Below are 115343 nucleotides of genomic sequence, written 5' to 3'. Positions count from 1 at the left end.
CGCAAGCACCTCGAGCACGACGGGCCCGACGAGTCCCCCATGGCGGACATGAAAGACTGAAGGGGTGCCCCACACCGATCCCCAGAATGTGCGCGCCAAGGTCCTGTGGCTCGCGCGCCTGGAGTACCGGTTCCATGCGTGGCGCGAACGGCGTGCGCGCCGGCGCGGCCAGACACCCACCGTCACACCCTTCCCGGGCTACGGCGGCACCGACTGGGTGCGGGTCCTCGGCCGCGTGATGATCGTCCCGCCGGTGAAGGAACGCACGTCCGGCGAGTACGCCGGCGTCCGCGGCTGGCGCAGCTTCGCCGCCGTCCCGATCGGGTACGCGCAGGTTACGGTGACGATCGCGGGCGTCGACCACGACGTGGTCGCCGACCGCGGCGGCGTCATCGACACGAGGCTCCCCGCGGACCTCGAGCCCGGCTGGCAGACCTTCACCATGTCGGTGGAGGGAGGCACGCCGGTCGAGACACGGGCGTACATCGTCGCGCCGGATGTCACGTTCGGCATCGTGTCGGACGTCGACGACACCGTCATGGTCACGGCCATCCCCCGCCCGCTGCTCGCGGCGTGGAACTCGTTCGTGGTGAACGAGCACGCGCGCCAGCCGGTCCCCGGCATGGCGGTGCTGATGGAGCGTGTCGTGCGCGAGAACCCCGGCGCCCCGCTCATCTACCTCTCCACCGGTGCGTGGAACATCGCGCCCACCCTCATGCGGTTCCTGAGCCGCCACGTCTTTCCGCCGGGTTCGCTGCTGCTCACCGACTGGGGCCCGACCCACGATCGCTGGTTCCGCAGCGGGAAGGCCCACAAGCTCTCCAACCTCCGTCGCCTCGCCGAGGAGTTCCCCCAGGTGCGGTGGCTCCTCATCGGCGACGACGGCCAGCACGACGACGCGATCTACACGACCTTCACCGACGAGCACCCGTCGCGGGTCGTGGCCGTCGCCATCCGCCGCCTCTCCCCCGCCGAGGCGGTCCTCGCGGGCGGGCGCACCGCGGTGAACGACCACGCCGCCGCCGAGGTGCCGTGGGTGAGCGACAGCGACGGCGCCGGCCTGCTGGAGCGGCTGGAGGACGTCGGCGTCCTCGGTGCGGCCGGCGCACTTGAGGCCTGATCGGTACCTCCTGCACCGACGTCGGCGGCCCCGCGTAGGCTGGCCGCATGTGCGGACGCTTCGTAGTGGCCAGCGCCGGCTCCGACCTCGTCGGGGTGCTGCGCGTCGACGTCGAGGGTGACGATCTCCCGGCTCCGTCCTTCAACGTGGCGCCGACCGCCAGTGCGGCGATCGTGCTCGACTCGGCGAAGACCGAGCCGCCGACCCGCCGGCTCGAGGCCGCTCGCTGGGGACTCATCCCGTCGTGGGCGAAAGACACCAAGATCGGTGCGCGGGCGTTCAACGCCCGGGCGGAGGAACTCGAAGACAAGCCCATGTTCCGCAGCGCGCTCGAGAAGCGTCGCGCGGTGGTGCCGGTGTCGGGGTACTACGAGTGGAAGAACGTCGACGGCACGAAGATCCCGCACTACATCCATCCCGCCGACGGTGAGCCGCTGTTCCTCGCCGGGCTGTACGAGTGGTGGCGCGACAAGACGAAGGGCGACGACGACCCCGAGCGCTGGCTGCTCAGCTTCACGATCCTCACCCGCGATGCGATCGGCCACCTCGGCTCGATCCACGACCGCATGCCCCTGTTCCTCGACCCCGACCACGCCGATGCCTGGCTCGATCCGACCACAGACAACGTGCGCGATGTGCTCGACGCGGCGATCGACGCGGCTCCCGCCCTCGCCGACACCCTCGACGACCACGAGGTGTCGAAGGATGTCGGCAACGTCCGCAACAACTCTCCGGAACTCATCGAGCCCGTCGAGGCCTGATCCGCACCCAGGGCCCGTCGAGGCCTGATCCGCACCCAGGGCCTGCCGAGGCGAGCCCGCGTATCCTCGAACGGTGACGATCGCGCCCCCTGAAGCCTCGGTGCTCGCCGGCGGCGTCTGGCGCGCACGGGAGGCGGCGCACGAGGAGCGTGCCCGAGCGCTCACGGCCGCGCACCGCGTCCGGGCCGCGCGCGGCGAGAAGCACCCCGTCGAGGACTTCCTCTTCACGTACTACTCGTACAAGCCCGCTGTCCTGCACCGTTGGCATCCCGGTGAGGGCATCGAGTTGGCGGATGCCGCCTCCGACGCCCGCGCCGGATGGCGCTGGTACCGGCCCGGCACCGTGCCCGGCGCTCTCGCCGTGGACGGTGACGGCTTCCGCGCCGAGCGGGGCGCGCTCGTGGCCAACGTGGGGCGGATCCTCCGGGCCACCGCCGGCCGGGCCCCCGGCTTCGGGTGCTTCGGCCTGCACGAGTGGGCCATGGTGTACCGGCAGCGAGAGCACCGGCATCCCGTTCCGCTCCGACTGGGACAGGACGCGACCGACGCGGTGGTCGAGGCGCACGACCTCCGCTGCACGCACTTCGACGCATTCCGGTTCTTCACGCCTGACGCCGTCCCGCGCAACCGCGACACACCCACGCGCGAGACCCAGTCCGCGCTCGAGCAGCCCGGCTGCCTTCACGCCGGTATGGATCTGTACAAGTGGGCGGTCAAGCTCGGACCCCTCGTGCCGGGCGAGGTGATGCTCGACGCGTTCGAGCTCGCCAGGGACATCCGCGTGCTCGACATGCGGGCGTCGCCGTACGATCTCGCGGACTGGGGCTACGCGCCCGTCCCGATCGAGACCGCGGAGGGCAAGGCGGCCTACGTACGGGAGCAGCGCGGCTTCGCCGAGCGCGGACAGGTCGTCCGCGCCAGGCTCATCGAGATCGCTGGCGGCTGAGCCACTCGGCGGGATCGGCGCAGGTCGTGCACGGGAGCTCGCCGTCCCCGGCCTCGGCGACCGCGAGACGCAGCTCCATCACGCGCGTCGCCGCCTCCTCGAGGCGCTCGGCCGGCACCGCCCCCGACTCCACCGCCGCGACGATGCCGTCGACGATCTGCGGGGCCGTGTCGGGCGTCGAGGAGACGACCGTCAGCAGCATGTCGTTGCCGGCCGCGAGGGCGTTGACGGCATTCGCCACGGGGTCGGCGTACTCGGGCAGGCCTGAGCCCTCCAGCATGCCCAGGTCGTCGGTGATCGTCACGCCGTCGAAGCCGAGCTCGTCCCGGGCGATGCGGTGCCATTCGGGCGACAGGCTCGCGGGTGCCGGGTCGACCGAGATGTAGGCGAGATGACCGAACATCAGGAGCTCGGCGCCGGCATCGACCCCCGCCTCGAACGGCAATGCGTCGGTGGCCCGCCACTGATCGAGCGGCATCGTGGTCGACGGGATCGAAGAGTGGGAGTCGCCGGGTGCCGCGCCGTGACCCGGGAAGTGCTTGAGCGTCGAGAAGACGTTCCCCTTCTCGCCGTTCACCGCGGCGGCCACGTGGGCGGCCGCCATGTCGGGGGTCGTGCCGAGGACGCGACGATGGATGAACGAGTTCGGGTCGGCCGTGACGTCCGCCACGATGCCGAAGTTGACGGGGATGCCCGCCTGGCGCACGAGCGCCGAGCGCCCCGCATACGCGGCCTCCACCGTGGCGGGATCGGCCTGCTGCAGCTCGAGCGGTGACGCGAGATCGTCCCACGGCAGCCGTGACACGTCCCCGCCCTCCTGGTCGATGGCGATGAGCGGCGGCTGTGCCGGGTCGACCGTGAGCGATGCGGTGATCTCCTCGAGTGCCGCCTCGTCCTCGGGGATGTTCGCGCCCATGAGAAGGAAGCCCCCGGCGCCGGTGGATTCCATGTACGAGCGCAGGGCCGCGGCATCCGTCGTCGGAATGTGCCCCATCACGACGCTCGCCGCGCGCTCCCGCAGCGACATCGAGGAGACGGCCTGCTCAGCCGGCGAGAGGCCTGCCGCGTCGGGCGTCGGGGTCGTCGTGTCAGACGGCGACGACGTCGGCGACGGCTTCGCGGTAGGGGTCGCCGCGCACGAGGCGCAGACGATCGCCGCGGCTGCGACGACCGCGGCGAGCAGGAGGGATCGTCGCGCCGCAGTCACTCGAACAGCCTAAGCGCGGTCGGCGGATCAGTGGCGCGCGACGATGGCCGCGGCATCCGTCCCCGAAGGCAGCACACCGTACTGCGCACCGCGGTCCTCGCCCAGGCGGGCGGCGATGAACGTGTCGGCGTCCTGCCCCGGCGCGTGGCGCAGCATGAGGGACGCCTGGAACGCGAGCGCGAGGTCCTCGCTGAGCCGACGGGCCTCTGACGGTGCTTCGTCCGGATCGGCCGCGAGACGCTGCAGCAGGGCGAGGGCGCGTTCCACGTGCCGATCGAGGACCGCCGAGGAACCTGCCGTGGTCGCGAGCTCGTCGGCGAAGGCCTCGCCGGACGCGCGGTCGCGCGTGAGCGCCCGCAGCACGTCGAGGGCGATGACGTTGCCCGAGCCCTCCCAGATCGCCATGACGGGCTGCTCGCGGTACCGGCGGGCGAGCGGGAAGGTCTCGGTGTAGCCGTTGCCGCCGAGGCACTCGAGCGCCTCGTAGGCATGGTGCGGGCCGCGCTTGCACACCCAATACTTCGACACCGGCGTGGCGAGACGGCTGAGCGCGATATCGCGATCGGATGCCTCGGCCTCGAAGAGCTGCGCGAGGCGCAGGCCGGTGAGCATCGCGGCTTCGTACTCGAGGGCGAGGTCTGCGAGCACGCCGGTCATCGCGGGCTGGTCGACCAGGAGCGCGCCGAAGGCCTCACGCCCGCGCGCGTGCCAGACCGCCTCGGCGACCGACTGCCGCATGCCCGCGGCGGTGCCCAGGACGCAGTCGAGGCGCGTGCGCTGGACCATCTCGATGATCGCCCGGACTCCACGGCCCGGCTCGCCGATCAGGAACCCGACGGTGCCGTCGAACTCGACCTCGGCCGACGCGTTCGAGCGGTTGCCGAGCTTGTCTTTGAGCCGCTGGATGCGGAACGCGTTGCGCATGCCGTGCGGCGACAGGATGCGCGGCACGAACACGCACGTGAGACCTTCGTCCACGCCGCGGCTGCGCGTGTGGGCGAGCACGAGGAAGCCGTCCGACATCGGGGCGGAGCAGAACCACTTGTGCCCCGTGAGCTGGTAGGCGTGTCCGCCCATCGACTCGCCCACGGTGGTGCCGGCGCGGACATCGGAGCCGCCCTGCTTCTCGGTCATCGCCATCCCGATGAGGGCGCTCGCCTTGCCCCCGTCGACGATGAGCCTCGGGTCGTACTCGCGCGAGTACAGACGCGGGAGCCACTCGTCGGCGACCCACGGCGAGCCCTCGATCGAGGCGACCGCGGCGTGCGTCATCGACACCGGGCACGCGTGACCCGGCTCGACCTGCGCGAACAGCATGAACATCGCCGCGCGGGCGACGTGCGCCCCCGGCCGCGGTTCCGCCCATGCCGAGGTGTGGGCGCCACGCGCGACCGCCTCGGCGATCACGCGGTGGTAGGAAGGGTCGTATTCCACCTCATCGAGGCGGAAGCCCCACCGGTCGTGGGCGTGGGCGACCGGGGTGTGCACGTTCGCGAGATGCGCGTCGCGCTGGAACGGCCCCGAGCCGACGAGCGCGCCGGCCTCGCGGAGGCCGTCCTCCGCCCACTCGGCCCCGAGCGCGCGCACGGCCGTGCCGAGGGGCGCGTTCAGTCCGTACTCGTCGACGTCGACGCGCCAGGGCGGCTGGTTCTCGACGTAGTGCGTCGCCGCACCGATCACCCGCTGCCCTCGCGCGAACGAGGTCATGACGTCTCCGTCTCCCCCGCCCCGGCACCCGCCATCGCGAGCGTGTACTGCTCCCCCGGGCTGAGCGGCGCGCGCGTCACGATGTCGTGGACGAAGGCGAGCTTGTGCCGCACCGGCGTCACGATCGTGAACGGATACAGATCGCCGAAGCCCATCGATCGGTTGATGCGGTTGAACGCCTGCGACAGCCACTCCCAATCGGTGAGCAGCCTCTGGATCGGCTCGTTCTCGTACGACTCGAGCGGGACGACATCCGTGTCGCGGAGGTTCGTCACGGACGCATCGAGATGGATGCCGATGACCGCGGCGGTCTGCAGCGTGCCGGTGATGTGGAGGTAGTGGGCGAACGTCTCGGCGAAGTCCTCCCACGAGTGCATCGTCGCGTACTCGGAGATGAAGGCCTCGTGCCAGTCGGAGGGGGCCCCGAACGAGTAGTGGCGTTTCAGGGCGTCGCGGTAGCTCGTGCGCTCGTCGCCGAAGAGCTCACGACACCGCGCCCACAGCTCGTCGTCGGCGAGGAGGACGTTCTGGTAGTAGTGACCGACCTCGTGCCGCAGGTGGCCGAGGATGGTGCGGTACGGCTCGCCGAGCCGTACGCGCAGAGCCTCGCGGCGGTCGTCGAGGCTCTCGGCCAGGTCGATCGTGATGATGCCGTTGGCGTGCCCGATGGTGACCGGCTTGCCGTCGGAGAGGCTGGAGATCAGGTCGAACCCGAGCCCGCCCTTCTCGACGTCCCAGCCGACGATCGGCAGACCCAGATCGGCGAGCTGCAGGAGGAGCCGGCGCTTCGCCTCCTCGGTCTTCGCGAGCTTCTCGAGCGCGACGGTGTCGTCCGCCGCGGGACGGCGGCGCGTGAGCCGGCAGGAGAAGCAGCGGCCGGCGGGTGCGTTCTCCCACACCAGCCAGTTGCACGCCCACTCCCGGTTCGAGCAGGTGTACCAGGTCTCGCCGTCGATGACGGCCTGGCCGTGACGGAGACCGAAGAACTCGCGTGTCGGGATGTGGTAGCCGATCTCGGCTTCGCAGTTCGGACACTGCAAGGTGTCCAGGTAGACGAAGTGGCGACAATGCGGACAGCGGGGCTGCGAGGTCACGCTCTCACCGTAGCGTGCCGGGGTGCGCGCGGACGCACGTGTCACGGCGCCTCGACGAGCTCCACCCGCAGGAGCAGATCGTCGCCCGGTCGCGGCGAGCCGCGCCCATCGGTGTTGTTGGTGAGGAGCCACAGTGACCCGTCGGTCGGCGCGACCACATCGCGCAGGCGCCCGTACTCACCCACCAGCGCGGCGACAGGCTCGCCACGCATCACGCCGGCATCCGTGTCGATCTGCCAGAGCCGCTCGCCACGGAGCCCCGCCATGAAGACCGTGTCGCCGCGGGTGGCGATCCCGCTCGGACTCGCATCGCTCGTCGGCCACTGCGCCACGGGGTCGGTGAAGCCCTCCCGGCCGGAGATGCCCTCGACGATCGGCCAGCCGTAGTTCTCGCCCGGCTCGATGCGATTGAGCTCGTCCCAGGTGTTCTGACCGAACTCGCTGGCCCACATCGTGCCGTCCGCCGTCCACGCGATCCCCTGGACGTTGCGATGTCCCATGGACCAGACGCGCGTGTTCCACGGGTTTCCGGGGGCGGGGTCGCCGTCGACCGTGACGCGCAGGATCTTGCCGCCGAGGTCGTCGCGGTCCTGGGCGGCGTCGCGGCGCTGCGCATCCCCCGTCGTGACGTAGAGGTAGCCGTCCGGCCCGAACGCGAGGCGTCCGCCGTCGTGGGTGCTCGCCCGCGCGATGCCGTCGAGGATGACCTCCGGCTCGCCCAGCTCGAAGGATCCCGGTTCGCCGAGCAGCGGCATCCGTGCCACGCGGTTGTCGTCGCTCGCGCCGAAGTAGGCGAAGAGCGTGCGCGCGCCGCCGGCGTCGTGCAGGGCGAGCCCGTGAAGGCCGGATTCGCCGCCGGAGACCACACCGGGGATGGCGCCGACCGTGCGGACCTCACCGTCCGCGGTGAGCTCGAGCACCGCGCCGTCGCCGCGTTCGGAGATGAGCGCGCCCCCGCCGTCGAGGGGCACGACCGACCACGGCGCCACCAGATCCGACGCGAGGGTTCCCGTGACCGACCCGGCACGCCACCACGTCTCGGCTGCCGGAGCCGTGCTCGGGCCGATCGAGGGCACCTGCGACGAAGGCGCCGGTGACGGCGCCGGCGCGGTGCACCCGGCTGACGCGGTCAGCGCCAGCACGAGGCATCCGACCGCCGCCCACCGGGCGTCGCGCCTCATCCGCCGGCCACGGCCGCCTCGAGGACCGCGAGGTCGATGCGCCGCATGCGGAGCATCGCCTGCACCGCGCGGTGGGCGATGTCGGGGTCGGGGTGGCGGATCAGCTCGACGAGCCGGTCGGGGATGATCTGCCACGACAGGCCCCACCGGTCCTTGAGCCAGCCGCACGGCTGCTCCTGGCCGCCTTGCGCGGTGAGGGCGTCCCAGTAGCGGTCGACCTCGGCCTGGTCGCGGCACGCGACGTACAGGGAGACGGCCTCGGTGAAGGGGAACTGCGGGCCGGCATCCATCCCGAAGTAGTCGCGGCCGCCGAGCCGGAAGTGCACGTGCATGACCTTGCCGCCCATACCCGGCACCTCGTCCGGGTAGCGGTCGATCGTGACGAGCTCGGAGTCCGGGATCAGCGCGGTGTAGAACGTGACGGCCTCCTCGGCGGCATCGTCGAACCAGAGGAACGGGGTCACAGCGCTCATGCGTTCCACCCTTGTCGACGCGCCCCACCCGCGCAATGGGCGGATCACGGATGCTGCGCGCCGAGCCGCACCGCGACGCGCAAGCCTCCTTCCGGCAGGGCCATGAGCGCGAGCGTCCCGCCGTGGGCCTCCGCGATGCTCCGGACGATCGCGAGTCCCAGCCCGACCCCGGCGTGATCGCCGGTGCGGGCACGCTCGCTGCCGCGCTGGAACGGCTCGACCAGGGTGGCTGCGCGCGTCGGGCTGATCACCTCGCCGGTGTTCTCGACGACGAGCTCGACGACGTCGCCGTGTGCGGAGGTGATCACGTCGACCGTGCCGTGCTCGGGGAGGTTGTGGACGACGGCGTTGTGCAGCAGGTTCGACACGAGCTGGAGCAGCAACGCGTATGAGCCGCTGGTCCAGGCGGCGACGCCGCTCGCGTGGACGGTCACGCCTCGGGCCTCGGCGAGCGGCAGCAGCGTCTCCACGGCCTCCTCGGCGACGAGTGACAGATCGACCGCGTCACGGGCGAATGAGCCCTGCTCCGCCCGGCTGAGCACCAGCAGCGCCTTGGTGAGGTCGATCGCGCGCGTGTTGACCGCGCGGAGCCGGCCGATGAGCGCGTCGACGTCCCGGTCGGGGTCGGTGCGGGCGACGTCGAGCAGGGTCTGGGTGATCGCCAGCGGCGTGCGCAGCTCGTGCGAGGCGTTCGCGGCGAACCGTCGCTGCTCGGCGACGTGCGCTTCGAGGCGCGCCAGCATCGCATCGAAGCTGTCGGCCAGCTCGCGGAACTCGTCCTGGCGACCAGGGAGAGCGATCCGATGCGACAGCGAACCGCTCGCGGCGAGGCGCGTGGCCTCCGTGATCCGCGCCAGCGGCGCCAGCATCCGTCCGGCGAGGATCCAGCCGCCGAGCAGTCCGAACACGAGGAGGAAGACCAGCGCCCAGGAGGCCGCCGGCGTGAAGGCGCGGATGAGGTCGCCGCGATTCGGGACGAAGGGCCCCGGGCCGGTGATCTGCCCGTCCGGAACGTATCTCAGGAGGAAGACCCACACCACGGCGAGCAGCAGCCCGCCGGCCACCATCAGGAATCCGGCGTAGCTCAGGGTGAGCTTGAGCCGCACGCTCATACCGGGCGCCCTAGTCATGCGGCGCGCTGTCGTCGACGTCGATCCGGTAGCCGACGCCGGGGACCGTGGCGATGACCCAGGGCTCCCCCAGTCGTTTGCGCAGGGCCGAGACCGTGATGCGCACCGCATTCGTGAAGGGGTCGGCGTTCTCGTCCCACGCGCGTTCGAGCAGCGCCTCGGCGCTCACGACGCCGCCTTCGGCGCTCATCAGCACCTCCAGCACGGCGAACTGCTTGCGCGTCACGGCGATGTAGCGGTCGTCGCGGTAGACCTCGCGCCGGAACGCATCGAGTCGGAGCCCCGCGAGCTCCCGGACCGGCGGCCGGCTGTGGCCGCGGCGACGATCCAATGCCCGCAGCCGCAGCACGAGCTCCTGCAGGTCGAACGGCTTCGTGAGGTAGTCGTCGGCGCCCAGCTCGAATCCGGTCGCCTTGTCGTCGATACGGTCCGCGGCCGTGAGCATCAGGATCGGGATGCCGCTGCCCGAGCTCACGATGTGCGCCGCCACCTCGTCGCCCGAGGGGCCGGGAATGTCGCGATCGAGCACGGCGATGTCGTAGCCGTTGATGCTCAGCAGCTCCAGCGCGGTGTCACCGTCGCCCGCGATGTCGGCCGCGATCGCCTCGAGGCGCAGCCCGTCGCGGATCGCTTCCGCCATCAGGGGCTCATCCTCCACCACCAGCACGCGCATGCCCTCGATGGTACGAGCCGGCGCGTATCGTCCGCGTATCCGAAACCCCATACGCCCTCGCAACACGCGCGCGCGTCAACTGGGAGCATGATCCCCACAGCAACCGTCCCTGCGAGAACCCGGCGCGCGCGCCGCGCCGTGCTCGTGTCGCTGCTCGTCGCCGCCCTCGCGATCGCCGGTGTCGCGGTGTACCGGTCGGCGTGGGCCGCCGTGCCGACGGGCGGCATCGCCGAGGACACGTCGCTCACCGACGCGCCGCCGGCTCCCGACGGCGCGGTCACCCAGGACGATGGACTCCTTCCCTCCGGTGCGACGGCGTTCGATGAGGCGTACCCGGGCATCGCGCGTCTCTCGCACGGTCTGCGAGAGGCGCTGCAGCGTGCGTCGCACGACGCGGCCGCCGATGACATCGTCGTCCGTGTCAACAGCGGTTGGCGCTCCGCGGAGTACCAGGACCGGCTGCTGCAGGAGGCCGTGTCGCAGTACGGCTCGGCGGAGGAGGCCGCTCGCTGGGTGGCGTCGTCCGCAACCTCGGCCCATGTGGCGGGCGACGCGGTCGACGTCGGTTCGTACGACGCCGTGGACTGGCTGACCGCCCATGGCGCCGCCTACGGCCTCTGTCAGACCTACGGGAACGAGTCCTGGCACTTCGAGCTGCGCCCGGAAGCGACCGATCACGGCTGTCCGGCGCCCTACGCCGACCCGACCCACGACCCGCGCATGGGCGGGTGACAGCACGTGCCGGGACTCCCGGACAAAACGAAAGGCCGCCCTGATCGGGCGGCCTTTTCGGTGGACCTGAGGGGACTCGAACCCCTGACCCCCTGAGAGGAGTGCATGAGATCCGAATCCTTTCTGTTGTTTCGACTTCTCAGTCGTTAGAAGGGATTCTACGTTGTCGTCCCGCACCGCCGGAGGCGCGATGATGCGGTTGATTCGGGTCGGTTCGAGTTGAAAAGAGCGAGTAAAAGGCGACCACCAACAAGACGTGGGAGGCCCCCCGCGGCTCCTGCGCGATCGGGCGCCGGCCCATCGTGCAGCCAAGCGCGCGTGCTAATCAAGCCAGGTTACGTCCGGTCGGTTGAACCCCTCGTCGTTCGCGTCGCGACGGCGGGTCGCGCTCGGCGAGGGACCAATGTTCGTGCAGCGCGGACGCCAACAACGTGGTGGTGGTGCGGTGGAACGCGTCTCGGTTGTCGGCGGTGTGGAGTGGCAGATCTCCCAGAGGCTCTCACGACGGTCCACGCGGCCCGCGGTGCTCCCTGGAGTACGTACAGTGTGCGAGGGGTGCCAGTACGGCGCGTCTTGCTTTGCATCCCGCCTCCTGCCAGGAGCCCTTTTCAATCGCTGTGACGACCCCGCTGTTCTCCGCCCTGTCGACGTGACAGACGACCAGCGGAGCGGTGAGGATTGCTCAGTCACCGACATCCCTCGGCCGTCGGTTGATGATCGCGTGTTCAAGACAGCGAACTGATAGAAATGGAGAGCGCGAGGTCCGTCACCCAGCAACGTGACCGAAGGGGAAACCGTTGGACGACCGACTTGAGCATGTGCTGCCCTCGATGGGCGCCCAGCTTCGAGTCGATGGGCAGCTTGTGACGGTGATCGCTGCGACTGCGACAGCAGTTGGAGCGGATCTCGTCGTTCAGTCGGGCGACGGCACATTCAGCAGTGTCGCTCTGACGATGACAGATCTTGCCTCGGTTCGCGTCCCATCCAACGATGGGGGTGGGAATCCGAGGCGCAGTCTCACCGCTATCTGGTCGCGTTGGATGGAGCACACCATCCCGCGCATTCGTTCCGCCGTAATGGCAACTCGACCGCTGAGGCCGTACGCGCACCAGGATGAGGCCGTCTTCACGCACATGCTTGCGCAACCGCGATTGCGTTATCTGCTCGCCGACGAGCCAGGTACCGGCAAGACGATCATGACCGGCATGTACATCCTTGAGGCGACCCGGCGCGGCCTCATTCCCGGTCGCACGATCATCGTCGTGCCCGCTCACCTCGTTGAGAAATGGAAGCGTGACCTCCTCCGCTACTTCGCCGTCGACGCCGCCAGCATCACGCCCGAGGTCGCGCGCGATCCGCGCGACCTCGATCCACGAGTGTTGGTGTGGGTGGTCTCGGTTGACCTCTACACGCACAACATCGATGTTCGTCGGAAAGTATCCGGCAATCGCGCGTCGTGGTCTCTCGCGGTATTCGACGAGGCCCATCGCCTCACACCTACATCTCAGTACCTGGGAGCTGCGCGAGAGCTCGGGGACCGCTCGCACCACCTTCTCCTACTCACCGCTACTCCTCACCGCGGGAAGGAGCATTACTTCCGGGGTCTCCTCAATCTGCTCGATCCAACCCTGTACCCCTGGGACCCGCGGGAGACCGAGTACTCGGCTGCGCTGCGGCCCTCGGCGCTCTCTTTCCTACGTCGTATGAAGGAGGATTTGCGTGATCTGGAGGGACAGCCGCTGTTTCCTCCGCGCTACGCGACCACAGTGAGCGTTGAACTCACCAGTCCCGAACAAGATGCGTACGACGCTGTGATGGACTACGTGGACGTCTACTACGACGCCCATTCCACGCTTGCTCGGTCGATCTACGGCAAACGGGCGGCATCTTCGTTGAAGGCAGCAGCGGAGACTCTTGGACGGAGACGGCAGGCGTTGCAGGGACCTGCCTCGGGTCGTTCCACCCCTAGCGTCCCGGAGGAGTTCCTCGACGATCGGGGGCTCGACCTCGCCGTCGAGGATGACGATGCTTGGGCGCGCGCAGAGCAGATGGTTGTCAACGCGGCCACAGCCAACAAGGCGGAGGAGCTCGCCGTCGTGGACGGCGTGCTGGCGCGGATTGAAGCAGCTCAGTCTGCAGGGCCTTCTACGAAGTGGCTGGCTGCACTCGAGTTGATAGATCGCCACGCGATCAGGCCAGGCGTCGGTCAGCTGCTGGTGTTCACAGAATTCGCCGACACTGCCAGGTGGCTCGCTCGACAGTTCAGCACCGCTGGATTCAGTGTCGAGACCCTGGAGGGTGCAGTCGGACACAGGGAACGCGACCTCCTGCAGCAGAGATTCCTCGACGGTGACTTTCAGGTCCTGGTCTCCACAGACGCTGGTGGCGAGGGAATCGATCTGCAGTCCGCGAGCACGATGATCGACTGGGACATCCCGTGGTCGCTCGTCCGGCTCGAGCAACGGATGGGAAGACTGCACCGCATCGGTCAGAGAAATCCTGTGCACATCTACCACCTCGTAGCGCCGCATACTCGTGAAGGACGCGTACAGCAAGTCATGCTCGCGAACCTGGATGCAGCAGGCCAGGCGCTCGGAGGACGGATCTTCGACTTGCTCGACGCGACGGCCGCTCGTGCGGGCTTCGACTACACCCGCGCACTGACCGAGGCACAGCGTCGTTCGCACACAGTGGTAGATGTTCCGGCGACGGACGAACTCATCAGTCGGGCACAAGAACTCGTCCGCGACGAGGATCGTCTTCGTAGGCCTACCAACACCGAGGAGGCACTGGACCGACTCCGGAGTGATCGAATCGAGGCGATCAATCCCGTCATCGTCGACGCGTTCCTGCAGCACCTCGCGGCGTCGCAACAATGGTCGCTCGGTCCCGGCCCCGCGGCGGGAGTCCGTGTGGTCACTTCGGACGCGCGACTTCCAGCGGGACTGGGTCCGGGACGACGGGCATTGGTTGCGGTCGACGGGTCGTCTGTGCGGACGGCCGTCCATGATGGAGCAGCAGGGCTCGACGAAGTGATCGTCCTGGGTCCAACGGAGCAGACCTTCCTGGAGCTAGTGCAACTGGGGCTGTCGGACGGTGAGATAGATCTGGTGCGCGGGTCCTTGCTGGTAGACGCGAGCTCGCTAACGGGGTACACGCTGCTCATCTACGACGCCGAGATTGAGGTGCACGACGGTGTGCGGCGCATACGGCGCAAGACGCCCGTGCTCATCCGCTATTCGGGTGCGGGCGCTTTCGAGGTGGCGTGGGAGTCGGTAATGACGCTCACAGCGGCTACCGAAGACGCTCCATCAATGCCACTGACTCCGGCAATGCGCGCAGAGGGAATGTCGGCGGCGAACGCCGCTCTCCTACGTGAGAGCGAAGGTGCCCGAGCAGAGCGCGCTGCTTGGGTGACGCGAGCACGAGAGCAGCTTGATGAGGTCGAGTACCGCTATCTCGACGAACTCGACAACCTGGATGTCACGGCCAGGCGGGCGCGACGTGAGGAATTCAGTGCGCTGAAGGCCGAAAGAATCGCACAGCTTGAGGACATCGCCCGCGTCGTGCCGACCGCGCCACGGATGGTGGGGTGGGCCGAGGTCCGGGCAGGAGCGCGGACAGACCAACTTGGATACGACCCGGATTCCGAGCGGGTTGCCGTCGCGACGGTGCTCGCGGAACTCGACCGCCTTGGGTTTGACGTCGACGATCGTCAAACCGCGGGCGTCGGCTACGACCTCCTGGCCCGCCATCGAGTAACTCGCGAACAGCGCCTGATCGAGGTGAAGGGCTTCCACTCGTCTATAGGGCCCGTATGGCTGGAGCAGCACGAGTGGGCTCAAGCGCAGCAGCGTGCAGGCGATTACTGGTTGTACGTCGTCGTGCAATGCAAGGACGCGCCGCGGGTCACGGTCCGTGCTCAGGACCCCGCCGGCCAACTAGCTGATGGAAGTCGCCGGATCGAGCGCTTCCAGATTCCCCTGCGAGACCTTCGTAGATGGATGGAGGCCCAGTGACGAGCCCCGCAGCACTCGAGCCAGGAAAAGCCTTGACAACAGTTCGCCTTATAGATGAGTGGTTCCCGTGTGCAGCAGTTGATGAGGCGGTCGGCACCCCGGCGGGATCTGGTCGCAGCGAGAAGGCACTCTTCACCTGGTTTGCGTCTCGTCCGATCGCGCAGGCGCGCGCCGCGGTGCTCTGCACTCTCCTACCGAACGAAGCCTCGACGCGCGTGGACGTGCGGTCCGCGGTGCAGACCGGCGCCCCCGCGGCGTTGAATCGCCTACGCGCTGCTATCGCTGACCAGTACCCGGATGGGCGTCCGGTGGTACTCGATATTTTCAGCGGTCGAGGCATCATTCCCCTAGAAGCGGCCCGACTGGGTGCGGTAGCTGTGGGGACCGACCTCAGCCCAGTCGCGACCTTAGGTGGCCGCCTGCTCGGAGATTTCCCACTTCGCGACTGGTCCCGCGAGCCAAAGATCCCTTTCAGCGACGCGCGAGACGGCTCAAATGAACTCGTTTCTTCGGCTGAGCCTCGGCTGGTTGCGGACGTGCGAGCCGTCCTAGCAGAGGTTGACCGGCACTCATCCGAAGCCATCAGCGAGCTCTACCCGAAAAACGATCTCGGCGAGTTTCCGTGGGCCTATCTGTGGGCAATCACAATAGTTTGCGACAACTGTCGTCGTAGATTTCCCCTGGTCGGCTCGATGACATTGCGCAATCCCTACGCGAAGACTGACGACGTCGGTCAGTCGTTGCGACTTCTCGTCGACGGTGACGACTGGTACGCCGACGTGGCGGACGGCGCCCCGACCCAACCGCCGACGTTCTCCGCCGCGAGCGGAACCAAGGGCAAGAGTGCCCGATGCCTCTTTTGTGGGCATGTACACAGTCTCGAGACGGTCAAGGCGATGGGTTTCGCGGGGACGTACGAGGATGCACTCCTCGTTGTCGCTGAGGAACGCGGCGACGTACAGAAGGTCTTCCGCCGGCCGACCAAACTCGAACAGCGCGCGGCGGAGAAGGCACACACACGCGACTACCCGCAGTTCGGTCCCTTTCCAGCGGTCCCCGACGAGGTGATCCCGGCCGGGAACCAGGACACGATCAGGGCGAGCGGTTACGGCTATCGGCGCTTCGGCGACCTGATGAACCAACGTCAGACGGTTAGGTTTGCGCAGCTCGTCACGTCGATTCGTCATGTCCGCGAAGAACTACTGCTGGCGGGTGTGAGCGCCGAGTACGCCGATGCACTCACGGGCTACGCAGCGGCGAACCTGCCACGCCTCATCCGCCGAGCCACCCGCGGCGCTCGGATCCTTAGCCACGGCAACGTGAACGGCGGTCAACAGAATCGCGTCCAGGTTTCTGACGTCTTCTCCGACGAATCCAAGGTGTCCTTCAACTTTGACTACATCGAGGCGGGAGTGGGCGGCGGCCCCGGCACGTGGGGCAGTGTGGGTGCCAGCGGGCTGAACGCTTTGAAGAAGGTGGTCGAAGAGTCACGCGGCGGCAGACCCGGCAGATTCAGGCGTGCCTCAGCGGTCGCGTTGCCATTTCGCGACGCCACCGTAGACGCCGTCATATGCGACCCCCCCTACTACAACATGATCGACTACGCAGACGCATCAGATCTGTTCTACGTCTGGTTGAAGCGGTGCTTGTTCGATGTCTTTCCGGAGCTCTTCGACGAGAGCGGCTTGCAAGACAAGTCCGAAGAGATCGTCGTCAAGCGCGGCGGGGGGCCGTCGGAGCATCGGACGCGGGAATACTACGAGCGAATGCTTGGGCGAGCCTTCGCCGAAGCGAAGCGCGTCCTTCGACCAGACGGTCATCTGGTCGTCGTGTTCGGGCACTCCGACCCGGAGGCCTGGAGACGATTACTTGGAGCGTTGCATGATGCCGGCTTCATCGTTACGAGCTCCTGGCCGTCTCGCACCGAGACTGCCTCAACGGGAGTCGCCAGCATCAAGGTGACGGTGACCATTGGGTGCCGCGTTGCCCCGGCGTACCGTCCGGTCGCGACCGCAGCTCAGGTTGACCGCGAGGTGGAGGACGCCGTGGCATCCGCGGTACGGGGGTGGGAAACGGATGGCCTCGCGTTGGACGATCAGTTGATGGCTTCCCATGGCCCGGCCATGGAAGTTTTCGGTCGCTACTCAAGCATCATGAAGCCTGACGGATCGCAGGCCGATCTCGACCGATACGTGACCCTGGCTCGCTCGGCGGTGCGGGACGCGACCGCGCTGAAGCTCGACGAGCTCCCGCTGGAGACCTTCGACTCAGCGACACGGCTCGCGATCTTCTGGCATCGACTTTACGGACGCAATGACGTTCCCAAAGGGGAAGCGCGGTTCCTGGCCCAAGCCGACGGGCTGCGGCTCGAGGAAATCCGCGGACCACTGATGACCGAGAGCAAGAAGGGGTTCCGACTCCGCCTTGATTCACCGCCCAATGTAAGTGCCGCGTCATCGACGTTTGAAGTGGTCCGCGCGATGTCAGCGGCGTGGAACGAGGGCGGCACCGAAGCTGTCGCTCGCGTGATCGCCAGGGGAGAACGTCAGCCCAATGACCCTCATTTATGGGCAGTGGTCGGCGAACTCGTGCGGCAATTGCCGCCCAGCGACACCGTTGCTAAGTCGCTGTCGGCCGTCCAGCGCAACTCCACATCTATCGGCACGCTTGCCGCGCGCGTAGCGGACGACACGACAGCAGCGTTCGTGGAACAGACGCTCGACTTCGTAAGCATCGAGGAGCAGAAGCTATGAGCGATGAGATTCCCCACTGGACCGACGTACTGCCGCTCCGCGCGGAAGTAGTCGGTACTGACGGCTCCGTCGGTGAACTGCAGATGAGTCTCCACAAGGCGGTCTACCAGACTGTGGACGTTCCGTATCGGAAGCCGGAGTACTACGTTGACATCACGGAGCCCACGCCCGCGCTGGTTGGCTTCTTCGCGCGGATCGCGCGCCGGCTCGGTACCGACCATGAGTCAACGGCGCTCTTCCACCTCGATCAGGGCATGGGCGGCGGAAAGAGCCACGCGCTCGTCGGTCTCCACCACATGGCTTCGAGCCCTGACAAGTTCTTCGCTTCCGACCTCGGTCGCGAGGTTGTAGTCGAGGCCGAGCAGGGTGGGCTGGAGCTTGACGTCCGCGGAACGCAATCTGTCATCTTGACGGCCGACTACTTCAGCCCTGGCAAGAAGAACGAGATCTTCGGGCCAGCAACGACGCTCTTCGAGCGCTTCCTTTGGTCGCTGACCGAGGGCGATATGGACCGTTACAAGCGACTCGTTGCGGGAGGGCCAAACAAGTCGACGTTGCAGGAAGCCCTGGTTGCGGCGAATCGACCGGTCCTCATCCTGCTCGACGAGCTAATGGATTACGTCCTGCAGCTCTCGGATGGAACAGAAGTGCACGGGATGCCCAACGAGAAGGCATTCCTCAATGCGCTGATGGACGCTTGCGACGACGTCCCGCGGGTCGCCTTCGTCGTGGTGATGATCCGGAGCGAACTGGATGAGCGCGGCTACCCGCCGATCGCTGAGGATTTTCGGGACTACGTGACCGCACGTCTTGTGAGGAACGGCACCACGGTGGCCGTCACAGAAGCTCAAGATTTCTCATCGATCATTAAGAGACGGCTCTTCGAGACTCCGACGCGCGAGATTCCCTCATCGCAGCTCGCCAGCAGCTTCTTGGGTGGGGCTGTGGGCGCCTGGCAAGAACAGGTGTTTGACAAACTGGGCGCTAACCGGGGGCGGGCCGGCTTCGCCGATCGCGTACACGCGACGTACCCGTTTCACCCCGAGCTGATGCGGCTCGTCCAAGAGGAGTGGTCGCAGGTCCAGGCGTTCCAGCGCGTGCGATCGACGGTCGCTATCTTCGCCCGAACCGCGCTCTATTGGCAGGCGCAACACGCGAAGGGCAGGTGGACGCCGACCCTGATCGGTGTCGGGGACATTCCGCTTACCACCGCCCTAGAGCAAGTACTTTCATCCGGATTGCTGATGGGCAACGATCGCGCAATCCAGGGCTTCAGGTCAGTCGCATCGACGGACGTCACGACCTTGGACGGTACCGGTGGCCGTGCGGTGGCTGTCGATGAGCGTTTGAGCGCTGAGGTCGCCACGGGTCAACCGAGTCCTGCCGTCCGAATGGCCACAGCGCTGTTCTGTTATTCGCTCGTCGCGAGACCGCGCGCGGGCCGAGGGGCGACTCGCGCAGAGATCCTGGCGGCCGTCTTCGATCCGCAACCGGCACCGGGGACAGAATTCACTGGCGCAGAAGAGGTCTTCAACGCACTGACGAACGAAGACGGCCTCGGCGCCCTAGAGGTAACCAACCCATCAAATGCGCAGGCACGGTACTACCTGTCCATCAAGCAAACGCTGAGGATGTATTTCACATCCTCCCGCGCGCTGGTAACAGTCAACGAGAAGGACCGACTGATATGGGAGGTGGCGCAGAAGTTGGCTCGAAAGGGGCCGTTTGAGGAGATCCGCTTCATCGACGGGGAGGATAGCGATGGAAAGCTGGATCTGCAGCGCGCGTTCGAAGGAGTCGACGCCGCGGAGACCGTGCTCGTGGTCCTCGACCCGCGGCGCTGGACTCTCCTAAACGGTAAGGACGCATCGAGCCGCGAGGATATTGCTGCCGCCTTCGGCCTAGGTGAAACCCCGCTGCGCGTGAATCACTCGGCAAGTATGGTGATTGCCTGCGTGAACACTCACCGCCGTGATGTAGCGCGTAAGCGTGCCGAAGAGTTCCTCGCCTGGCGCCATGTCGTTCGCCAGATCAATCCCGACGAGGAGGATGAGCTGGCCGAGGCTCAACTCAAGCGCGAGGATGCCGAGAAGCGGCTCAAACAGGAGATGCTTCGCGCGTACCAGCACTTTGCGTACCTGATCCGTGCTCGCAACCTGGACGTCGACTTTCGGCGCTTCGATGACGACAACAAGTCGGCGCTGCATGGCGATCAAGTCTGGGCGGAGTTGGTCACATCCGGTCGTGCCGCGGCGTCGGGCGGATTGTCGTCGAACTATCTCGCGACCTTGCTCGATCTGTTCGATCGCGACCTGACGCTCAAGGAGATCACTCAGTCCTTCTACTCGCATCCCGCGTTCCCGATGGTGGCAACCGTTGACGAGGTGAGGAGGGCCGTCTTCGGTCTGATCAACGCGGATTGGGAGCTAGTTGGATCTCATGGCGAGGTACTTTCTGTCGGATCACCCGATCAGCTCGCCATCAATAGCATCACGCAACAGGTTCGGAAACGCGTCGTGTCCACGGGCGCGTCGAGTGGCGAGGGCGACGACGCTTCAGTTCCCGCCTCTCCCGGACCTAATGGGCACAACACGACTCAGACTCGCTCCACCACTGCCGCGTTCGGCGAATCTACTCAGACTGGAGTGATTCCCGAGCACGCAAGTGGGGTAGAAGCTGCCGTCTACCGGCGGTACTCGGTCGAACTGCGGAATCGAAGCATCGTCGATCCGCAGATGCGCGACCGCGTTTGGCAGTTCCTGCGGGAGCTGAGCAAGATTATCGACACCGCGAACTCCGCGGATCATCAACTCATTGACCTCACTGTCACATTGACCACTGCTGAGGGAAATGAGGGTGCCGTCATGACGAAGGCGGCAGAGCTCGACGCACGTACGCGCGTGGAGGTCGATGACTTCTGAGCCCTTGTAGGTTCCCAACCATCACCCTTCGTCATCTTCCAGAGGTCGACCGGTCGCTATGCGTCCCAGGAGATCTTGGCGAACAGCAAACGCGCGTAGCGCGCTCCAGGCTCAATCTCAATTTCCGCTTGCACCTCAGCCTCGACGCGGAACTCAACCGCTAGCTCGTCAGGATTCGGGGTTTGACCGATAATCGTGAGCCGGTCGTCGGTCGCTTCGACGAAGTCGAACGTGGACATGCGCGCTCGAAAGATCAACTCGTTCGACGCGACACAGTTGGCCGGGTTGCCCTCACTCACCTCGAACACACTCAACCTCGGCACGACGATGAGCTCGATGTCTTTCAGCCCTTCGGGGAGCGTGGAGTCGACTAGCGCGTCGTTCGACGTCGGATAGCCCTCCCAGTCGAATGTATCAAGCCCGTAGACCCAATCTACGAGCGCGTCGATCACGGACTCCTCACGATCGCTGATGAGTTGGGCGAATCGTCGTATTTCCTGCAGGGCTTCCCCGAGTGTGGTCACGACCTTCACGTTGTCGGACGGGATGCTACTGAGAGCCTCGATTTCGTCGATCAGATTCCCGTGGAACGCACCGCTCTCCGCAAAGGCTTTGTCGTTGCTCACGAACACCGCCGTATCCTCTGCGTCCAGGCGTGCAAGTGCATCGAGGAAGTCATGCCAGATCACGGCGTCTCGCAGGCCAATGCTCTGACCGCTGCCCGTTTCGAGGTTCGGCTTTCGCCGATCGAGTTCGCGCTGCACAAGCTCCTCCGCCCGTACCGCCGACCAGTCGAGCAACCCGCAGGCGTCATGTTCGAGTAGCGGCCTCAGCGCACCGACGCTATGCCCCATGAGCTCGCTCTCGATCGACCCGGTGAGTCCCTCCGTGAGCTCGTCATCGATGGGGAACGACCGACGTACGTTTGCGAGTGAACCTCGTAGTTCGCGCACCAGCTTCTCGACGTTCTCGCGCAGATGCCGGTTCGCCTCGGCAACGACCACCGGCGACAGCGAGACCGTGACCGAACCGCGCTTGAGCAGCCTGAGAAACGCCTGGCTGGCGTCCCCCCGCATCAAATAGTCCGAGAAGAACGCGTTTGTGTCGGGGAAGATGAGCAGCACAGGGGCAGGTTACCGACCGCACGCGCCTCGAGCGTGTCTCAGCGGCTAGGGGGCGGCCGGCGCCTCTCGGCGCCACTCGCTAGCGATCACCGCCTATTGCGCGGCCAGTCGGCGGCCGGAGGATCAGCTCGCCACCCGCGCCCTTTGGTCTTCGCCTGATCGCGGAGGCCGCGCCGTGGGGTAAGTCATCGGTTCACGGGATCCGGTTCGGTCGATTGCCCTCTAGTCCAGGGTGAGCTGGAGCCAAAGGCTCCCGCGAGCAGGAGAGCTATCCACGTCTTCGCCGTGAGCGCTGCCCACAGCATGCCGGATCCCGTGGCGAACCCGTCCCCGACAACTTCCCCATCTGTCGATCATGCGGTCTGCCTAGGGTTGGGGGCGAAGTCGCACCTCGGCACGAATCGATGAAGCGAAGCAGCATGTATGCGCCACCGGTGCCGGACAAGAGACGGTGCGCGCGCCGAGTCTTCGCGACGCCGCGCAAGTTGCCGCATTTACGCCCACGCGACCGCCGCTACGGATAGACCGTACTTACGCGGCGTCATGTACCTCTGTGAAGATGGTCCAATGCTAGAGCTGTTCGATGAGCAACCCGCTGTGAAAGAAGCCCGTCTCGCGCCAGTGATGATGTCGGACGCTCAACGCAAAGCCATTCGATCACTATTCGAGTCGTTGCAGATCCCGACAGCACGCGAGCAGTTCAGGATCGTCGCAGAGGTCACGGGCATCAACATCACGTCGGTCGCGGAATTGGACGGCGCGACGGCGCATCGCCTGATCGAACGCTTGCGGACACGGGTGGCGAATCAAGGGCGAGAGTCGACTGGCAACTCCTGGGATAGCCGCACCGAAGCCACCTGGATCGATCGTCTCTGACCAGCAGAGGTCGGCGAGCCGCGCAACCAATTGGCGATAGGAGTCTCCATCCTCCTCGAGGACGGCAACGCGGTCAGCGGCGGAGTCTTGAACGGCGACGAGCGGCTCCGGATCCTTCCAACCGAGCGGGTGGGAGCGGCGCTCATCACACTGATGCAGACCAGCCGAGGGCGTGTTGTCCCCTGAGCTCGGTCGTGCGGTCGCATCGAGGTGGCTCCATGCGCGTGGGTGGTACGGGGCTACTGACTCCATTCCAGCGGCGAGCGGGTGGCAACGTCGGCGGGGGGCGCTAGAGTGCGCGCTTGTGGGTCACTCTGTCGATGACTGCCGCGCCTTCTCTGGATCGCCAGAGACACGCATCGTCTTCGCGCTTGGTCCTGACGGTGAAGTCGAGTACATGCCGGACGGCGCTGCTACGGCGTTCAAGGAGCGGCGGGATGCCGGTGAGACATTCTCTTGCATCGTTCCCGATTGCGAGTCGCCGACGCTCAAGATCGTCGATCGAGGTAGTCGACGGCACGGGTTCTCGCACGTTTCTGGCGGTGGACACGACGGGATGGGTGTGGACCATTTGCAGAGCCAACTGCTGATCCAGCGCTGGCTCACGACTCGGTATCCGTCATTGGAGGTGGATCTGGAGAGGACGACGACAGATGGTCGCCGGCGGGCGGATGTGATGGCCACCTCGCGGGCGACGGGAGCGCAGATTGCGTTCGAGGTGCAGTACGCAGGCATGACGCCCGCTGAGTGGCAGGCCCGACACGACTCGTACCAAGAAATGGGAATCGTTGACGTCTGGCTCTGGGGATATGGCGGCGCGCACTTCCACCCCAGGAGGGATTCGACAAGCTGCATTTCGTTCGGCTCGACGCTATCTACGGCAGGGCACGCCGGCCTACCCGTCCTCTTCATCGATCCCGCCACCGAACACATTGGGTATGCAACGCGCGACGGCGCTCCCTACCGGCTTCTCGGGATACCGGTCCTGAGCGACCACGGAGGCCAATTACAGTCCGAACCGCTCACCGACTTCTGGATCGACGCTGACCGAAGATTCCTAACCAATCAGCTTTCTGATCTCCTCGACGCCCCAGCGCGGGTCGAAGAGATCCTGGAAAAGGAGAGGCGAGAAGCAGAGGAACGCGAACGGCGTAAGCGACAAGGATATGAGGGGTTTTACGCGCGGGTACGCGCGAAGTCCGAAGCCCTCGCGCGGCGTTGGCCGGGGACACCCGAACACCGACGCATTCTCGAGATCTTTGGTGACGTCCCGGACTTCCTCCAACACGTGCCGATCAGCGGGAAGACGACGATCCAGCTGCCTGTCCCGCCGGTCGTATGGCAGGGGAAGTTCTATCTCAGATACATTCACGGCCGCCGCGACGGGTGGCGAGTAAGCATCCGAGGAATGACCGACGAACTCGAAGCGATGGACCGCGACGTCCGGTTCCCGGAGGAAGCTGTGCGCAGTTGGCTTGGTGTACTCGAAGAACACGGTCGCGTCGCACGACTCGCATCCGAGTATCGATACGACAGATGGCCTAAGTACGAGGTACGCGCAGGGCTGAGCGGTGCGCGGCCCGATCGCGAGCGACAGTAGGCGCTCCGCATCGACAGCGCGGATCCGGGGCTACAAACCGAACCGGCAGCACCTAACGGCCAGTTGATCGGCGATGGCCCGTGCACGTGCTCCGCTCCGCTGAGGCAGGTGAGTTGGACGCTAGAGCGACCTTGCCTCTGACCCGGAAACGCGCCTTCCCTTCCGGTCCCAGACGCGCTGTTGCGTGATGCCAGCGAGCCTTGTCTGAACTTGCCCCAGGATCTGTCGGATCCCCGCGCGGTCGAGGGCGCCTTCGGGACGGGCTTCGAGCACCTCGACCACAGCGGCGTGAGCGACGATCAGTTCCACCGGCATCCTCGCCTTCCCCGAACGCAGTCGCATCGCGTTTTCGAGCCTTGCTTCCTCGAGCAGGCGCAGACGGTTCCTCCGGACGTGCGCTTCAATGTCCGCACGCAGTTGCTGTGCGCGTCGCTCACGCTCGGCAGCGTCGATGTTCGACCTCGCGCTTCGCACAGCGGCCGCGACATCCCGGCTCGTCAGCAAGTCCACACGCTTCATCCGATCGGTGACCATCTCCACCGCGCGAGCCCACACGACCTGCTCGACGTCGACTGGCGGCAGACCCAGGCGCGAGCGGGTGGCCACGAAAGCCTGCGCGAAGTCGCGGGCTCGATCGCCATGCGTCAACATGTGCTCTGTCAGGCCCTGCGTGAGCTGAGCGAACTGCCGCAGTCGCTCCGACAACGCCGGGTCGTCGAAGTAGGCAGCAGCCACTCGATCGTTCGCGCGGCGCTCCGCTGCCGTGGTGCGATGCAGCCGCTTGGGTGGCAGGCCCGCCCGCTCGAGGCGGTGTGCGAGTCGCTTAGCAGCGTTGTTTTTGTCGAGGTCGGCACGGTACTTCTCAGGATCGTTTCGTCGCTTCCGCTGAATCTCGGCGGTGCGCTCCTTGTTCCGGTCCGCCCAAGCCTTTCGCGCCGCCTTCATCCTGTCGGGTGCCGAATCGCGCCAGATCGTCGCCCGCTCGTTGAGTTCTTCCCGATGTGTCCGGCGGTAGCGCTCGAGGTACTGCGTCACCTTGTCGCGGTTGGCCGCCTGCCAGCGGCAGTGGTACTCCCGGACGTGGTCAGGGTGGGCTTCTTTCCAGCGCCTCGACGCCTCGTTTGATCGGCGGCGTTTGTCGAGCAGCTGACGCTTCCGAGCGGCGGAGCGCCGCGCCGATTCGCGGTTCAGTTCCCTGGACCGCTGGAGGTGCTCGGCCCGCCACCGCCGGTTCGCCTCGCGGACTCTGTCTGGGTTGGCTTCCTTCCAGCGGCGGGTCGACGCCGCGTGTTGCTCCGGACGAGCCTGTCGGTAGCGACGATTGCGCTCGTTCTTTCGTGCGCGCTGACCGCGCGCGTCGCCTGCCGATCCGTCATCTGCTGCGCACCGCGCGGGGTCGTCCGACGATGGATCGTCCATCGATGTGCCTACTCCGCGGAAGGCCCCGGCGCGAGTCCGATGACAAGTTCGATGAGCTCCGCGCGATGAGCCGACGGGTTCGCGATGACACGCCCGACGACGGCGCGCAGCTCATTGAGGTCGTCGGCATCCAACCCGCTCACCGGCTCCAAGCAGTACGTCAGATCCTTCTCGATGTTGTAGTCGGCATCGTCGACAGCGATCTCGGGGTAGTAGAACAGCGAGGCCAGCGCCGTCCGCTGAAGAAGCTCGTCGAACTGCTCTTGGGGCAGACTCATGAAAGACCTCCGAGATTCGATTGCCCGACCATGCTCCTGGCTAGATTGGCCTGAATAGCAGGTGAGCGCATCCAACCTGTCGGGTGCCGCAGAGGTCAGTGAAGAACCCGGGCCGGCGAACGCGTCATGCGCTCTTGAAGCGCGACCGTGTCGCTGATCGCTGGAACCCGAGCCAGCCGTCGCACGCGCGCCTCGCCGACCCGCACCCGTACCAGCCACAGAAGGCTCACCGGACCGACAACCAGGAATTTGATCGCGTTCCAGAGCAGGAGAAGCACAAGGAGGTTTAGCCATCCGGGCCCGCTCCGCTCTATCCAGCCGACACAAATCACCGCCGCGAGGAGGTACGGGCCAGCGAGAAGCATGGCCGGCATCCCCCACTTCAGTCCCCGGCGCGTGAAAATCGCTCCGATGAGGATGTTGGTCGGCGCGTACCGACGCAGGAACGAGCGGAGACGGATGCTGAGCATCCCGATCATCGCGAACATGCTGCTGCCCTCCATGTGTTCGGCAACGAGAACCTGGGAGGACTGCCGCGAGGCGGCCAAGCCGTCGCGAGTGCGACGGTGCGTATGAGGTTGCCTGTTCACAGGTTAGAACTCCGCGCGGACATTCGGAAGACCGCTACCTGGCGAGCGCGCTCCGCTGCGGGACACTCCCCCCGTTTGAGGGCTCTCGTCGCTCTCAGTCCGCGCGAGTCGGACGGCGGTGTCGAGGGCTGCGCGTGCATATGCGTGGTCGCGCTCTTGCGCAGTGGTGCCCTCGGTTCTGCCCAGCGCACTGCTTCCTGTGACTCCGTAGCGATCGCGATAGGCGGCGACGATTCGCGCCTGTCGTCTCCACGCCGCACGGGCGGACCCGGTCGGCTCGGTGCCAAGCTCCTTGATCCAGCTGTCGCTGGCATTCAGGGCGTTGTCCACGAGCGCGTGGGCGCGGTGCTCGATCAGCGTCCGCCGCTCATCGAGGGCACGGCGCATCTCAGGAATCATGGGGCCGAGCGCCTCGGGGATTAATCCGGCAACCAGGCGTGGCGCCGTCCTTCCGATGTGTTGCCCGGGCTGGCGCGCCATGGCCTTCTCGATCCTCGATTGCAGGACGGCTGCGACATCATCCGCATCGCCGAGCGTCCTCGCGTTGACTACTGCACGGAACAAGAGTTCGACGTCACGGTGGTCGGCTTCGGCGCGCCTCAGCGCAGCTGTAAGCGAGCCGAACGCGTCGGACCCGACGACGCTCGCCACCTCGGCCGTCGAAAGTCGGGAGCTTTCCATTAGCGCCACCCAGCGGTCGTGTTGCGCGGCGCTGGCGATCGTCTCGTACTCGGCAGCGAGCTGGGCGATGGATGCCCAGCGGTCCTGCTCGGCTGTCATCGTCTCGTGGGCCGAGAGCTCGGCGCCGACGTGCTGGAGGACACCGCGGAGAACGGACGCAGCTGTAGCGTCGTGAGGCTCGCCGGGGTGGGGCCCGGAGTGCGAGACCTCGGGCCGGTCGACGGCGACGTACGCAGTGTTGGCCTGGCGGCCGCGCGTCATCGCGACGTAGAAGCTCTCGCGCGTCATCCCCGTCTGCACCAGCACGTGGGCCGTGTCCATGGTGACGCCCTGGGCTCGGTGGGCGGTGATCGCATATGCGAGGTCGACATGCTCAGCGACGTAGGCCGCCGGCAAGGTCACTGTTGCACTGAACCGGCGATCGGCGCGGCGCACCAGCATTCGTCCGTCTTGGAGTACGTCGATGACGTTCCATCTCTCGCCGTTGCGCACCCAGCTGCGGCCAGTCCGCAGGTTGCGGGCGTTGCGGCGGGTCAAGATGATGTCGCCCGCCGCCGCCGCAGCACCCGCATGCAGCGCCACCTCTGTACTTCCAGAGATCTCGCCGTCGAGGATGCGTTCGGCGCGGGCACGGAAGTTCAGCGCGGTGACGGCTTCGTTGGAATCGGCGACGAGGATGCTCGCGCGCCCCGCACCCACGTCCGTGCGCCACGCTAGGTAGGCAGCGTCGATCATCGCATCGGACTCCCCCTCCACCACTCGGTGGTGATGGGCGTACTCATCGATGACGTCTGGGTCGCCGCCGCGGAGTTGCACGGATGCCTTCTTCTCCCAGTCGTGAACGAAGCGGTGCACGTCGACGAGCTCCGGCACATCGTCTCGCTCGTTAGCGAGCAGCCCGAACGCACCGCCTGCGTCAACGGCCTGCAATTGTGCGTGGTCGCCGACGAGCAACACCTTTGCGCCAGCGTGTGCGGCGAGGCTCGAGATGCGATCGAGCGAGACCGTTCCGGCAAGCGAGGCCTCGTCGACGATCACGAGCTGTCCCGCGCGGAATCTCTCCCCCAGCGTCAGGTGATTCATCCACCACTTCGCCGTGTTCTCGGTCGGAATGCCGAGGTCTTCAGCGAGAACCTTGGCCGCGCTGGCGGACGACGCGAGACCGACGACCGAGCCGCGACCGTACGCTCGCTCCCATGCGTCGCGCAGCGCGCGCATGGCCGAGGTCTTTCCCGTGCCCGCCGCCCCGACGAGCAAGTCGACACTGCGCCCCGATGTGGCGATCTTCTCAAGCGCCGCCATCTGATCCGGTGATAGTGATCTGCGAACACGCTCGCTTAGCGCCGGCGTCGGCAGGCGCGGCGCGGTTGTATTGCGCGAGCGCTCGATCAGTCGGCACTCCGCTTCGAGCAGGACGTTCGCGGTGAAGACGGCGCTTCGCCGGGCGCGGAAGACCGACGACCCGTCCGGGCGCTGGAATTCGAGGGGGCTCTCCGCAAGTTCGGGCGGTGTCAATCGCAGCGAGGCCAGTTCGGCCGCGTCGGCGACGAGTTCCACCGCCGCCTCACGATCGGATGCCGATACGAAGCGAAGCGGAATCGTCTGTCGGGCTGCCTCCGCGATGAGATTCCATCGGCGCCAGGTGGCGCGCTTCTCGGCGACGGCGGCGACCACGGCTCCCCCGAGATTGGCGATCATCGTCGGCGAGAGGTCGGTCGCGCGGATCGGCGCGATTCGATTCTGCCGTTGCGCCGTGAGCGCGCGAGCCCAGCTCGTCGCATCTTGGTCGAGCACCTCGGTTGCGCGTTTCCGCCATCCGCTCGTGAGATCCGCGAGCGAGTGGAGTTGCTTCTCTGGCCGCGTTGCGAGCGTCGCTTGCGCCCGCAGCTTCATGATCGTGGCGGCGCTGGGTCGGTGACCGTGCGCCGTGAGGAACGCGTCGATGAGCTTGTCGGTTTCATCGTCGATCGCGTGCGAGCGCGAGGAGAAGTGAGTGAGGAGTTCATCGGGAACGCCGGTGATCGCCCACGCAGTATTGCGGTCACGACCTCGGTCACGGGCTTCCCAGCCCAGGCCGAGTGCGTGCGTGAGCTCGTCGGTGAAGATTGCTTCGTGTAACTCCGACAGCGCGACGACTGCCGCGTGGAGTGGGCGACCGTCGAGCGAGCGCCATTTGTCGTCGAGCTCTGTCTGCACCTTGTTGCTCACGACGACGTGCGTGTGAAGGTGTGGGTCGCCGGCGCGGCTGTCGAAGTGATCGAACGCCGTTGCGATGATTCCTCTTACGCTCACCTGCGCGACAGCGCCGTCGCCGGCCGTTGCACCAGTCCGGGTCGCTGCAACCTCACGCTCCAGGTATGCAACGACGTGTGCAACAGCGCGGTGGTGCGCATCGACGATGAGCGCCTGCGTGCGCGCATCGGCAACACCCCAGAGCACACTCGCCGACTTCGGGACCGAGAACGTGAAGTCGTACCCTGCGACCGCGCGCTGACGGGCAGGGTTGCCGTCCGCATTGGTGCCCAGGTTGTAGTGCGGGTAGGCGCGGCCGAGCGGCTCGCCGGTGAGCGGATGACGGCCCATTCCGATCAGGAGTTGAAGCTGCGCCTCCGTAACCGAGTCACCAAGTTGGATGGCGCTGCTCAACGACGCGACTCCAGCGCCCATCCAGCGGCCCGGCGGTGTTCCCGCTTCGGTGTAGTACCGCGTCAGAGGGGTGGACAGCGAACGGGCACTGTCGCCGGCGGCCACGGTGCGCAGCAGGTACTTGTAGCCATCGCCGGCGCTCATGACCCGCATCGACACCGTCACGGCGGCACCTCCGTCTCTCACGGAGGAGGTGCGCATCCTCGATCTGCAAGAGGCGTGGCAGCTCATGAGGGGCTTGCGACTGCGGTGATAGCGTCCTGATCACTGGTGGGGGTCCACGCGATCGTCAAGGTGCAGCGAAGGAAGGCGCTCGCTCGTCGGACGCCTGGCGCGAATCAAGACCGTCGAGGTACCGACGCCCAGCCCGCGGCACAGTGCGCCCTGTCCGCCAACTATCAGGAGGACCTAGACCTTGGACTTGTGATCGTCAGCGCGCCGGAACGTTGTGAGGCTGGAGTGCGCTCAGGAGATCGCATGCCACGTCGACCTCCACCGGCCCGGAGGATGTCGGCAAGCCCCGACAACCTGCTCTGTGAGGCGGCGGCGCTGCATATGCCAACGAGACGCTTCCCTACCTCTGCTCGTCTCAGGTTTGGGCCGCGGGATCTTGTAGCTGGTGAAGGGCACGGTGAGCGGCGTGCGCGAGATTCTCCCAGCTCTCGGCTATGTACGCCAGCGTCGCAACCGAGTAGGGATGACTAGTGAGGGCGTCGCCGCCTCGGTGCAAGTGCCAGGCCACGATCTGATCTTCCGTGACTTGATAAGTGCCGTGGATTAGGTGATTTCGGTCAGGAAGCATGCGTTCGTAGCCGTCAAGTACTTCTCTGACTGCGGGGTGCTCGATCTCCCGGGCTGCAGTAATCAACGGCTTGCCGCTCTGTCCCGCGGGCCCCGACGGAAGCATCCGCCCGATCAAGAACTCGACGCGTCCGGCGTTGAAGACGATGCGCCCGATGCTGTGGGTGAATTGCTCCGGAATCGAGTCCACGTGCTCAGAGTAAGGAACGGGCCTGCTAACCGACACTTCGACTCGCGCGGGCGCACAGCTCTTGTGAGATGGCGACGTAGACGTTCAGCGGCGGAATATTGTGGTGCTCCAATGCCGAGGCCCGTACCGGACGCCAAAACGTTCGGCCGCGCGGTCAAGCACGGAGTTCGGGACACCAATCGCCTTTGCTATCGTGAGCGAAACAAGCACCCGGGTGGCATCTCGCACGGCCCGGGACTCCTCGTCGGTGACGAAACGATCTCCGGCAAGACTGTCGGGGGCGCCTTCATGAGCTATGTCGTTGCGCGCCCAGACGAGATGGTCTTGCCATTCGCGGGGGTCAACCTTCGCCGCGGCTATGACCCCGGAGCCTAGGTAGTCGACGATGGCCTGCAGGCCCTGCCGGAACGAGTTCGCGTGCGGAACGCTGAGCTGTGCTCGGGCGGTTCGTTGTGCGATCGCTGCTAGAGCGATGACGGTGCTCTCGACGTAGCCTGGCTGGTACAGAATACCGGCGAGAATCTGCGGTACCGGACGGAGTTCGGCACGAGCACGCCACCAGCGATCAATGACCGTTGGTGAGTACTCGGCGCCGAGTCGCAGCAGGAACTCGATCGGCTTCCTCATCGGCTTGTTGAACGGCGGGAAGCGGTTGCGTCCGTGGATGACGACCACGCTGCCAGCCGTGCCAGTCGCCTCGAGCCGCAGACGTTCGATCGGCGTGTCCTCAGCGACGCTGAGTAGGTCTTGCAAGGCGGCCAGATGGATCTCGAACTCCTCAAGCGCCGCCGGTGTGTTGCTCTGAATTGTCGCTGCACCTGCTGTGTCCGGATAGACCAACTTCATCGCCCGAGCGGACTCCAACGCTGGAAGTGACATCGGAGTGTCACGCGAACGTGCAGCCCCGTCTTCGAAACGATAGGCAGCGGCCAACCCTCCGTGCTCGAAATAGGCGCGAACCGCGGTATACCTCGGCTGGAGTTCGTCCGAGCCGACTCGCAGCTCGGAAATGAGAAGTCCTGCACCAGATGAGGAGACCCAGACGCTGCCGACCAGCGCGACCGGCTTATCGCCAGCTCGTCCTTGCAAGCTGCGCGCGGGTGAGCGACCAGTACTAAAGGAGAATCGATAGCCGGTGTCGAGTAGCACGCGATCGCCGTCGGCGACGAGCTGGCCGGTTCCGCTGCCAGCATCCATCCCGACCACTTCGAACTCAAGCTCAATCGGAAGATCGAGCCCTCTAGCAAAGAGCATCGAGAAAACTCAGACGGGCCACTCCTTGTGCAGCTCGGGGCCGATGCCGAGCGAGTCTAGATCAGCCACTACTTCGCTCCATACGTCGTTAAAGATTTGGTCAGCATTGCCTGTCCATTGGTTGGGGATGGGGGTGGGCGATTCGACCGCGTACGAAACTACGTATCCCGGGGCGGACGAGTCGTCCCATCGGAGCGAGACGTTGAGTGTGGCGTTCTCGAGCTCAACGTCGTCGTCACCGTCGCCGAATCTGTTGGCAATGTATTCATAGTCGTATGTGAACGCGTAGGAGTCTTCCTGTTTCATGGAACGCAGGTACGCGTCTTCGTCCTCGAACGCCTCGCCGGTGGAACGGTTCTGAAATGACATTGGAATCGGTCTTCCCTCGTTCATAACGCACTTGCGGCGGCCCGCGGGCCACCACTGCAACCACTACATCCTCACCACCGTATTGCAGGTGTTGAACCCCCGTGATGGTCGTGTACGACTATCTGGCCAAGTGTGGTCTGTTGAAGCTTCGCCGATCGCGAGGGAGGCGATCGTCGATAGTTCGGAGCGTATCAATCTGCGTCGCCTTCCCACCGGGATGGCGGTGCCCCACTGCGGATTTCGATTCCAACCGTTCGCGGGGTGGATGGCGGGCAGGATCAGCTAGCCCTCGTCCAGACGGGGCTGCATCGCACAGTCGCCGGCGAACATTCACACGGTCGATCGCCTGCGCGCTCACGAGCGTGCCAAGATCGCTTTGTTGAGCGGCCGCCTGCGCGCGTCGTGTCCTGAGGGATGCGAAGGTCCTCGCCGGGACACGCCGCGGTCCACAACACCCGACTCCTGTGGCCTAATCTTTCGTGAGTGGGCAAGGAAGCGTTGATTCGGTACGGCTCGGACTCGAACGCGAATGCGCTTCTTCGATCGGCCCTTGCTCAAGTCTCCGGACTGAGGTGCTATTCGTGCACGGAGCCGAAGCCTTTTCCGGACTTGCAGATCGACCACCTCGTGCCCAGGTCCACCTTGAGCACAAATTCGGTGGCTCACGCTGAAGCGTCCCGGCTGCCCGTTGGCGTCCATGTTGACGACCCGGAGAACCTTGCGGTGATCTGCGGACGTTGCAACCGACTCAAGTCCGATAAGGACTTCCGCAATTCGCTCGCCTTTGAGATGCACCAAAAGGAGGCCGCTCAGCGAGCCGATCAGGTACGGAAGATCGTCGCGACGGTGCGGGACGGCCATAAACTTGCAAGCCAACTGGTGTCGGCCGCGCAAGCGGACCTCGCCGACGGCGAGGCGCGCGCGCTATTCATCGAGTTCGCCCCCGCCGTTGTCCAGCGGCTCGCCGGACTAGACGAAGCTAGCGTGGACTTCGTCACGGTCGAGACCGCGCTGCGTGCCGAACGCGGCCTGCCTCTCGATGTGCGGCTGGTGCTTGACAACCGACTGCGATTCGTTCGGGGGCTTGCCTCGACGCTATGGTCCGTCGATCTCTTCGACATTGTCCGCGAAGCCGCCGAGTACGTGGTTTCGGCGCTCACTGACCGTGCTGGTCTAGCGATCGACGATCACGGCGAGCAACCCGTCTCCGCACGGCTCGATGTGAGCCCACCCGACGTTATGGATCTTGAGCTGACGTTCTCCAGCGCCGAGGTTCAACGCCACGACGGGAAGATGAACTTTGTCCTCAAGGGCGAGGCCGACGGTTGGTTGACAGCCCACGTCGTGGGCTACGATCCCAGAGCTCTTTCCGGGTATCGCGACTCTCTAACCGACGTATGGGTGTTCGGCCAATTTGAGTTGTGGTTCGCTCATCCTCTCGATCAGCCGTTGGAGCCACATGGGTTGAACTTCGGCGCGAACCTGGACGCCGTGGCGTGTGATGTGGATTGGAGTAGCTGAACCTGCCTGCACCGATAGATCTCTTCGCGGACCGCGGGGCAGAAGGGGTCCTGCCGCGCGGGCCCGGCGCTGTGGCTAGCACGGCCGGAAGGCCGTCATGTTGCCGCGCGCCGTTTGAGCCACCCGATGACTTGCCCGACGGCGGCGGGACCATAACGGGCACGCCCGCCTGGGGAAATGTTCGGATCGGCATCCGGGGCGACGTCACCCGTGCGAAGGGACACCTCCTGGTCAGCACCGGAACCGCGGATCCGGGCACCTGGCCTGGCCCGGAGATCACCGCTACGCATCAGGGCTGGACGGCGCGAGCCATGTCGTCAGTGCGGACTGGAAAAGCTCGGGATCGACGTTGGCTTCCCATCCGTGCGGGGCGCTCTTGGTCTCCACCAGGGTCACCGTCGGATGTGCAGCCGCGAACTCCTTGGTGAGTTCGAATGGGATTTCCTGATCCCCTCGCGAATGCAGCACGAGGGTCGGGATCCGCAGATCGAAGCCATGGCTCCAGTCGAGCCGATCGAAGTCCAGAGGCCCCGACATCCCGATCAAGCGGCTGGCAACCGGCGAACCGAGCGCCCAGGTCACGACCGAAGCGATGAAGCCCGGCATGCCGGCACGATGGACGCCGCGGCGGACGATGCGCCTCCAGTTGGTCGCCGGAGCCACGAGGGCGAGTCGCTCGAACGCCTTGGGCTCGCGGCGCAGCAGCTCGAGAGCGATGCCAGCGCCCATCGACCAGGCCACCACGAAGACCTCGGGCGCGCCATGTGCCCGGGCATATGCAATTGCGTCGGCCAAGTCGCTCCACTCGCGTTGCCCCAGAGAAGAGACAGGGACTGTCGGTCCGTCGCCGGCGCCACGGTAGGTGATTACGAGCGATGTCAACCCCGCACGTTTTGCCGCCTGGACGGAGCGAAGAGTGACCAGGCGAGACGTGCGGATTCCCTGCACGTGGACGACCCACGGCGCGTCTTTGCTGTCCGAACGAAAGAGCCACGCGGGAGCGGTGTTGCCACCCCTCAGGGGGACCATGACATCTTCCCAACTGGCGTCGATCTCTGACGGACTGTGCATGACATGTCCCGTTAGCTGAGCCTGGAAGGGGTCCGTTGGGACGTCGGCGCTCGACCTGACAAGAGTGCGGACCACTCGCTGGTTGTCAGTGCGCTCGATGGCACCGACCAAGGCGTGGTGCTGGAAACCGTCACCGAACCAAAGACCGTACTCACCGGGCGCGCTTGAAAGGGCGTCCTGGGGCAGCTCAATCCCGTCTTTCACCCGCCGCGCCACGACTACCCTGCGCCGCGGGGACACCCCGACGATTCGAAGTGCGAGTTTGCGCACCAGCCACGCGATCGGAAAGAGCAGGAGGGCAAGCACCCCGAGGGCAAGCGCGGCGAGAGTCATGCGATGACGACCTTCGGGTCGGCGCTCGACATTCTTGCCACGGCGGGCGCCCGCATCTGCCTATCCAACATCTCTGCCGTTGCCCGCAGCAGCACCTGCTCGCTCTTCGACAGGGGCTCACTGTTGGCGATGTCCGTCAGTCGCACAGCAAGTCTGTATGCCTCATGTACCGGGTCCTCATCGGGAAACGCAGTTAGAGCCATGCCCCGACCTACGTTTGCGCGCTTGAGCAGCCGCCCGAGTGCCGAGTGGATCGGCCTGCGACTCACCCGCGCGATCGCGAACGTGATTATTCCTGCACAGACCAACAGAACGCCGCCGTAGAACGGGATCGTGAACAGATTGCCGACGAACTCCACGGGGGCAGTTCGACCCGTGCCGGCGAGTCGGACCGTCAGGTAGACGATCTCGATGCAGCTCGCGATAAGGATCGACCACGCGCCGATGCGAATGAGCACGTATGGACGAGGAGCCCTGCCGTGGATGCCGCGCAGCATCCGGGCCATGATGACGACGACCCATCCCATGTAGATCGACGCGTACGCCCAAAGGCCCCACTCACCCGCCTTCTCCTTCACGAAGTCGTCCGAGGTGGGGCCAGGATCCGCAATCAGCAGGAAGGGGATCGTGAAGGAGAGGAACATCGCCGGCAGCTCCCACAGGCTTCGGGGGTCGAATCGCGTGCCATCGAGTGTGCGAGAGGCCTGCATCACGAACCAAAAGGCCGTGGTCGCGAGGAGGTTTTGGATGAGGTTGGCGATGTTCGAGCCGCCCAGTAGGCCGTCGACAACGGGGAGCGGAACGACAACTCCGACCATGAAGATTGCCCCGAGCCCGGTGATCGTGGCGAACCATGTCAGGCGGCTCGACGGCTCGCGGACCGCTGCCGGGAGCCGCAACAGAGTCAGTGCCAGTAACGCAAGGAACGCGATCGTCTCGAGTCGAAACTGCATCAGCCGAACACCACCTCGTCACGATGATGACGAGGGCGAAGCACAAGACGGGAGAGCATCTGCGACAGCTTCTCGGCCTCGGCCTCCATCACGAGCTCGGTGTCGCTGAAGTCGAGGTCGGCTTCGAAGTCGGGCGTAACGATGCCGCGTGCCAGGACTGTCTGGCCGGCGCGAACGTGCTCCTGGCCCGGATGCTTTACGGGGAGCGTCGCACACCCCGTGTGACCGAAAGCCACGTGGGAGAGCTCATGCAGCACAGTGTGGAACTGATACCAGCGAGGATCCGACTTGCGGACGAGGATCTTCGCCGAATCTGCTGTCAGAAGCACAAGACCGGTGATGTTCTCCCAGTCGCGATCGCCGACTGGCTCTACCTCGATCCGCTTGCCCGTCGCGCGCGCAACTTGGCGCACGATGTCCGGGAGCTCCAGGTCCGAGGGAAGCTTGAGGCGTTCAAGTTGAGCCTCGGCGCGACTGCGGAGCTCGCGCTGGTTTCGAGACACGGTGTGCATCATGCGGTCCGTCCTTCGACCGCAACGCCCGCGATGCGATCGTCCGACTTTGCTCTAGGGTACGCGTCCGCGCAGTCGAGCGGGAGAGACTATCTCATTGCGCAGAGATGGATCTGAGCGTTTGAGCGATCGCGCGGAGCGCTGCCGGAGACACCTCACCCACAGCCCGCGCCGACACCGAGTCCGCCCCCGAAGTCTTCAACGCGTCGCGGAACTCCAGGTTGGCTTCGGCGATCTCGGCGGCGTCGGCGTCGTCCAGGCTCAGAAGGTACGCTGCGGGGAGGCCGGCATACTCAGCCACTCCCTCAAGCAGTCGGCTCCGGACCGATGAGTCTGCCGTCCCAGCCAGGAGTGCCGACCATTCCTCTGACTCCAGCGATACCCCCCGCTCGGAAAGCTTGGCGATGAGCGCGCCGACGTCGAAGGCTGAGCCATCCACGCGCGGCGATTTCACGATGGCCGTGAGACGCCGACCGAGTTCCGATGGCCGGGTCTCAATCCTGGGTTCGATTTCGTCTGCCACGCTGAGGGACGCTGCGATTCTCGAGATCTCGTGTGGATGCGTCCCCAGCGCCAGAGCGAGGTTCTCCAGGTCATTGGCATCGAATGGCGCGCTGCCTCGCATTCGCGCGTAGTAATAGCTAGTCGACATACCAGCGCCCTCGATGAGCTGCTGATTCGTCATTCCCGCGGCATCGCGCAGTGTCGACACGGCGCGCACCAGGTCCATCGACCAGGCACCGGCCTCACCGAGCGCTCGCCTACCCACGATGACAGGTTAGCCCTGCGCAACCCAAGATTCGTGCTTGCCTATTTGCGCACGGTGTGCCTTACTATATCTAACTGAGCAACGAGGGGGCGAACTAGCGAGATAGCGGTTCCGGACTATCGACTGGTCGACGGAACGAGTCGACCCCCGGCGCGCACAAGCGCTGCGCGCTGTACTTGCACTTCCGCGTTCGATGACCCCGCTGAGCGGTGCGGTCTCGGGGTAAGTGCCTCATCTGCTCCCCATGGAGCACCTAAGTGTCACGAGCGCGCACCACGGCGCGCAGTCACTCGGGAAGGTGAACGTCGTGTCCGATCAGATGACAAGGCTCGATTCCGAATCGAAGCTGAGCGAACTGCACGACCGACTGGTGCGATCCGTCGAGGCCCTCGTCTCCGGTGCGGATTGGAAGCGGGCTCTCGAGTTCGCCGCGCACTTCCGGTCGCGCTCGTTCAACAACTCACTGCTCATCTGGGCGCAGCACAGCGCCGCCTTTGAGGCGGGCACAGTTCCAGAGCCCGTGCCGACGTACGTGGCTGGCTACCAGCAGTGGCACAAGCTGGGGCGCAGCGTTCTTGCCGGCCAGCGGGGATACATGATCTTCGCTCCGAGAACGGCGCGGTTCGCGACATCTACTCCTCTCGACGTCGCGTCGTGGCGGCGCCTCGATCCGCGCGAACGCCCCCGACCGGGAGAGGTCGTCCGATCCGGGATGGTCGGCGCCCGCCCGGCGTACGTGTGGGACATCTCGCAGACTGACGGGCCTCCGGTGGCGGAACTCCCCCGGCCCCAGCTCATGCAGGGCGCCGCACCCGAGGGCCTGTGGGAAGGACTCGCGAGCCTGATCGACGCTGACGGATTCGGACTAACGCTCGTCGCCGACGCGGTATCGATCGCGGGAGCGAACGGGCAGACGGACTTCTCGAGCCGGCGGGTGACGGTCAGAGAGGATATGGACCACGCGGCGCGCGCGAAGACACTGGCACATGAGCTCGCGCACGTGAGGCTCCATGGCCCGGATCACGAGGCCCTCGCCCATCGCGGCATCGGCGAGGTGGAAGCGGAGTCGGTCGCGCTCATGATCGCCGCCGCGCACGGCATGGATACGGGGGACTACACCGTCCCGTATGTCGCAGGCTGGGCGTCAGCCGTGCCTGACTCAGATGTCGTCGCGGTCGTACAGCAGACGGGCGAACGAGTGCGGCGCGCCGCAGTGGCGATTCTCGATGCGCTCCCCACCGAGCAGGTCGGTGCGGGCGACCCACCAGGGCTGGATCGATCCGGTCCCGCCGCGGATCCCCCTCGCGCCGCGATATCGCCCGCCGGCGCGCGTGAAGCTGGTCGGCACCCGCGGACGCGAGGGCTCTCGTGAGCATCGCCGACGTTCTCCTCACTGTCGCCCGGCTCAGCACGTCGGAGGCGGCGCGCACGTTCGTTGCCGCGGGCCTACCGGTCTTCCCCTGCGAGCCTGGCGGCAAGCGACCACTCACTCGCGCCGGCTATCTCGACGCCAGCCGAGATTCCTCGATGGTCTCGACGTGGTGGCGGCGGTGGCAGCAAGCGAACATCGGGCTTCCGACGGGTCCGATGTCGGGCGTCGATGTCGTCGACATCGACGTAAAGCCAGACGGGACGGGCTTCACAGCGTTCCACCGTGCTGTCGACGAGGGACTGCTCGACGGCGAGATCGCCCGCGTGCGCACACCGTCCGGAGGCATGCACATCTACTTCCCGACCGACCGAACCCGACCGCAGCGCTGCTGGCAAGCCGCCCGCGCGCACATCGACTTCCGCGGTGAGGGCGGTTACGTCGTCGTACCGCCGTCGGTAGTGGTGGAACCCAGCGGAGTCGCGGCGTATCGGCCCTTCTCGCTTTCCGCGGCGGAAACGCGGCCGATCGATGCGATGGCGCTGCGGGATTTCATCGACCCCCGCCCCGCGCCGGCACGGAACGCACCGGGACGAGTCGCGAGCGGTGATCTGCTCGCCCACTGGATCGCAAAGCTACGCGAGGGCGAGCGAAACCACGGCCTCTTCTGGGCCGCCTGTCGCCTCAGCGAGGCAGGCGTGCAGGCGGATGCCATTGTCGATGTTCTCGGGCCAGCCGCTTCCCGCATCGGTCTCGACGACCGCGAGATTCAACGCACCGTGCTTTCCGCGTGTCGGCACACCTCGGGCGGCAGCGGCGGACTGGGCATCAGCGCCTTCAGCGCTCCGACGCAGTCCAAATCTCATCGGGACCCGCGGAGCCTGCCGTGACGCACACGAAGTTCAGCGGCATCCGGGTCGCCATGTTCACGGCAGTTGTCGGGACGGTTTTCATCGCCGCGGGGGCCTTCTGGCTGTCGTTCACCTCGCTGGCCGACCTCGCCCGCCGATCGGGGCTCGGTGCGGAGCAGGCGTGGGCCTGGCCGCTGATCGTCGACGGGATCATCGTCGTTGCCACGGTGGCGGTCGTCGTACTCGCGGGCTCTCGCGGCGCTTGGTACCCGTGGGCGCTGCTGTTCGCCGGCGCACTGATCTCCGTCACTGGCAACGCGCTGCACGCGATCGTAACCGCCAACTCCGAAGTGCCGCTCGTCCTCGCCGCAGCCGTCGCAGCGGTGCCACCCCTCGTGCTGCTCGCCATCACCCATCTCACTTCGGTCCTGGCACACCATGCCACGGTGTCGGCGGTCGCCGAGCCAGTGCCGCCGCTCCAGTACGAGGTCGTCGTAACAGAAGCACCGACCACCGCCCTCACTGCCGAACCCGGGACTGCGGCGGAGCTGAGCGCATCTGGCTGGTCGAACCGGGCGATCGCCCAGCACCTCGGAGTGCACCCGTCGACAGTGGGGCGGTGGCTCAGGGATCGCGTCGGAACGGTGCCGCAAGAGGAACTCGCAGAAGGGAGCTGAGCAGTGGAAAGCACGCATGGAGGATGGCCTGATCCCGTTCAGAGCCATCGCTCACACCCGATGGAAGATCTGGATCCCGACGCGGCGCACGTCATGCACCCGCTTGCCGCTCACGCCGACGGCAGAGGCGCGCCGGCGACCCTCTCGCCCGAGCATCGTGTCGCATGGGTCCGGATCTCGGATCTCATCACCTCGGGAACGGGTCGCCTTGCAGGTCGAGGCATCGACTTCCAAGCCGAGCTCGCACGCCGGCTCCGGCATCCCCTCGAAGTCACTCGCACCACTCGTGATCGAATCTCAGCGCTGCCGCCGCTGTCCGCCTTCGGGCTGCGTCAGCCGGAGGCCGGCCGCGAGTCGATCTCGCGGAGATGAGCGATGTTCGACAACCCTTCACATTCGCTCGGCCTCGATGCCGAGGACGCCGTGCGCACCTTTCGTGGAGGAGGTGGCTCGATGCGAGAAGCGGTCGACGATCAGGAGCTCACTTACGCAAAGTCGGAGGGGCTCCGCGCCGTCCTGACGCGAATGGCGGACGGCGAGGGATCCTGGCGCGACGACCCCGAAGTCGCCGAGCTGATGAGCTATGCCTCAAAACGGTTCGCCGCGCTCGCCCGCAAACACGGGCTGGATCCATGGGAGGCCGCCGCCGCAACCTTCGAGGCGATGCGTGGCACATCCGCGCGGCACGCCGACGATCCGTGGGCCCTTGTCACGCGAGCTGTTCAGGTGACGTGCATCGCAGAGGAGCGGGCTCGCGGATTGCTGTGCTCGGTGCAGAAGGCGCGGCGCCCTCGATATTCGGGCTTCCATGATGCGGAGCGGTTCAGCGATCGGGACAACGCGCTCATCGACTATCACCCCGCTTTTCGGGTGCTGCCGGAGGACGAGGACGGTCGGGATGCCGGAGAGGCAGTCGCGTCGGCGATGGAAGACGCGACCGCTCTCTTCGCGCTTGTCGGCTGGCCCGCGGACACTGCACGCGCCGGCGTCGAATACGTCTGCGCGCGCCTCGCGGACGCGGCATCCCGCCCCTCTGCTTTCGAGCAGCTCCGACGGGATTGCGCCGCGCGCGCGCTGCTTGATGTCTCTCAGCGCTCGTGGCGGTCGATGCTCCGGGCATTGCTCGGATGTCCAGACCCCGCGCAGGAACACACCGCAGCCGGGCGCGGCATCCTCCTCCGACTCCTCGTCGGCGAATCGCTCGAGACCCTGCTCCACGACGATCGCCTGATGAAGAATCTCCTCGAGAACGTGCCCTGAGGACGACCATGAAGCAGCAGGGGCACATCGAGCTCGAGCGGTCCGTCGACTCCATCCGCGTCGGATCGAGGCACCGCGTGGACCTCGGAGACATCGATGCCCTCGCCGACTCGATCACCCGGCAGGGCCTGCTGCAGCCGATCACCGTCACTCCGGAAGGAGTACTCGTATGTGGTGCCCGACGGCTTGCCGCACTGCGGCTGCTCGGCATCCGCACGATCAACGTGTGGGTGCGCGCCGGCGTCTCGGATCGCCTCACCCAGCTGCTCGCCGAGCAGGACGAGAACGCCCTGCACAAGCCGCTCTCACCGACCGAAGCCGCCGCGCTCTACCGGGAGTGCAAGGCGCTTCTTTCGGAGGATGCCGCGCGTCGGCAGCGAGCCTCCCGCTTCGGGTCGCCCGCTGAGACGGCTGGCTTGGACGGTGCCGTTACGGTAACGGCACCGGCGAAACGCAACGACAGAGATTCCCGTACCCAAGCCGCTCTTCTTGTCACAGGCCGCCGCTCATTCACGACACTCGAGCGCATCGGGCGGCTGCAGGAGATCGCCCAAGATGAAACCGTGCCCGATGTGGTGCGCGATCGGGCGCGTGCCGAACTTGAAGCTGTCGAGAACGGCGCACCCGTCAAGCCCGCGTTCCGTCGGGTCAGCGGCATCCAAGTCCTCTCGGAGCTGGATGACGTCGCAGCCTCGGCCACTCAGTCCGCGGATGACCGCGCGGCTGCCGACGATGTTGCGCGGCACATCCGAACCGGCCACGAGCGGTCCTGGGGCGAGGACCCGCGCCAATTCGCCATGAAGGCGCTGGGCCGTGCGAAGATGCCGCAGTCGCCGAGCAGCCACAACGGAGACCGATCGTCTGCGCAGCTCAAGCGCTTCATGTTCACGTGGGATGACCTTGCCAACTGGTGGGAGAGCTTCGACCCCTCGGTGATTGCAGCCGGCCTCTCGGATGACGAATGGCAACGGTTCGAGGTCACGCTTGAAGGCACGGTCGCATTCGCCGATCAACTTCGTGACCTCCGTCAGGCCGAATCGACGGACGCGCGCCGCGTGAGCTGAGCCCCGACTGGCTACCGACGCGCACCTTCTCGTCGACCAGTCCACCCAGTCGACGGGATTCCGAATGAACGCCGCACGCCACCATCGGACGATCCTCATCGCAACGATCGCTGTGGGTGCCGCGCTCGCAGTGCTGGTGGGCGTCGGCGTCTACGGTTTGCTCAGAGGACCAGCGTTGGCGCACGAATCGACGAGGCCGGCGGCTGCTGCAACGCCCAGGCCGGAATTCGTGCCGGTCGCGCAGCCGCGGCCACTCCCCCGCTCGCGCGAACCTGAAGCGTTCGCGCGCGCCGCCGCAGCTGCGATGTTCGGATGGGACACCCGCAGTTCGGCCAGCTCGTCCGAGTGGGGGCAGGTGCTCGTCGACGCGGCGGACGCGGACGAGGCGGCCGGACTCGCGGCCGACGTGCGCGCGTATCTGCCGACCATCGAGCAGTGGGAGCAGCTGCGCACCTACGGCACGCGGCAGTGGCTCACTATCGACACGGCGCACGTCCCGGACGCCTGGGCGACGGCCGTGACGCAGGCGGCGCCCGGCCAGATTCCGCCCGGAGCGACGGCCTACACGATCGTCGGAGTGAGACACCGCGCCGGCACCTGGGCGGATCAGCCCACCCGGACCGAGAGCCGAGTGACATTCACGGTCTTCATCGCCTGCGCGGACGGCGAAGCGTGTCGCCTGTTGCGGTTCTCGCGCCTGGACGAGCCGCTCGAGTGATGTCATGGCGAAGGTTCTCGGCATCCTGCTTCTCCTCATCGTCGCCACCCCCTCACTGGGCATGGTCGCGCTCGCAACGCTCATGAGCCCGGCCGTCGTTTCCTGCAGCATCGAGCGCCTCAGCGTGGGCCCCATTCCCGAGTCGCTCACCGCCCGCACGCGGGACGGCCACTCGGTCACCCTCAACCGGCAGCAGCTCACACATGCCGCGACGATCATCACTGTCGGCACGCAGACGGCCGGTGTCGGCCGAGCCGGGGTGCTCGTGGCCCTGATGGCTGGCCTGACGGAATCGACGCTGCGGATGCTGTCCAACTCGAGCGCGTACCCCGAGTCCGCCGACTATCCGAACGACGGAGACGGCTCCGACCACGACTCGCTCGGCATCTTCCAGATGCGACCCGCAACCGGATGGGGCGGCGTTGTCGACCTCATGGATCCCCGATATCAAGCGCGCGCGTTCTACGGCGGTCCCACCGGCCCGAACGGCGGATCGCCGCGTGGGTTGCTCGATATCGCCGGCTGGCAGGCGCTCGATCCGGGCGTTGCCGCACAGTCGGTCGAGGTCAGCGCCTACCCGGATCGCTACCAGAACTACCAGCCTGTCGCGGAGGACATCCTCCGTGCCCTCACCCGCGCGCCGGCACCGCCCGATGCAGATCCTGCCGTCCCCGAGACAACCCGCATCGCTTTCCCCCTTCCGGCCGGGTCGTACACCGACACTTCCAGCTACGGCTGGCGCACCGACCCGTTCACCGGCAAACGCGCCTTCCACGCCGGCAGCGACCTCGCCGCGGCGGGCGGCACGCCGATCCTCGCGATCGCCGATGGCGTGGTCACGTTCGCCGGTCGCCGCGGCGGGTACGGGAACCTCATCATCGTCGAGCACACCGTTGCAGGGGAACGTGTCGCGTCGTTCTACGCGCACATGTGGGATGCCGGCATCCACGTCAGCATCGGCAGCACCATCGCAGCGGGCCAGCACATCGCCGACGTCGGCTCGTCCGGACGCTCGTCCGGAACACATCTGCATCTGGAGATCCACCCGGGTGGCGCGGCTCAGCCATCCGTGGACGCGATGGACTGGCTCGCGACCCACGCCGCCGAAGGACTGGATGGCGCGGCGGTCGTTCCGGCTCGCTGCGTCGCGGGGGGTTGAGCATGGACGTCTTCCCCGACTTCGGCGCCGTCGGCGGCGCGGCTCAATTGCGCGAAGTCGTCGGCGCACTGCTCATGTTCGCCCTCACCGTTTCGGTGCTCATGCTGGTCGTCTGCGTCATCACATGGGCGTTGGCCGCGAGCCACGGGCACTACCAGACAGCCTCGAGAGGGCGGATGGGCGTCTGGCTTGCGTGCGGAACCGCGGCGCTGGCCGGTGCGGGTGTCGCGCTCGTCAACTTCTTCCTCGGTGTTGGCGCCAGCTTGTAGTTCGGCCCCTCGGGTCAGGGAGCGGAGGCTCTCCTCTCCTTCGAACCGCTTCTGTCACTCGAGGAGAGACCCATCGTGATCGACATCGACCCCAACAACACCGGTCTTCCCGGCATCGCGCAGCTGGGCGTGATTGTCGGTGCCGTCATGACGATCGGCCTCGTCCTCGCTGTGCTCGCGCTGATCGTCGCTGCCATCGTCTGGGGGTTCGGCGCGAACTCATCCAACCCGCACCTCGCCTCAAGGGGCAAGCTCGGCGTGCTCGTCGCGTGTGGCGCGGCGATCATCTGCGGCGCGGCGGTCACACTCATCAACTTCTTCTGGAGCGTCGGGCAGACGGTCTGACCCCTCGCGGAACCCGGGACCCTGTCATGAGCGTCTGCGATGTACCGGTCATCGCAACCGTGTGCGACGCGGTTGGGGACGGGACGGCGTCGCTGATCGCGGCGCCGTTCGACTGGCTCGCTTACGCGATGGGGTCGGCGGCAGCGTGGCTTTTCGAAGCGGTCTGGAGCGCGTTCGACACCACGACACTCGTCGACATCCAGGACCCCGGCTACATCGGCGTCTTCAACGTGCTCTTCGGCGTGGCGGTGTTCGTCACACTCATCTTCTTCTGTTTACAGCTCATCACTGGGCTCGCCCGCCGCGATCCCGGTGCGCTGCCAAGGGCGGGGCTCGGACTGGCCAAGGCCATCCTCGGATCCTTCATCCTCATCACCGTCACCGGGCTGCTGCTGGAGATCACGGACCAGCTGGCGATCGGTATCGTGCAGGCGACCGGCAACACGATGGCCGGCATCGGCGATCGGATCGCGCTCCTCGTCGTCGGCCTGACCGCAATCAACATCGCCACACCCGGGGTGGGGGCGATCGTCACGATCTTCCTCGCGGGGCTCGCGATCAGCGCCGCCGCGATCGTGTGGTTCTCGCTGCTGATCCGCAAGGCGCTGCTGCTGGTCGCGATCGTGTTCGGCCCGATCGCGCTCGCGGGCGCCGCGTGGGACGCCACCAAGGGGTGGTTTTCGAAGTGGGCGGCGTTCGTCGTCGCGCTGATCGTGTCCAAGCTCGTTCTGGTCGTCATCTTCCTCGTGGCGGTGGCGCAGGTGTCCGCGCCAATCAACGCGGACCTCTCGTCGATCAGCGATCCGATCGCGGGCATCGTGCTGATGTTCATCGCAGGGTTCGCGCCGTACATCACCTATAAGTTCCTCAACTTCGTCGGCTTCGACATGTACCACGCGATGACCAGTGAGCAGGAGGCGAAATCCTCGCTCAACAGGCCCGTCCCCGTGCCCTCCGCCCCGATGGCAGACAGCGCGAGGAAGATACTAGGCGCTGCCGGCAAAGGCTCCGGGACTGCCGGAGGCGGCGCAACAACCGGAGCGGGTGCCGCCCCCGCGGGCGGCGGGGCATCCGCGGGTGCGATTGGTGCGGGAATCGCGGCCGGCGCGGCTGTCGTTCACGGTGCGGCAACGGCCGGCCCGAAGATGGGCGGCGCGGTCGCACGGTCGGCCGACGCCCCGGCTGACGCTGTGGGCTCCGGCGAGCCGCAGCGCGTGGTCGGCAACCGGCATGACGCACCGGCGATCCCCGCACCCGCACACGCTGGGTCAGCATCTCGCCAGCCTGCACGGACATTGGCTCGACCGGGAGGACCACGGCCATGACGCGACCTGAGACCGGCTCCGCTCCGAGCTTCGAGCTGAATCCCGTCCAGTTCTCTCGCCTCACGCGGCGCGGCATCCTGCTCGGACTGTCCCTCCCCCAGCTGGTCGCGCTGTCCGTCGGGCTGCTCACCGTCGTCATCGCCTTGTACACCTCTGGTGCGGGTGGGGTTATCTGGACCTCACCGATCTGGGTGTCAGCCGTCGTCCTGGCCACCGTCGCGGTCGGTGGCCGCAAGCTCGTCGAGTGGACCCCAGTCCTATGCCGATGGAGCGGGCGCGTCCTTCACGGCCAGCTCTCATTCCGCAAGCGCATCGAACGTCCGCGACCCGCCGGCACGTTGGCGCTGCCTGGGGATGCCGCAGCTCTGCGGGAGTGGGTGGATGCCGAGTCCGGCGCCGTGATGATCCACGACCCGCACGCCCGCACCCTAAGCGCCGTGCTCGCCGTCTCGCACCCCGCGTTCGTACTGCTCGACCCGGCCGAGCAGCATCGCCGTGTGACTGGATGGGGCCGTGTGCTCGCCGGGTCCTGCCGGTCCGGCCGCATCAGCCGGCTTCAAGTGTCGGAGCGGACACTCCTCGACTCTGGCACGGGGTTGGACGACTGGTGGGCCCGCCACGGCACGAACGACGGCGGCTGGGCCGCTGCGACCTATCAGGAGCTAATCGAACGCGCCGGCCCCGCCGGGGAACGACACGCAACGACGATCACCATCGCACTCGACATGCAGGCCGCCGGGAAGCAGATCCGCTCCAGCGGCGGCGGCATGCGAGGAGCTGCCACAGTGCTGCGGCAGGAGATGGAAGCCATTACCGCCGCCCTCCGATCGGCCGACCTCACGGTCGGCGACTGGTTCGGACCGGGCGAGCTGGCCGCAGCCTTGCGGTCGGCATACGACCCGGCAGCGAGCCTCGCCCTCGAGCGGCACCCGACCATCGGCCGTAGCGTGGCGGACGCAGGGCCCGTGGCCGTCACGGAGAGCTGGGAAACTCTGCGGTCCGACAGCGCGCTTCACACAGTGCTGTGGATCAGCGAGTGGCCGCGGTCGCAGGTCTTCCCCGGCTTCCTCTCCCCGCTCGTCCTGTCCAACGGTGTGCTCCGCACAGTGTCGCTCCACTACATACCGGTGCGCTCCGACCACGCGGCTCGCGACATCCGCCGCAAGAAGACCGAGCTGATCAGCGACGCGCATCAGCGTCGACGGATCGGGCAGATCGAGGATGCCTCCGCCGCTGCAGAGTACGAAGACGTTTTGCAGCAGGAGGCGGACCTCACCGCAGGGCACGGCGTGCTCCGCACGATCGGCCTCATCAGCATCTCCGCCCAGACCCGCACCGAGCTAGACATTGCCGTCGCCAGCGTCGAACAAGCCGCCATCCAGGCGTCCTGCGAAGTGCGACGACTCGTCGGTCAGCAGGCGCAGGCGTTCACCGCCGCAGCACTTCCGCTGTGCCGCCCCGCATGAATCACAGAGCAGAACCAGCGATGGGAGCAGATCATGGAAAAGGATGAAGCGGCTGTTCGCTCCGCCGGACACGTCTCCGCCTCGGCGCGAGACCTCGCCCATTCGACGATCAATGTCGACGACCCCGCGAGCCTCTACCCGATGATCGGCGACCTGCTCAGTTCGCTGCGGTCGCTCGTGCAGGTCACCGACCAGCTCGCACACGCTCACCTGCGCCTGCGCGGCCGCGCGCGGTCCGAGGACGGCGACCCGACCCTCGGCGGCCGAGAATCCGACAACACAGCATGGGCGCTCACCCGGGCCCGCGACCTGCTCAACGCCGCTGAAGACGCCTTCGACGAGGCATCTCAGAACTGCGCACAGATCGCTTGGACACAACCGCAACCCCCCGAACGATGGCTCAATGTCCTCTTCCTGCAGGGCGAGGACGCGACCCAGGCGCTCGAACTCGTCGACCGGTTCGGCGCCCCGTTCGCGATCCGCCATCTCGCGCGCCACGATCACGGTGAGAAGACCACGGAAGCAGCGCTCATCGACGGGTACGTGTACGACGCGATCCCGACGTGCTCGACCGATCGCGTCGCCCAGGATCCTGCAACCGGATACGCCCTCACCTTCAACCCGACACTCCACTACGTGTCCCTGCTGCGCCGCTACGAGCTGGACGCACCTCAGGAGGCGGAGGGGCACTCAGCGACGGATCGGGGCATGCCGCGCACAGCGTCCTTGCCGCCGGGATGGTTCACCCAGCCTCCGACGCAACACCGAGACCACATCCGGAGCGTTGCACTGTGACTGTCGACGAGCGACTGTACGCCACGACTCTCGTCAATCCGCGCGGCGAGGAACGACGCCGCCGCCGGGACCGGCATCGTGCGGCGATGACGCTTGAGGCGGATGCGCGCAGGGCCATTTCGCGCGGCGCGAAGGAGCAGCGGGCCGCCGAGCGAGCGGAAGCGAGAGCTGCCGCCTACCTGCCAGCCGCGGGCGAACCGGGTCCGGCCGCACTGAGGACGCCTGGGCGGCTGCGGCTCCCCAAGCATCAGGACACCTCGGCCACCCTCGCGGGCCACTACCCGTTCCTCGCCGAAGCCGGCCTGGGACCCGCCGGAGTCTTCGTCGGCCAAGACCTGTACTCCGGCGGCTCCTTCGTCTATGACCCGTGGGTGCTGTATCAGCGCGGGCTGATCACGGCCCCGAACGTCGTTCTGGCAGGGATCGTCGGATCCGGCAAGTCGTCACTCGCGAAGTCGCTCTACACCCGCTCGCTCCCGTTCGGCCGGCGCGTGTATGTGCCCGGCGACCCGAAGGGCGAGCACACCGCGGTGGCCGAAGCGGTCGGCGGCCGCGCCATCATCCTCGGCCACGGTCTCCGCAACCGCCTGAACCCGCTCGACGAAGGCCACCGCTCCTCCTCGCTGTCCGATTCCGAGTGGTCGGCTTTGCTCGCCTCCCGTCGCCGCGATCTGATCGGAGCCCTGGCCGAGACAGTTCTGGAACGCTCGCTCAGCCCGCTCGAGCACACTGCCATTGACATCGCACTCACAGACGTCGTCCGCAGCACAGATGTGCCGATCCTGCCCATGGTGGTCGCGCGGATCCTGGCCCCCGACACCTCGGCCGACCGCGACGAACGCCTCGCCGAGGACGGCAGGCTGGTCGGCCACGCTCTACGGCGGCTCGTCGCCGGTGACCTCGCTGGCCTGTTCGACGGCCCCTCCACCGTCCGCTTCGACCCCACCCTGCCGATGGTCTCACTCGACCTCTCCCGCGTCGCGGAGAACTCCACCCTCATCTCCGTGCTGATGACCTGCTCATCCGCATGGATGGAGTCGGCACTCGCCGATCCCGCCGGCGGCCAGCGCTGGGTCATCTACGACGAAGCTTGGCGACTCATGGCGTACCCGGCGCTGCTGCGACGAATGGACGCGCAGTGGCGTCTGGCCCGCCATTTCGGCATCGCGAACATGCTCGTCTTCCACAAGCTCTCCGACCTCGACAACGTCGGCGACTCCGGCTCGGCCATGCGCGCCCTCGCTTCTTCCCTACTGGCGAATGCGGAGACCCGGATCGTCTATCGACAGGAGCCTGACCAGCTCGGATCGACCGGTGCAGCACTGGGGCTCACGCGCACCGAGATGAACCTGCTGCCCGCTCTCGGCACTGGCCAAGGGCTGTGGCGGGTGAAGGATCGCAGCTTTGTGGTGCAGCACCAGATGCACCCCGACGAGCTCGCGATCTTCGACACCACCGCCCGAATGACGACGTAATCGCCGGGCGCGACCCGCCCACCTGATCATCACAAGGAGGCATCCCATGCCCGACTCGATCACCGAAGAACGCCTCGCCCGCATCACTCTGGCGGCGGCATCGGAACCCGGCGACGCGGTTACCGGCGCGCTCATCGCGCGCGTCGGCGCAGTCGAAACCCTCGCTCTGGTCAGCTCCGAAGGGCCACTCCCCCACCAGATCGACCCCGCCGAAGGAAGCCTGTGGCGGCGACGGCTTGCGCCACGAATCGACCTGGGGCAGGTCGACCGCATCCGCGAGGTCATGGAGGTTCGCGGTCTTGTCATGATGACTGTGGAGGACCTGAACTGGCCTGCCGAGCTGCAGCAGCTCGGGGCGCACGCGCCGATCGCTCTATGGCTCAGCGGCACGCCGAGCAGGCTCGAGGGTGTCAGTTCCCGACGCATCGCTCTGGTCGGCGCGCGCGCTGCCACTAGCTACGGGGAGCACGTCGCCACCCAGCTCGCCGCGGACCTCGCCGAGCAGGGACGCATCATCGTCTCCGGCGGCGCCTACGGGATCGACGGCGCCGCCCACAAAGCCGCGACCATGGCACGGCCAGGCGCCACGGTCGCGATCCTTGCGACGGGGCTGGATCGGTTCTACCCGGTCGGCAACCAGCCCCTGTTCGAACGAATCACAGAAACCGGCGGGCTGATCCTCAGCGAGCTGCCGCCCGGCGCCGCACCCACCCGATGGCGCTTCCTCCAGCGAAACCGGCTGCTCGCAGCCCTGGCCGGCGCGACCGTCGTAGTCGAAGCTGGCTACCGCTCCGGATCCCTCAACGTGGCAGGGCAAGCTCACTCGCTCGGCCGCCCGGTCGGCGCCGTGCCGGGACCCATCACGAGCGCGGCGAGCGCGGGTTGCCACCGGCTCCTGCAAGAAGGAATCGCGACGGTCGTCACTGATGCCCGGGACGCCAGCGACCTGCTTGACTCCACCGACCCGATTGGCGCCGGAGCTGATCGGAACTTCGAGTTCGACTTCATCCAGAGCCGCCCGCGGCGCCTCGAACCCGACATCAGCCTGTGAACACAACACGTCCTGTCGGTTGGGTCGCGTGATGAGCAGCCCGCAACCGAGCACCTCCCTCGGCGACGAACTGACCAACCTTGCCCTGGGACTTCTCGTCGCCGGCGCCGCGATTGCGGCACTGCTTCGAGCCGCAGGGTCCGCCGCCGCGTGGATCACCGGCATCCCTCAGCCTGCAGCGGGGTTCGACGCGGGCCTCGGCGTCCTTCTGAGCCCTACCGACCCGGGTACCGCGCTCGGCGCCACGGGGCTTAGCCCGATTGCCTACTGGATATGCCTCGCACTCTTGCTCGTCGTCACGGTCGCTACGATCGTCTTCGGCTGGAGGCTCGTGCGTCCGTCACGACGGCGTACGTCCGCCGATCCGTACAGGATTCCCGGAGTTGCCGGCACCCACGACGTCGCCAAAGCCGCCTCCCACTCCGCACTCATGAAGCGGGCCGCGCACCTGCGCCCCTCGCTCACGAACGCGAAGCCATCGGACGTCGGCTACCTGATCGGCCATTCTCGGTCCACCGCAGTCTGGGCGAGCGTCGAAGACTCGATCCTGGTGATCGGCCCGCCCCGGTCCGGCAAGGGCGCGCACATCGTCATCAACGCAATCCTCGACGCCCCCGGCGCTGTCGTCACGACATCCACCCGCCCCGATAACCTCACCGCGACGCTGTGCGCGCGACTGCGGGTCGGCCCGGTCGCCGTGTTCGACCCGCAGCAGCTCGCAGAAGGAGTTCCGGCCGGCTTGCGCTGGTCACCGATCCGCGGCTGCGAGAATCCGCTGACCGCGATGATCCGCGCGACCGGTCTCGCCTCCGGCACGGGCCTGGCTGGCGGCGGTGTGGAGTCCGGAGGGTTCTGGGAAGCCAAGACCCGGACCGCGCTCCAGTCACTCCTACACGCGGCCGCGCTCGCCGGACGGCCCCCGAGCGAGCTGTTTCGCTGGACCCTGGATCCCGCTGTCGCCTCAGAAGCGGTCGCGATCCTCGTCAACGACCCTCGTGCGGCGACCGGTTGGGCCGACTCCCTCCAGGCGATGCTCGACTCCGATCCCCGCACCCGGGACTCGATCTGGCAAGGTGTCGCACTCGCCCTCGGCGCCCTCGCCGATCCACGTGTCCTCGCGGCGGTCTCCCCCGCCGACGGCGAATCCTTCGACCCAGAGACGTTCCTGCAAAGCAACGGGACCCTGTACCTCCTCGCCACAGGCGCTGGGGCGAACAACTCTGCCGCGCTCGTCGCCGCGTTCGTCGAGGACGTCGTCGAGTCCGCCCGGCGGATCGCCGCCCGCAACCCCGGCGCCCGCCTCGACCCGCCCCTCCTGCTCGCGCTCGACGAGATCGGAAACCTGGCACCCCTTCCATCACTGCCCACCCTGATGGCCGAAGGCGGCGGCACCGGGATCACGACAATGCCCGTGTTGCAGTCCCTCACCCAGGCGCGGTCGAAATGGAGCGACAATGCCGCCGGCGCGATCTGGGATGCCTCGATCGTCAAGATCGTCCTAGGCGGAGCATCCAACTCCCGCGACCTCCAAGATCTCTCCACCCTCATCGGCGAACGGGACGAGGTCACCGACTCCACCACTCTCGGCGACCGCGGGTCCCGCTCGTCGCAACGCTCGATCCGCCGGGTCTCGATCATGCCTCCCGACGTCATCAGAACGCTCCCGTTCGGCACGGGCCTGGTGATGCTCCGGGCAGCGCCGCCCATCGTCACCCGGCTCAGGACGTGGACCTCGCGGCCGGATGCGACGGCGCTCCTTGCAGACCGCCGCGCGCTGGAATCCCAGCTGCAGCAGCCGCCTCGACGTGACGCCGCGCCGATAGATGCTGAGAACGAACCAGCCTGAGGCGCTCACCGTGGCGGCGGGACAGCCGCCACGGCGTTGCTCCACACCCAGCACCGCATGAGCTTCTCCTCGACGGCGAACTGGATGCCGCATGCGACGTCGTTCCACATCACGACTTCGGCGTCGACGAGCACTGCGTTCGGGCCGAACCGCACCCAGGCCCTGCACTTCTTCGGCTGCGGATCTCTCGTGATCGGCAGCACACCGCGTTGGAGCTCCTGGTCGGTGAGGGTCTGAAGCGGATGAGCGGCGGCGGCCTGCTTCAGGATTCGCTCGTTCATCAACCTGCCGGCAAGGTTCGGGTAGCGCTTGTTCGTCGTCACGGCCCGGACACTCCTCATCGGGCCCGCCACTCACTCTAGATTGAGTCGAACATGTGTTCTACTCTGGACTGTCATGACGAACGTTGAAGTAGAACACGAAGCGACGATATGGGCCACGGATGACATTCCGACACGCATGTTCTACGCCGGCCGGAGGTGGCGCGTAACGGATACGCCGACACGACTTCGCGACTCGATCTGGAGCTCGCCGCTCACGCCCGGCCGCGGGCTCTACGGCTGGCGCTTCCAGGCCACGGACGAGGCCGGCGAATCCCTGGTCTTCGACGTCTACAAGAGCGCCACAGACTGGCACGTCCACCACGCCTACCGCTGAGAGTGCGAGGTGGCGGGGACCGACGCACACCTGTTGCGTAGGCGGATGGCCCGCTTCACGTCACGCGAAAGGTGAGTCCCATGGCTCTTCACACGCAACAGTCGATCTCCGGCTTCATCGCCTCCGAACCGCAGCGCAGCACCACTGAAGCCGGCGACGTGCGCATGTATGTCCGCATCGGGCAGCCGCAATACCGCCGGAACGAAGACGGATCCTTCACCGAACTCGAACCCACCTTCCACGACATGGTCGCCTTCCGCGCCACCGCCGAACGCGCCCTCGCCCGCTTCGCCAAAGGCGACAGCTTCGTGGCCGAAGGCTACAAGCGCACGTTCCCCATCGAACGCGACGGCCATGTCATCGAGGCCGAGGAGTTCGTCGCAAAGAAGCTCGGACACGACCTCGCCCGCACCAACTACGAAGTCGACCGCAGCCGACGGGCCAGCGCCGTAGAACGAGACGCACCCTCGCGCACCGCAGCGGCGAAGGAATCGACCGTCGCTGGCGCACTCGGATTCTGAGGACCGCAATGCCAGTCACCGAGAGCTCGCGATACGCTCCCGAGCCCGATCTCCCAGGGCAAAGACAGCAGGACGAGGACGCCGACGGCCCCACGACGGCCGAACCTCCGCGCCCTGTGAACTGGAATGTCCTCACGGCCGAAGAAGCTGAGGTGGAATGGATCGAACTCAACCGCTGGGTGAACTGGCTTCGCCGGACCTATGGGCTCCCCGCATCCGTCATCCCTCCTTTCTGGCATCGTCATCCTGAGCTCGTCTGGGAACTGTCCGCGCTTCACACGCACTGGCTCTGTGCGTACGACCCGGACCAGCACGGATCGGCCGCGATCGGATGGCATCGTGACTTCGCTGACGCACGACAGCGCCTCCACGACTGGACGACAAACTGCGGCACACGTCTGGATCGCGATCGCACAACGCGCCAGACGACGTGGCCCGGGGAGGATCCAGCCCCGATCGTCGAAGACACAGTCATCACCAACCGCGACGAGGACTTCATCAGGTTCGTGCTCGAAGACACCGCAAGCCGCCGCGCGGCGGAAGAGCAGTTCTACGCGGCTATGGATGGCAGCGCGGCATGAGAAGACATTCCCACCTCAGCCAAGGACCGCGCCGCTGCGATACCCCGTCGCCAGGATCAGGTCGATCGTATCCAGCCGCAACGGCCTGGGCCACGCGACAGGGCGGTTAGGGTCCCCACTGTGGGCGATCGCCGAGTCAACAATGACTTACCGCCTGCGCCGACCGAGCCGGCATTGCGCCATCTGGCAGGCGACTTCTTGCGGCTACTCAGGCGAGGACGTCGTCGACCTCGTCCCACACGGCCGTCGGAATCTCGAGACCCACGTTTCTGATTAGCTCATCGACCCGCGTCGGCGATGACACGCCCACGACGGTCGAGGAAATACGGCGATCTCGTGTCGAGAACTGAAGTGCGACCGCCGCGAGTGGTACGGCGTAATCCGCGCACACATCTCGCAGGCGGGCTACCCGTTTCTCGATCATTCGATCCGGCTCCCGGTACTGGTATCGCGGCCTATTGTCCGCGGGCTTGGCGAGCATGCCGCTCGCATACGGAGCCGCGTTGACGAAGCTTAGGCCCGCGCCAACCGCGTGGTCGATCAGCTCATCGGCGGTCCTATCGAGGAGCGTGTATTGGCTATGGTTCAGCAGGATGTCGAAAACCCCAGTGTCAACGTAGCGTCGCATCTCCGGGATGCTCCCGCCTGCAACTCCGATCCTGTCCACGAGGCCGCGGGATCTCAGCTCCTTCATCGCGTCGACGACGCCCCCGGGTCGAACAAGCTGGTCGAACTCGAACTGCTCAGGATCGTGCAGGTAGAAGACGGGAACGCGCTCGACCCTTAGCCGAAGCAAGCTCTCCTTGAGCGACGACATCACTCGCTCGCCGCTGAACTCCTTCGAGCCCGGAAGCGGGTCCGCCTTCGTCGCCAGCACAATGCCGTGCGGGAGCCCACCGGCGACTGCGATCGCCTGACCGATTCGTCTCTCGCTCTCGCCGTTCCCGTAGTTGTTGGACGTGTCGATGAAGTTGATCGGCGATTCGAAGGTTCTCAGCACCGTCGCGATCGCATCCTCGGCCGCGACGTCATACCCGTACAGGTGCGGCATACCCCCGAGTGGGCTCGTACCGATGCACAGACGGGAGACCGCTGGGCCGCCCACCCCAAGCGGTTCAATCGTCAACTCGACAGCCCGCTTCCCATCCGTCGGGTCATTGCTCATCGGCGCGCTCCCCGCTCTGCCCGCCGGCCTCGACCATGACGGCCGCCTTCACCTCATCCTCTCCGCCGACGCCGGTCCCCGGTCCTCGGCTGATCTCCGAGAAGAACCCGACGTTGGGTGCGACCTTCCACCCGTGGTGGACCTTCGAAGGGGTCATGAAGAAGGTCCCATCTCGGACGGAGTCGTCGTGCAATCTGAGAGGAAGACCCGGTCCGCGCTGCGCAACGCGCGCCGAGGCCCCGTCACCCGGATCGTCGTCTGCAAGGGGCGGGTCTCTGAGTCGAAGCTCAACCAGGCGTCGACGGTCGAGGGGTCGACGACAAACTCGCCGCGGATGTCCGTGTAGCCGAGGTGTGCTGCCGCCAGCGTGAATTCGACTCGCCGCGACTCGCCGGCATCAAGCTCGACGCGCGTAAAGCCCGCGAGCTGCTGCGCTGGGCGCGTAGCGCCGCTGGTGTTCACCCGCACATAGAGCTGCACCACGGTGGCCCCGTGCCGGTCACCCGTATTCGCGACGGTCGCAGAGATCGCGACTTGCCCGCGGGTGGTCATCTCCTGGCCAGCCGACAGGTGTGAGAGGCCGAAGCGGGTGTAGCTCAGGCCGTGGCCGAACGAATACGCGGGCGTCGCCGGCATGTCGAGGTAATGCTTGTCGACGTCGGGCGGCAGTGGGTTGCGGTACCCGGTGCCGTAGCGCTGGTGGTGGTAAACGGGAATCTGACCGGAGTGGCGAGGGATGCTGTACGGCAGCTTTCCACTGGGGTTCGATGCTCCGAAGAGCACGTCCGCGACGCCCGCGGGCCCGAACGGGCCTCCGTAGGCAGACACGACGATCGCTGCTGCGTCCTGAACAACCTGCGGGAGCGCGTAGGCGCGCCCTTGCACCAGCACGACGACGAGCGGTTTGCCCGTGGCCGCGATGGCTTCGGCAAGCCGGGTTTGTGCGGCCGGCAGCGAGATATCGACTGAGTCGCTCGCCTCCCCCTCGGTCCGCTCTCCGTTGAACCAGAGGCTCGCCCCGCCAAGAGCGAGGACGACGACGTCGGACGTCTCGGCCGCGGAGACCGCCTCCGCGATAGCCTCGGCGCCGAGGTCATCGGTCAGGCCGCTTCCCTGTACGACCTCGACAGCCGCGGTGCGATTGCGGATCTCATCGACGAGCGACGTGGCACCCAGCCGGTCCCTGACGAAATCCTCAACCGGGATGGACCGGAACAGGCTGTTGTTCCACGCCGCCATGCCCGGGTCGATCCCGACCATGTTCCCCATCCCACCGTCCGACATGAAGGTGGTCATGTCGCGGAAAGCGGGGTAGCTGTAGGTGGGAAACTGGAGTTTCACCGCGTCCGCGTGGGGACCGACGACCGCGACGCGCGTCGTCTCGGGGGCGAGGGGAAGCAGCCCATCGTTCTTGAGTAGCACCACCGACCGTGCCGCCAGTTCGCGCGACAGCTCGCGCCCCTCCCCGGCGACGGCGTCGAGGTCGATCCGTTCAGTCGGATACGGGTTCTCGAACAACCCCAGCCGGAACTTGGCGGTCAGCACACGGCGCGCGGAGCGGTCCACGTGACCGACGTCGACGCGACCGGCTTCCACCTCCGTGACGAGCGCGTCACCGTAGCCGTATGGGATGGGGAACTCGGTGTCGAGCCCGGCAATGATCGTCAGCCGTCCTGCCTCCCCAGCCGTCGCGGCAGCACGCTGGCGAGTGACGATGTGCTCGAGGGTCATGTAGTCGCTGGCGACGAAGCCGTCGAAACCGATAATGTCGCGCAGAAGCGTGGTCAGGATGTCGGGATTGGCTGCCGCAGGCACACCATCGACGTCGCCATACGAGTTCATCACCGATTGCAGGTTTGCATGCTGAATCGCCGCTTCGAACGGATAGGCGAACAGGTCCCGGGTGCGCCGAGCACCGCCCTCATAGGATGAAAGGTTCATGCCGCCCGTTGGCAGGCTGTATCCGACGAAGTGCTTCGCGGTCGCAATCGCACCCGCACGCAGATCATCGCCCTGCAGACCCCGCGTGTACGCGATCCCGAGGGCGGCCGCGAGGTATGGATCCTCACCGTACGTCTCGTGCACGCGTCCCCAACGCGGATCGAGAGCGACGTCCATGTTCGGCGACAGCGCCTGGCGGACGCCGACCCGGATGAGTTGACGACGGATGGTGTCGGCCATCTGCTGCACGAGGTCCGTGCTCCAAGCCGCTGCGAGTCCGATCGGTGTCGGAAAGACCATGTGGCCGCCGGCGAGGACACCGTTGAGGGCCTCGATGTGGACGAGGAGCGGTATTCCCAGCCGCGTTCCTGAAATCGCGGTGCGCTGAAGATCGCCGACGATCCTCGCCATCGTGACGGGGTCATCGACCCCGAAGTTGCAGATGTGGCCGGGTGCTTTGGAGAGCCACTCTGAGCGCTCCGCCGGCGCGCTGCCGTCGGCGAGGGATAGGTACCAGGGCGGCACCGAGACGAGTTGGTGCGCCTTCTCCCGAAGGGTCATCTGGCCGAGGAGGAGGTCGGCTCGCTCGGTGGCGCTCAGGGCTTGGTTCTTGAAGGAGGTGTCAAGAGACATAGTGGGCCTCGGCTGGTGGTACGCGGACGGATGGAGCGAGCAGGAGGGCGCAGAGTCCGGCTGCGGTGAGCAACGCAGACACCCAGGGAAGCGATGACACTCCAAAGCCGCTGACGACCAACCCACCGATGACGGCTCCGCCACCGATCGCCACGTTGAAGGCTGTTGTCTGGAGCGTTGCTGCCGCCACGCGCTGGTCTGCAGCCGCGACCCGCATGATGCGTGCCTGAAGCAGGATGGGGACAACCGCGAAGCACATGGCCTGCGTGATCGCGACGGCGATCAGCGGAGTGAGCCCAGCCGCCGCCGCGAGAGGAAAGCACGCCACGAGCGCCGCGACTCCGGCGGTCGCGACCGCGAGCGTCGCGTTCGGGAAGGCGTCGGCCAGGCGGCCGACGAGTGCAAGGGCGACGAGGGCGGCGACTCCGGTGGCGAGCAGATAAAGCGGGACGGCCTGCTTAGGGAGCATGGCGACATCCGTCAGCCAGACCACCGAGTATGTCCCGATGGTCGTCTGCCCGATGACGACGAAAAGGATGATCCCGCAGAGCAGCAGGACAGCTGGCATTGTGGACCTCGTTGCACCTCCAGTCTCGGGTGTCTTTGGTCGTGGGCGCGCTGACGGCCGGGGTCCACCGGCCGCTCCGACTGGCGGCAGGAGCAACCCGAGCACAACCACGACAACGACGCCGACGGCCGCGATGGCGACGAAAGCAGCCCGCCACCCGAGCGCCTGGCCGAGCGCGTTTCCGACGGGGATGCCGAGGATACTTGCGAGCGATCCGCCCGCCGCGGTGATCGCAGTCGCACGGCCCAGTTGAGTGGGCGGGACGAGATCGGCCGCGTACGCCGCGGCTACGACCCAGAAGAGCCCGTGCGCGGCGCCCCCTACCACTCGGGACACGACCAGCAGTTCGAATGTCGGCGCCAGTGCCGCCAGGGCGCTGGCCGCGCTGATGGCGGAGAGGGCGATGACCGCGAGCACCTTGCGCGGGACGCGGCGAGTCGCGGCCGCGAGCGGCGCCGTCGCGAGGATGACGGTGGCCGCGAAGACGGTGACGAGCTGGCCCACCTCGGCGACCGGGCGGCCGAAGCTCGAGGCGATGTCGGGAATCAGCCCGCCGGGGAGGAACTCGGTGGTCATCGACACGAAGACGGCTGATGCCAGCACGAGCAGTCCGACCCGCGGAAGTCGATCACCGCGACCGGGCGGTCGACGTCGACGCCGGGGTGACCGAGGGGTCGGCGTGACAAGAGCAAGAATCGAGGAGTGGGGAGCCATCGCGTGGCGCCTTCTCATACCCGTGCGCACTGCCGGGTCTCCCGGGAGCATCGACGCCGCGAACGGCGGGGATCCCCACATTACGCCGCACGCCGCCCTTGAGGTACGCAGGGGGCGAGTTTTGCGCAACGTTCGTGTGACCTCGCGCCCGTCAGTTCCGGGTTTACGACTCCGGGCAACGTCGGACTGGGCCAAGGTCGTCCCCGGATGCAATCAGACCGCCTCGGCGGTCACCGTGACCTGAGCGTCCACCATCCCTCCGGCGCTGACGGTCACCGTGATCTCTCCTGCACCTGACGGGCGTACGATGGCGACCGCCCGCCCATCGAACGTCGTGCAGCTGGCTGCGTCGAATCGCTCTTCAGTAACCGGGCGCGCCGAACCCAGCGCGGCGAGCTCACCAGCGCCATCGACAGCTACGCGAACGACCGAGTCCGGCGAAGGGTTCAGCCCACCGTGCTCGTCGTGGAACTCGATGCTGATATACGCCAGATCCGTCGAGTCCGCACGGATGCGTGAACGGTCTGCAGATGCCACGAGCTGCCGTTCGAACCCCGTGACCAAGGTGGTGCGTTCACACGGAACCCCGTCGCGGTAGGCGACTGCAACAAGCTCGCCCGGTTCGTAAGCGACGTCGAAGAGTGTGCGGAAGTCGTGTGCCGGCCCGGCGGGCGAACGGCCCAGCGTGGTGCCGTTCAGGACGAGCTCGACCTCGTCCGCGTCGCTGTAGACCTCGACCTCGGCGCGTGCGCCCTGCGGGAGGTCCCATGACCAGCTCGCCACTGCATCGCTCCAGGCCCACTGCATTTCCAGCCTGCGCTGTCCGTAGTGTTCGGGCCGCAGCACCGCGAGGTACGGCTCCTTCCGCAGACCATAGACAATTTCGCGATAGTACGACTGGGGGCGGCGGAAGCCCGTGATGTCCAGATCGCCTGCCCACGCCGTCAACCAGGGGAATGCCGGATCGCCGCCGCCGCGAACCTCAGGGTCATCCGTGTAATCGGTGCGTCCCAATCCGACCTCGCCGAGGTAGTCCCAGCCGGTCCAGGTGAAGCCGCCGATGACGTGATCATGCGCGAGAGTCTGCATCCATGACTGCGCCGTCACCCGCGGGTTGGTTTCCGAACCAAGCACCACGCGATTCGGGAAGACCCGAGCGTCCGACGCGTATCGAGCCTCGGCGTAGTTCAGTCCGGCGATGTCTGCGGCGGCGTGAGCCTCAGCCGTGCGCACGGTCACGACGTCTGACACCGTTACGCCGTCGAAGAACTCCGTCATCTCGTTCATCACGTCGTTGACGCCGCGGGCGGTCGCATCCTCGAGGCGCTGCTTGAGGTCGTCGATGACTTCACCGGCCACCGCCCAGAAGCTGCTGACCGCGGTCGCGACGAAGCGCGTATCGTCCCTGAGGCGAATCCGCTCGGCGATGTCGCGTGCGAGAGACGCTCCGAAGCCGGAGCCGTACTCGTGGATCTCATTGCCGATGCAGTAGAGGATCACGCTGGGGTGATTGAAATCCTTCTTGACGAGCGCGTCAACGTCGCGCTCCCACCACTCCGGGAAGTCGAGGGTGTAATCGAAGGGCTTGTTCATCTCCGTCCATGCGTCGAACGTCTCATCAAATACGAGTACGCCGAGACGGTCGCACGCGTCGAGCATCGCGGGGCTGGCAGGGCAGTGCGAGCTGCGGATGGCGTTGAACCCGGCTGCTTTCAAGAGCTCGATCCGCCGCTCCTCCGCGCGTCGGACCGTGGCTGCGCCCAGTGGTCCGTTGTCATGATGAACGCAGGCGCCGCGCAGCTTGACCGGCTCGTCGTTGATGCGGAGTCCGTGACGTGGATCAATGCGGAGTGTGCGGATGCCGAAGGATGTGCTCACCTCGTGCGACTCGTGGCCATCCTCGTCACGCAAGCGCGCACGGAGTTCGTACAGATGCGGGTGGTCTACTCCCCACCGGCGAGGGTCATCAACGTAAAGGCGGTTGCGGACGGTCGTCGTCCGGTTCGGGTGGATCGTCACCGGTCCGCTGTTGAGAGCGACGACCTCGCCGTCGTCGTCCCGCACTTCGACCTCGAGCACCAGTTGGCGCGTCAGGTGGCTTTCGTTGCGCACAAGAACCGCGGATTCCACGACCGCACGCTCCCCGTCGACATCCGGCGTAGTCACGCGGATCTCATCGTCAACGATGTGGGCTAGCGGTGTGAGGACGAGATGCACGTCGCGATAGATTCCGAGGCCCGTGTACCACCGGGAGTCGAGGTGAGCCCGCGCCTCTACCCGGATCACGTTGTCCTGGCCGTATCGCAGGTGCGCGTCGAGGGGCACTCGGAAGACGCTGTACCCGTACCTCCACTGGCCCGCGAACTCGTTGTTCACGTAGACCATGGCATCTCGATACACGCCCTCGAATTCGATGGCGACGCGCTGGTCACGCCACTCGACAGGCACCGCAAATCGCTTCGCGTACTCGACCTCGCCGCCGGGGAAGAAAGCGGCCGACGCGCCGCCGGGTGCGTCCGCGGAGCGCGCGAACTCGATCATGGCGTCGTGCGGGAGGGTCACCTTCTGCCACTCCGCACCGCCCATGAGATCGACGAACCCGCTGATCTTGCGGCGCACCGCCCAATCGTCGTTGAAGAGGTGCCTCGTCATGATTCTCCGTTCATATCACCGCGGGAGCGGCGCCGAGTGTGCGTGATCTGCTCCACGCACCTCCCCAAACACCGCCCGGCGTTCCCGCGCACTCATGATCCCGACGGCCGGTACGACAGTGAGACGATCCGCCCATCAAGGGTGGGACATCCGACGGCCAGCATCCGGCCTGTGAATCCCGCGGCGACCTCAGTGGAGAAGTATCGCCCGTCGAGTCGTGCGAGCTCCTCGAACCCCTCGTCGACGCGCACCGAGAGCGCGATATCGTCGGGCCCGGCATACCCGAATGGGACCGGTGCCGACTGCGGGCTGGTGGCTTCCAGGCGGAGCGTGAACCGACGTGTGGTGACCGCCACCGAGCCCACTTCCTGACAGACGTCGCCGATCTGAACGACGACCCGTGCTCGACCCTTCTCCACGATGACGGCGCACCAATGCCGATCGTCAAGGCGAAGCCGCAGCTCGCCCGACGTCTCGAAGAGGGCGTCTGCGGTCCAGGCGAAATCGCGGACCCGGGTGCACAACAAATCGGAAGATGCGCCCGCGCCCGGGAACGACAGACCTCCGAGCGGATGCCTGGTGACGACGACGTCCGGTTCGGAATCGGGGACGACCCAACGCGGGCCCAGCTCCGCCTCCGCGAAGTCATCGACGAAGCCCGTCGATGGCGCCGGAACCTCGAAACGACCTTCCTCGACCACCGGCCAGCCGTCGACCCAGTCCACTCCCGCCAAGAATGTCTCGCGCCCCAGGACGTGGAAGCCGGGCGTCGAGCCGCGGGGTCGCGATCCGAGATAGACGATCGCCCAGCTGCCGTCCGGCGATTGGACAAGGTCTGCGTGGCCCACGCTCTGCACGGGGTGGACGGTGCTCCGGTGCGTGAGCACTGGATTCCAGGGGCACGGTTCGAACGGCCCGCGGGGGCTGGAGCTCCGCGCCGCCGTCACGCAATGTCCGCGTTCAGTTCCGCCCTCTGCGAGCAGCATGTACCAAAGGTCGTCGATCTTGTAGAGATGCGGACCCTCGGCGGCCGGCATCCCGCTCCCCTGCCAGACAGGATAGTGGGGCTCGAGCAGCCGGCCCGTCGCGAGGTCAATCGGGGCCTGACGGATCCCCTGCCCGCCGACGGTGAAGTCGAGCACATGCCACGTGAGATAACAGGTGCCGTCGTCGTCCCAGCACAGGTCAGGGTCGATGCCGATCGCATCGCGCACGAAGACCGGGGCGCTCCAGGGGCCGCTCGGATCCTCAGCGTGGACGATGATCTGCCCGCTGTCGAAGTCGCTGACATTGGTCGTGATGAACCAGAAGCGACCGTCCCGATGCCGGAGCGTCGAGCCGTAGATGCCGGTCGACGGTCCGGTGGTGCCGCGGCGGAACTGCATGCGGTCGGTGAGGATGTTGCCGAGCTGCGTCCAGTTCACGAGGTCGCGGCTGTGGAACAGCGGCGCGCCGGGAAAGTACTCGAAGCTGGAGTTGGCGACGTAGTAGTCATCACCGACGCGGCAGATCGTGGGGTCGGGGTAGAACCCGGGAAGGATCGGCTGGAACTCCCCGCTGCGGCCGCCCGCCCGCGCGGTGGAGACGGCGGTTGACTCAGACAAGGGCCACTCCGATCGGGTCGCTGGCCGACGCAACGGCGTCCGTAGATGCCGTCGCGGTCACCATTGTGGCGATGAGGTTCTCAAGCTCCGCCTTGACCGAGTCCGCCGGCCAGATCTTCGTCCAGACCGCCTCTCCGAGCTCCTCGACGGGCCGGTCGAAGAACGGAGCGAGAAGCTGCGCGAGCCGCACCTCGGATGCCGCGAGTCCGTTGTCGACGGAGAATTCGGTGAGCCCTTCCCACGCGCGAGGATCATCGACGAGGTCGCGGATAGTGCGCAGGGGCTTCCTTTCGACGGGAGGTTCGGCGACCTCCCAGATGTGGCGCCCGTGAAACACAGTGGTGCTGCTCGGACTCCCCGGCAGCGTGACAAGCGCGCGCGTCCCCACAGGTACCTCGACCTCGAGGGTCAGCACACCATCGGCGCGCCGCCACGACACGGAGGCGTCGCCATATGGCGTCGTGTGTCGTGTGCAGCAGTGGGTGAGCTGCGGCGGGACGATCGGCGCGACGACGAGCGTGCGGTATCCGGGCTCCCCGGCCGCGAGTCCGGCGATCCGGCGATGCGCCCAGTCGACGACGCTACCCAGGGCGTAGTGGTTGAAGGACGTCATGCCGTTGGAGTTGATCGTGCCATCGGGCAGCAGGCTGTCCCACCGCTCCCAGACCGTGGTGGCGCCGACGGTGACCGGGTACAGCCAAGACGGTGGTGCTGTCTGTAGGAGCAGTCGCATCGCCAGATCCGGGTAGCCCGCGTTGGTGAGGGCGTCGCAGATAAGTGGAGTACCGACGAATCCGGTCGAGATGCGGAACGCGCTCGCGCGGACCAGGTCAGCGAGTCTGGCGCCTGCGACCGCCCTTTGTCGCACGTCGGTCAACAGGCCCCACTCCAGCACCATCGCGTAGGCGGTCTGAGCTTCGGAGACGATCCGGCCGGATGGAGTCACGAATTCGGAGTTGAAGGCGGCGCGCACGCGCTCAGCGAGCTCCCGATACCGCTCTTCGTTCGCGCCATCGCCGATCACCGCCGCCGCCTGGGCGACGATGCCGGCCGACCTCGCGAAGTGCGCCGTCGCAATGATGTCCGGATCGGCCTTCGCGTTGAACGGATCGTCGGCCGGGGCCGTGGGATCCAGCCAATCGCCGTACTGGATGCCGCCCCGCCAGATCAGGTCGGGGCCCGAGATGGACGCAACGTGGTCGACCCAGGCGCGCATGCTCGCGAACTGGCGTTCGAGAATGCCGCGATCGCCGGTCCTCTCCCAGATCACCCACGGCACGACGGTGGCGGCATCTCCCCAGGCGGCGGTCGGCGTTGAGGTCAATTCCGAGCGGAGGATGTCGGGGACGACGTGCGGGACCCGTCCGGAGGGATCCTGCTCGGCCGCGACGTCGGCCAGCCAGGAGGAGAGGAAGCCCGAGGTGTCGAACAGGTAGGTCGCGGTGGGCGAGAAGACCTGGATGTCTCCTGTCCACCCGAGCCTCTCGTCGCGTTGTGGACAGTCGGTCGGCACGTCGAGGAAGTTGCCGCGCATCCCCCACACGACGTTGCTGTGAAGCTGGTTGAGGAGGGTGTGGCTGGAGTCGAACCAGCCCGCCCGGCGCAGATCACTGCCGACGACAACGGCCTCGATGTCGTTCGGGGTGATGTCGTCGACACCCGTGATCTCGGCGTAGCGGAAGCCGTGGAAGGTGAAGCAGGGCTCAAGCTGCTCCTCGCCCCGGCCCGCAAGGTAGAACGTGTCTGTTGCCTTGGCCGTGCGGAGCGGTCCGATGCCGAGCTCCCCCTCGTCGAGAACCTCTGCGTGTCGCACGACGACCTCTTGGCCAGGCGATGCATCGCGGACCTTCAGGCACACCCAGCCCACCAGGTTCTGCCCGAAGTCGGCAAGGAGCTTTCCGCTCGGCGACCGCCAGACCCGGCGTGCCTCGATACGCTCCGTGATGCGCATCGGAGGCCCGTCTTCACCGACGAGGATGCTCAGATCCGCGTCGATCGTCTCCACTGCGTGCTCGAACGACGCGGCCGCGGGGCGCCGCAGGTCCGTCGTCTGGCCGTCGTAGAGGTCATCCATGAGGATGCCGGACTCCCGCGCCCGCCACGTGCTGTCGGTGGCAAGCACGTGGACGGCACCGTCCGCTGTCGTCACTTCGAGCTGTCCGAGGAAGGCAAGCCGATCTCCATAGTGTGCACGTTCGCCCAAGAAGCCCAAGCGACCGCGCCACCAGCCGTTGCCGAGCGTCACGGTGAGAACATTGGTCCCTTCCTGGACGAGCGAGGTCACGTCGTATGCGCGGTAGCGAAGTCGATGCGGATAGGACGTCCAGCCGGGCGCCAGCAGCGTGTCGTCGATCGGGGTGCCGTTCAACCGAGCGGAGAGGAGGCCGTGGGCCGTCGCGAACAGTCGCGCGCGCACCACCTGGTGGGGCACGTCGATCGTGCCGCGCAGTTCTGGCGCCGCCTGTCGGATTCCGCCGATTCCCACCGGAGTGATGAACCGCGCCCGCCAGTCGTTGCTCCCGAGGAGTCCGGCCTCTGCGTCAGCGGGCTCGCTCCATGGGCTCCAGTCGGTGCTCTTCACGCGAACCCGGACGCGCACGGTCTCGCGCGCTTCGAGCGGGGCGGAGGGCCATGGCACGAGCGCTTGGTCCGCCGTCTCCACGACCCATCGTTCCCGGTCCTCATCGCCTCGGACGATCTCGAGTTCGTACGCAGACTGCTCGAACCCGTCGGGCGCGCTCGCCACAGTCCAGCTCAGGCGCGGCCGGACCGTGGTGAGACCGAGCGCGGGACCCGGGTCGGTGCGGTGCTCGAATCGGGGCGCGGTGGGTGCCGAGAGCAGGGTCATTGAAGTCCTGACAGTGAGAAGACGGAGCGCATCCCGCTCATGCGGGCGCGGCCGAGGTGTCGGCGGCATCGGCGACCGGGTCGCCTCCGAACCGAGCGAGCCGCGCAGCGCGCCGGGCGCGCTGTCGGGGCGGGTCGGCGATCGGGGCCGACATCTGCAGCCTCTGGGTGTAGGGATGCTGCGGAGCGGTGGCCACCTGGCGTGCATCGCCGATCTCGACGATCTGGCCACCTTTGAGCACGGCGATCCGGTCACTGATCGCCTGAACGACGCCCAAGTCATGGCTGATGAAGAGGTACGCCACACCGGTCGCCTTCTGCAGCTCGTCGAGGAGCGTCAGGACACGCGCTTGCGTTGTGACGTCCAGTGCACTCGTCGGTTCGTCGCAGACGATCACGGACGGCTCGAGGGCGAGGGCGCGGGCGATGGCGATGCGCTGACGCTGGCCGCCCGAGAACTCGCGCGGATACCGCCATCCGGCGTCAGACGGCAAGCCGACAGCATCCAGCAGCTCACGAACCCGTGCGCGGCCCGCGGTGGCGCCGGTGGCCCGGAGCGGCTCGACGAGGATGCTCTCCACGGTCATGGACGGGTTCAGCGATGAGTAGGGATCCTGGAAGATCACCTGAATGTCGCGGGCGACCTGGCGCCGGCGAGAGCGCGAGATGTTGCTGATCTCCTGTCCGCGGAACTCGATCGACCCTCCGCTCACGGGAGCGAGACCGAGGATCGCGCGGCCGATTGTGGTCTTCCCCGATCCGGATTCGCCCACGAGGCTCACGGTCTCGCCGGCCCTGAGTCCGAGGGAGACGTCCTGAATGACGGTCTTGCCGCCGCGGCGTCCGCCGTAGCGGACCACGAGATTCTTGATCTCGAGCAGCTGGTCACTCATCGCCGATCACCTCCATGATCTCGACCTTGCGTGAGGAGGCGAGCAGGTCGTTCGTGTACGGGTCGCTCGGAGCTGCGAAAAGGGTGTCCACGTCGTTGGACTCGACGATTCGCCCGTCTTTCATGACACTGACCCGGTCACAGAGGTCGGCGACGACCCCGAGGTTGTGGGTGACGATGATCATGGCCAGACCACGCTCCACACTGAGCTCGCGCAGCAGCTCGAGCACCTCGGCTTGAACGGTGACGTCGAGTGCCGTGGTGGGTTCGTCCGCGATGATGACCTCCGGGTTGGACGCGACTGCCCCGCAGATGAGGACGCGCTGCGCCATGCCCCCAGAGATCTCGTGGGGATACAGACGCATTACGCGCTCTGGGTCGTCGATGCCGACTCGAGCGAGCAGCGCGACCAGCTGCGCGCGAGCCTCGGCCTTGGAGACACCGGTGGCGGCGCGAAGTCCGTAGACCAGCTGCGCGCCGACGGTGAACGATGGGTCGAGGTTCGACATCGGCTCCTGCGGCACGTAGGCGATCTGCCGGCCGCGCGCCTTGCGCATCCGCGCCGGATCGGCGAGAAGATCCTTCCCCTTGAAGAAGACGCTTCCGCCGAGGACGACGGCCTCGCGCGGCAGGAGGCCGAGGACAGAGAACGCGATCTGCGACTTGCCGGAGCCTGATTCGCCGACGAGGCCGTGGATCTCACCTCGCCTGACTTCAACCTCGACCCCGTGCACAACCTCGCGCACCTCGTCGCCCGTCGTCGGATATCCGACGCGCAGCCCGCGGATCGCGAGGACGACATCGTCGGGCGCTCCGTACTCGTGCGTCCCGGCGACTCGGTCATCCTGAGCTGCGCGGACAAGCGCGCGCCGGCGCGAGGGCTTGAGTGCCGCACTCCGATTTGAGGCCTGGAGGGTGTCGCGCAGCGCGTTGCCCAGCAGTACGTAGGCGAGAATCGTCACGCTGATGAGGATCGCCGGCGCCGCGAGGTTGGCCGGGACCAGGTAGATGTTCGCGAACGCCTCCGCAAGCACACGACCCCAGGAGGGCTCCCGCGGGTTGCCCAGGCCGAGGAAGTCCACGCCCGCGAGGATGCCGACAGCGGTCGCGAGCACGAACGCGCTCTGCACGATCACGGGTGCTCGCACAGCGGACAGCACATGGCGGCCGACGATGCGGACGTCCGAGAGGCCCACGACCTTCGCGGCGTCGACATAAAGCTCGGACCGCACGGAGATGACGACCGAACGGACGAGCCGGTAGAACGACGGTGCGACGATCACGCCGAAGGCGGTCATGGAGACGGGGATGCTGGGGCCGGTGAGCGTGAAGATCGCGATGATGATCGCGATGCCCGGAAGCGACATCACGAGATCCGAGACGAAGTTGGCGACGGCCTCGATCTTGCCGCGGTAGAACCCGGCGAGCAGTCCGAATGTCAGGCCGAGCAGCAGAGAGACGCCGAGCACGAGGACGCACGCGAGAAGGGTCTGCTGCGTTCCCCACATGAGGCGGGACAGGATGTCGCGGCCCGACTGGTCGGAACCGAGTATGTGACCTTCGCTGAACGGAGGCTGGTTCGCGCCGGCCAGGTCCGTGGCGTTGGGCGGGTACGGCGCGAGCCACGGGGCGGTCACCGCGACGAAGATCAGGACCGCGAGGACCGCAAAGCTGAAGATGGCGAAGGGGTTCTTCAGGAGAGTCGCAAAGGTGTTGCGGCGGACGCCCTTGCGGATCAGCGCGGCGGTGCCGTCGACCGAGGGATCCAGGTCATGCTGATCGACGGTCATCGGATCCTCGACTTCGGGTTCAGGATGCCGACCAGGATGTCGGCAGCGAGATTGACGATGAGGACGAGGAGCATCGCGAATATCACCGTGCCCATCACCATGGGGACGTCACCTGCAAGGGCAGCGGAGATGATCAGCTGGCCGATGCCGGGGAGCGCGAAGATCGCCTCGATGAACAGGGCCGCTCCCAGCAGACCCAGCATCGTGAGGCTCAGGACGATGAGGCCCGGGCCGGCCGCGTTGCGCAGCACGTGGCGAAAGAGAAGCGGCGCCGACGGGATGCCGCGGGATCGAAGTGTGCGCACGTAGTCCTGGGAAAGAGTGTCGGCGACCGAGCCCCTGAATTGGGCCGCCGAGGCGGCGATCGTGCCGATCAGGAGAGAGATCACGGGCAGCGTCAGCGACCAGAGCCAGCCCTGAGGATCGTCTGTCAGCCGGATGTACCCGGTAGCCGGGTACATGGGGACAGCGATCGCGAACGCGAAGATCAAGCCCATCGCGATGATGAACCCGGGGACCGCCGCTCCCAGCACAGTGATGAACTGCAGAATCCGATCGACCCAGCCGCCGTAAAGCGCTGCCGTGGCCCCCAGGACGACCGCAAAGATCGTGGTGAGAATCATCGTCAGGATGATGAGCGAGAGGGTGACCGGAATGCGCGTGGCGAGCGCCTCGGTGACCGGCTGGCCGGTGAGGAACGACGCGCTCAGGTCGCCCCTCACCACGCCCGCCAGGTAATCCAGATATTGGACGATCAGCGGCCGGGTGAGCCCCAGCTCTTCCGCCTTGGCCGCGACCTGCTCCTCCGACGCGCTCAGACCCAGCACGGATCGAGCGATGCCGAGGCCATCGGTGAACATGACCGCGAAGGTGATAAACGTCACGATCAGGAACAGTCCGAGGGCGCGGACCAGGTGGGTCGCGATGTAGCGGAACATAGCTGGGGCTCTCCGGTCCTACTTCTGCTGGAAGTCCCGCAGGAGCGGGTGCAGCGCTGAGAAGTCCGACATGGTCGGGATGCTGATGTCGTCGCTGTAGAGGTAGAAACCGTCCGGGTACGCCATGGGGACGAACCACGCCTGGTCGATCACGTACTGGTTGATCTCCTGCTGTGCGGCGACCCGCTCCTCATCGGTCCCCGTGAGGATCGTCTGCCACAGCTCGTCGACCGTCGCGTCAGGCTGGTGCGACACATTCCAGATGCCGTCGGGCAGGATGTAGTCCTGGATGTCCTTGATCGACTCGCCGTAATTGCCCAGCGGCCACAGCGGAACAGGGTAGGTACCGCTCAGCAGCTCGGTGTACTTGTCCGGACCCGTCAGGTTGACCTGCTCGACGGTGATGTTGAGGAGCGCAAGCTGTTCCGTGATGTACGGGAACAGCAGGTCTAGCCCGACCCCCTCTACGTTCGGCATCTGGAGCGTGAACCCGTCCTCGTAACCGGCTTCCTGCATGAGCGCCTTCGCCGCGTCGACGTCGTACGGGTAGGGGTCCTCGCTGAGGTCCTCCAGGTAAGCGCTGCTCCCCGGCCGGAAGATCTGATACGCCGGTTCTGCGTAGCCGCGATACAGATCCTCGGCGATTGCATCGCGATCGAAGACCATGTTCATCGCCTGGCGGACGCGCACATCGCCGAGGGCGGGGACCGTCTCGCCATTGTGATCCGTGAGCAGCAGTCGGGTCGTCGTGCCTCGGAGGGTGATCGCCTCCAGTCCCGCCTTCTCCGCCTCTTCGATGGTCGCCGAACTGCCGAGGATCCCGTCGATCTGACCGGTCTTCAGGGCGTTGAGGCCAGCGGTCGCGTCGGTGAACACCTTGAGTTCGAGCGTCTCGTACGGGTAGGTGTCGCTGTCCCAGTAGTCCGGGTTCTTGGACAGCGTGTAGCTCGACGCCTGCGTGCTCTTGCTCGGCTCGTAGATGTAAGGCCCACTTCCCACGATGGTGGTGTCGTGCTCATCCCCTGCGACGTACTCGGCGGATGTGATGTTCGCCTCGCAGAGGAGGAGGTCGAGCGTCGGGGTGGGCTGGGGCCAGGTGATCGTCATGTTGTAGTCGTCGGCGAAATCGAACTTCAGATCGGCGAACCTGCCGTTGCTCTCACCGATGAACTCGTAGGAAGCCTGGACATCCTCCGTCGTGAGGTCGCTGCCGTCCGAGAATGTGATGCCCTCTCGGAGCTTGACCGTGACGGCGCTCTTGTCGTCGTTGTACTCCCACTCCTCGGCGATCTCCGCAGACGGCTTGCCGAACTCGTCGCAGATGAGCAGCGTGTCCCACGCGGCGTCGGCGAACCAGCCCTGATAGCTGGGCTGGATCGCAACGCTGAGGCCCGGGATGTCGGCGGTCATGCCGAGGACCAGCGTGTCCTTCGCGCCATCCCCGGTGGCGGACCCTCCCCCTCCGGGGGCGCAGGCGCTGAGCGCGAGGCCTGCGGCGAGCGCGGGGATCGCGACCGCTGCAGCCATGCGGCGTCGTGTGAATCGCATTGCAACTCCTTTGTTGTGTCTCTTGGCTCGGGCGGTGCTGCCCGTCGGGCGGAGGACCATGACGTTCGGGTCGTCCGAAAGTGACGGTAGAGAGTGCTCTCCGACCCAGCAACGAAGTATGCGATTATTGCGCAAAGCGACCCGCCGGTACGGGGGTCGCAGGAGTGGCCGCGCTCTGGCATCCCCATGTCAGCACCAATGTTCCGGCCGGGAACAACAGGGCACAACTCCCTTGCCGCGCTGCTTGCGAAGACTAGGCTCGGGGCAGATTCATTTTGCGCAAGCCGGAAGGGGTGTCGATGGATCCGACTGCTTCCGTAACCCTCCGGGACGTGGCCGAGGCAGCCGGCGTGTCTGTTGCGACAGCTTCGCGGGCTCTCGCCGGGCGTGGAGACCTGTCCCGACGGACACGCGAGAAGGTTGCGGATGCTGCCCAGAAGCTCGGATACGACCGCGGCAACGTCATGCGAGGACGGCCCACGACTCTGGATCCCCGACTGATCGAGTTCGTCCTCGGCAGCTTCGACGACGCGTGGACTGACGCGATGACGACCGGTGCTCGGGAGGCGGCCTTCCGGCTGGGATTCGATCTCGTTCTCACCCTCGAGCGATCAGAGCCCACCGACGACTGGCCGACCCGCGTGGCGACCCGCCGCCCCTCGGGTGTGGTGATCGGCATCATCCGACCGACAGCGCGTCAGCTCGACGAGTTGCGCGGGCTCCGCATTCCGATTGTGCTGCTCGAGCCGAGATCCGACCCAGAAGGAGCGCTCGCGAGCGTGGGCACGACGGATTGGCAAGGAGGATACGACGCGGGCGCACACCTTGCGTCGGGCGGGTACTCCCGATTCGTCATCGTCACGGGCGAACCGCGCTACCGCTTCGGGCGCGCCCGCGAGGAGGGTTTCCGCCAGGCGATCGCCGATACGGTCGGGCTGGACGTCGTCCGAGTCAACTCCGAATGGACAGACGCCCCCTTGACCGAGCAGATGCTTCGGGCGATCGCTGGCGACCGTTCTTCCGTGGGCGTGTTCGCCTGCAACGACGAAATGGCGTTGGCGGTGTATCGGGCCGCAGCCCAGCTGGGTCGCAGCATCCCGGATGACATCGGGGTAGTCGGCTTCAATGACGAGCCCCGAGCGGCCAGAGCGACCCCGCCGCTGACATCGGTTCGGCAGCCGTTGCGAGCAATGGCGGCCAGGGCCGTTGAGATTGCCGCAGAGCTTCGCCGTCATGAGGACGCGAGCTTCGAGCGCATCGAGCTTCCGTGCGAGCTGATTGTGCGCGGCTCGACCAGAGCCGCCCCTCCGACATCGGCGCGGTAGCGCCCGTTTGCGCAAATCGCCCGCGGCGGCCGTCGGCGGAAGGCGGCGACACTAGGCTCGCCGCGTCACGCGCCGCAGAGTTGCGTGCCGCTCGGCAATGGAGGAATCCCATGACTCGGCCTTTCGATCGATACGACGCTTTCGGCGCGGCACTCGACAACCCTGCAGCCAGTCAGGTTCTTGAGGCCCTCGTGCCCGAAGTCCTGCACTCCTCGTTGGCGGCGCAGCTGCGCGAATTCCCACTCGGCCCCTTCCTCGAGTTCGCTCTCGGCGCCGATCGCACCCGAGCGGCAGCCGTCATTGCGGCGCTCAGCGAGATCGAGAGCACCACGCCGCCGCTTGAGGAGTCCCGGACAGTCGTACCGCGCTCCGACTGCGAGTCCGGCTCTGTGCCTATGAGCTCTGCTGCGGTTGAGGTGGGTGGTGGTGAAGTCAACCGTCCGGTCGAGCTGATCTTCTCTGGCCCCGCGCACGGCAACCCTTTCGTCGACGTCGAGATCGCGGCCGAGTTCAGGCTGGATGAGGATCCGCTCGTCGTCGGCGGCTTCTACGACGGCAACGGGCGCTTTGTCGTCCGCTTCCTTCCACCTCGTGCCGGTACGTGGCGATGGACGACGCGATCAAACGCGCGCTCGCTCAACGCGATCAGCGGCGAGGTTGTGGTGAAGCGGTCAACTCATCCCGGACCAGTGCGCGTAGTCGACCAATTTGCATTCGCCCACGCGAACGGGGAGGTCTTCACTCCCGTAGGCACCACCGCCTACGCGTGGATACACCAGCCGGCAGACTTGCAGGCCCGTACCCTCGAAAGCCTCGCGGCGGCACCGTTCAACAAACTGCGCATGTGCGTGTTCCCCAAGAGCTTCCTCTACAACTCGAACGAGCCCGACGATTTCGCGTTTCGCAGAAGGAACGACGGCACGTGGGACACCGAGCGTTTCGACATCGAGTTCTTCCGGCGCCTGGAGGAGAACATCGTCGAACTCGACAAGCTCGGCATCCAAGCAGACATCATCCTCTTCCATCCTTATGATCGTTGGGGCTTCAGCCGACTCGGCCGCGTGGCGGACGAACGGTACCTGACCTACATCGTGCGACGTCTCTCCGGATTGCCGAACGTGTGGTGGTCGTTGGCCAACGAGTACGAGCTGCTGACGACGAAGCGCCCGGAGGACTGGCACCACATCGCCGAAGTCGTTACTCGCGAGGATCACGTCGGCCATCTGCTATCCATCCACAACTGGTCTGAGCTGTTCGACTACACAATCGGATGGGCGACGCACGCCAGTATCCAGCGCGGCGATCGGGAACTCGGCCAGAAGATCGACGAATGTCGCTACACCTGGGGCAAGCCCGTCATCGTCGACGAGCTCGGTTATGAGGGCGACCTCGACCAGGGATGGGGAAACCTGACCGCCGAGGAGGTCGTCGAGAGGTTCTGGAGCGCAACCGTGCGCGGCGGCTATCTGACGCACGGTGAGACCTTCCATCGTGAGGACGAGGAGATCTTCTGGTCGAAGGGCGGGACGCTCGTAGGCCGGAGCCCTGCGCGAATCGCGTTCCTTCGGAGGATCGTCGCGGACTCCCCGACCCATCGACTCGACCCGTTGCCGTCCGATTGGGACGTGCCCTGGGGAGGTGTCGCCGGCGAATACTGCGTCCTCTACTTCGGCGCAAAACAGCCGCGGTTCCGCGATGTCTCGGTCCCGGCAGGCATGAATGCGTCGATCGAACTGATCGATACGTGGAACATGACGATCCAGCAGGTCCCCGGCCTCCACGAAGGTGTGACGCGCGTCTATCTGCCCACTCGGCCCTACATGGCCATCCGGTTGCGGCGGGCCTGACCGCCTCGTTCCCGGATCGAAAGTCGGATGCCCCGACCACACAGGTGGTCGGGGCATCCTCTCGCCATCGTCTAGTCGGCAACGATCACGCGAACCCGATCGATGTTGTGCAGGAGCGCGTACTTGGCGTTTACGTCACCACCGCGCTCTGCCGTCACGCGGACGCTGACGAAATACGTCCCGGGCTGAGCGAAGCTGCACTTGGTGGTGAGCGCCGCTACCTTCTGGGGCGTGGCGAGCGTCCCGCCGACGTATGTGCCGTCTCCCTCGCAGTCCCACTCGGCGGCGATGATCTTGCCGCCGCCGACAGGTGTGCGGGCGGTCGCCACGAGAGGCACAGACTTGCCCGGCTTGGCGGTGATCGAATCGTCGCCGCGCGACACGAGGTCCACCGTCGGCTGGATGCCCTGCCGTTCGCCGGCCGACGCTGGCACGATGATCTGCGCCTCGTTGACGGAGTACCGGGTCGAGGTGGGGGCGGGGATGCCGTCCTCCGCCCATGCGGCGACATCGCGCAGAGCCTGTTCGACCTGGCCATACCAGTCCACCAACGTCGTAGCCCGCAGCCCTGTCGGCGGCGCGTCCTGATGGTCGGCGTGATCGGTGAAGTAGACCCGGTAGCTGTCCGTCGCCGCCGCCCCGAGCGCGGCTTCTACGCGCTTGCGGTACCAGTCGGTGTGCCACGGCAGGGCGTCACTGTCGTACAGATTGGATACGACGATCATCTTGCCGGTGATCGACCCGTCGAACGCGGCATTGCCCGATACCGCTCGGAATGAGGCGGGCTCGCCCACCGCGCGCTGGGGATACAGCGGCGTGCCATCGGGTTTGCGGAACTGATCCAGCCCGATCCAGCCCTGGTCGACCGGCGGCAGCTGGTAGCGGTACGCGAACCGCTTGGCGATGTTCCACCGGTGCCCGATCGTGTCGCCCATTTCTGCGAGCTCGGCGCGAACACGGGTGCCGAGGGCGCTGTCCTCGGTGCCGAGGTAGCCCGGTGCATTCCAGAAGTCGTCGACATAGGTCGGGTCGTAGGAGAGGGGCGAGTCGGAGTCGAGACCTCCCCCGAAGTAGGCGGGGTCGTAGCCGAGCAGGTAGTCCGGGTTCTCCCATCCCTTCAATGGGATGCCCAGCGCCAGCATCTCCTTGAGCATGGCGGTCTCTGCAGCGTCGAGCGTCGCATACGGGTTTCCACTGCCGCCAGGAAGGATGGCGTCGCGGATCTCGTCAGCCTTGTCGTTGAGGATCAGCTCAGCTGCCGCGCGGCCATTGAAGTTGTAGCTCGAGGGCGTAGGGACCCCCTGCACCATCGGCACGAACCCCTGCCAGACGCCCTCGGTGTTCTCGGCAGCGCCGACGGTCTGGAACGAACCGCCGCTGGGACCATACAGGTAGCCATAGATCGGGCGGGTGCTGCCGTAGTACGCCGCGGCGACGGTCTCCGCGAACTTCGCGGCAGCCGCATCATGCCGGTATCCCACCGAGACGGAGCCGTTGCCCGCCTGGACGGCGTAGCCGCCGCTCGCCAGTGCGAAGCCGATCGCGCGGTCGTCGGCGCGCGCAGTACTCGCCCCCGCGACGAACACGGTGGGGTAGGTGTACTGGAAGAACCGGCCCTCCCACTTTCCCTTGTCGACCGCGGAGTGCAGATAGATGTTGAACTGGATGTTCGTGCCCTCGAAGTGTCCGGACACGCGGTGATGCGGGACCGGTGAGGTCTCATCCGATTCGGCGTCGATCACCGGACGATTGAAGCGCGGATCCACGCAGTCCGGGGTCACGATCATTGGGGCGCCCGACCCGGCTTGAGTACACGGGGCTGGTTCGGCGGATGCGGTCGCCGCGGGCAGTACGGCGGCGACGATCGCGATCGCAACGCCGAGCGCCAGTGGCGCTCGGCGAGTGAGGACGGATCTGGGCACTGATTCCTCCAACGTCATCGGTGGTTGCCGCCGCGACCATCGCGACGGCGAACGCCCCAGGCGAGGGGTGGTGCAGGGCGAACAGGCACCGACGCTACGGTGACCGCTCACACCCGATCAATCGAGCCGAGTTCTTTTGCGCAAACTCCAGCGCACAGTCATCGACCGATGGCCACGTGGAACTTCGGCCCCGGACCGGCTGTGTCCGGCCGGCCCTCCGCCAGGATGCGGGGAAGCTCCTCGAGTGACACTGTGGCCGCGATCAGCGGCCGCGGATCGACGCCACCCGCCGCGTAAGCGTTGATCGTCCCCGCGAGTCCGGGCGAGGCACTGAGCACGCCGACAGCGGTTACATCCTTCAGTGCCAGCTCACGAGTGTCGATCAGACTCGCGCTACCCGCGAGTCCGACATACACCACACGCCTCCCCGGCTCGACCAGCTCGAGCGCTTTCGCCGGCAGATGCTGCGCGTTCGATGCCTCGATCACGGCGTCCCACGGCAGGTCGGGAAGGGTTTCCTCGGTCCACACATTGTCGAACCCGATCGTCCGGGCGAAGGCGAGGGAGCGCTCGCTGCGGCCGAGAAGGTGCACTTCGGCGCCCGCGGCGCGGGCGAACAGCCCGCACAGCAGCCCGATCGTGCCGGGGCCGAGGACGAGGCATCGGTCGCCGGGTCGGAGGTTCGCGGCCTCGACGGACCGGTAGGCGTTGCCGCCCGGTTCGACCATGGCGCTCATCGCGTCGTCGACCGTGTCGGGCAGCCGGTGCAGCGACGTGACGGGCACGGCGACCTGTTCGGCGAGGGCGCCGGGACGGCCGTCGCGGATGCCGAGCTCGCCGCGGGTCTCGCACACGTGCTGCAGTCCGCTTCGGCAGCGACGGCATTCGCCGCAGCCGAGCATCGTGTCGCCGGTGACCCGGGCGCCCAGCCACGAGGCATCCACCCCGTCTCCGATCCGGGAGACGACACCCATCCATTCGTGCCCGATCCGCACGGGGAAGGTGGTGTGCCCCGAGTGGTAGTACGCCATCTCGCCGGTGAACAGCTCGATGTCTGTCCCGCAGATTCCGGCGCGCTTCACGTCGACGACCACCTCGCCGGGCGCGGCGGTCGGCGGCGCGACGTCCTGCACCTCCGCCCGGTGCGGACCGGTGATGACGAGCGCCCTCATCGGGGCGCCAGCACGGTCTGGCGCTGCGCGCCGAGGCCGCCGATGCCGAGCGTCATGACGTCGCCCGCCTGCAGCCAGACCTGCGGGGTGAAGCCCATGCCGACCCCGGGCGGGGTGCCGGTGTTGATGAGGTCGCCGGGCTCGAGCACCATGAACTGGCTGATGTAGTGCACGATGAAGAACGGGTCGAAGATCATCGTCGACGTCGATCCGGTCTGGCGACGCACGCCATTGACGTCGAGCCACATGCCCAGGTCCGTGACATCGGCGACCTCGTCCTGCGTGACCAGCCAGGGGCCCGCCGGGTTGAACGTCTCGGCAGACTTGCCCTTGAGCCACTGTCCGCCGCGCTCCATCTGGAACGCCCGCTCCGACACGTCGTTGACGAGCACCCACCCCGCGATGTGGTCCCGCGCCTCGTCGACCGAGTCGAGATAGCTGGTCCGCTTGCCGATCACGATGCCCAGCTCGACCTCCCAATCCGGCTTCGTCGCGCCCCGCGGAATGCGGACGTCGTCGTTCGGGCCGACGAGGGTGTTCGGCGACTTCGTGAACAGGATCGGCTCCGACGGAACCGCCTGGCCGGTCTCGGCAGCGTGATCGGAGTAGTTCAGGCCGACGCAGATGATCTGGTGCGGGCGGGCGATCGGGGCGCCGATGCGCTGGTCGCCGATCGGCTCCCCGCCGGTCGCGGCGCGCTCGGCGACGATCGGCGCGATCCGGTCGAGCCCGCCCGAGCCGAAAAAGGCCTCGTCGAAGTCGGCGACGACATCCGACAGGTCGACGTAGCGGCTCTCGCCGACGAGCGCGGCGGGCATCTCGGCGCCGGGGGCGCCGATGCGCAGGAGCTTCATGCTGTTTCCTCCAGGGAAGTCGTGGGCGGACGGGTTCCAGCCCAGAGATGCGGGGCGATGCCTCGGTGTCCTGTTCGGACGGTGAAGAGGCGACCGGACAGCGGATGCGCGGCGATGTCCTCTCGCGTCATACCCTCGGTCGCGGTGGTGATCACGAGGGTGTCGAGGTCTGGTCCGGCGAACACCGGGCACGACGTGTGGGGGGCTGGGACGTCCACCCGACCCACGATCTCGCCGTCGGGCGAGATCCGGACCACACAGCCCTGACCCCAGAGCGCGACCCACAGGTGGTCCTCCGTGTCTGTGGTCATCCCATCGGGGAACCCGGCGTCCACCTCGAGGAACACGCGTCGCTCGCCGGTCGTTCCGGAGACGGGATCGTACGAGCGGGCGTGGATCCGCCGGCTGGTCGTGTCGATGGAGTACAGCGTGCGCCCGTCCGAGGTCCAGGCGAGGCCGTTCGAGAGGCCGAGGTCCCCGTCGAGGACCGTCGCCCGCCCGTCGGCGCCGAGTCGCAGAAGCAGCTCGGGCCCCGGCCCCTTTGTGCCGACGAGGAAGCGCCCGGCCGGGTCGGGCTTGCCGTCGTTGAATCGCCGATCCGCTCCGTCGATGAGATCGGGGCCGGTGGTGATCGATCCGTCGCGGTGGCGCACACAGAGCCGGTGAGCGCCGGCGACCAGCCACTCGCCTGTCGCCGAGACGGCGACAGCGGCCGCGACATCGGGGAAGGCGACGCGCTCCTCGATCTCGATCGCGCCACCGTACGAGAAGCGGGCTGCGTAGACGACACCGGCCGTGATGTCGACCCACAGCACGCGGCCGCGGATCGGATCCCAGACCGGCCCTTCCCCGAGGTGATGCGAGATCGGCGTCGCGACACGCGGAACGCCCAGCAGCGGCACCCGCTCCAGCGCGCTCACGAGGACGACTCCGCGAAAGTGTCGTCGAGCACCTCGAGGATGTGCCGGTACGGGTGCCCCGTGGCGCGGGTCATGCCGAGCTCGCACGTGCGGTTGAGCGAGGCGTGCGCATCTGAGGCGGCGGCCGTCACATCATCGGCTTCGCGGCGGGTGGCGCCTGCGGTGAGTTCGGGATGCAGCATCCCGCGGTCTCCGGCGAAGGCGCAGCATCCCCACTCGTCGGGGATCACGACGGCTTCGGCGGCCGCGGCCGCGACTCTCGTGAGCGCGGGGTTCACGCCCAGGCGCGTGGAGGAGCAGGTGGGGTGCAGGGTGATCGAGCGGACCTTCCGCCCTTCCGGCAGACGGGGGAGCACGTATTGGTCGACGAACGCCACGGCGTCGAGCACCTCGATGCCGCGCATTTCGGCGGCGTTGAGCAGCACTTCCAGGCCTTCCGTGCAGGATGAGGCATCGCAGACGACGGGGATGCGGCCGCCGTCGGTCGCGCGATGCAGCGACGCCGAGACCCGGGCGGTCATCTCGGCATAGCCGCCCGTGAGTCCCTTCGACTTCCACGGGGTGCCGCAGCACAACGACGGCAGGTCGTCGGGCGTGCTCACCGCAACGCCTGCTCGTTCGCACAGCCGCAGGAACGACTCCGCAGCGCCATCACCTCCGACGGGACCGAACATCGTGTTCGTGCAGGACGAGAAGAAGACGGCGGACGGTTCCGGCGCGTCCACGACTCGCCTCCGTGTGCCGCCCCGCGGGAGGTCTGCCGTGTAGAGGGGGACAGTGTCGGTGCCGAGGATGCCGCGACCGAGCTTCGTCGCCAGCGCCGGGACAGCGGTGGGAAGGGCATCTGCGACGGTCATCGCGACGCCGCCGGCGGCGCTGACAGCATCCCACTGCCTCGCCGCGACCTTCCACGCGGCCTGCGCAACCGCACCCTGGCTCTCTGCGCGCAGGCGCCTCACCAAATCGCCGGTGTTGATGAGCACCGGGCACGCCGTCTGGCACATGCCGTCCACCGCGCACGTCTGCACCCCGTCGTAGTCGTACTCCTGCTCCAGTGCAGCGGCGAGGAGCTTGTCGCCGCTGTCGCGGGCGCGCTGGAGCTCGCGGCGCAGCACGATCCGCTCCCGCGGAGTGAGGGTGACGTCCTTTGACGGGCACACCGGTTCGCAGTAGCCGCACTCCACGCAGCGGTCCACCTCGGACTCGACCGTCGGGGCCGTCTTGAGGTGCTTCGTGTGCGCCTCGGGATCCTCGGTGAGGAGAACTCCCGGGTTGAGGCTCATGCCGGGGTCGATGAGGCGCTTGACCGCCCACATCACGTCGTAGAGCTCGTCGCCGTACTGGCGCCGCACGAACGGGGCCATGATCCGCCCCGTGCCGTGCTCGGCCTTCAGCGTGCCGCCCTGCCCGAGGACGAGGCTCACCATGTCTTCTGTGAAGGCCTCGTATCGGGCCAGCAGCGTCTCGTCGTCGAAGCGCTCATTGATGAGGAAGTGGATGTTGCCGTCCTTCGCGTGCCCGAAGATCACGCTGCCCTCGTAGCCGTGCGCATGGAACAGCTCGATCAGGCGCTCGCACGTCTCGCCCAGCCGGTCGACCGGGACGGCGATGTCCTCCAGGAGCGCCGTCGTACCGGACGGCCGCGCACCGGCCACCGCGGTGAACAGACCCTTCCGGATGTGCCAGAGCTGCGCGCGGGTCGCGGCATCCGTCGTCAGTTCCGCGCTGTCGACGAGTGGCAGGTCCGCGAGCACCGGCGCTGCAGCGCTGAGGCGGGCGTCCAAGGCCGCGGCGGTCTCTTCCTGGAACTCGACCAGCAGCGCCGCGTGCTCGGCGACGACCAGGCCGGCCAGCTCCGCGGTCGCCTCCGGGTCACGCTGGGCGACGAGAAGGGATGCGGCATCCATGAGCTCGATCGTCGCGAAGCCCGCCTCGATGAGCGCCGGCAGTGCGGCGGTCGCATCCGCGAGACCGGCGAAGATCAGCAAGCCTGTAGCGGCGTGGGGCCTGACGGGCAGCGTCCGGAACGTCGCCTCAGCAACAAAGGCGAGCGTGCCCTCGGAACCGACCACAAGATGCTCGAGGATCTCAAGAGGCGTGTCGTTATCGAGGAACGCATTCAGGCCGTACCCCATCGTGTTCTTGATCGAGTGCAGAGTCTGAAGACGCTCGACCGACCCGGGGTTGCCGCGGATCCGGTCCCGCAGGCGTTCGAGCCCCTCGTAGATCGCGGGCTCCTTCTGCCGCAACAGGCCAGCGGCGCCAGGGGCGCCAGTGTCGATGACGGTGCCCGACGGCAGCACAAGCACCGCGGATTCGAGCGTGCGGTACGCGTTGGCGTGAGTACCGCACGACATGCCAGAGGAGTTGTTCGCGATCACGCCGCCGATCGTGCACGCGATCTCACTGGCCGGATCCGGTCCAAGCTTGCGGCGATGACGTGCCAGCCGTGTGTTGACAGCCCGCACGGTCGCGCCCGGCTGCACCCGCACCCGGTCGCCGGCGTCGAGCACGTCGATGCGGCGGAAGTGACGACGGGTGTCGAGCAGCAACTGATCGGTGCCTGCCTGCCCAGAAAGGCTCGTCCCGCCGGACCGGAAGGTCACCGGCGCCCCGGCCGCGCCGGCGACCGCCATCACCCGGGCGACCTCGTCGACGTCCTTGGGCGTCACCACCGCCTGTGGAGTGAGGAGGTAGTGCGACGCGTCGTGGGCGGAGGCCAGGCGATCAGTCGCCCGCGTGCCGACAGCCGCGCCGACGGCCTCGATTGCGGCGATCAGCGCGGGGTCGACCGGGGCGAGCGTCGCGGATCCCCCGCTTCCGACGCGGCGTTCAGTGCGACTCACGTGACACCTTCGATCCGGACGAGCCGACGAGGAAGTCGAGGTCGGCGCCTCGGTCGGCCTGCAGCACGTGATCAACGTAGAGCCGCTCCCACCCGCGGCGGGGCTTGGCGTACCCGTCGAGGGTGGCCTGGTTCGGGGTGCGGACGGCCAGTTCGTAGGCGGGGACGTCGAGGTCGAGGCGTCCCGCGCGGACGTCGAGGTTGATCCAGTCGCCCGTCTGCACGAGGGCGAGCGGCCCGCCGGCGGCGGCTTCGGGGGTGACGTGCAGGATGACGGTGCCGTAGGCGGTGCCCGACATCCTGCCGTCGCAGATGCGAACCATGTCGCGCACGCCCTTCTCGAGCAGCTTCGCGGGCAGCGGCATATTGGAGACCTCAGGCATGCCGGGGTAGCCCTTGGGGCCGCAGCCGCGCAGCACCATGACGCTGTTCTCGTCGATGTCTAGGCCGGGGTCGTCGATGCGGGCGTGGAAGTCCTCGATCGAGTCGAACACCACTGCCCGGCCGCGGTGCTTCAGGAGATGAGCGGAGGCCGCCGCAGGCTTGATGATCGCGCCGCCTGGTGCCAAACTCCCCCGCAGCACGCTGATGCCCGCCGCAGGCAGCAACGGGGTGTCGCGGGGCGCGATGACCTCGGCGTCCCAGATCTGCGCGTCTTCGAGGTACGACACGAACGGCCGGCCGGTGATGGTCAGCGCGTCCGGGTCGAGCAGGTCGCGGACCTCGCGCATGACGGCCAGGAACCCGCCCGCCCGATACAGGTCGTCCATCAGGAACCGGCCCGCGGGCTGCAGGTTCACCAGCAGCGGCACCTCGGCCCCGATCCGGTCGAAGTCGTCGACCGTGAGCTCGATCCCCAGGCGTCCCGCGATCGCCAGGAGATGCACGACCGCGTTGGTCGATCCGCCGATCGCGGCGAGCGCGACGATCGCATTGTGGAAGTTCGCCTTCGTCAGGAAGGTCGAGGGGCGCCGGTCGTCCGCGACGAGCTGCACGGCGAGCAGACCGGTTTCGTGTGCCGCTTCGAGGAGCCGCGCGTCCGGCGCGGGGGTTCCCGCGACCCCCGGCACGACGACGCCGAGCGCTTCGGCCACGAGCGCCATCGTCGACGCCGTGCCCATCGTGTTGCAGTGGCCCTTGGACCGGATCATCGACGACTCGGACTTGAGGAACATCGCCTCGCTCAGGGTGCCGGCGCGGACCTCCTCCGACAGCCGCCACACATCGGTGCCGCAGCCCAGCGCCTCGTTGCGGAAGTGACCGGTGAGCATGGGCCCGCCGGGCACGACGACCGCGGGGAGGTCGACGGACGCTGCGGCCATCAGCAGCGAAGGGATCGTCTTGTCGCACCCGCCCAGCAGCACGACCCCGTCGATCGGGTTCGCGCGCAGCATCTCTTCCGTCGCCATCGCCGCCATGTTGCGCCACAGCATCGCCGTCGGACGCACCTGCGTCTCCCCCAGCGACACGACAGGAAGCTCCAGAGGGATGCTGCCGGCCTCGTAGATGCCGTTCTTCACCGACTGCGCCACCTCATCCAGGTGACTGTTGCACGGCGTGAGATCGGACGCCGTGTTCGCGATCGCGATCTGCGGCCGGCCCTCGAACGCCGACCCCGGCACACCTCGCCGCATCCACGCCCGATGGATATACGCATTGCGGTCATCACCCGCATACCACTGCGAGCTGCGCTGCTCATTCATGTCTACGCTCGGTTCGTTCCTCGGGGCCGTCAGTACGTCGCGCGGCCACCGCTGATGTCATAGACAGCGCCGGTCGAGAACGACACCTTGTCCGACGCCAGCCAAGCGACCAGCTCGGCAACCTCGTGCGCTTCACCGACTCGCTTCATCGGAATGAGCGAAGTGATGTGAGCAAGCACGTCAGGCGCTGTGGAGTCGTTCATCGGCGTTGCGATCACTGCGGGAGCGATGGCGTTGACGATCACACCTGTCGTCGCGAGCTCTTTCCCAGCGGATTTGGTGAGCGCGATGACGGCCGCCTTGGTCGCCGAGTACACGCTCAGGTTCGGGTTGCCGTCCTTGCCCGCCATGCTCGCGAAGTTCACGACCCGGCCCCACCCACGAGCCACCATGCCGGGAGTGAACGCCTGCATCATCGCCACAGTGCCCAGCACATTGACCTCGAAGGTTCGGCGCCAGTCGTCCGGATCAGTGTCCAACAGTGCGATGTTGGGACCGACGATGCCAGCCGAGTTAATGAGGATGTCGACGTCGCCGACGCGCTCAGCGAGCGCGGCCACTGCAGCCGCATCGGTGATGTCGAGCGTCTGGTCAGCGCCGGCGGAACGATCGACGGTGATGACCTGGACGTCGTCGGCACGCAGTCGAGCGGCGGTCGCCGCTCCAAGCCCACTGATACCGCCGGTGACGATTGCGCGCCTCATTGTGCTCCCCTTCAATCTCGGAGTTCGTGCTCGGGCCTTCTTCTGAAGCACGCCCCAGGGACCTTCCCGGGCAGGCTCAGACCAAACTGGACCCTCTGGCACGTGTCCGCAGAACCGATGCACTCAGAAGAACTCCGTCCGGTGTCTGTGCACGCTATTCGCCATGCGGTGGGCGCGCCAAGAGCGTTGCGCAATAAACCGCGAGTTGAAGGGAGAAGAGCATTCAATCGGCCTTCCATAACGGCTCCCGCAGGGCCCCTATCAGCGTGTGAGATCTAATCGGCAGCCATCGCTGCCGGTCCACTGCTACCGCATGATGCGCAGACCGCTACCACAGCGCCGGATGCATCACGATGCAGAGGCGCTCCGTCCGTGTGGGGAGAGTGGTAGGCCGCAGCTACTGGACGGACCAGCCGCCGTCGCTCGCGAGGATCGCGCCGTTGATGTTCACACCGTCATCAGACAGCAAGAACGAGATGGACGCGGCCAGCTGCTCCGCAGTGGCGACCGGGATCTGCGACTGGAAGGGCCGGAGTCGCTGACTTCCCGTCTCGGACAGGTTAGGCGGGAATGGGATTCCGGTCGCCACTCCCCCAGGAGCGACGGCGTTGATGCGCACGCCGGCGGGGCCGTACATGAAGGCCGCGGACTTGGTCAGCCCGACGACGCCGTGTTTGGACACGGTGTACGCGTTGCCCGACGCGTTGCCCCGAAGTCCGGCCTCGCTCGCCACATTCACGATGGAACCCCGACCCGCTTCGACCATCAAAGGGAGCACGGCGCGAGACAGCTTGAAGGTGCCGGTGAGGTTCACGCCAATGACACGGTCCCACATAGCGTCGGTCGTCTCGGCGAGAGGTGAGAAGTCGTCGTTGATGCCTGCAATGTTCGCGAGGCCGTCAATGCGGCCGCTCGTAGCGGCGACGATCGAGTCGACTGATTCCTGGTCTGTGATGTCGCCCTCCACGGCGACGAGGTCAAGACCGCCCAGCCCTTCGAGCAGGTCGTCGAGACGCTCTGCCGATACATCTACGGCCACGACGCGACCACCCTCGCGTGCAACGCGAGACGCAGTGGCCTTCCCAATCCCGGATGCCGCGCCGGTGACGATGACGGTCTTGCCGTTGAACCTTCCGGGGGTGACACGTTCGATCCAGACATCTTCATCATTGCTGTCCGGAAGTATCCCATCGTTGGCAGCGAGCACGAGCGCGTCGATCGCGTCTTCGGGTATCTGCCCCCGACTGAGCTCGACGAGTTGTTGCAACGGCAGACTCTGGATGGGAGCCAGGCTGTCGGCGCTCGTGCCTGCCCGTTCGAGGAACCCCCGAAGGACATGTCCACCAACCGGATGGGTCAGCCAGTCGCTGATCGAAGTCTTGGCTGTAAGCGTCTTCAGAGTCATGGTTTCGTCTTTCCTCTGCGGAGCGGGAGCGCTCCTTCGGCGGGTCAGCTCGGCTCCTGCAGCCGCCATTCGTCGTGCCACCGCAGCACGGGCTTATCGCCGTGCCATTCGATGGGGAGCCAGACGTAGCGGGCGATGCTGGTGTTCTCGGGATGCCGGAGCTTCTTCCCTGCCAGGGGCTGGACGGTTCGGGGCGACCGGTCGGGGTTGCGGAACGTGTCACCGCGGGCGCCTTGCAAGGATCGCTCGATGAGGCGCTGGTAGTGGCGGCTGCCGAACCGGCCCAGGGGGCCGGGTTTCCACCGGTCGGCCATGGCGATGTATTGCCCGGTGGTGGGGACGCGCAGAACGCAGGTGATCTGGCTGTAAAACGTCGTGCGGGTGTCGTCTCCGATGCAGGGGTCGCCGAGGTCGGTGTATTCGCCGTGCCAGTCGATGAAGGAGCAGACGGTTGTGGGGTTGGCGAAGTATCCGCTGGTGCCGCTGGTGAAGAGGTAGTTGATGCCATCTCGTTCGAACCAGGCGGGGGCTTCGCGCGTCTGCGGTGGCACACGTCCGGGGTAGTGGGTGGAGTATTCGCCGGTGACGGCGGTGCGGTCGTCGGTGAGTGTCGCGGTGATGAGTTCGAAGTGGGGGCGGTCGAACACGATGTACGCCTTGCCCGTGGACGGATCGGTGGCGAGGGCGAAGTCGCCGGCATCCATGTCGAGCGGCTTGTAGATGCGGGTGACGAATTCGTAGGGCCCGAGGAAGTCGTCGGCTTGCATGATCGCCATCGACTGGCTGGTGTGTCCGCTCATGACCTTGAGCCACGCGACGTACTTGCCGGTTGTTTCGGAGTAGATGATGTGCGGACGGTCGACGCAGTAGGTGGGATGCAGGGGGGACTGCAAGTCGTCCGGCTGCGGCGGGATGATCAGGCCGCGGTCCTCCCAGTTGTACAGATCTCGGGAGGTGTAGCACCGCACGCCCCAGTGCCACACGGTGTTGAACGGCCCGCCTCGGGTGCGCTCTTTGTTCTCGCCGTACCAGTAGTAGGTGCCGTCCTTCTCGAAGACGGAGAACCCGTGTGCCTGGATGGGTCGACCGTTGGTGTCGAGCCACTTCTGTCCGGGGCGGAAGCTCGTATATGTCACAGGGAGACCTCTCGTGGTCGGAATGCCTCGGCGCAGGCAAATTGGTGGACGCCCGCGGGTACGACCTGGGTTGTGCCGTCTGGGAGACCGATCTCTGCCGTGGTGTTCGGTGGGACGGTGGCTGTGATCTCGACTCGCTCGGCTGCTCTCCGCCAGGAGACGGCGACCGGTCCGTACGGGCTCAGGTATTGAGCGGAGGCATGGGTGAGGCTGCCGCCCGGGGTGGGTTGGATCCGGAAGCGGTTCCTTCCTTCGATGCGGATCCCCGCGACGGTGTCGAAGAGCCATTGGCAGACCGCCCCCGGTGAGTAGTGGTTGTGGCTGGCCTCACCTTCCCAGTCCTCCCAGATCGTCGTGGCTCCGGCATCTACCTCGGCGAGCCAGCCGGGCGTGCGACGGTTTTCGAGCATCCGATACGCCACGTCGGGGCGGTCGGCGTCGGTGAGCACCGGCAGGACGAAGGGCGTGGAGAGGAACCCGGTGCCGACGCGGTAGTGGCGCTTCTCCACGGCGGTGACCAGGCGGTCCTCGACTCTGGAGCGGTTCATATCATCGACGAGGTCGAACGCGAGCGGGCGAACGAGCTTGGCCTGGCGGTCGGTGTCCGTCGCGTCGGCGGTGAGGAAATGCCGCTGATAGGCGCGACGGGCACCTTCTGCGTACTCCTGGTAGGTGGCCGCGTCGTCGGGATGGTCCAGTGCGTCAGCGATCTCGGCGAGGTGGCGCATCGTGTAGTGCAGGTAGGCGGTGGCCTCCTCGGTGCGCGGGGGGCCGTTCTTGCCGACGTGGTCGCGGAATTCGGCGGGTTCGAGCCACTCCCCCAGGTGGAAGCCACGCACGTAGAGGTAGGCGTCGTCGGGGTGAGCCAGCGGTGCGCGGCGGTTCTCGGGGCCAGCCATGGAGATGAGATATTGCGCATACGCGCGCATCATCGGGTAGGCCTCGCGCAGGAGCGCTTCATCGTCGTATCGCTTCCAGAATCGGTACGGGATGAGGACGACAGCGTCGGCCCAGCCGACCGATCCCCCCGTCTTTTCGTAGAGCATGCCGAAGCCGTTGTACGGTGCGACCGCCGACACTTTGCCAGAGGGGGCTTGGTTGTCCTGCAGGTCCCTGATCCACTTGCGGTAGAAGGCGGCGACGTCCATCAGGTATGCCGCCGTGTGGAAGAAGACCTGAGCGTCGCCGGTCCAGCCCAGCCGTTCCCGCGTGGGGCAATCGGTCGGCACGTCAAGGAAATTGCCCTTCATGCTCCACCGGGTGTTCTCCAGCAGCCGGTTCACCCCGGGATGCGAACACTCGAACGACCCTGTCTGCTCCATGTCGGAGTACACGGCAACCGCGGCGAAGTCTTCCGGGTTGATCTCGAGGTCGGTCTCGACGAGCACGTACCGGAAGCCGAACACCGCGAAGCGCGTACGGTAGGTGTTCTCGCCGTCGCGGCAGGTGTAGTGGATCTGCTGCTCAGGGGTGTTCTGCGTCGGGCCGCGCAGGAGGTTCTCCTTGCCGGTCATCAGTAGCACCTCGGCGACCTTGCCAAAGGATCGTGCCGGTTTGCGTTTCTGGAAGTTCGCCTGGGTGAACTCGCCCTGCTCGTCGAGGATCTCCCCCAAGCGCAGGTCCAGCGTGTCCCCTGCCTTGGCGTGGATCCGGAACTCCAGAAACCCCGCGATGTTCTGACCGAAGTCCAGCACCGTACGTCCCGACGGCGTCGTGACGAGCTCCGGCACCAACCGCTCGCGCATGCGCGGGGTGACGTTGTCTGATGCTGTCGGCACGGGTGCCGGGGCCTTCGCCGGTCGCGCCGCGCCGGCGTAGCTCGGCGTCATTCGGGCGTCGACGCGCTCGCCGTCCTTGAGGTCGGCGAGCCGGATGGGGCCGTCGTTGCTCCACGCGAACTCAGGGCCAGTGGCCACGGTGTGGCGGGTGCCGTCGGCGAAGGTGATCTCGAGTTGGGCGAGCACACGCGTCTGCCGCCCGAAGACGTTGGTGGGGCCGAAGCATCCGATCGATCCGCGATACCAGCCGTCGGCGAGCTGGAGTTCCAGCTGGTTCTCCTGCCGCAGGAGCTCAGTGACGTCGTACGCCTGGTAGTGAAGGCGGGTCCGGTAGTCGGTGCTCCCCGGCGTGAGCTGCGCGTCGCCGACCCGGCGGCCGTTCAGGTGCGCCTCATACAGTCCGCACGCCGTGATGTAGAGGCGTGCCCGAACCGGATCTGGGTGTGTGTGGAAGGACTTGCGGAAGTGGTCGACTGGGTGACGCCGGCTCCTCTTGGGGGTGTAGTCGCCGGCGATCCAGGATGCCGTCCAGTCGGCGGGGTCGAGCAGGCCCAACTCGAACCAGGACTGCGACTGCTCCCCGGCCTCACCCTGCTCGTCCCACAGGGTCACGGACCATTCCACCCGGTCCCGACTTCGCAGGGGTGCGCCGGCGTAGGGGATGTGCGTCATCCGGTCGGATCGGACGGTTCCGGTGTCCCAGACGGTTTCGCCGTCGCGGGTTGCGCGGACGCGGTATGCGGTCTGGGTGATTCCGCCTTCGCAGTTCCAGGACACTCGCGGGGACGCCGTGCCCAGTCCGAGCGGCCGGTCCAGGTACTCGGTGCGCAGCCGCACGGCTCTCACGCTGCGCTCCCTTCCGCGAGCGCTGCGGCGACGGTCTCAGCGCGCGGGGGGAGCGCCTGGATGACCGTGGTCGCCGATCCATGCCGCCGAGAGCTCACCGTGACCGTCACCTCGCCCGGCTCACCCGTGGCGCGGACGATGGCGAGGGCCCGGCCATGGTGGGTGCGATGTGTGTCGTCGACGAAGGTCTCTTCGGTGGCAGGGGCGGCGGAGCCCAGTCCGGCGAGGCTGGCCGGGCCGCTCACGGTGACCGTGACCTCGTCGGCCGCTGCGAAGTCCACGACACCGTGCTCGTCGGCCAATTCCGCCCACACGTGCGCGAGGTCGTCGGGACCGGTCAGAACGTCCGTCTCGGCTCGCAGCGTCAGCGCGACTGGCTCGGCCGATCGCAGGGATGAGCGGCCGGTCTCCACGCCGCGCCGGTAGCCGATCGCGACGAGTTCCCCCGGTTCGTAGAGGGTAGTGAACCTTGTCACGAATCGCCGCGGGGCGCCGGTCTTCTTCCGACCCAGTGACCTGCCGTTGATGAGGAGTTCCACCTCGTCGTCGGCGGAGTACACCTCGATCTGCGCCTTGCCGGTCATGCCGCGCCACGCCCACGACGGCACGGCGTCACTGACCCGCCAGGGCGTCCTATTCGCCTTCTTTCCGGCATGTTGGAGGGGGCGCACGGCGATCGCGGGAGCGTCGAGCAGTCCCCACACGGCGCGCGCGAGGAGAGCGGGCGCTCCAGGCTGCCCGGTGATGTCGAACGCGCCCGGGCCGGCCACCAGGCACGGATACGGCTTGTTGATGCCACCCGGCTCGGCGCCGTACGACCACACGCCGATGCCGGCTTCGCCGAGATAGTCCCACCCGGTCCACATGAAGTCACCGATGACGCCCGGGACGCTCTCCACGAGCTTCCAGATCGTCGGGAGATCGCCGGGCATGGACTCGGACCCGAGGATCACACGCCGCGGGTAGCGGCGGCGGTCGGCACGGTAGCGGCCGAAGGCGTAGTTGTAGCCCGCGACATCCACCGTTGCGAACACATCCCGAGAAACCTTATCGGCGGCGGGCAGCCGCGACATGGTCTGCATGATCTTCCCCATCGACGCCGCTGCCGCGTTCGCCGCCGTGCTGGTCGGCTTCTCCTTTGGCGGCTCAGCAACCGGGACTGCGCTGTAGTGCTCGCCCTGGAAAGGAGACTTCCCGCGGGCCGCCATCATGTTCAGCAGCATGTTGACAGCCAGCGTGGTCGGTCGCGTGGGGTCAAGCTCCCGGATGAAGCTGCTGATCCGGCCCGCGGTCTGCACCCCCTCCGCGTCGGCGGTCTCGGCGATCTCGTTGCCGATCGAGTACATGATCACGCTCGGCCGGTTGCGGTCCTCGGCGACCATCGCGCGCGCGTCGTCCCGCCACAGGTCGCCGAACCGGTCCGCCGTATCATGCGGGGTCTTGTGGCCATACCAGACGTCGGTCAGCTCGTCCATGACGTACAGGCCGAGCTCGTCGCACGCATCGAGAAAGGCGCGGGAGAGCGGGTTGTGCGCGGACCGGATGGCGTTGAAGCCGTTGTCCTTCAGGATGCGGGCGCGGCGGTGCTCGGCGGCCGGTATGGTGGCCGCCCCGAGGATCCCGTTGTCGTGGTGGACGCACGCGCCACGCAGCTTGACCTCCCTCCCGTTCACGCGGAGCCCGTGAACCGCATCGACGGTGATCGTCCGAATCCCCGTGCGCATGACCCGCTCGTCAACGACGTGGTCGCCGTCCAGAAGCAGCAGCTTCGCGGTATACAGGTGCGGAGACTCCGCCGACCACGCACGCGGTGCCGGGATCACGAGCTGACCCGTCGCGACGCCGCCGCGCACACGCAGGTCCGTGGTGGCGGTACCGCCGTCCGCATCGGCCATGCTCACGCGAACGACCTGACCGTCCGTCGAGCCGTCGAGGGCGACTTCGACGTCGACGATCGCCTCCGCACCGAGGGAGCGGGTGACCAGGCGAATCCCATCATCGGCGAAGCTGGCCTGCGGCAGCGCCTCGAGCCAGACCTGCCGGTAGATGCCCGAGCCGGTGTACCAACGGGAGTTGGGGGTGCGGCGGTTGTCGACATCCACCCGGATCGTCACGGTACTCCCCGGAGCCAGATCCGGCAGCGGAGCGCGGAAGGCACGGTAGCCGCTCGTGCTGCGGGCGATCTCCACCCCGTCGACCGTGACCACCGTGTCGCCGTAGATGCCTTCGAAGAACAGCCGGTACTCGCGCGTCGCGGCGTCGGCAGGCACCGTCCACGTCCGGCTGTAGCGGTAGCTGCCGCCGGGGAAGTACCCGCCATGGTTCCCGGTGCCCCCGCCGGCCGCGCGTGGCTCTCCGATCATCGCGTCGTGCGGCAGGCGCACCTGCTCCGGGTCCGACCCCTCGCGGTAAAAGGTCCACCCCTCGGTGAACAGCGTCGTCGTCATCATCAGTGGTCCTTCGCGGTAACAGCGTTCGGGAATCGGCCGGGGTCAGTGCCCGGGGGTTCGCGTTCGGCGTGATCGGGCAGGCTCACTCCTTGTTGCGGAGGGAGGCGGCTACTTCACGTACCGGCGTCTGGAATCAGTTGGACTTCCGGACGAAGACCATCACGAGCGTGCCGCCGACGAGGGTGCAGGCCGCGGCGATCAAGAACAGCAGTCCATAGTTCTTGTCCGCGCCGGTGACGCCGATCAGCAGAAGAGGCGCTGCCAGGATGGGGGCGATCGCCTGAGCCAGCGAAGTCGAATAGGAGTTGATGCCGATGTATCGACCGGCTTCGGTGTCGCGCTCCGGAAGGACGTCGAGAACGATTGCCTGGTCGACGGCGGAAAACACGCCAAGGCCCAGACTGGTCACGATCGAGCCGGTGATGAGCAGGGTGGCGTTTGACCCACCGAACGCCATCACGATCGCGCCCGCGGTGAAGCCGAGTCCAGCCAGCAATACGAAGATCCGCCGCCGCTTCAGCTTGTCCGACAAGAAGCCACCGAGGAGCGCGCCGCCGGCGGTGGCCACGACGCCGAGGAGGGACAGGATGACGATCAGGCCGCCGATCTTCGACACCTGCCCGTCGGGGGCGAGTCGTGACGCGAAGAACAGCGTGGTGAACGTGGTGGCGAAGGTGACGCCGAACATGAAGAAGAGCCGTCCGAGCCAGTTCCAGGCGAAGTCGGGGTGGTCTGCCGGCTTGAAGACCATGTTGCTGAGCGCCTTGCCCACGGTGAGCTTCCCGGTGTCCGGAAGCGACCGGCTGTCGGGTTCCTTGACGAGCAGGAACCACAGCAGGGCGAGGATCAGACCCACGAATCCGGGGATCAGGAAGACGAGGAAGTCATTCCCGATGAATGCGCTGGCGATCCCAACTCCGAGGACGGAAGCGATCATCTGCACAAAGCCGCTCAGACCGGCCACCTTTCCACGCTGCTCCTCAGGCAGGCGATCCGCCTGGGAGAACAGCAGCGATGCCATCACCGTGCTCCAGCCGACGTTCGCGAAGACCCAGCCCGCCATGAGCAGCGGCACTGTCGGAGCCCACGCCACGAACGCCAAAGCCAGGATCCCTAGAACGGCCCCGCCCAGGGCGAACAGGCGGCGACGGCCGAACCGGCTGCGCGTCCGGTCGCTCCACATGCCGACAAGCGGACCGACCACCGTCGACACGACTGCAGCCAGGCCGATGACGTAGCCCAGCACCTCGACGTTGGCTGGCGCGAGCTGCTGGACCTTGAGCGACAGTGAGATGCCGATCGGGGCAACCATCGCGACGTACGCGCCAAGGGTGGCGAGGATCAGCAGCCAGATGTAGCCGGCGCCCACCCTTTCCCGGACGATCAGAGAGCCGGTCGGTGTGAAGACCTCGTCGACGCTCGCAGCGGCGTCTGGCGAAGTGTTGAGCGGGAACGGCGCGGACGCCGGGGACTTGTCGGTCACGGGAGCGACTCCTTTGTCAGACAGCAGTGTGGGGGTTATGTCGGGTGGTATCACGTGATACCCACGCTGAACATTACGGGTATCACGTGGTACTGTCAATTCCACGACCAATGTCGATCGGTGAGAGGATGGCGGCATGTCGCTCACCGACCGACCCCGCCCCGCAACAGCTACGGACGTCGCGCAGAGGGCCGGAGTCTCCCGAGCGACCGTCAGCCACATCCTGAACGGCCGGGACGCACGCTTCCCCCAGGAGACACGGTCACGCGTGCTGGCCGCGGCTGAGGAGTTGGACTATCGCCCTTCCCCGGCAGGAAGAAGCCTCGTCACCGGACACAGCGACACAGTCGTCGTCCTGATGCCGAACACCACCATCGGATTCGGCATCCAAGAGGCCATCGAGCGCCTGAGCGAAGACCTCGGCTCGAACGCGAACGTCGTGCTGCGATTCGGTGACGAGGATTCCGAACGAACGGTGAGCGCGATCCTCGGCCTCCGCCCGCTCGCCGTCATCGACTTCGGTTCCCTCATTGACTCCGCCCGAGACCGCCTTCGAGCCCAGGGAGTCACGGTCGTCCCCGACCACCGCCGGCCCATCACCGTTGGCGGCGTCGACTTTCAGGATGCGATCGCATTGCTGCAAGTCACCGAACTCGCCAAGCGTGGCCCGCGTCCCATCGTCTATGCCGCACTGTCCGATAAGCGCACAGATCCATACGGTCCCACACGATTCACGGGGATCGAACGTGCATGTGAAAGGCTCGGGCTCCCTGCGCCCTTCAGGATCACCGTGGAGGCGGACCCCGAGCGCGCAATTGAGAAGGTCAGGGAACTTGGAACAGGACCAGTGGGCATCGCGGCCTACAACGACTACGCCGCGATCGCGATCCTCGCTGGGGCCCGCCGACTCGACATAGACGTACCCGGCGAGTTGTCGATCGTCGGCACGGACGCGACCCAGTTCGGACAGCTATGGGCCCCCAGGCTCAGTTCCGTTGCTGTCGATATGCGCGCAGTGATCGACGGCGCGGCTCGCCTGCTGATCGAGCAGCTCCGTGACGTTCTTCCGGGCGCGGTGAACGAAATTCACGAGGAGCAGGAGCGTGCCGTTATCACCCTCGTCCCGGGCGAGACGACCTGAGCAGAAACGGTGCCGACGTCCTAGGCCGGCCGCGCGGGATCTCGGTGCTCTTCGATCCAGACTTGGACGTCTGATACAGCGAAAGCCAGGTGCTTACCGAACCGGTGTGCGCGCGGGCCGAGACCACGGGTCCGCCAGTCGTAGACGGTCGAGACGGGTACTCGCAGGTGCGCGGCTACCTCCCTTACATTCATCAGATGCTCCAGGCCCCATTCGTCCCGCGCGGCGACATCGTTCAGATCCATGAAGAGTAGGTGCGCCACACCCTCACAGACCGGAGACAACCGGCCTCAACATGGGTGCTCCCCGCGGCTACACTCGCCCTTCAACGGTCAGCTAACGATGAGTGGTAATGCCGACCAGGACATCGCTCACTCCCGCCTCGCGCGACCTCGGCGGAGGGCGGGCGGCGGCGTTACGAGCCTCATCCAGACCGGTCGTTCGACTCGCTGATGCTCTCGTGGACGGCCTGCACGATCTTTCGTACGTCCGGAGTCTCACGCGTTCGCTTGGCGTAGAACTGCTCGGTGACCCGGGACCGCTCATGTCCGAGCAGCAGCGCCGTCGGCTCGAGCCCAATGTTCTTCGCGACGACGGTACCCACCGACTTACGAAGAGCGTGCGGTACATAGTCCTTGGGCAGTTTCGCGTGCTCTCGGACGTTCCGCAGCGCCCGGTGCACATCCTGCTGACCGTTCGGTCGGAGTGTGCGAGTGTGAAACACGAACTCGCTGCCGCCTACGTTGTCGACCAGACGGCGCAGCAGAAGCGCGACCGCATACTCGGGGAGGGCTATTTGGCGAAGCCCCGCTTCCGACTTCGGGAACGGCTCCCAGCGCTTCGCTCCCCCCTTCTCCTTGATGGCGCCGTTGACGACGATGTAAGGAGACGGGGCGTCGAGGACGACATCCTTCTCCCACCGCAGGCCGAGCACCTCGCCGATACGAAGCCCTGTTGCGAGGATCATGTCGACGCAATCGAGCAGAAGCGGCCCGGGCATCGGACCCGGGCGGTCAGGGTCCTCGTTGTACGCGACGACCGCCGCACGGAAGACCCGCAGTTCGTCGATGCCCGGTGCGAAGATCTCCTTCTTCTTCCGGCGCATCGCGGGTACCTCGCGTACGAGGTTGCGTTCGACGAAGCCCATCTGGGCCGCGTACGTCATGATCAGGGAGAGCACTCCCTTGGCGTTGCGTGCCTGCGCTGGCCATTCGCGCACCATCTGGTGGTACGTCACGGAGATCTCACGAGTCGTGATCTGGTCGACGAGTTGGTCTCCCAGTCGCGGAATGAGGATGTTTCGCGCGATGCGCTCGTGTTCGTGTTGTGTCGAGGGCGCGATCTCGCCTTGCTCCATCCGGAGTCGATCGTGGTCGATCCACTCCATCGCGAGACCCCGGAATGTACGCGCCACCGCTCGCTCCGGCTGCCGCTTCCCAGGGCCATCCGCCGCGACGAGCTCGGGGAGCTTGCCGAGCAGCTTGCGGGTGGCTTCCGACCTGCTCCTGCCCTGGGCTGTTGTCTTGGACTCGCTGCCGTCGGTGCGGCGATAGCGGGCGGTAAGGACGATCCTGCCGTTCGCAAGGGTCGTCTGGGTGAACTCGCCCCAGGTGCCCTCTTGAAGTTTCGGTCGTGGCATTCAGAGCCCCGCTTCGCGCGTCGAATCGGCATCGACGACCCTGCGGTGAAATCCCTCGGTGCGCGGGGAGGTCCGTCGACTTGCCGGATAGGTGCGTTCGCGCGACCGCCGCGGGTACGCACGGGGTCCGAGTTCCGAGTCCCAGCGACGGGATGGAGGCGTGTGTCTTCCTGATCCGCACCGGTTGCCACCGAGTATGAACGGTTGAAAAAGGCGAGTAAAAGGCGACCGAGCCCCTTCAATCCCCCACCGGGCGCCGGAGCCGCGGCGAAAAGCCGCGGCATTCCGGGAAAATATGGTGGACCTGAGGGGACTCGAACCCCTGACCCCCTGCATGCCATGCAGGTGCGCTACCAGCTGCGCCACAGGCCCAGACGCTGTTCCCGCTCTCGCGGGGCAACTCGTCTAGCTTACAACACTCCGAGGGGTGCTCCGTACCAGGATCACTCTTCGACGGTCGCCCGGGCCGGGAGGGTGATGGGCACGACGGGGCAGTCCTTCCACAGCCGCTCGAGGCCGTAGTAGACGCGCTCCTGCTCGTGGAACACGTGCACCACCAGGTCGCCGAAGTCGATGAGGATCCACCGCGATTCCTCACGGCCCTCGCGGCGCAGCCGCTTGTGACCGGCTTCGAGCAGCTTGTCCTCGATCTCGTCGGCGATCGCCGCCACGTTGCGCTCGCTGCGTCCGGTGACGAGCAGGAAGATGTCGACGAGCGGGAGGGGCTCGGACACATCGAGGGCGACGAGATCCTCGCCGCCCTTGGCGTCCGCCGCGGCCGCGGCGATCTGGACCATGTCGTGCGACTGCGCGCTCGCCACCATCAGAAGACTCCTGTCACGAAGGCGAGGATGAGAACGCCGACGAGGGCGAGGGCCAGCACGCCCGCGGTGATCGCGAGCGACATCATGAGCTTGCCGCCCTTCTCGGGCACCGGGGGTTTGATGACGTCGCCGGGCGCCTTCGCGGTGCTGACGGCGGCGCTCGCGGCGATCGGCGTCGGTGAGGAGTGCGACGGCAGCTCGCCGTCGACCAGCGTGGCGTCGATCTCCTTGCCGTCGGCGGTGCCCTTCGCGTGGCCGGTGGAGCCGAGGCCCTCGGGCAGGTTGAAGGTGCCGGTGACGATGACCTCGCCCGTGGCGGTGACGGGCGCCACGAGGGGCGCCACCTCCGGGGCCTGCGACACGATGAGCGCATTGGGGATCGCGATCGCGCCGGTCGTGCGGGTGAGCAGCTGGTCGAACGACGGCGGGAACTCGACGGCCGCGGGCTCGCCGGCGGCGGGCGCGGCGTCGAGCAGACTGGCGCCGAGGAGCGGGCTGACGGCCTTCGGCGCTGCAGGAACCGCTTCGGCCTCGGCCTCGGCCTCGTCGTCGGCGGAGGCGCCGAACACGCTGTCGAACGGGCGGTCCTCGACCTCGGGCGCCGGGGGCTGCTCCGCGAAGGCGGGAACCGGGACAGGGGCGACGGGCGCGGCCTGCTGCCAGCTCGGCGCGGGGGCGGGCGTTGGCTCCGCCTCGCGGGGGATCCCGAACAGCGCGTGCATGCCGCTGTCGGTCGACACCGGTGACTCGTCAGGGGCAGGGGTGAACAGCGACGGCGCGGGCTCGTCGAACGGCGCCACGGGCGGCGGGGCGACGGGGAACGCGAACGTCGGGGCGGTGCCGCCGGTGGCGGCCGCGTGGGCGGCGACGACCTCCGGCGTGATCACGGGCACCGAAGCGGTGCGGATGCGCTCCTGCTGGCGCGCCTGGCGGCGCGTGAGCGGAGACACGCCCAGGTCCACGGCGGAGTCGGGAACGGGCGCCGGCGCCACGGCGGCGGGCTCGGACGGGCGCGGGAACGGTGCGGCGGCGATGGGCGCGGGAGGCGGGGTCGACAGCGCCGCGTCGACGGGGGGCGCCACGACGGGCGCGGCCTCGGTCTCGATGGCATCGTCGTCCGCTGGGGTCGCCGTGATCACGGGGGTGGACCCCGTGTTGCGCAGTTCGCGGATCTGCTTACGTGTGAGGGCTGGCGTCGCCGGGTGCTCGGGTGTACTCATTCCTTGCTCCGGTAGAGATGGTGCTTCGCAATGTATTGGACGACCCCGTCGGGGACGAGGTACCACACGGGGTGTCCTCGCTGAACTCGGTCGCGGCAATCCGTCGATGAGATGGCGAGGGCGGGGATCTCGAGCTGGCTGACGTCGTCGCTGGGCAGGCCATCCGTGTTCAGTACGTGTCCAGGCCTGGACACCGCGACGAAGTGGGCGAGGTCCCACAACTCATCATGGTCCCTCCAACTGAGAATTTGCGCTATGGCGTCGGCACCGGTGATGAAGAACAGCTCCGCGTCCGGGCGCTGGGCCTTCAGATCGCGGAGCGTGTCGATGGTGTACGTGGGACCGTCGCGATCGATGTCGACGCGACTGACGGTGAACTGGGGGTTGGATGCCGTGGCGATGACGGTCATGAGATAGCGATGCTCGCTCGGCGAGACGTCGGCCTTCTGCCAGGGCTCGCCTGTCGGAACGAAGACGACCTCGTCGAGGTCGAACCACTGCGCCACTTCACTCGCGGCGACCAGGTGCCCATGATGGATGGGGTCGAAGGTGCCGCCCATGACCCCGATCCTCGGGGCTGTCGCCAAGGACATCCAGCAGCCTCAGTGGCCGTGCCCCGCTCGCTGGACGTCGTTCGCGTGCGCCTTCGCGTACGCCTCGGCCTTGTGCGCGTGGCGGTTCGCCACGTTGCGGTACGACAGCGTCACGATCGCCAGCGCGGCGAAGACCACGATCGCGGTGATGCCATACCCGATGGTCTCGAGGGCGACGTTGCCGTGGTGCTCCGACTCTTCGGCGGCAAAGGCGATGATCGTGGCGAGTGTCATTCGGGCTCCGTTCGGGTTCGCCTCTGGGGCGCGGGACGGGACAAGTCTATTCCGTTATGCGCGGACCTGCCCGGCACCCCGCGCGAGCCACTTCGAGCTCGTGAGTTCGGCGAGGCCCATGGGGCCGCGCGCGTGCAGTTTCTGGGTCGAGATGCCGACCTCGGCGCCGAAGCCGAACTCGCCGCCGTCGGTGAACCGGGTCGAGGTGTTGGCCATCACCACGGCCGAGTCGACCTCGGCGAGGAAGCGCGCCTCGTTGGCGGCATCCTGCGTCACGATCGACTCCGTGTGGTGGGTCGAGTACCGGCGGATGTGCGCGAGCGCGTCGTCGAGGTCGTCCACGACGCGCATCGCCAGATCGAGGCTCAGGTACTCGGTCGCCCAGTCCTCGTCGGTCGCGGGTGTGACGCCTGCAGCCAGGCGCTCGACGGTCTCGTCGCCGTGGACGGTGACGCCGCTCTGCTGCAGGGCCTCGACGACGGGGCCGACCAGGCGATCGGCGGCGCCGCGATGCACGAGGACCGTCTCGACCGCGTTGCACACGCTCGGCCGCTGGGTCTTGGCGTTCACCACGATGTCGCGCGCCCAGTCGAGCGGGGCCGTCTCGTCGAGGACGATGTGCACGACGCCCGCGCCCGTCTCGATGACCGGGACCGACGACTCGGTCACGACCGTCTCGATCAGCTGCGCGCTGCCGCGCGGCACGAGGACGTCGACGACACCCCGGGCGTGCATCAGCTCGCGCGCTCCTTCGCGGCCGAACTCGTCCACCGTCTGGATGGCCTCGGGGTCGATCCCTCGGTCTGCCAGTGCGCCGCGCATCGCGCGCACCAGCGCCGCGTTCGTGTGCTCGGCCGCGGTGCCGCCTCGGAGCACGACCGCGTTGCCGGACCGCAGGGCGAGGGACGCGATGTCGACCGTGACATTGGGTCGCGCCTCGTAGATCGAGCCCACCACGCCGAACGGGACGGCGACCTTGGTGAGCGAGACGCCGTTCGCCAGGGTGCGCTCGTCGAGGATGCGGCCCACCGGGTCGGGCAGCGCGGCGATCTCGCGCACCGCCGCGGCGAGGGACGCGACGCGCGGCTCGTCGAGACGCAGTCGATCCTGCAGAGCCGTCGAGAGCCCGGTCTGAGTTCCGCGGCGGAGGTCATCCGCGTTCGCCGCCACGATCTCCGGTGCCGCAGCCTCGATCGCATCGGCGATCGCGAGGAGCGCATCGCGCTTCGCTTCGTCTCCGAGGAGGCCGATGCTGCGCGCCGCGTCCTTGGCGAGCAGCATCCGTTCGCGTGCCGTCGTGGCGGTGGTGGTCATCCGCCCAGTGTATCGACCGCCGTGCGCACGGGACCGGTCGCGGCGGGCGCCGTGGGCTCGGGGTTGGGCTGGAACCACGTGCCGATCTCGTCGCCCGACAGCGCCTCGCCGACGAGGTCCGCGCTCGTGACGAGGACGCCGATCCCGGATGCTGCGGCCAGCCGCGCGGCGGACACCTTGGTCGCTGCTCCCCCGGTGCCGACGCTGTTGACGACGACCGAGCCGAACTCGAACCCGTGCAGGTCGTCGCCGTACGTGACGCGCGGTATCGGCCGCGCACCGGGCTCGTCCGGCGGACGCGTGTAGAGGCACTCGATGTCGCTCAGCAGCACCAGGGCGTCCGCGCCGATCAGCTGGGCGACGAGCGCGGCAAGGCGGTCGTTGTCGCCGAAGCGGATCTCGTGCGTGGCGACGGTGTCGTTCTCGTTGACGATCGGGAGGATGCGCAGGCCCAGAAGCCGTTCCATCGCGCGCCGCGCATTGGAGCGGTGGGTCGCGTTCTCGAGGTCGCCCGCGGTGAGGAGCACCTGGCCGGCGACGATGCGGAAGGGCCGCAGCGACTCCTGGTAGCGGTAGATGAGCACATTCTGACCCACCGCAGCCGCGGCCTGCTGTGTGGCGAGGTCACTCGGACGCTCGTCGAGGAGCAGATACGGCATCCCTGTCGCGATGGCGCCCGATGAGACGAGCACGACCTCGGTGCCGCGCCCGTGGGCGGCGGCGAGGGCGTCGACGATCGGCTTGATCTTGTGGGCGTTGTCGCCGCTGATCGAAGAGGATCCGACCTTGACGACGACGCGTCGGGCGAGCGGGAGGTCGCTGCGCTCCCGCGTGCTCACTCGTCGTCCTCGTGGTCGCGGTAGCGCTCGGCGATCCGCTCGGCCTCGAGCTCGGCGCGCGCGTCGGCCTTGGCGTCCATCATGTCGTGGTATCGCTCGCGGCGCTCCGACGTGGTGCGACGGGTGTCGCGCAGCAGTCGCGGGTCGGTGCCGCGCGGGGCGGTCATCAGCTCCGCGTTCGACGAGATCGAGGGCTCCCAGTCGAAGACGATGCCGTCGCCCTCGCCGATCACGACGGTGGCCCCGGGGGTCGCGCCGGCGCGGAACAGCTCGACCTCGACGCCCAGCTTCTCGAGGCGGTCACCCAGGTAGCCGACGGCCTCCTCGTTCTGGAAGTCGGTCTGCTGCACCCACTTGAGCGGCTTGTCGCCCAGGATGCGGTAGATGTTGCCGTAAGTGCCGCCTTCGACGCGGACCGAGAAGTCCTTCTCCGAGCCCTTCGGCCGGATGACGATGCGCTCGGGCGCGGGAGCCGCCGCCTGCTCGGCGCGGTGCTTCGCGACGATGTCGCCGAGCGCGAAGGTGAGCTGACGCAGTCCTTCGTGGCTCACGGTCGAGATCTCGAACACGCGGAAGCCGCGCGCCTCCAGGTCGGGGCGGACGAGGTCCGCGAGATCCTTCGCCTCGGGGACGTCGACCTTGTTGAGCGCCACCAGCTGCGGGCGATCGAGCAGCGGCAGCTGCCCGTCGGGCACGGGGTAGGCGGCGAGCTCGGCGAGGATGACGTCGAGGTCGGTGAGCGGGTCGCGGCCCGGCTCGAGCGTCGCGCAGTCGAGGACGTGGACGAGCGCCGTGCAGCGCTCGACGTGGCGGAGGAACTCCAGCCCCAGGCCCTTTCCCTCGCTCGCGCCCTCGATGAGCCCCGGCACGTCGGCGACGGTGAAGCGCTGCTCCCCCGCCTGAACGACCCCGAGGTTCGGGTGGAGCGTGGTGAACGGGTACTCAGCGATCTTGGGCCGTGCGGCGGAGACCGCGGCGATGAGGCTCGACTTGCCCGCCGAGGGGAAGCCGACGAGCGCGACGTCGGCGACGGTCTTCAGCTCGAGGAGGACATCGCCCTCCCAGCCGGGCGTGCCGAGCAGAGCGAAGCCCGGCGCCTTGCGCTTGGGGTTGGCGAGGGCGGCGTTGCCGAGCCCGCCGAGACCGCCCGGGGCGGCGACGAAGCGCATGCCCGGCTCGATCATGTCGACGATCACGTCGCCGGAGGTGTCCTTCACGACGGTGCCGACCGGGACGGGCAGCTCGAGCGGCTCGCCGGCGGCACCCGATCGGTGGTCGCCCATGCCGAAGCCGCCGTTACCGCTGGAGCGGTGCGGCGAGTGGTGGTACGACAGCAGCGTGGTGACCTGCGGGTCGGCGACGAGGACGACATCGCCGCCGTGGCCGCCGTTGCCGCCGTCGGGGCCGGCCAGCGGCTTGAACTTCTCGCGCTTGACCGACACGCAGCCGTTGCCGCCCTTGCCGGCACGCAGGTGCAGCGTCACCCGGTCGACGAACGTGACCATACGGTCCCCCTCAGGTCTGGATGCTCCCCGGTGTATCGGGAAGGGGATAAAGGGAAAGGGCGAGCCGAAGCCCGCCCCTTCCTGAAGTCTGTGAGACTCGCTGGATTACTCCGCGACCGCCACGATGTTGACGACCTTGCGGCCGCCCTTCTGGCCGAACTCGACCGAGCCCGCAGCCAGTGCGAACAGGGTGTCGTCGCCACCGCGGCCGACGTTGGCGCCGGGGTGGAAGTGCGTGCCGCGCTGGCGGACGAGGATCTCGCCGGCGTTGACGGCCTGGCCACCGAAGCGCTTCACGCCGAGGCGCTGAGCGTTGGAGTCACGACCGTTACGGGTGGAGCTTGCGCCCTTTTTGTGTGCCATCTCTGCGTCTCCTGTGGCTTTACTTGATGCCGGTGACCTTGACGCGCGTGAGGTCCTGACGGTGCCCCTGGCGCTTCTTGTAACCGGTCTTGTTCTTGAACTTCTGGATCACGATCTTGGGGCCGCGCTCCTCGCCGAGCACCTCGGCGGTCACGGTGACCTTCGCGAGCTTGTCGGCGTCGGTCGTGACGGTGTCACCGTCGACGAAGAGCACCGCGGGGAGCTCGATCTTGTCGCCGATCTTCGCCGCCTGACGGTCGAGGACGACGATCGTGCCGACCTCGACCTTCTCCTGCCGGCCGCCGGCGCGCACAACTGCGTAAACCACTTCACACCTGTTTCTTCTGGGAGCGCGCGCACGCACTCGGGGACGTCAACGAAGACTTGGTGCGGATATCTCGACGCACCAAGGGTCTACTTTATCAGATGCCGGAACAGTCCGCGAAAGCGCGCCGGGCCGTGTCGCGGGATCGGGTGCGTAGGATCTGGACGTGGCGATCCTCATCGACGATCCTCTGTGGCCGGCGCACGGTCGGCTGTGGGCGCATCTGGTGACCGATACCGACCTCGCGGAGCTCCACGCCTTCGCCGCTGCGAACGGCATCCCTGCGCGCGGCTTCGACCTCGACCACTACGACGTGCCCGAAGAGGCGCACGCCCGTCTGGTCGCGGCCGGCGCGCTGCACGTGAGCGGTCACGAACTGGTGCGGCGCCTCATCGCATCCGGTCTTCGTGTGCGGGGGCGCGACCGCCGCTGACTCACCGGGCCGCGGCCGCCGACAGCTCGAGGACGTCGGCCGCGCGGCCGGGGCCGTCGAAGGCGCGGATCGCGTCGCCGAGCCGCTGCGCGCGCACGCGGGTGGGACCATCGGCCAGCGTCCGCCGGATCGCGCGGCGGATCGTGGCGGGGTCCGTCCGCCGCGACATCGTCGCTCCCACACCCGCGCGGGCCACCGCGCGGCCGATGCGCGGCTGGTCGGAGGTCGGCTCGAGGGGCAGCGTGAGCACCGGCACGCCATGGGCCAGCGCGGCGAGGGTGGTGCCGTGTCCGCCGTGACCCACCACGAGGGAGGCTTCCGGGAAGAGCTCGTCGTGCGGCATCCATTCGTGCACTTCGATGCCGAGGGGCACCCGCATCTCCCCCGCCGTGACCGCCGGGCCGAGGGTGGCGATCACCCGCACGTCGAGGCCGTCGACGGCGTCGAGCAGCCGCTGCCAGGTCGCGACGAGCTCGGCGAACCGGAAGGTGCTGAGGCTCAGCACCACCGTCGGTGCGGCGGGTTGTGCGGCGACGGCGCGCGTCATCGCTCCCGTGTACACGACCGCGCCCGGCGCGGCTGACAGCGCATCTTGGGCAGGGAAGGGCAGCCCGAACCCGGGTACGGATGCCACGAGGATCGGTGCGGCGCGTCGGCGCGGCGCCTGCACCCGTATCCCCCGCGTCCACAGCACCGATCCCGCCACCCGCGCGCCCGAGGCCAGGAAATCGTGCAGCGTGTGCTCGAGCACCACGATGCGCTGATCCATCCGATCGAGGACGTCCATCACGGCGAACAGCGTGCAGTCGACCACCACGACGTCGGCGGGGAACGCCGCGAGCAGCGCCACGGTGTCGTCGGCCAGGCCGGTGTCGGTGAACAGTCGGAAGAGGCCCGCGGGGCGTGGATCCAGCACGAAGCCCGGTGCGCTCGCGAACGCGGTGAAGGGCAGGCCGGCAGCGCGGTAGGCGCCCGCCTGGGAGTCGTGGCCGAGGACGCGGACGTCGTGCCCGCGCTCCACGAGCGCACGCGCGATGGTGATGGTGGGCATGCGGTTGCCGCCGCCGTCCCACGTCACGAACACGTAGCGCGCCATCGCGCCCCCGTTCCCCAGCTCCCGGCAATCAGCCTATCGAGGGGGTCCGAGGGCCGACAGAGGGGCGCCGTCCCGGCCGGGGCCGGGACGGCGCGACACGCTCAGTCCTCCGACGGCGTGTGGGGCACCGGGGTGCCCGTGAGAGCCGCGGTCGTCACCCGACGGCGCGCGCGGCCCTGCCCCGGAGCCTTGGGCTCGGGAAGGGCGTTCAGCACCGAGTCGAGGAGGAGGTCCTTCTCGGTGCGGTTCTCCTTCTTCGCGCCGGAATCCTGACGCTTCTTGCGCGGCTTCTTCGGGCGCTCGGCCGGAGCCTGCTCGACGACGGGGGCCGCCTCGACGTGCGGAGCCTCTTCGCTGTGGTGGATCGTGGATGCCGCGATCTGCGCGAGCGCCGACTTCACGCCCTCTGTGATCACGTGCGTGCCGTTCGAGCCGCCGCCAGTCGCGGGAGCCTGCGCGCCGCCCCGCGGGCGACGGCCGGACGACGGCGCACCGCTCGCGGCGGGCACGCGGTGCTTGACGACGGGGTCGTGGTGCACGATCAGGCCGCGCCCCGCGCAGACCTCGCAGGCCTCGCTGAACGTCTCCAGGAGGCCCAGTCCGAGCTTCTTGCGCGTCATCTGCACGAGACCGAGCGAGGTGACCTCGGCGACCTGGTGCTTCGTCCGGTCGCGGCTCAGGCACTCCACGAGACGGCGCAGCACGAGATCGCGGTTGGACTCGAGCACCATGTCGATGAAGTCGACGACGATGATCCCGCCGATGTCGCGCAGGCGCAGCTGGCGGACGATCTCCTCCGCGGCCTCGAGGTTGTTCTTCGTGACCGTCTCTTCGAGGTTGCCGCCCGAGCCGACGAACTTGCCGGTGTTGACGTCGACGACCGTCATCGCCTCGGTGCGGTCGATGACCAGCGAGCCGCCGGAGGGCAGCCACACCTTGCGGTCGAGTGCCTTCTCGATCTGCTCGGTGACGCGGAACACGTCGAACGGGTCGTGCTCGCCCTCGTACCGCTCGACGCGCTCCAGCAGGTCGGGCGCCACGGACTCGAGGTACTTCGAGATGGTGTGGTGCGCGTCGTCGCCCTGGATGAGCATCTTCGAGAAGTCCTCGTTGAAGACGTCGCGGACGATCTTGACGAGGAGGTCAGGCTCCGAGTGCAGCAGCGCCGGCGCCTGGATCGTCTCGATCTGCTTCGAGATGTGCTCCCACTGGTTGGTGAGGCGCTGCACATCGCGCGTCAACTGGTCCTCGGTGGCGCCCTCGGCGGCGGTGCGCACGATGACGCCCGACGACTCGGGCAGCACCTCCTTGAGGATCTTCTTGAGGCGCGCGCGCTCGGTGTCGGGCAGCTTGCGCGAGATGCCGTTCATGTTGCCGCCCGGCACGTACACGAGGTAGCGACCGGGGAGCGAGATCTGGCTCGTGAGGCGGGCACCCTTGTGTCCGACCGGGTCCTTCGTGACCTGGACGAGCACGCGGTCGCCGGTCTTGAGCGCGAGCTCGATCCGGCGGGGCTGGTTGCCGGTCTCGACGGCGTCCCAGTCGACCTCGCCGGAGTACAGCACGGCGTTGCGGCCACGGCCGATGTCGACGAACGCGGCCTCCATGCTCGGCAGCACGTTCTGGACGCGACCGAGGTAGACGTTGCCGATCAGCGACGCGTCCTGATTGCGGGCGACGTAGTGCTCGACGAGCACGTTGTCCTCGAGGACCGCGATCTGGATGCGGCCGTTGCGCGAGCGCACGATCATGTCGCGGTCGACGGCCTCACGACGGGCGAGGAACTCCGCCTCGGTCACGACCGCACGACGGCGACCTGCCTCGCGGCCGTCGCGACGGCGCTGCTTCTTGGCCTCGAGACGCGTCGAGCCCTTGATGCGCTGCGGCTCGGTGATGAGCTCTACGGCGCGCTGACGCGGCTGCGACGGCTCGGAAGGCGCGGATGCCTCGTCCCGGCCCTCGCCGCGACGACGGCTGCGGCGACGCGAGGTGCTCGACGACGCTGCAGCCTCGGGCTCCGGCTCGGGCTGCTGGCGGCCCGGACGTGCCGGAAGCGGCGCGATCTCGGGCGCGTAGAACATGAGCTGCGTCGATACGGCCGACACGAAGACCTCGGGGAGAAGCCCCAGGGTCACCGCGGTCACGGCTTCGGGCTCGGCCGGTGCTTCCGGCTCGACGGGCGCTTCGGCCTCGGCGGGAGCTTCCGGCTCGGCGGACGCCTCGGGGGCGGACGGGGCTTCGGCATCGCCGTCGTCCGGTGCCTCGGCCGGTGCCTCGGCCTCGGCCGCGGGCTCGCTCTCGGGCTCAGCCGCCGCCTCTGCGGCGGGCTCAGCCTCTGCGGCGGGCTCAGCCTCTGCGGCGGGCTCAGCCTCTGCGGCCGGCTCGGGCGCCACCTCGGTCGCCTCGGCCGGGCTCTCCTCGGACTCCGCGGGGACCTCGACGGTCTGCTGCGGCTCCTCGACCGGCGGGTCCGCGTCCACCGCGGGTGTCGCCTCGTCGCCCGCTGTGGTCAGCGGCGCGTCCGGTTCGGTCTGAGGGGTGAATTCTGCATCGGTTCCATCAGCCATCACTGGCGTACTCCTAGCGGGGCGACACCGCGCGTCGCCCGGCGAAATCTCGTGCAGCGCCGCCCATGCCCCTCTGGACGGGGCGGTGCCGCGAACTCACTCGGTCTGCAGCGGTCGTCCGGCGCTAGGCGGATGCTCGCGCTGCCAAGGGCATTCGTCGCCCTGAAGTCTTCTGGTGATGATCGTCACGGCGCGGCCGTGAGTCATCGCCCCCCATTATCGCACTTACACCGCCAGAATGCCCATTCGCCCGGCGACTGCGCCTTCCCCACGCCGCGGATCGGCGATTTGCCACGGCGCGGGGGTGCGGCATCCGTGCAGAACTCGATGTCATAATCCGAGGCATGCCCGAGCAGCAGACTCACACCCGCCCGACCGGACTCGCCGTATGGCTCGTCATCGCGGGTGTGATCGGCTGGTGGGCGGCGTTCTCTCTGACGGTCGAGAAGCTGGAGAAGCTCGCGAACCCCGACGCGATCGCCTCGTGCGACCTGAGCGTGCTGGTGCAGTGCAGCGCGAACCTCGAGTCGTGGCAGGGCAGCGCGTTCGGGTTCCCGAATCCGATCCTCGGGCTCACCGGCTGGGTGGCCCCGATCGTGGTCGGCATGGCGCTCCTCGCGCGGGCCCGGTTCGCTCGGTGGTTCTGGTGGTGCTTCTGGGCCGGTATCGCCTTCGCGTTCGGGTTCGTGATCTGGCTCATCAGCCAGAGCATCTACGCGCCCAATCTGCACACGCTGTGCCCGTGGTGCATGGTGACCTGGGCGGTCACGATCCCGACGTTCTACGCCGTGACGCTCCACATGCTCCGCGCCGGCCTCGTTCCGGCATCCGACCGGGTCCGCGACGTCGCCGACCGGCTTATGGTGTGGGTGCCGCTGGCGGCGATCGTGAGCTACGCGATCATCCTGCTGCTGGCGCAGCTCGAGATGAACGCCGTCGTCAACATCTGGCAGACGCTGTTCGGCTGACCCCGGAGGCGCGTCCAGGGTCAGCCGACCGGGCGATCAGCCGAACCAGATCTCGAGCTCGCGTGCGGCGGACTCGGGGCTGTCGGAACCGTGCACGAGGTTCTGCTGCACCTTCAGGCCCCAGTCGCGGCCGTAGTCGCCGCGGACCGTCCCGGGCGCGGCCGTCGTGGGGTCGGTGGTGCCCGCGAGCGAGCGGAAGCCCTCGATCACGCGGTTGCCGGCGAGGCGGATCGCGACCGACGGACCCGACATCATGAACTCGAGCAGCGGCTCGTAGAAGGGCTTGCCCTCGTGCTCGGCATAGTGGCGCTCGAGCGTCTCACGGTCGGGCTCGACGAGCCGGATGTCGACGAGGGCGTACCCCTTCGCCTCGATGCGGGCGAGGATCGCGCCGGTGAGGCCGCGGGCGACGCCGTCGGGCTTGACGAGGACGAGGGTCTCTTCGATGGGCATGCGGGACCTTTCGTTGCTGATCAGGCGTGGGGAGGAGGATCCGCCGCGAGGCGCGCGTTGCGCCGGTCGAGAGCGGCCCCCTTGATCGTCGCATACCCGTACATGCCGCCGAAAATGAGCGCGACGATGGCGAGCGCCGGCACGAGGAAGGCGCCCAGCAGGACGACGACCTGCAGCACCCAGCCGAGCACGATGCCCCACCGGTAGCGCACGACCCGTGTCGTGAGGATCATCAGCACGGCCAGTCCGGCCCCCGCGACGATGCCCCACCACGGCGGGACCGACGCGGGAAGCGCCTTCAGACCGTAGACGACCAGGCCGCCGAGGAAGACGACGATCGACTCGAAGCCGAGCACGATCGTCGCGAGCGACTCCGCCGCACCGCGGGGGCGCCGGGGCTTCGGCTGCTTCTCGTCGGTCACGCGTTCCACCCGGACTTCCAGTCCTCGTCCGCCGCGAGGGCGAGGGCCTCCCCCGCGAGCACGACCGACCCCGCGATCACGACGGCACGCCGATCGGATGCTGAGGCCCACGCGCGCGCCGCCTCCGCGGCATCGGCGAGGTCCCGGTGAACGGAGACGCGCAGATCGTGCGCCTCCGCGAGGTCAGCGATGGCATCCGCGTCCTCGGCCCGCTCCGAGTCGGGGGCGGTGGCGAACACGTGGGCGGCGACCGGGGCGATCTCGGACACGATGCCGGCGGCATCCTTGTCGGAGAGCACGCCGAGCACCACACCCCATTCGTCGAAGTCGAACGCCTCGCGCAGCGCGGTGACGAGGGCGCGGGCGCCATGCGGATTGTGCGCCGCGTCGACCAGCACGGTCGGGGCCGCGCCGACGAGCTGGAGGCGTCCGGGGGAGGTCGCTCCCCCGAGGCCCTCCGCCAGCACGTCGCCGGCGATCGGCTGCGACGCTCCACCGACGAGCGACTCGACCGCCGCGATCGCGAGCGCCGCGTTGAAGCCCTGGTGGGCGCCGTAGAGCGGCAGGTACTCGTCCTCGTAGGTGCCGGCGAGGCCGCGCACGGTGATCTGCTGCCCGCCGACCGCGAGGCGCTGCTGGGCGAGCGCGAACTCGGAGCCTTCGAAGGCGATCGTGGCGCCGTGGGCGGCCGCGGCTTCGCGCAGCACTGCCTCGGCAGCGGCATCCTGCCGGGCCGACACCACCGCTGCGCCGTCCTTGATGATGCCCGCCTTGACGCTCGCGATCTCGGCGATCGTGTCGCCGAGCCGGTCCGCGTGGTCGAGGTCGATGGGCGCGAACACCGCGACGTCGCCGTCGGCGGTGTTGGTGGAGTCCCACGACCCGCCCATGCCGACCTCGAGCACGAGCACGTCGATCGGCACGTCGGCGAACGCGACGAACGCGAGCACCGTCAGCAGCTCGAAGAACGTGAGAGGCGCGTCGTCGGCGGCGGCGAGCTCCGCATCCACCAGGTCCACGAAGGGTGCGATCTCGTCCCACGCGTCGGCGATCGCCGCGTCGGCGATCGGCTCGCCGTCGACCATGATCCGCTCGGTGAACCGCTCGAGGTGGGGACTCGTGAACAGGCCCGTGCGCAGGCCGTGCGCGCGCACGAGGGTCTCGATCATCCGGCTGGTCGACGTCTTGCCGTTGGTTCCGGTGACGTGGACGACGCGGTACGTCTTCTGGGGATCGTCGAGCAGCTCGAGCACGCGCCGCGTGCGCTCGACGCGCGGCTGCACCCACCGCTCCCCCTGGCGCTCGAGGAGCGCCTCGTAGACGGCGTCGGCGCGCTTGCGGTCGCGATCGCTCATGCCGTGGCCTCCGTCCGGCCGACCGAGACGGTGAAGGCGCCGCGGTTCGCATAGGTTCCCGCGTCGACCACTGCCTCGAACTCGATGGGTGTCCCGGAATCACCGGATGCTGCGAGCTCGGCCGTGCGCGTGCGCACGCTGTGGGCGAGCGCGAGCGTCTCGCCTGCCACGTCGGCGATGTCGAAGGCTGCGGAAACCGCCTCGCCGTCGGCCTCGTCGTCGAACACGAGACCGAGGCGGATGCGGTCGCTCACGTCGAACCCGGCCGCCTTGCGGGTGTCCTGCACGGCGCGGATCACGTCGCGGGCCAGACCTTCCGCCTCGAGCTCGGGCGTCGTCGTCGTGTCGAGCAGGACGAAGCCGTCGCCCGCGAGCAGGGCGATCGCCGTGCCGTCGGCGACGCCGCCGGCCTCGAGCGTGAGGTCGTACTCCCCCGGCTCCAGGGCGATGCCGTCGACGACCACGACACCGTCGCGCTCCTCCCACACGCCCGCCTTCGCGCCCGAGATCACGTGCTGGACCTGCTTGCCCAGGCGTGGGCCCGCGGCGCGCGCGTTCACGCTGAGTCGCTTGCTGATGCCGTAGCGCTCCGAGACGTCGTCGCCGAGCTCGATGAGCTCGACCGACTTCACGTTGAGCTCGTCGCGCAGGATGCCGTCGAACTGCGCGAGGGACGCAGCATCCGGAACTGCCACCGTCAGGGTGGGAAGCGGCAGGCGCACGCGACGGCCCTCCTTCTTGCGCAGGGCGTTGGCGACGCTGGATGCCTCGCGGACGGCGTCCATCGCGGTGCGGATGTCATCCGCCGCGGGGAAGGCGTCGGCGTCGGGCCAGTCCTGCAGGTGGACGCTGCGTCCGCCCGTGAGGCCCTGCCAGATCTTCTCGGAGACCAGCGGGATGAGCGGGGCGGCGACGCGCGTGAGCGTCTCGAGCACGGTGTAGAGCGTGTCGAACGCCTCGCGACTGGTCGGGTCCTCGGAGACGCCCACCCAGAACCGGTCGCGCGAGCGGCGGATGTACCAGTTGGTCAGCGCCTCGGCGAAGTCGCGGACCTTCGCCGCGGCGAGCGTCGAATCGAGCACCTCGAGATCGGCGGCGACCTCGCGCACGAGGTCACCGGTGAGCGCCAGGATGTAGCGGTCGAGCACATCCGTCGAGTCGGTGCGCCACGAGGCGTGGTAGCCCTCGCCACCGGCGCCGCCCGCGGCGTTCGCATACGTCGCGAAGAAGTACCACGCGTTCCACAGCGGGAGCAGGAACTCCCGCACGCCCGCGCGGATGCCCTCCTCGGTCACGACGAGGTTGCCGCCGCGCAGCACCGAGCTCGACATCAGGAACCAGCGCATCGCGTCGGACCCGTCGCGGTCGAACACCTCGCTGACGTCGGGATAGTTGCGCAGCGACTTCGACATCTTGAGCCCGTCGCTGCCCAGGACGATGCCGTGGCACGACACACCGGTGAACGCCGGGCGGTCGAACAACGCCGTCGAGAGCACGTGCATCACGTAGAACCAGCCGCGCGTCTGCCCGATGTACTCGACGATGAAGTCGGCCGGCGAGTGCTCGTCGAACCACTGCTGGTTCTCGAACGGGTAGTGCACCTGCGCGTACGGCATCGACCCCGAGTCGAACCAGACGTCGAACACGTCCTCGATCCGGCGCATCGTGCTCTTGCCGGTCGGGTCGTCCGGGTTCGGGCGCGTGAGGTCGTCGATGTACGGACGGTGCAGGTCGACCTCGCCGTCCGCGTTCGTCGGGAGACGCCCGAAGTCACGCTCGAGCTCCTCCAGCGACCCGTAGACGTCGACGCGCGGGTGCTCCGGGTCGTCGCTCTTCCACACCGGGATCGGCGAGCCCCAGTACCGGTTGCGGCTGATCGACCAGTCACGTGCGCCGTCGAGCCACTTGCCGAACTGGCCGTGCTTGACGTTCTCCGGCACCCACGTGATCTGCTCGTTGCCCGCGAGCATGCGGTCCTTGATGTCGGTGACGCGCACGAACCAGCTCGACACCGCCCGGTAGATGAGGGGGTTCCGGCAGCGCCAGCAATGCGGGTACGAGTGCTCGTAGCTCGCCTCGCGCAGCAGGCGCCCCTCCTGCTTGAGCAGGCGGATGAGCGGACGGTTCGCGTCCATCCACAGTTCGCCGGCGACATCCGTCACCTGCGGGAGGAAGCGTCCGCCGTCGTCCAGGCTCATGATGAGCGGGATGCCGGCGGCCTCGGTCACGCGCTGGTCGTCCTCACCGAAGGCCGGTGCCTGGTGGACGATGCCCGTGCCGTCGCCCGTCGTCACGTAGTCGTCGACGAGGAGGCGCCATGCGGTCTGCGTGCCCCAGATCGAGGCATCCGCGTAATAGTCGAAGAGACGGTCGTACGTGACGTTCTCGAGGTCGGCGCCCAGCACCGTCTGCTCGACGGCCTCGCGTGCGGCCTCGACGGAGTCGTACCCGAGGTCCTTCGCGTAGCCCGCGAGCAGATCCTCGGCGAGGAGGTAACGGTGTGCGGTCGCGCCCTCGGGGTCGTCTCCCGCCGGGACGTCGGCCGCCCCGAGGGGACCGCCGGGAACGACGGCGTAACGGATGTCGGGCCCCACCGCGAGGGCGAGGTTCGTGGGCAGGGTCCACGGGGTCGTCGTCCAGGCGAGGGCGCGCACGCCGGTCAGCCCGAGCGCCTCCGCCTTCACGCCCGTGAGGGGGAACGTGATCGTGACCGACGGGTCCTGGCGCATCTTGTAGACGTCGTCGTCCATGCGCAGCTCGTGGGCCGACAGCGGTGTCTCGTCGCGCCAGCAGTAAGGCAGCACGCGGTGCCCCTCGTAGGCGAGGCCCTTGTCGTAGATCGTCTTGAACGCCCACAGCACGGATTCCATGTACGTGAGGTCGAGCGTCTTGTACCCGCGCTCGAAGTCGACCCAGCGCGCCTGGCGCGTGACGTAGTCCTCCCACTCCCGCGTGTAGGCGAGGACGGACTCGCGCGACTTGGCGTTGAACGTGGCGATGCCCATCGCCTCGATCTCGCTCTTCTCCGTGATGCCGAGCTGCTTCATCGCCTCGAGCTCGGCCGGGAGGCCGTGGGTGTCCCAGCCGAAGACGCGATCGACCTTCTTGCCCCGCATCGTCTGGAAGCGCGGGAAGACGTCCTTCGCGTAGCCCGTCAGGAGGTGGCCGTAGTGCGGCAGCCCGTTGGCGAAGGGCGGGCCGTCGTAGAAGACCCATTCCTCGGCGCCGTCGCGCTGA

Annotated in this window: 94 protein-coding genes and 1 tRNA gene (2 of these 95 running past the window's edge); 34 read left to right on the top strand and 61 right to left on the bottom strand. The window is 67.3% G+C overall.

The window, feature by feature from the left end:
* The 4 genes from ACFVSU_RS02065 to ACFVSU_RS02050 all read left to right on the top strand — a co-directional run.
* A protein-coding gene (locus ACFVSU_RS02065; RefSeq protein ID WP_387137346.1) for a DedA family protein crosses the window boundary here: on the top strand, positions 1 to 60 show its 3' portion. Its footprint begins 618 nt before the window's first position; 60 of the gene's 678 nt are visible here — the last part of the coding sequence; the start codon falls outside the window, past its left edge; it ends in the stop codon at positions 58 to 60.
* A 4-nt stretch (positions 61 to 64) separates the two neighbouring features.
* Entirely contained in the window at positions 65 to 1120 is a 1056-nt protein-coding gene (locus tag ACFVSU_RS02060) for an App1 family protein (protein ID WP_387137344.1), read from the top strand.
* 47 nt (positions 1121 to 1167) lie between these two features.
* Complete coding sequence (locus ACFVSU_RS02055; protein WP_311293623.1) at positions 1168 to 1881, top strand: SOS response-associated peptidase; 714 nt, start codon at positions 1168 to 1170, stop codon at positions 1879 to 1881.
* 73 nt (positions 1882 to 1954) lie between these two features.
* Complete coding sequence (locus ACFVSU_RS02050) at positions 1955 to 2827, top strand: 3-methyladenine DNA glycosylase (protein ID WP_387137340.1); 873 nt, start codon at positions 1955 to 1957, stop codon at positions 2825 to 2827.
* Here ACFVSU_RS02050 and ACFVSU_RS02045 read toward each other — a convergent pair.
* From ACFVSU_RS02045 to ACFVSU_RS02015, 7 genes are read right to left on the bottom strand one after another with little or no spacing between them, the layout of a single operon-like run.
* Positions 2805 to 4034, bottom strand: coding sequence for a glycoside hydrolase family 3 N-terminal domain-containing protein (locus tag ACFVSU_RS02045; protein ID WP_387137337.1), 1230 nt, complete (start codon positions 4032 to 4034; stop codon positions 2805 to 2807). The genes ACFVSU_RS02050 and ACFVSU_RS02045 overlap by 23 nt on opposite strands.
* A 27-nt stretch (positions 4035 to 4061) precedes the next feature.
* Positions 4062 to 5741, bottom strand: a complete 1680-nt coding sequence (locus ACFVSU_RS02040) for an acyl-CoA dehydrogenase family protein (protein WP_387137334.1) — start codon at positions 5739 to 5741, stop codon at positions 4062 to 4064.
* On the bottom strand, positions 5738 to 6835 hold the full coding sequence (locus tag ACFVSU_RS02035) for a putative zinc-binding metallopeptidase (RefSeq protein WP_387137331.1): 1098 nt from the start codon (positions 6833 to 6835) through the stop codon (positions 5738 to 5740). The genes ACFVSU_RS02040 and ACFVSU_RS02035 overlap by 4 nt, the downstream gene beginning before the upstream one ends.
* Positions 6836 to 6876: 41 nt before the next feature.
* Entirely contained in the window at positions 6877 to 8016 is a 1140-nt protein-coding gene (locus ACFVSU_RS02030; RefSeq protein WP_387137328.1) for a PQQ-dependent sugar dehydrogenase, read from the bottom strand.
* On the bottom strand, positions 8013 to 8489 hold the full coding sequence (locus tag ACFVSU_RS02025) for a VOC family protein (RefSeq protein WP_387137326.1): 477 nt from the start codon (positions 8487 to 8489) through the stop codon (positions 8013 to 8015). Before ACFVSU_RS02025 ends, ACFVSU_RS02030 begins: the two co-directional genes overlap by 4 nt.
* A 44-nt stretch (positions 8490 to 8533) precedes the next feature.
* Positions 8534 to 9601, bottom strand: coding sequence for a sensor histidine kinase (locus tag ACFVSU_RS02020; RefSeq protein ID WP_387137322.1), 1068 nt, complete (start codon positions 9599 to 9601; stop codon positions 8534 to 8536).
* A gap of 10 nt (positions 9602 to 9611) precedes the next feature.
* The gene (locus ACFVSU_RS02015; RefSeq protein ID WP_387137319.1) at positions 9612 to 10292 is read right to left on the bottom strand and encodes a response regulator transcription factor; all 681 of its coding nucleotides are present in this window, start codon (positions 10290 to 10292) and stop codon (positions 9612 to 9614) included.
* Between the two features lie 87 nt (positions 10293 to 10379).
* Here ACFVSU_RS02015 and ACFVSU_RS02010 point away from each other — a divergent pair, with 87 nt between their 5' ends.
* The 4 genes from ACFVSU_RS02010 (at position 10380) to ACFVSU_RS01995 (ending at position 20717) form a co-directional block, all read left to right on the top strand.
* Positions 10380 to 11024, top strand: a complete 645-nt coding sequence (locus tag ACFVSU_RS02010) for a M15 family metallopeptidase (RefSeq protein WP_387137316.1) — start codon at positions 10380 to 10382, stop codon at positions 11022 to 11024.
* A 1040-nt stretch (positions 11025 to 12064) separates the two neighbouring features.
* The gene (locus tag ACFVSU_RS02005) at positions 12065 to 15043 is read left to right on the top strand and encodes a helicase-related protein (RefSeq protein WP_387137313.1); all 2979 of its coding nucleotides are present in this window, start codon (positions 12065 to 12067) and stop codon (positions 15041 to 15043) included.
* Complete coding sequence (locus ACFVSU_RS02000) at positions 15040 to 17796, top strand: hypothetical protein (RefSeq protein WP_387137310.1); 2757 nt, start codon at positions 15040 to 15042, stop codon at positions 17794 to 17796. The genes ACFVSU_RS02005 and ACFVSU_RS02000 overlap by 4 nt, the downstream gene beginning before the upstream one ends.
* Positions 17793 to 20717, top strand: a complete 2925-nt coding sequence (locus ACFVSU_RS01995) for a DUF499 domain-containing protein (protein WP_387137307.1) — start codon at positions 17793 to 17795, stop codon at positions 20715 to 20717. Before ACFVSU_RS02000 ends, ACFVSU_RS01995 begins: the two co-directional genes overlap by 4 nt.
* Positions 20718 to 20773: 56 nt before the next feature.
* Here ACFVSU_RS01995 and ACFVSU_RS01990 read toward each other — a convergent pair whose 3' ends face one another.
* Positions 20774 to 21841, bottom strand: coding sequence for a PIN domain-containing protein (locus ACFVSU_RS01990; protein ID WP_387137304.1), 1068 nt, complete (start codon positions 21839 to 21841; stop codon positions 20774 to 20776).
* Between the two features lie 567 nt (positions 21842 to 22408).
* Here ACFVSU_RS01990 and ACFVSU_RS01985 point away from each other — a divergent pair.
* Together ACFVSU_RS01985 and ACFVSU_RS01980 are read left to right on the top strand one after the other, a co-directional pair.
* Positions 22409 to 22717, top strand: coding sequence for a hypothetical protein (locus ACFVSU_RS01985; RefSeq protein WP_387137301.1), 309 nt, complete (start codon positions 22409 to 22411; stop codon positions 22715 to 22717).
* A gap of 304 nt (positions 22718 to 23021) precedes the next feature.
* Complete coding sequence (locus ACFVSU_RS01980) at positions 23022 to 24317, top strand: competence protein CoiA family protein (RefSeq protein ID WP_387137298.1); 1296 nt, start codon at positions 23022 to 23024, stop codon at positions 24315 to 24317.
* 120 nt (positions 24318 to 24437) lie between these two features.
* Here ACFVSU_RS01980 and ACFVSU_RS01975 read toward each other — a convergent pair whose 3' ends face one another.
* The 7 genes from ACFVSU_RS01975 to ACFVSU_RS01945 form a co-directional block, all read right to left on the bottom strand.
* Positions 24438 to 25736, bottom strand: coding sequence for a hypothetical protein (locus ACFVSU_RS01975; RefSeq protein ID WP_387137295.1), 1299 nt, complete (start codon positions 25734 to 25736; stop codon positions 24438 to 24440).
* Between the two features lie 8 nt (positions 25737 to 25744).
* Entirely contained in the window at positions 25745 to 26014 is a 270-nt protein-coding gene (locus tag ACFVSU_RS01970; protein WP_387137292.1) for a hypothetical protein, read from the bottom strand.
* Positions 26015 to 26109: 95 nt separating this feature from the next.
* Positions 26110 to 26502 carry a sulfate permease gene (locus tag ACFVSU_RS01965; RefSeq protein WP_387137289.1) on the bottom strand — a complete coding sequence of 131 codons (393 nt, stop codon included), beginning with the start codon at positions 26500 to 26502 and terminating at the stop codon, positions 26110 to 26112.
* A gap of 105 nt (positions 26503 to 26607) precedes the next feature.
* Positions 26608 to 30084 carry a MobF family relaxase gene (gene mobF, locus ACFVSU_RS01960; protein WP_387138681.1) on the bottom strand — a complete coding sequence of 1159 codons (3477 nt, stop codon included), beginning with the start codon at positions 30082 to 30084 and terminating at the stop codon, positions 26608 to 26610.
* Positions 30085 to 30520: 436 nt separating this feature from the next.
* Positions 30521 to 30922, bottom strand: a complete 402-nt coding sequence (locus ACFVSU_RS01955; RefSeq protein WP_387137286.1) for a hypothetical protein — start codon at positions 30920 to 30922, stop codon at positions 30521 to 30523.
* 84 nt (positions 30923 to 31006) lie between these two features.
* Entirely contained in the window at positions 31007 to 32176 is a 1170-nt protein-coding gene (locus ACFVSU_RS01950; RefSeq protein ID WP_387137283.1) for a hypothetical protein, read from the bottom strand.
* Between the two features lie 9 nt (positions 32177 to 32185).
* A complete protein-coding gene (locus ACFVSU_RS01945) occupies positions 32186 to 32545 on the bottom strand; it encodes a hypothetical protein (protein WP_387137281.1) in 360 nt (119 codons plus the stop codon).
* 483 nt (positions 32546 to 33028) lie between these two features.
* Here ACFVSU_RS01945 and ACFVSU_RS01940 point away from each other — a divergent pair, with 483 nt between their 5' ends.
* Positions 33029 to 34066 (top strand): HNH endonuclease, encoded by a 1038-nt coding sequence (locus ACFVSU_RS01940; protein ID WP_387137278.1) that lies wholly within the window; start codon positions 33029 to 33031, stop codon positions 34064 to 34066.
* A 282-nt stretch (positions 34067 to 34348) separates the two neighbouring features.
* Here the strand turns inward: ACFVSU_RS01940 and ACFVSU_RS01935 are convergent, their stop codons facing one another.
* The 4 genes from ACFVSU_RS01935 to ACFVSU_RS01920 form a co-directional block, all read right to left on the bottom strand.
* Positions 34349 to 35470: an alpha/beta hydrolase family protein gene (locus tag ACFVSU_RS01935; RefSeq protein ID WP_387137275.1), complete on the bottom strand. Its 1122-nt coding sequence runs from the start codon at positions 35468 to 35470 to the stop codon at positions 34349 to 34351.
* Positions 35467 to 36423, bottom strand: coding sequence for a hypothetical protein (locus ACFVSU_RS01930; RefSeq protein ID WP_387137272.1), 957 nt, complete (start codon positions 36421 to 36423; stop codon positions 35467 to 35469). The genes ACFVSU_RS01935 and ACFVSU_RS01930 overlap by 4 nt, the downstream gene beginning before the upstream one ends.
* Entirely contained in the window at positions 36423 to 36938 is a 516-nt protein-coding gene (locus tag ACFVSU_RS01925; RefSeq protein ID WP_387137269.1) for a hypothetical protein, read from the bottom strand. Before ACFVSU_RS01925 ends, ACFVSU_RS01930 begins: the two co-directional genes overlap by 1 nt.
* 91 nt (positions 36939 to 37029) lie before the next feature.
* Positions 37030 to 37704: a helix-turn-helix domain-containing protein gene (locus ACFVSU_RS01920; protein ID WP_387137266.1), complete on the bottom strand. Its 675-nt coding sequence runs from the start codon at positions 37702 to 37704 to the stop codon at positions 37030 to 37032.
* A gap of 319 nt (positions 37705 to 38023) precedes the next feature.
* On the opposite strand from ACFVSU_RS01920, the gene ACFVSU_RS01915 reads away from it, so the two are divergent.
* The 15 genes from ACFVSU_RS01915 (at position 38024) to ACFVSU_RS01845 (ending at position 53374) form a co-directional block, all read left to right on the top strand.
* Complete coding sequence (locus tag ACFVSU_RS01915; RefSeq protein WP_387138678.1) at positions 38024 to 39076, top strand: ArdC-like ssDNA-binding domain-containing protein; 1053 nt, start codon at positions 38024 to 38026, stop codon at positions 39074 to 39076.
* The gene (locus ACFVSU_RS01910; RefSeq protein ID WP_387137263.1) at positions 39073 to 39963 is read left to right on the top strand and encodes a bifunctional DNA primase/polymerase; all 891 of its coding nucleotides are present in this window, start codon (positions 39073 to 39075) and stop codon (positions 39961 to 39963) included. Before ACFVSU_RS01915 ends, ACFVSU_RS01910 begins: the two co-directional genes overlap by 4 nt.
* A gap of 32 nt (positions 39964 to 39995) precedes the next feature.
* Positions 39996 to 40601, top strand: coding sequence for a DUF2637 domain-containing protein (locus tag ACFVSU_RS01905; protein WP_387138675.1), 606 nt, complete (start codon positions 39996 to 39998; stop codon positions 40599 to 40601).
* A 375-nt stretch (positions 40602 to 40976) separates the two neighbouring features.
* On the top strand, positions 40977 to 41861 hold the full coding sequence (locus tag ACFVSU_RS01900) for a hypothetical protein (RefSeq protein WP_387137260.1): 885 nt from the start codon (positions 40977 to 40979) through the stop codon (positions 41859 to 41861).
* A gap of 8 nt (positions 41862 to 41869) precedes the next feature.
* Positions 41870 to 42925: a ParB N-terminal domain-containing protein gene (locus tag ACFVSU_RS01895; RefSeq protein ID WP_387137257.1), complete on the top strand. Its 1056-nt coding sequence runs from the start codon at positions 41870 to 41872 to the stop codon at positions 42923 to 42925.
* 112 nt (positions 42926 to 43037) lie between these two features.
* A complete protein-coding gene (locus ACFVSU_RS01890; protein ID WP_387137254.1) occupies positions 43038 to 43643 on the top strand; it encodes a hypothetical protein in 606 nt (201 codons plus the stop codon).
* Positions 43644 to 43647: 4 nt separating this feature from the next.
* Positions 43648 to 44802, top strand: coding sequence for a M23 family metallopeptidase (locus ACFVSU_RS01885; protein ID WP_387137251.1), 1155 nt, complete (start codon positions 43648 to 43650; stop codon positions 44800 to 44802).
* A gap of 2 nt (positions 44803 to 44804) precedes the next feature.
* Positions 44805 to 45071, top strand: a complete 267-nt coding sequence (locus ACFVSU_RS01880; protein WP_387137248.1) for a DUF6112 family protein — start codon at positions 44805 to 44807, stop codon at positions 45069 to 45071.
* A 75-nt stretch (positions 45072 to 45146) separates the two neighbouring features.
* On the top strand, positions 45147 to 45416 hold the full coding sequence (locus ACFVSU_RS01875) for a DUF6112 family protein (RefSeq protein ID WP_387137245.1): 270 nt from the start codon (positions 45147 to 45149) through the stop codon (positions 45414 to 45416).
* A gap of 26 nt (positions 45417 to 45442) precedes the next feature.
* Entirely contained in the window at positions 45443 to 46741 is a 1299-nt protein-coding gene (locus tag ACFVSU_RS01870) for a conjugal transfer protein TrbL (RefSeq protein WP_387137242.1), read from the top strand.
* Positions 46738 to 48207 carry an SCO6880 family protein gene (locus ACFVSU_RS01865; RefSeq protein ID WP_387137239.1) on the top strand — a complete coding sequence of 490 codons (1470 nt, stop codon included), beginning with the start codon at positions 46738 to 46740 and terminating at the stop codon, positions 48205 to 48207. The genes ACFVSU_RS01870 and ACFVSU_RS01865 overlap by 4 nt, the downstream gene beginning before the upstream one ends.
* 33 nt (positions 48208 to 48240) lie before the next feature.
* Entirely contained in the window at positions 48241 to 49002 is a 762-nt protein-coding gene (locus ACFVSU_RS01860; protein ID WP_387137236.1) for a hypothetical protein, read from the top strand.
* Positions 48999 to 50477, top strand: a complete 1479-nt coding sequence (locus tag ACFVSU_RS01855) for an ATP-binding protein (protein ID WP_387137233.1) — start codon at positions 48999 to 49001, stop codon at positions 50475 to 50477. The genes ACFVSU_RS01860 and ACFVSU_RS01855 overlap by 4 nt, the downstream gene beginning before the upstream one ends.
* 46 nt (positions 50478 to 50523) lie before the next feature.
* Positions 50524 to 51528 (top strand): DNA-processing protein DprA, encoded by a 1005-nt coding sequence (dprA, locus tag ACFVSU_RS01850; RefSeq protein ID WP_387137230.1) that lies wholly within the window; start codon positions 50524 to 50526, stop codon positions 51526 to 51528.
* A gap of 31 nt (positions 51529 to 51559) precedes the next feature.
* Positions 51560 to 53374 (top strand): type IV secretory system conjugative DNA transfer family protein, encoded by a 1815-nt coding sequence (locus ACFVSU_RS01845; protein ID WP_387138672.1) that lies wholly within the window; start codon positions 51560 to 51562, stop codon positions 53372 to 53374.
* Positions 53375 to 53379: 5 nt separating this feature from the next.
* Here the strand turns inward: ACFVSU_RS01845 and ACFVSU_RS01840 are convergent, their stop codons facing one another.
* Entirely contained in the window at positions 53380 to 53697 is a 318-nt protein-coding gene (locus tag ACFVSU_RS01840; RefSeq protein ID WP_387137227.1) for a hypothetical protein, read from the bottom strand.
* A 73-nt stretch (positions 53698 to 53770) separates the two neighbouring features.
* On the opposite strand from ACFVSU_RS01840, the gene ACFVSU_RS01835 reads away from it, so the two are divergent.
* The 3 genes from ACFVSU_RS01835 to ACFVSU_RS01825 all read left to right on the top strand — a co-directional run bounded on the left by ACFVSU_RS01835 (position 53771) and on the right by ACFVSU_RS01825 (position 55133).
* Positions 53771 to 54031 (top strand): hypothetical protein, encoded by a 261-nt coding sequence (locus ACFVSU_RS01835; protein ID WP_387137224.1) that lies wholly within the window; start codon positions 53771 to 53773, stop codon positions 54029 to 54031.
* A gap of 80 nt (positions 54032 to 54111) precedes the next feature.
* Entirely contained in the window at positions 54112 to 54552 is a 441-nt protein-coding gene (locus ACFVSU_RS01830) for a single-stranded DNA-binding protein (RefSeq protein WP_387137221.1), read from the top strand.
* 8 nt (positions 54553 to 54560) lie between these two features.
* A complete protein-coding gene (locus tag ACFVSU_RS01825) occupies positions 54561 to 55133 on the top strand; it encodes a hypothetical protein (protein ID WP_387137218.1) in 573 nt (190 codons plus the stop codon).
* A gap of 208 nt (positions 55134 to 55341) precedes the next feature.
* Here the strand turns inward: ACFVSU_RS01825 and ACFVSU_RS01820 are convergent, their stop codons facing one another.
* From ACFVSU_RS01820 to ACFVSU_RS01770, 11 genes are all read right to left on the bottom strand, one after another.
* The gene (locus ACFVSU_RS01820) at positions 55342 to 56298 is read right to left on the bottom strand and encodes an aldo/keto reductase (RefSeq protein ID WP_387137215.1); all 957 of its coding nucleotides are present in this window, start codon (positions 56296 to 56298) and stop codon (positions 55342 to 55344) included.
* Positions 56288 to 56455, bottom strand: coding sequence for a hypothetical protein (locus ACFVSU_RS01815; protein ID WP_387137212.1), 168 nt, complete (start codon positions 56453 to 56455; stop codon positions 56288 to 56290). The genes ACFVSU_RS01820 and ACFVSU_RS01815 overlap by 11 nt, the downstream gene beginning before the upstream one ends.
* Positions 56452 to 58872 carry a glycoside hydrolase family 3 N-terminal domain-containing protein gene (locus ACFVSU_RS01810; protein WP_387137209.1) on the bottom strand — a complete coding sequence of 807 codons (2421 nt, stop codon included), beginning with the start codon at positions 58870 to 58872 and terminating at the stop codon, positions 56452 to 56454. The genes ACFVSU_RS01815 and ACFVSU_RS01810 overlap by 4 nt, the downstream gene beginning before the upstream one ends.
* Positions 58862 to 60043 (bottom strand): MFS transporter, encoded by a 1182-nt coding sequence (locus tag ACFVSU_RS01805; protein WP_387137206.1) that lies wholly within the window; start codon positions 60041 to 60043, stop codon positions 58862 to 58864. The genes ACFVSU_RS01810 and ACFVSU_RS01805 overlap by 11 nt, the downstream gene beginning before the upstream one ends.
* Before the next feature lie 324 nt (positions 60044 to 60367).
* A complete protein-coding gene (locus tag ACFVSU_RS01800) occupies positions 60368 to 62806 on the bottom strand; it encodes a glycoside hydrolase family 2 TIM barrel-domain containing protein (RefSeq protein WP_387137203.1) in 2439 nt (812 codons plus the stop codon).
* Positions 62807 to 62898: 92 nt separating this feature from the next.
* Positions 62899 to 64410 carry a family 43 glycosylhydrolase gene (locus ACFVSU_RS01795; RefSeq protein WP_387137200.1) on the bottom strand — a complete coding sequence of 504 codons (1512 nt, stop codon included), beginning with the start codon at positions 64408 to 64410 and terminating at the stop codon, positions 62899 to 62901.
* Positions 64403 to 67258, bottom strand: coding sequence for a family 78 glycoside hydrolase catalytic domain (locus tag ACFVSU_RS01790; RefSeq protein ID WP_387137197.1), 2856 nt, complete (start codon positions 67256 to 67258; stop codon positions 64403 to 64405). The genes ACFVSU_RS01795 and ACFVSU_RS01790 overlap by 8 nt, the downstream gene beginning before the upstream one ends.
* 37 nt (positions 67259 to 67295) lie before the next feature.
* Positions 67296 to 68150, bottom strand: a complete 855-nt coding sequence (locus tag ACFVSU_RS01785) for an ABC transporter ATP-binding protein (protein ID WP_387137194.1) — start codon at positions 68148 to 68150, stop codon at positions 67296 to 67298.
* Positions 68143 to 69939 carry a dipeptide/oligopeptide/nickel ABC transporter permease/ATP-binding protein gene (locus tag ACFVSU_RS01780; protein WP_387137191.1) on the bottom strand — a complete coding sequence of 599 codons (1797 nt, stop codon included), beginning with the start codon at positions 69937 to 69939 and terminating at the stop codon, positions 68143 to 68145. Before ACFVSU_RS01780 ends, ACFVSU_RS01785 begins: the two co-directional genes overlap by 8 nt.
* Complete coding sequence (locus tag ACFVSU_RS01775) at positions 69936 to 70877, bottom strand: ABC transporter permease (protein ID WP_387137188.1); 942 nt, start codon at positions 70875 to 70877, stop codon at positions 69936 to 69938. The genes ACFVSU_RS01780 and ACFVSU_RS01775 overlap by 4 nt, the downstream gene beginning before the upstream one ends.
* Before the next feature lie 18 nt (positions 70878 to 70895).
* Positions 70896 to 72425, bottom strand: a complete 1530-nt coding sequence (locus tag ACFVSU_RS01770) for an ABC transporter substrate-binding protein (RefSeq protein WP_387137185.1) — start codon at positions 72423 to 72425, stop codon at positions 70896 to 70898.
* 332 nt (positions 72426 to 72757) lie between these two features.
* Between ACFVSU_RS01770 and ACFVSU_RS01765 the strand changes: the two genes are divergently transcribed.
* Both ACFVSU_RS01765 and ACFVSU_RS01760 read left to right on the top strand, forming a co-directional pair.
* Positions 72758 to 73750, top strand: coding sequence for a LacI family DNA-binding transcriptional regulator (locus ACFVSU_RS01765; RefSeq protein ID WP_387137182.1), 993 nt, complete (start codon positions 72758 to 72760; stop codon positions 73748 to 73750).
* A gap of 110 nt (positions 73751 to 73860) precedes the next feature.
* Positions 73861 to 75597, top strand: a complete 1737-nt coding sequence (locus tag ACFVSU_RS01760) for a DUF5605 domain-containing protein (protein WP_387137179.1) — start codon at positions 73861 to 73863, stop codon at positions 75595 to 75597.
* 71 nt (positions 75598 to 75668) lie between these two features.
* On the opposite strand, the gene ACFVSU_RS01755 is transcribed toward ACFVSU_RS01760, so the two are convergent.
* The 12 genes from ACFVSU_RS01755 to ACFVSU_RS01700 all read right to left on the bottom strand — a co-directional run bounded on the left by ACFVSU_RS01755 (position 75669) and on the right by ACFVSU_RS01700 (position 94815).
* Entirely contained in the window at positions 75669 to 77339 is a 1671-nt protein-coding gene (locus ACFVSU_RS01755) for a hypothetical protein (RefSeq protein ID WP_387137176.1), read from the bottom strand.
* 338 nt (positions 77340 to 77677) lie between these two features.
* Positions 77678 to 78691: a zinc-binding dehydrogenase gene (locus ACFVSU_RS01750; protein ID WP_387137173.1), complete on the bottom strand. Its 1014-nt coding sequence runs from the start codon at positions 78689 to 78691 to the stop codon at positions 77678 to 77680.
* Positions 78688 to 79545: a fumarylacetoacetate hydrolase family protein gene (locus tag ACFVSU_RS01745; protein ID WP_387137170.1), complete on the bottom strand. Its 858-nt coding sequence runs from the start codon at positions 79543 to 79545 to the stop codon at positions 78688 to 78690. Before ACFVSU_RS01745 ends, ACFVSU_RS01750 begins: the two co-directional genes overlap by 4 nt.
* Complete coding sequence (locus ACFVSU_RS01740; protein ID WP_387137167.1) at positions 79542 to 80465, bottom strand: SMP-30/gluconolactonase/LRE family protein; 924 nt, start codon at positions 80463 to 80465, stop codon at positions 79542 to 79544. The genes ACFVSU_RS01745 and ACFVSU_RS01740 overlap by 4 nt, the downstream gene beginning before the upstream one ends.
* A complete protein-coding gene (locus ACFVSU_RS01735) occupies positions 80462 to 83311 on the bottom strand; it encodes an FAD-binding and (Fe-S)-binding domain-containing protein (protein WP_387137164.1) in 2850 nt (949 codons plus the stop codon). The genes ACFVSU_RS01740 and ACFVSU_RS01735 overlap by 4 nt, the downstream gene beginning before the upstream one ends.
* Positions 83298 to 85013 (bottom strand): IlvD/Edd family dehydratase, encoded by a 1716-nt coding sequence (locus ACFVSU_RS01730; protein ID WP_387137161.1) that lies wholly within the window; start codon positions 85011 to 85013, stop codon positions 83298 to 83300. Before ACFVSU_RS01730 ends, ACFVSU_RS01735 begins: the two co-directional genes overlap by 14 nt.
* Before the next feature lie 29 nt (positions 85014 to 85042).
* Positions 85043 to 85717, bottom strand: a complete 675-nt coding sequence (locus tag ACFVSU_RS01725; RefSeq protein WP_387137158.1) for an SDR family NAD(P)-dependent oxidoreductase — start codon at positions 85715 to 85717, stop codon at positions 85043 to 85045.
* Between the two features lie 397 nt (positions 85718 to 86114).
* Positions 86115 to 87122 (bottom strand): SDR family NAD(P)-dependent oxidoreductase, encoded by a 1008-nt coding sequence (locus ACFVSU_RS01720; protein WP_387137154.1) that lies wholly within the window; start codon positions 87120 to 87122, stop codon positions 86115 to 86117.
* Positions 87123 to 87166: 44 nt separating this feature from the next.
* Complete coding sequence (locus ACFVSU_RS01715; protein WP_387137151.1) at positions 87167 to 88258, bottom strand: family 43 glycosylhydrolase; 1092 nt, start codon at positions 88256 to 88258, stop codon at positions 87167 to 87169.
* Positions 88255 to 90873 carry a family 78 glycoside hydrolase catalytic domain gene (locus ACFVSU_RS01710; protein WP_387137148.1) on the bottom strand — a complete coding sequence of 873 codons (2619 nt, stop codon included), beginning with the start codon at positions 90871 to 90873 and terminating at the stop codon, positions 88255 to 88257. Before ACFVSU_RS01710 ends, ACFVSU_RS01715 begins: the two co-directional genes overlap by 4 nt.
* A 5-nt stretch (positions 90874 to 90878) precedes the next feature.
* Positions 90879 to 93332 (bottom strand): glycoside hydrolase family 2 TIM barrel-domain containing protein, encoded by a 2454-nt coding sequence (locus ACFVSU_RS01705; RefSeq protein WP_387137145.1) that lies wholly within the window; start codon positions 93330 to 93332, stop codon positions 90879 to 90881.
* Between the two features lie 133 nt (positions 93333 to 93465).
* Positions 93466 to 94815, bottom strand: a complete 1350-nt coding sequence (locus ACFVSU_RS01700; protein ID WP_387137142.1) for an MFS transporter — start codon at positions 94813 to 94815, stop codon at positions 93466 to 93468.
* Between the two features lie 136 nt (positions 94816 to 94951).
* Here ACFVSU_RS01700 and ACFVSU_RS01695 point away from each other — a divergent pair, with 136 nt between their 5' ends.
* The gene (locus ACFVSU_RS01695; protein ID WP_387137138.1) at positions 94952 to 95956 is read left to right on the top strand and encodes a LacI family DNA-binding transcriptional regulator; all 1005 of its coding nucleotides are present in this window, start codon (positions 94952 to 94954) and stop codon (positions 95954 to 95956) included.
* A 20-nt stretch (positions 95957 to 95976) separates the two neighbouring features.
* On the opposite strand, the gene ACFVSU_RS01690 is transcribed toward ACFVSU_RS01695, so the two are convergent.
* The 12 genes from ACFVSU_RS01690 to rplU form a co-directional block, all read right to left on the bottom strand.
* Positions 95977 to 96150, bottom strand: coding sequence for a helix-turn-helix transcriptional regulator (locus tag ACFVSU_RS01690; protein ID WP_387138669.1), 174 nt, complete (start codon positions 96148 to 96150; stop codon positions 95977 to 95979).
* A gap of 230 nt (positions 96151 to 96380) precedes the next feature.
* Positions 96381 to 97595: a tyrosine-type recombinase/integrase gene (locus ACFVSU_RS01685; protein ID WP_387137135.1), complete on the bottom strand. Its 1215-nt coding sequence runs from the start codon at positions 97593 to 97595 to the stop codon at positions 96381 to 96383.
* A gap of 296 nt (positions 97596 to 97891) precedes the next feature.
* Positions 97892 to 97967: transfer RNA gene (locus tag ACFVSU_RS01680), tRNA-Ala, on the bottom strand.
* Positions 97968 to 98038: 71 nt separating this feature from the next.
* A complete protein-coding gene (gene rsfS, locus ACFVSU_RS01675) occupies positions 98039 to 98419 on the bottom strand; it encodes a ribosome silencing factor (protein ID WP_387137131.1) in 381 nt (126 codons plus the stop codon).
* Complete coding sequence (locus ACFVSU_RS01670; protein WP_387137128.1) at positions 98419 to 99639, bottom strand: hypothetical protein; 1221 nt, start codon at positions 99637 to 99639, stop codon at positions 98419 to 98421. Before ACFVSU_RS01670 ends, rsfS begins: the two co-directional genes overlap by 1 nt.
* The gene (gene nadD / locus ACFVSU_RS01665; RefSeq protein WP_310291056.1) at positions 99636 to 100232 is read right to left on the bottom strand and encodes a nicotinate-nucleotide adenylyltransferase; all 597 of its coding nucleotides are present in this window, start codon (positions 100230 to 100232) and stop codon (positions 99636 to 99638) included. Before nadD ends, ACFVSU_RS01670 begins: the two co-directional genes overlap by 4 nt.
* A 9-nt stretch (positions 100233 to 100241) precedes the next feature.
* Positions 100242 to 100466, bottom strand: coding sequence for a hypothetical protein (locus tag ACFVSU_RS01660; protein WP_387137125.1), 225 nt, complete (start codon positions 100464 to 100466; stop codon positions 100242 to 100244).
* Between the two features lie 54 nt (positions 100467 to 100520).
* On the bottom strand, positions 100521 to 101780 hold the full coding sequence (locus tag ACFVSU_RS01655; protein ID WP_387137121.1) for a glutamate-5-semialdehyde dehydrogenase: 1260 nt from the start codon (positions 101778 to 101780) through the stop codon (positions 100521 to 100523).
* Positions 101777 to 102619: a glutamate 5-kinase gene (proB, locus tag ACFVSU_RS01650; RefSeq protein WP_387137118.1), complete on the bottom strand. Its 843-nt coding sequence runs from the start codon at positions 102617 to 102619 to the stop codon at positions 101777 to 101779. The genes ACFVSU_RS01655 and proB overlap by 4 nt, the downstream gene beginning before the upstream one ends.
* The gene (gene obgE / locus ACFVSU_RS01645; protein ID WP_387137115.1) at positions 102616 to 104124 is read right to left on the bottom strand and encodes a GTPase ObgE; all 1509 of its coding nucleotides are present in this window, start codon (positions 104122 to 104124) and stop codon (positions 102616 to 102618) included. Before obgE ends, proB begins: the two co-directional genes overlap by 4 nt.
* A gap of 105 nt (positions 104125 to 104229) precedes the next feature.
* The gene (gene rpmA / locus ACFVSU_RS01640) at positions 104230 to 104487 is read right to left on the bottom strand and encodes a 50S ribosomal protein L27 (RefSeq protein ID WP_045302739.1); all 258 of its coding nucleotides are present in this window, start codon (positions 104485 to 104487) and stop codon (positions 104230 to 104232) included.
* Positions 104488 to 104506: 19 nt separating this feature from the next.
* A complete protein-coding gene (rplU, locus tag ACFVSU_RS01635) occupies positions 104507 to 104815 on the bottom strand; it encodes a 50S ribosomal protein L21 (RefSeq protein ID WP_026059456.1) in 309 nt (102 codons plus the stop codon).
* Positions 104816 to 104978: 163 nt separating this feature from the next.
* On the opposite strand from rplU, the gene ACFVSU_RS01630 reads away from it, so the two are divergent.
* Complete coding sequence (locus ACFVSU_RS01630; RefSeq protein WP_310291060.1) at positions 104979 to 105245, top strand: DUF4031 domain-containing protein; 267 nt, start codon at positions 104979 to 104981, stop codon at positions 105243 to 105245.
* A 1-nt stretch (position 105246) separates the two neighbouring features.
* On the opposite strand, the gene ACFVSU_RS01625 is transcribed toward ACFVSU_RS01630, so the two are convergent.
* Together ACFVSU_RS01625 and ACFVSU_RS01620 are read right to left on the bottom strand one after the other, a co-directional pair.
* Positions 105247 to 106341: a glycosyltransferase gene (locus tag ACFVSU_RS01625; protein WP_387137109.1), complete on the bottom strand. Its 1095-nt coding sequence runs from the start codon at positions 106339 to 106341 to the stop codon at positions 105247 to 105249.
* 101 nt (positions 106342 to 106442) lie between these two features.
* On the bottom strand, positions 106443 to 108908 hold the full coding sequence (locus tag ACFVSU_RS01620; protein ID WP_387137106.1) for an Rne/Rng family ribonuclease: 2466 nt from the start codon (positions 108906 to 108908) through the stop codon (positions 106443 to 106445).
* Between the two features lie 344 nt (positions 108909 to 109252).
* On the opposite strand from ACFVSU_RS01620, the gene ACFVSU_RS01615 reads away from it, so the two are divergent.
* Positions 109253 to 109876, top strand: a complete 624-nt coding sequence (locus tag ACFVSU_RS01615; RefSeq protein WP_387137103.1) for a vitamin K epoxide reductase family protein — start codon at positions 109253 to 109255, stop codon at positions 109874 to 109876.
* Positions 109877 to 109912: 36 nt separating this feature from the next.
* Here ACFVSU_RS01615 and ndk read toward each other — a convergent pair whose 3' ends face one another.
* The 4 genes in view from ndk to ileS are tightly spaced (at most 20 nt apart) and all read right to left on the bottom strand, a layout consistent with a single transcriptional unit that may run on beyond the window.
* Positions 109913 to 110329: a nucleoside-diphosphate kinase gene (ndk, locus tag ACFVSU_RS01610; protein WP_116193233.1), complete on the bottom strand. Its 417-nt coding sequence runs from the start codon at positions 110327 to 110329 to the stop codon at positions 109913 to 109915.
* A gap of 20 nt (positions 110330 to 110349) precedes the next feature.
* Positions 110350 to 110751: a DUF4233 domain-containing protein gene (locus ACFVSU_RS01605; RefSeq protein ID WP_387137099.1), complete on the bottom strand. Its 402-nt coding sequence runs from the start codon at positions 110749 to 110751 to the stop codon at positions 110350 to 110352.
* On the bottom strand, positions 110748 to 112106 hold the full coding sequence (locus tag ACFVSU_RS01600) for a bifunctional folylpolyglutamate synthase/dihydrofolate synthase (RefSeq protein WP_387137096.1): 1359 nt from the start codon (positions 112104 to 112106) through the stop codon (positions 110748 to 110750). The genes ACFVSU_RS01605 and ACFVSU_RS01600 overlap by 4 nt, the downstream gene beginning before the upstream one ends.
* Positions 112103 to 115343, bottom strand: partial view of an isoleucine--tRNA ligase gene (gene ileS, locus ACFVSU_RS01595; RefSeq protein WP_387137093.1) — the 3' portion only. The gene runs 143 nt beyond the window's last position; only the last 3241 of its 3384 coding nucleotides appear in the window; the start codon falls outside the window, past its right edge; the stop codon is at positions 112103 to 112105. Before ileS ends, ACFVSU_RS01600 begins: the two co-directional genes overlap by 4 nt.

The organism is Microbacterium sp. NPDC058062 (assembly GCF_042885375.1).
Taxonomy (GTDB): Bacteria; Actinomycetota; Actinomycetes; order Actinomycetales; family Microbacteriaceae; genus Microbacterium; species Microbacterium trichothecenolyticum_C.
This window is presented reverse-complemented; position numbering and strand designations above follow the sequence as displayed.

Excerpts from the sequence above, each read along its gene's own strand:
- ACFVSU_RS02055 (WP_311293623.1), top strand. The coding sequence starts at position 1,168 with ATGTGCGGACGCTTCGTAGTGGCCAGCGCCGGCTCCGACCTCGTCGGG.
- ACFVSU_RS02040 (WP_387137334.1), bottom strand. The coding sequence starts at position 5,741 with ATGACCTCGTTCGCGCGAGGGCAGCGGGTGATCGGTGCGGCGACGCAC.
- ACFVSU_RS02030 (WP_387137328.1), bottom strand. The coding sequence starts at position 8,016 with ATGAGGCGCGACGCCCGGTGGGCGGCGGTCGGATGCCTCGTGCTGGCG.
- ACFVSU_RS02025 (WP_387137326.1), bottom strand. The coding sequence starts at position 8,489 with ATGAGCGCTGTGACCCCGTTCCTCTGGTTCGACGATGCCGCCGAGGAG.
- ACFVSU_RS02020 (WP_387137322.1), bottom strand. The coding sequence starts at position 9,601 with ATGAGCGTGCGGCTCAAGCTCACCCTGAGCTACGCCGGATTCCTGATG.
- ACFVSU_RS02015 (WP_387137319.1), bottom strand. The coding sequence starts at position 10,292 with ATGCGCGTGCTGGTGGTGGAGGATGAGCCCCTGATGGCGGAAGCGATC.
- ACFVSU_RS02010 (WP_387137316.1), top strand. The coding sequence starts at position 10,380 with ATGATCCCCACAGCAACCGTCCCTGCGAGAACCCGGCGCGCGCGCCGC.
- ACFVSU_RS02005 (WP_387137313.1), top strand. The coding sequence starts at position 12,065 with ATGGAGCACACCATCCCGCGCATTCGTTCCGCCGTAATGGCAACTCGA.
- ACFVSU_RS01995 (WP_387137307.1), top strand. The coding sequence starts at position 17,793 with ATGAGCGATGAGATTCCCCACTGGACCGACGTACTGCCGCTCCGCGCG.
- ACFVSU_RS01985 (WP_387137301.1), top strand. The coding sequence starts at position 22,409 with ATGCTAGAGCTGTTCGATGAGCAACCCGCTGTGAAAGAAGCCCGTCTC.
- ACFVSU_RS01975 (WP_387137295.1), bottom strand. The coding sequence starts at position 25,736 with ATGGACGATCCATCGTCGGACGACCCCGCGCGGTGCGCAGCAGATGAC.
- ACFVSU_RS01970 (WP_387137292.1), bottom strand. The coding sequence starts at position 26,014 with ATGAGTCTGCCCCAAGAGCAGTTCGACGAGCTTCTTCAGCGGACGGCG.
- ACFVSU_RS01965 (WP_387137289.1), bottom strand. The coding sequence starts at position 26,502 with ATGTTCGCGATGATCGGGATGCTCAGCATCCGTCTCCGCTCGTTCCTG.
- mobF (WP_387138681.1), bottom strand. The coding sequence starts at position 30,084 with ATGCGGGTCATGAGCGCCGGCGATGGCTACAAGTACCTGCTGCGCACC.
- ACFVSU_RS01950 (WP_387137283.1), bottom strand. The coding sequence starts at position 32,176 with ATGCTCTTTGCTAGAGGGCTCGATCTTCCGATTGAGCTTGAGTTCGAA.
- ACFVSU_RS01945 (WP_387137281.1), bottom strand. The coding sequence starts at position 32,545 with ATGTCATTTCAGAACCGTTCCACCGGCGAGGCGTTCGAGGACGAAGAC.
- ACFVSU_RS01935 (WP_387137275.1), bottom strand. The coding sequence starts at position 35,470 with ATGACTCTCGCCGCGCTTGCCCTCGGGGTGCTTGCCCTCCTGCTCTTT.
- ACFVSU_RS01930 (WP_387137272.1), bottom strand. The coding sequence starts at position 36,423 with ATGCAGTTTCGACTCGAGACGATCGCGTTCCTTGCGTTACTGGCACTG.
- ACFVSU_RS01925 (WP_387137269.1), bottom strand. The coding sequence starts at position 36,938 with ATGATGCACACCGTGTCTCGAAACCAGCGCGAGCTCCGCAGTCGCGCC.
- ACFVSU_RS01915 (WP_387138678.1), top strand. The coding sequence starts at position 38,024 with ATGACAAGGCTCGATTCCGAATCGAAGCTGAGCGAACTGCACGACCGA.
- ACFVSU_RS01905 (WP_387138675.1), top strand. The coding sequence starts at position 39,996 with ATGTTCACGGCAGTTGTCGGGACGGTTTTCATCGCCGCGGGGGCCTTC.
- ACFVSU_RS01900 (WP_387137260.1), top strand. The coding sequence starts at position 40,977 with ATGTTCGACAACCCTTCACATTCGCTCGGCCTCGATGCCGAGGACGCC.
- ACFVSU_RS01895 (WP_387137257.1), top strand. The coding sequence starts at position 41,870 with ATGAAGCAGCAGGGGCACATCGAGCTCGAGCGGTCCGTCGACTCCATC.
- ACFVSU_RS01885 (WP_387137251.1), top strand. The coding sequence starts at position 43,648 with ATGGCGAAGGTTCTCGGCATCCTGCTTCTCCTCATCGTCGCCACCCCC.
- ACFVSU_RS01880 (WP_387137248.1), top strand. The coding sequence starts at position 44,805 with ATGGACGTCTTCCCCGACTTCGGCGCCGTCGGCGGCGCGGCTCAATTG.
- ACFVSU_RS01870 (WP_387137242.1), top strand. The coding sequence starts at position 45,443 with ATGAGCGTCTGCGATGTACCGGTCATCGCAACCGTGTGCGACGCGGTT.
- ACFVSU_RS01865 (WP_387137239.1), top strand. The coding sequence starts at position 46,738 with ATGACGCGACCTGAGACCGGCTCCGCTCCGAGCTTCGAGCTGAATCCC.
- ACFVSU_RS01860 (WP_387137236.1), top strand. The coding sequence starts at position 48,241 with ATGGAAAAGGATGAAGCGGCTGTTCGCTCCGCCGGACACGTCTCCGCC.
- dprA (WP_387137230.1), top strand. The coding sequence starts at position 50,524 with ATGCCCGACTCGATCACCGAAGAACGCCTCGCCCGCATCACTCTGGCG.
- ACFVSU_RS01845 (WP_387138672.1), top strand. The coding sequence starts at position 51,560 with ATGAGCAGCCCGCAACCGAGCACCTCCCTCGGCGACGAACTGACCAAC.
- ACFVSU_RS01835 (WP_387137224.1), top strand. The coding sequence starts at position 53,771 with ATGACGAACGTTGAAGTAGAACACGAAGCGACGATATGGGCCACGGAT.
- ACFVSU_RS01830 (WP_387137221.1), top strand. The coding sequence starts at position 54,112 with ATGGCTCTTCACACGCAACAGTCGATCTCCGGCTTCATCGCCTCCGAA.
- ACFVSU_RS01825 (WP_387137218.1), top strand. The coding sequence starts at position 54,561 with ATGCCAGTCACCGAGAGCTCGCGATACGCTCCCGAGCCCGATCTCCCA.
- ACFVSU_RS01820 (WP_387137215.1), bottom strand. The coding sequence starts at position 56,298 with ATGAGCAATGACCCGACGGATGGGAAGCGGGCTGTCGAGTTGACGATT.
- ACFVSU_RS01815 (WP_387137212.1), bottom strand. The coding sequence starts at position 56,455 with ATGACCCCTTCGAAGGTCCACCACGGGTGGAAGGTCGCACCCAACGTC.
- ACFVSU_RS01810 (WP_387137209.1), bottom strand. The coding sequence starts at position 58,872 with ATGTCTCTTGACACCTCCTTCAAGAACCAAGCCCTGAGCGCCACCGAG.
- ACFVSU_RS01800 (WP_387137203.1), bottom strand. The coding sequence starts at position 62,806 with ATGACGAGGCACCTCTTCAACGACGATTGGGCGGTGCGCCGCAAGATC.
- ACFVSU_RS01790 (WP_387137197.1), bottom strand. The coding sequence starts at position 67,258 with ATGACCCTGCTCTCGGCACCCACCGCGCCCCGATTCGAGCACCGCACC.
- ACFVSU_RS01785 (WP_387137194.1), bottom strand. The coding sequence starts at position 68,150 with ATGAGTGACCAGCTGCTCGAGATCAAGAATCTCGTGGTCCGCTACGGC.
- ACFVSU_RS01780 (WP_387137191.1), bottom strand. The coding sequence starts at position 69,939 with ATGACCGTCGATCAGCATGACCTGGATCCCTCGGTCGACGGCACCGCC.
- ACFVSU_RS01775 (WP_387137188.1), bottom strand. The coding sequence starts at position 70,877 with ATGTTCCGCTACATCGCGACCCACCTGGTCCGCGCCCTCGGACTGTTC.
- ACFVSU_RS01770 (WP_387137185.1), bottom strand. The coding sequence starts at position 72,425 with ATGCGATTCACACGACGCCGCATGGCTGCAGCGGTCGCGATCCCCGCG.
- ACFVSU_RS01760 (WP_387137179.1), top strand. The coding sequence starts at position 73,861 with ATGACTCGGCCTTTCGATCGATACGACGCTTTCGGCGCGGCACTCGAC.
- ACFVSU_RS01750 (WP_387137173.1), bottom strand. The coding sequence starts at position 78,691 with ATGAGGGCGCTCGTCATCACCGGTCCGCACCGGGCGGAGGTGCAGGAC.
- ACFVSU_RS01745 (WP_387137170.1), bottom strand. The coding sequence starts at position 79,545 with ATGAAGCTCCTGCGCATCGGCGCCCCCGGCGCCGAGATGCCCGCCGCG.
- ACFVSU_RS01730 (WP_387137161.1), bottom strand. The coding sequence starts at position 85,013 with ATGAATGAGCAGCGCAGCTCGCAGTGGTATGCGGGTGATGACCGCAAT.
- ACFVSU_RS01725 (WP_387137158.1), bottom strand. The coding sequence starts at position 85,717 with ATGAGGCGCGCAATCGTCACCGGCGGTATCAGTGGGCTTGGAGCGGCG.
- ACFVSU_RS01720 (WP_387137154.1), bottom strand. The coding sequence starts at position 87,122 with ATGACTCTGAAGACGCTTACAGCCAAGACTTCGATCAGCGACTGGCTG.
- ACFVSU_RS01705 (WP_387137145.1), bottom strand. The coding sequence starts at position 93,332 with ATGATGACGACGACGCTGTTCACCGAGGGGTGGACCTTTTACCGCGAG.
- ACFVSU_RS01695 (WP_387137138.1), top strand. The coding sequence starts at position 94,952 with ATGTCGCTCACCGACCGACCCCGCCCCGCAACAGCTACGGACGTCGCG.
- ACFVSU_RS01690 (WP_387138669.1), bottom strand. The coding sequence starts at position 96,150 with ATGAATGTAAGGGAGGTAGCCGCGCACCTGCGAGTACCCGTCTCGACC.
- ACFVSU_RS01685 (WP_387137135.1), bottom strand. The coding sequence starts at position 97,595 with ATGCCACGACCGAAACTTCAAGAGGGCACCTGGGGCGAGTTCACCCAG.
- rsfS (WP_387137131.1), bottom strand. The coding sequence starts at position 98,419 with ATGGTGGCGAGCGCGCAGTCGCACGACATGGTCCAGATCGCCGCGGCC.
- ACFVSU_RS01670 (WP_387137128.1), bottom strand. The coding sequence starts at position 99,639 with ATGAGTACACCCGAGCACCCGGCGACGCCAGCCCTCACACGTAAGCAG.
- nadD (WP_310291056.1), bottom strand. The coding sequence starts at position 100,232 with ATGTCCTTGGCGACAGCCCCGAGGATCGGGGTCATGGGCGGCACCTTC.
- ACFVSU_RS01660 (WP_387137125.1), bottom strand. The coding sequence starts at position 100,466 with ATGACACTCGCCACGATCATCGCCTTTGCCGCCGAAGAGTCGGAGCAC.
- ACFVSU_RS01655 (WP_387137121.1), bottom strand. The coding sequence starts at position 101,780 with ATGACCACCACCGCCACGACGGCACGCGAACGGATGCTGCTCGCCAAG.
- obgE (WP_387137115.1), bottom strand. The coding sequence starts at position 104,124 with ATGGTCACGTTCGTCGACCGGGTGACGCTGCACCTGCGTGCCGGCAAG.
- rpmA (WP_045302739.1), bottom strand. The coding sequence starts at position 104,487 with ATGGCACACAAAAAGGGCGCAAGCTCCACCCGTAACGGTCGTGACTCC.
- ACFVSU_RS01625 (WP_387137109.1), bottom strand. The coding sequence starts at position 106,341 with ATGGCGCGCTACGTGTTCGTGACGTGGGACGGCGGCGGCAACCGCATG.
- ACFVSU_RS01620 (WP_387137106.1), bottom strand. The coding sequence starts at position 108,908 with ATGGCTGATGGAACCGATGCAGAATTCACCCCTCAGACCGAACCGGAC.
- ACFVSU_RS01615 (WP_387137103.1), top strand. The coding sequence starts at position 109,253 with ATGCCCGAGCAGCAGACTCACACCCGCCCGACCGGACTCGCCGTATGG.
- ndk (WP_116193233.1), bottom strand. The coding sequence starts at position 110,329 with ATGCCCATCGAAGAGACCCTCGTCCTCGTCAAGCCCGACGGCGTCGCC.
- ACFVSU_RS01600 (WP_387137096.1), bottom strand. The coding sequence starts at position 112,106 with ATGAGCGATCGCGACCGCAAGCGCGCCGACGCCGTCTACGAGGCGCTC.